The following is a 115,343-nucleotide window of genomic DNA, read 5'->3' on the forward strand; positions in this document are numbered from 1 at the left end:
GCAGAAATTCACATCAACGGCGGTCAGCATGTATAAATCATTTATACAACCTGCCCTTCGTCTAGCTTGCCGATATATTTGCGGTACCTAAACCAGACTTTCAGAATGACGCATTTATTCTTCAGCTAAATATTACCTGAAGCTAAAAATGCGTGATTTACCTAATGTTCATTGCGCTCCGCAATACTGACAGAACGACAATGCAGTTGTTCCGGCTGTGCGGGGATAAAATGAAACGAATATTGAAAGTTCTGACCGACTTGAAATTTGGCTTCAAGGTCGGCGGCGGTTTTCTGGCAGTCTTGCTGCTGACGGCAGTCGTAGGTGGCGTGGGATTTCTGGCCATCCATGGTCTGTCCGCGCGGTTCGTCGTTGCCGATCAGGCGGCCAAGGTTGCCGGACAGGTCCAGGCAACGTCCCTGCTTCGTGAAGACTATCTCAACAATCCTTCGGCAGACCTCCGCAATTCCGTGCTTGAAGGTGTGGCGACGCTGCAAGGCGAACTGGACCTCCTGACCAACGAGATTGCGGGCGACACCGCCTCTGAAGCTCAGGTCGCCGGGGCCAAGGACGCGGTCTCCAGTTTCTCGACCACTTTCGATCAGGTCGCCGAGCAGACGGTGCAGCAGGCCGAACGTATCGCGACACTTCAGAAAAGCACCAATGATCTGGAAGCACTGGCGACCAACATCAGTGACGCCGTTCTGACGGAAGAAAAACGCATCAGCGCCGAAGCCTTCGCGGCGAACAGCCAGCTGGACGATGCCAACCAGCTTCAGAGAACCGTGTTCGAACTGAAAGACGAAGTCGTCAAGGTTCACATGCTCTACCTGAAAGGCAGCGGCAATATTGACGGTGAAGATCTTACCTCAGCCATCGACACCGCACGCAACCTCGTCTCTTCCACGAAGCAGATGAAGTACAAGCAGATCGAAGGTATCGACCGCAAGACCGTGAGCAAGCTGGCCTCGCAGGCGAACAAGCTCAACGCGGCTCTGGAGAACCTCACAAAGGATCTCGGCTTTTCCGAAGCCTATGAAGCACGCCAGGCTGTCGGCAATGCCATCGACGGGATGAACGGCTTTACCGAGGAAATTCTCGGGCAAGTCCACCCGGTCGTTTCCAAGGCAAAGACCGACGCGCTGACCGCCTCCACCCGCCTTGCAACGGTGCGCTCCATTGCCGAAAAAGCGACCAGTCTGAATGAGATGGCGCTGGCTGCCCGCGCGGAAACACTCTACCTCTTCGGCGCCTTTGGTGTCAGCGACCAGTCGGCTGTGGAAGAACAGATTGCCAATCTGCAGGGCCTGGAAAAGGACATGGTCAAATACGCCATGATCCTTCCCTCCGCCGCAGACGCGATCAACGCGATCCCTGAATCCGTTGCAACGCTCGACAAGTCTTTCCGCGAGATGCTTGTCACCAAGGCTGATCTGGCCGCCAAACGAGTGGAACTTGACGACCTGACCCGCAAGGTCAGCGCCGACATCACGTCCATCTCCGCTGCACAGTCGCAGGCCGCCAATTCCGCCGCCACGGCTGCAAAGGTCCAGATTGCCGTCACGATCCTGCTCGCCATCCTGGGCGGCATCGGTCTTGCCTTCATTCTCAACCTGGCCATCACGCGTCCGATCCGCACGATCACCGGCGTCATGGACCGCCTGGCAAACGGCAACAATGAAGTTGTGATCCCGGGCATCGATCGCGGCGACGAGATCGGCGACATGAGCCGCACGGTGCAGGTGTTCCGCGACAACGCTGTGGAACGCGCTCAGCTGCAGGAGCAGAATGCCCGCGAGGAAGCCTCCCGCCAGGAACGCCAGGCCCGTATCGACAGTCTGATCCATTCTTTCCGCACCAAGGCGGAAGAAGCGCTCGGCTCCGTGGAAACCACCGCGGGCGGCCTCGACAACACCGCACAGGCCCTGACGGAAATCGCCCGGGACAGCGCCGGCTACGCCAGCGAAACCCAGGCATCGTCCAACGAGACCACCAACAACGTTCAGACCGTGGCAAGCGCCGCCGAAGAACTGGCGGCTTCGATCGGCGAGATCTCCCGCCAGGTTGCCCAGACGACGGAAATCGTCGACCGGGCCACCACCGGAACACGGATCACCAACCAGAAGGTCGAAGGACTGGCGGAAGCCGCCACAAAGATCGGCGAAGTGGTGACCCTCATCCAGGCGATTGCCGAACAGACCAACCTTCTGGCCCTCAACGCCACCATCGAAGCGGCACGCGCCGGTGAAGCCGGAAGAGGTTTCGCGGTTGTTGCTGCCGAGGTGAAGGAGCTGGCCACCCAGACCTCCAAGGCAACGGAGGAGATCTCCAGCCAGATCACCGAGATCCAGAACGCGACCAAGGAATCCGTCGTTGCCATTGGCGAGATCGCGGAAACCATGACCGAGGTGAACACCTACACCACGGCCATCGCATCGGCTGTCGAACAGCAGGGCGCTGCCACCGCGGAAATTTCGCAGAACGTGCAGCGCGCGGCGGAAGGAACCGGTGCCGTGTCCTCTTCCATGTCGCAGCTATCTCAGGCCGTTGACCAGACCTCCTCGTCTGCGGACATGGTGCTGTCGGCTTCCGGAGAACTGACCCAGAAGACCCACGAACTGAAGCGTGAAGTCGAGCAGTTCCTCTCCGAGGTTGCCGCAGCCTGATCGCACACATCTGACCGAAGAGGGCGGGTGAGCTTCGGCTCCCCGCCCTTTTCTTTTGCGCTCGACAGGATCGCCGACCGCAGCGGGAAATTGCCTTTGCGGTGCTGTTGTGGGCGGTCACGAAACCTACGGACCGGACGGGTTCAAAAGCCGGCCGGCAAACCTTTTCGACCACACAGGAACGTCTAATCTACTTTCAAATGAAGGCAGGATGTTCTATGGCGGAACAACTTCAAACCTGACAGAAAACGAGTGAGACCCGTGGCGGATCAGACCAGTGCCTCCACCTATGCCCCGTCCGGCAAGCCTGCACACCAGAGCTGGCCGGTGATCCTGGAAACCAAGGGCTGGAAGGACTATCGGCTTCTGGACATGGGCCAGGGCGAGAAGCTGGAGCGTTATGGCCGGTTCACCATCGTGCGTCCGGAACCGCAGGCCATGGGGGCTCGGCGGCAGAAGGAGAGTGTCTGGAACCGTGCCGATGCCGTCTTTTCCGGCGACACGGAGGAAGAAGGCCCGGGCCGCTGGAAGTTTTCCGGAAGCGTGCCGGAAACCTGGCCGATGTCATACGGCCCTGTTCGCTACAACGGTCGCTTCATGTCGTTCCGCCACGTCGGTGTCTTCCCCGAACAGGCCGCCCATTGGGACTGGGTCAACGGTAAGATCCGCGCCGAGCGCGAGCGCGCGCCGGAAAAGCCGCTGAAGATCCTCAACCTTTTCGGCTACACCGGCCTTGCCTCGTTGCTCCCGGCGACGGAAGGTGCACAGGTAACCCATGTGGACGCGTCCAAGAAGGCGATCGGTTATGCCCGCGAGAACCAGGAGATGTCAGGTCTCGAAGATCTGCCGATCCGATGGATCTGCGAGGACGCTTCGAAATTTGTTGCCCGCGAAGTGCGGCGCGGAAACACCTATGACGGCATCATTCTCGACCCACCGAAATATGGCCGTGGCCCGAAGGGCGAGGTCTGGGACATCTACACCAGCCTGCCCGGCATGCTTGCGGACCTGAAGCAGCTTCTGGACAAGGACGCATTGTTCATGATCCTGACCGCCTATGCGATCCGCTCCAGTTTCGTGTCCATTCACGAACTCATGGCCGAAACCCTGGACACCGAAGGCGGCCTGCTGGAATCCGGCGAACTGGTCATCCGCGAGGAGGACGGCAAGCGCGCGCTGTCCACGTCGCTCTTTTCGCGCTGGAGCAGCAGATGATCGAAAAACGCCAGGGGGCGGTGAAACAGATCACCAGCCATTCCAACCCGATCGTTAAGGAGATCAAGGGGCTCGTCGCGCAGCGCAAGCACCGCAGCCAGTCGGGCCTGTTCGTGGCCGAAGGCCTGAAGCTGGCCACCGATGCCCTGGAAGCCGGCTGGGGCGTGCGCTATCTCGCGCTCGGGCCGGAAGCGCGGGACAATCCTGTCGCGCAGAAGGCTGCTGCAGCCGCGAAGGCGCGCGGCGCCCTGATCCTGGAAGCTTCGACCGCCGTCATGTCCGCGATGACGCGCAAGGACAATCCGCAGATGGTTGTCGGTGTTTACGAGCAGAAGCTTCTGGGAGCCCGCGACATTGATCCCGCCGGTACCACGCTCTGGGTCGCTCTCGACCGGGTGCGCGATCCGGGCAACCTTGGCACGATCATCCGCACGGTCGATGCGGTCGGTGGTGCAGGTGTGATGCTGGTCGGGGATTGCACCGATCCCTTCGCGGTTGAAGCGGTGCGCGCCACCATGGGCTCGCTGTTTCATGTGCCGCTGGCCAAACTCGGCAAGGACGAATTCAAGTCACTGGCCGAAAAATGGCCCGGCACCGTCGCAGCCACCCACCTGAAGGGATCGGTCGACTATCGCACGCCCGACTATGCCGAGCCGGTGCTGCTGGTCATGGGCAACGAGCAGAAGGGCCTGGAAGACGACATGGCAGCCGCCTGCCGTACCTTGATCCGCATTCCGCAGGTCGGACAGGCCGATAGCCTGAACCTGGCCGTTGCCACGGGCGTTGCGCTTTATGAAATCCGCCGCAAGCATCTGGAGCTTTAGAACCTATGCGTCTGTTCATCTTTGGCACCGGGTTTTCCTCCAAGGCGTTCGTGGAAGAAGTGCGTGACCAGTTCGACTGGATCGGCGGCACAACGCGTTCTTCGGACAAGATGGAGGCGCTCCGGACACTGGGTGTCGAACCGTTTCTCTTCGACGGCAATTCCCAAGGCGACAACATTGCCGAAGCGCTGAAGCAAGCGACACATATACTGGTCTCGATTGCTCCGAATGAAGCCGGCGATCCGGTGCTGAACCAATATGCCAATGAGATTGCCGGCGCGAAACCGCGCTGGATAGGATACCTCTCCACAGTCGGTGTCTACGGCAATCACGACGGTGCCTGGGTCGATGAGGAAACTCCGCTCAACCCCGTTTCCAAACGCTCCGTCCAGCGTGTCGCGGCGGAAGAGGCCTGGTTGGCATTTGCCGAACAGAATGACCTGCCGGTGCAGATTTTCCGCCTTTCGGGCATATATGGCCCGGGCCGGAATGCATTCGAGAATTTCAGGAAGGGCACGGCGCGGCGGCTGGTGAAGCCGGGTCAGGTCTTCAACCGCATTCACGTTGCAGATATTGCGGGCGCATTGAAGGCTGCCATGGCAAAGCCGTCGACGCGGGTTTTCAACGTCACGGACGATGAACCGGCCCCGCCACAGGATGTGGTTGCCTTTGCCGCGGAGCTGCTCGGCGTCGAAGCCCCGCCCGAGATCCCGTTCGAAACCGCGGATCTCACACCGATGGCCAGGTCCTTCTACGGCGAGAACAAGCGGGTTTCCAACCAGCGCCTCAAGGACGAGCTTGGGTTTACGTTCCGCTATCCGGACTACCGTGTTGCCCTGAAGGCCTTGCTGGAGACGGTGTGATCCCGTCGCAGGTCCCTGCCCTGACCAGACCTTGAGACGGCGGCGCCTTTTTTCATGCGCCGCCAGCCGTTTCATCCGTTCTGTTCAGCCGTTATTTGGGCTGCGGCACGACGCGCAGATAAGGCTTCAGGGTCTTCCAGCCTTCAGGGAATTTCTCCTTCGCCTCTTCATCGCTCACTGCCGGGACGATGATGACATCCTCACCGGACACCCAGTTGGCCGGGGTGGCGACCTTGTGCGCGGAGGTGAGCTGCAGACTGTCGATCACGCGGATGACTTCATCGAAGTTTCTGCCCGTGGAGGCCGGGTATTCGATCTTGAGCTTGATCTTCTTGTCCGGGCCGATAACGAACAGCGACCGCACGGTCAGCGTGTCGTTGGCATTGGGATGGATCATGCCGTATGCGGTGGCCACCTTCCGATCCGGATCGGCAATCAGCGGGAAGTTCAGGGCAACGCCTTGCGTATCGGCGATGTCACCAACCCAAGCATGATGATCCTCGATGGGATCGACCGAAACGCCGAAAACCTTGACGCCACGGGCTGCGAACTTGTCCTTGAGCTTGGCGGTCATTCCCAGTTCGGTGGTGCAGACCGGCGTGAAATCCTTGGGGTGGGAAAACAGAACCGCCCAGGACCCTTCGATCGCCTCATGAAAACGGATCGGACCATCCGTGCTGTCGGCTTCGAAATCCGGTGCCTCGTCTCCGAGCAAAAGTGCAGACATGAATGAGCTCCTTAAAATTACGGACCGCAATCTCAGTTTTGCGGCGGTTTACCCTTCAGTTTTTGCGCAGGCTTGTCGAGTCTCCCGGCCCTTTCCACCAAGGGGCAAATGAACGCAGGGGTTGACGTTGCCTGGTTCAGCCCCCAGTTTCCAGTCACAACAAGGCGGGGATTTTCGCCACATAATTCAAAAGCTTGCATGGGAGAACCTTATGACCACCTGGCGCGTCTACTTATCCGGCGAAATCCATACCGACTGGCGTGACAGGATCATGGAAGGTACATCCGCACTCAAGCTGCCGGTGGAATTTTCCTCTCCCGTGACGGATCACGATGCCAGCGACGATTGCGGCGCGACCATCCTGGGTGGTGAGGACAACAAGTTCTGGTACGACCACAAGGGCGCGAAGGTGAACGCGATCCGCACGCGGACGCTGCTGGAAAAAGCCGACATCGTCGTGGTCCGCTTCGGCGATAAATACAAGCAATGGAACGCAGCCTTCGATGCCGGCTATGCCGCTGCGCTCGGAAAGTCACTGATTGTCGTTCACGACCCGTCGCTGACCCACCCGCTCAAGGAAGTTGACGCAGCTGCTCTTGCGGTCGCCGAGACGTCCGAACAAGTCGTCGATATCCTCAAATATGTTATACTTGGGAAGCTCGATTGGTGAGCAGGTCTTGAAATTAACAATTTCATTACCATACTAATAGACACTATGGAAAAGCCCGGGTGTTTTTACCGGGCAACCAGACCTCCGCCAAATGGAACGGCTTCTTGAAGTGAGGCAGCCGCAAAAAGACTGCGCACGTCGATGTCCAGTTCCGAGCAGGGTCTGAAAAGTACTTTAGTATTATCATCAACACTGTCATCAAGGCGTTGAAAAAGGCAGCTATGGAAGCCGTCGTATGCCAAGATGCCAAGAATTGGAAAGAAGACTCCATGCTACATGGAAACGTGAAATGGTTTGATCAGCGCCGAGGTATCGGCACGATCGAACCGCAGGACGGCGAGGACATCCTTGTCGACATCTCGGCCCTGCGCCGGTCCGGTATTGACACTCTGAAGGAAGGCCAGCTTGTGGCTTTCGACCTGGAGTGGCGCCGCGGTCAAATGGTGGCTGAAGACCTGAAAGTCCTGTAAGGTCACTTACAGGTCATTACCGGGTACAAGGGCGGTTCGACCGCCCTTTTTTATTGGAATTTTTCAGATGCAAATTGACGAGAGATTACAACAGGGCATCTCCGCCCATCGCAGCGGCAATCTGGAAGCCGCCCTCAGCGCCTACAAGGACGTGCTTTCAGAAGATCCCGACCACGCGGACGGCCTGCATTTCCTGGGGCTGCTGCATTTCGATGCCGGCAAGGCCGACAATGCGGTCGCGCTTATCCATGCATCCCTGGAAAGGAACCCGCGCAATTTCTCCGCCTGGAACAACCTCGGCAACATCCTGAAGCTTTCGGGCGACAAGGACGAAGCGTTGAAGGCCTATTTGCGCGCAGTAGAAATCGAAGTGCGTCACGAGGAAGCCTGGAAGAACATTTCGATGATGCTGCAGGAAGCCGCCAATAACGACGAGCTTCTGCCCATGCTGCGAGAAGTCGTGCGCCTCGACCCAGACAATCACAGCGGCTGGCACAACTTCGGCATATCGCTGATGCTTGCCGGCAAAAGAGAGGAAGCGGCAGACGCTTTCGAACGGTGTCTGCAGTTCCCGCCAGACGTCTGGAGCGACAAGGGCTGGCATCCGCGCGTACTGTGCGCGCTTGGACGGAACGAAGTCGCCACCCGGCATATGGAGATGCTTGTCGCAACCTACCCGGACGACCCGGTCATCCGCTATCAGTTTGCCGCGATCCGCGGAGAAGACCTGTCGCTTGCACCTGCGGACTATGTTCGGGATCATTTCGACAGCTTCTCGGAAAGCTTTGACGACGTCCTGAACGGGCTCGGCTACCAGGCGCCGAAGCTTGTCGCCGAGGAAGTCGCGGAGCTGGCCAGGGAGGGCGACTTGCCGTTTGCCCATGTGGTCGACCTTGGTTGCGGGACCGGCCTTTGTGGACCACTGATCCGCAACCACTGTGCCCGGCTCACCGGCATCGACCTGTCATCGGGCATGCTGCGCAAGGCCGCTGCGCTGAAGGTCTACGACTTCCTGGTCGAGGGTGAGCTCGTTGGATTTCTGTCCTCCGACCTGCCGGCCCAATTCGATCTGGCAGTCTGTGTCGACACGCTGTGTTATCTCGGCGATCTGCAGCCTTTCATGCAGGCGCTTGCAGGAGCCCTTGCCCCGGGTGGAATGCTCGTCGCGAGCGTCGAGCATCTCGATACGTCGGACGGACCGGATTACCGCGTGGATGCTACGGGGCGCTACGCCCACCGGCCCGAATATCTAAAGCGCTGCGCGGAGGCCGCGGGCCTTCTCTATGCACGGGAGAAACGGGATATTCTGCGCAAGGAACTCGGCAAGGATGTGCATGGGCTCGTTTTTCACATCCGTAAGCCAGGCGCCAGCCAGTCGTGACAGTCTGTCCGCGCGGACGGCAAGTGAATTCGTGCGAGGACATTCAAAGCGGTTGTGCCGGGGCGTAAAGTTGTTACGGTGTCGCCGTTGGGAACGAGTGTCCGTTTGGAGGGACCGTTAATGTCGGAATGCAATGTTCTGCTGGTGTATCCGCGCTTCAATGCCGGGTCATTCTGGAACTATGGTGCGACCTGCGAAATGGTCGGCGCAAAATATCCCGCTCCTCCTCTCGGCCTGATCACAGTTGCGGCAATGCTGCCGGAGAACTGGAATGTCCGCCTGATCGACCGCAACACCGGCGCCCTGACGAACGACGATCTCGCCTGGGCCGACATGGTGATGACCGGTGGCATGCTGCCCCAGCAGGCCGATTGCCTCGCCGTCATCCGCCGTTCACAGGAAAAGAACGTTCCCGTCGTGGTCGGCGGTCCGGACGCAACCTCTTCTCCGGAAGTTTATGAAGCGGCCGACTTCCTGGTCCTTGGTGAAGCCGAAGGCATTCTCACCACCTTCGTCGACGCCTGGAAGGAAGGGGTCCGCAACGGCCGTTTCTCGGCCGAGAAATTCAAGGCAGACGTTTCCTCCAGTCCCGTACCGCGCTTTGACCTTCTGAGATTCGACGATTATGTCCAGATCGGCGTTCAATATTCACGCGGCTGTCCGTTTACTTGCGAATTCTGCGACATCATCGAGCTGTATGGCCGCGTGCCGCGCACCAAGACCAACGACCAGATGCTGGCCGAACTCGACCGGCTGTACGAACTTGGCTACCGGGGTCACGTCGACTTCGTCGATGACAACCTCATCGGCAACAAGAAGGCCGTGAAGGGCTTCCTCCCCGAACTGGCGAAATGGCAGAAGGAACGTAGCTACCCGTTCGAAATGTCGACCGAGGCTTCCCTCAACCTGGCGGACGACGAAGCCTTGTTGAAGATGATGCAGCAGGCCGGATATTTCTCGGTCTTCATCGGCATCGAAAGCCCCGACCCCGAAGTCCTGGTGGCGACACGCAAGAAACAGAACACACGCCGCGATATCGCCAAGAGCGTGCACAAGATCTACGATGCCGGAATCTTCGTGCTGGCCGGCTTCATTGTCGGCTTCGACGAGGAAAGCGACAAGGTGGCGGACGAGATCTCGGCACTGATCGAGGAAGCCGCAATCCCTGTCGCGATGACCGGGTTGCTCTATGCCCTGCCGAACACCCAGCTGACGCGCCGGCTCGCCAAGGAAGGCCGTCTGCATGCGGATTTCGCCACCGATGATCCGGATACGGAACATGGCGATCAGTGCACCGCCGGGCTCAACTTCACCACAGTGCGCCCGCGCGCGCAGATCCTGGAAGACTTCAAGCAGGTCATCGACCGGGTCTATGGTCCGGAAGCCTACTTCGGCCGCGTTCAGAAAGTGGCTTCCATGCTCGACATGAGCGGCGCAAACGGCTCGATCTTCGGCGCCGGGTTCTTCCATGACATCAAGCTGTTCGGCCGTCTTATCCTGGCGATGACCTTCAAGGAAACCACCTATCGCGGGCCCTTCTGGAAAACCCTGATCAAGACCACCTTCACCAATTTCAGGGCGATCAAGCCGGTCATGATGATGCTTGCGCTCTATGTGCACCTGGGGCCGTTCTCCCGGTTCGTGGTTGCCCAGATCGACAAGCAGATTGCCGATATCGAAAAAGGCAACTGGGAACAGCCGGCGCTGGTGGCCGCCGAGTAATCGGATAAGGTCACCCTCCTTCAGCTTACGGGATTGGCGGGAAAAGAGTTGCGGTCCGGTATCTCCAAACGCAGCGCGCTGGGGTTCATCCTGGTCACGCTGGTTCTCAATTCCATGGGCATCGGCCTGATGATGCCGGTGATGCCCTCGCTTCTGACCGAACTCACCTCGCTGCCTGTGAGCGAAGCCGCCCGCTGGGGCGGTGCACTGAGCGTCGTCTACGCCTTGATGCAATTCGCCTTCGGTCCGACGCTCGGCAATCTGTCCGACCGCTTTGGCCGCCGTCCGGTGCTGCTGGTGTCCATGTTCGCTATGGCCGTCGACTACCTGATCATGGCCTTCTCCTGGCATCTGGCCGTGCTGTTCATCGGCAGAACCCTGTCGGGTGTTGCCGGAGCCACCTTCTCGGCCGCATCAGCCTTCATTGCCGACGTGTCGTCCAAGGAAGACAGGGCCAAGAACTTCGGCCTTGTCGGGGCCGGATTTGGCGTCGGCTTCGTACTCGGGCCAATGATCGGCGGTTACCTTGGCGAATACGGACCGCGTGCGCCCTTTTATGCCGCCGCAGGCCTTTCCTTCGTCAATTTCCTCTTCGGCTATTTCATGCTGCCGGAAACGCTGAAGGACGAAAACAGAAGAGATTTTGACTGGAAACGGGCCAATCCATTCGGGGCCTTCAAGCAGATCGCCGCCTATCCGGCGGTGCGCACGCTGCTTCTGGCCATCTTCCTGTTCGACATCGCCCATTACGTCTACCCGTCCGTCTGGAGCTACTATGCGGAGGAAGTCTTCGCCTGGAGCCCCGGAGACATCGGCCTGTCACTTGCGGCCGTCGGTGTCGGATTTGCCTTCGTTCAGGGATACCTGATCCGTGTCCTGGAACCGAAGCTCGGGCCCGGCCGGACACTCTTCATCGGGCTGGCCGCCAATCTCGTGGCCTTTGCCGGTCTCGCCGTCGCCGATACCGGCTGGATGGCCTATCTGCTGATCTCGTTCGCGGCACTTGGTGCCATGGCTACGCCTGCCTTCACCGGTCTGATGTCGGTCCGTGTCCCGGACAATGCGCAAGGCGAATTGCAGGGCCTGATTGCCAGTGCCGCCGGCCTTTCCATGGTGGTGAGCCCGCTGGTGATGACCCAGGTCTTTGCCACGTTTTCGGGTCCTGAGGCGGCGATTACCTTTCCCGGTGCGCCGTTTGCCCTGGCAGGCGTGCTGATCCTCGCCGCCATGCTGATCGCCCTTCCCTTCATGCGTCTTCAGGAAAGACTGCCGTCACCTTCCGAGGCGGCCGACCGGAAGACACCAGCTGAATAATCAGGTTCCCCCAAAAGTGACAGGCACCTTTCCTCCCCTTCTCGACGGGCCACGTCTTGCACCGGCCTCCGGCAAACCCGCCCGTCAGCTGGTTGTGATCCTGCATGGCTACGGCGCGAATGGTCTTGACCTGATAGATCTCGGGCGCGCCTGGCAGGGACAGCTTCCCGATGCCGCTTTTGTTGCGCCGAACGCTCCTGAACACCTTCCCTTCGAAGCGCTCGGCGGACGGCAATGGTTTGCGCTCGAAGAGCGCGATCCCAATGAATACCGCCTCGGCGCGCAGGCCGCCCAACCGGTGCTCGACCGGTTTCTGGACGACGAACTGGCCCGCCATTCGCTGGACGGCAGCGCGTTGGCACTGGTCGGCTTCAGCCAGGGAGCCATGATGACCTTTCAATGCGGCCTGCGCCGCCCGTCTCCGCCAGCGGCCCTGATCGGTTTTTCCGGACTGCTGCCGGGAGCCAGCCAGCTGGGTCCGGTCAACACGCAGAGCCCGGTGCTGATCGTCCATGGCGAGGAAGACGATGTCGTTGCCAGCTATCATGCCCAGGCAGCACAAAAGGCGCTTGACGATGTTGGAGTTTCCTCAAGCCTGCACCTGCTGGCCGGCCTCGGCCATTCGATTGACGAGCGCGGCATGGTGCTGGGCGGGCGGTTTCTGGAAAAGGCATTTGGCCCGGCAATGCCGATCTGAAGACGGCCTTGCATTGGTTAATAGCCTGTTAACGGTTTTGCAGGATGATTTCTGCAACTGTGCCGGACCAGAAAGGGCCGGACGAGCCGGGATCCGAAGCCATGCAGATTTCCATCGAAACCACTACGCAAAGCGCGAGCCTTTTTACGGCTTCCTTTTCGAATGGCGGCGCTGAAGGCCAGAAGAACGATCCCAAGGGCAACGCCTACGGCCACGAGATCGGCCAGCGAAATGGCCACGATAAGTCCCCCGCCGTCAATGCTCTGGAAGCAGCCAGCAAACAGGCCGAGGAAGACGCGGTCGTGATCGCTGCCCTTCAGGATGCGGTCGAAAAAGGCAAAGGCAAGGACGACGACAAGGAAAAGGACGGCGCGCTGGCGACCGTTGAGGACTATCAGAAGACCGCCGGCAAACTGAAGGTGGCTCTTGGTGAAGAGGAAAGCGGCGCTTCGGCGAATGTCGCCTATGAAAGCGCGACGATTTCAACGACCACCATTGAAGCCGAGATCGGTGGTGAAACCGTTTCCGCGCAATTCGTATCCTTCGAGCGGGTGTCCTACGACAGCGAAACCGGGCTGTCCGTCCGCTCCGCAAACGCCTCTTCCATCGAAGGCAACTTCGACAACGGCTCCTTCAGCTACCAGAGCGCTGCCGTCAGCGAGCTTTATGCAGGCACCGGCGACCAGGTTTCGAACCTCCTCGGCCTGGTGGCCTGAGCAGGCAGCCCTTCCGCGTACGCTCCGGTTGGGACGTGGGCTGGACCAGACTGCCGGATAAAGTCCGGCAATGACGCAGGTGGGAAAGAGCCAGATCTGACACCTGACTTAAAAAGGGGAGCCGAAGCTCCCCTTTTCCATGCCTTACGCCTTTTTCAGATAGGCGACGATGACGTCCAGAGCCGCCTGAAGGTCACCCTTGTCGATCATTTCAGTGACCGTGTGGATGTAGCGGGTGCCGACGACGATGCCGATTGCCTTGGCACCGGCAGCCGCCTGCTGGGCAGCCGCGCCGTCCTGGCCACCAGCCGCCAGCATGGTGCGCTGGAACGGGATCTTTTCCTTGACCGCAATAGCTTCGATTTCCTTCACCAGATCGCGGTCCGCGATGAAGCTGGAATCCTTGACGTGCAGACCGAAGCCTTCGCCCTGCACCGTGGTGCGGTCCTGCTCGGGAACGCCCGGCGTGTCGCAGGCAAGCGTGGTATCGATGCCAAGCCCGATGTCCGGCGCAATGGCAAAGGACGCGGTGCGTGCGCCGCGCAGGCCGACTTCTTCCTGGCAGGTGAAGGCGACATGAATTTCGCAATCATGCTTGGCCTTGCCCAGACCCCTGATCGCCTCGATGCCGAGCCAGCAGGCGATCCGGTTGTCGAGCGCCTTGGAGACGACCTTGTCGCCGATCTCGATCAGTGGCTCGTCCATGGTCACCATGTCGCCGACCTTGACGATCTCCTTGGTCTTTTCGCCAAGGCCCATGTCGATGACGAATTCCTTGGGCTCCGGCACCTTCTTGCGCTCTTCCGGAGAAGAGATGTGGATCGGCTTGCCACCCGGGTTCATCACCCCCTTGAAGTCGCCTTCATCGGTAGACACCAGCACGCGGCGGGAGAACAGGTTGCGGGCATCGAAGCCACCAACCGGCTGCACGTGAACGAAGCCCTTGTCCGTGACATGTGAGACCAGGAAGCCGATCTCATCCATGTGACACAGAAGCATGACCTTCTTCGGGGTTCCCTTCTTGGAAGCCTTGCGGCTGTCGCGGCGGCAAAGCAGCGAGCCCATCGGGTCGACGGTGACCTCGTCGAACAAGCCCTTGATTTCCGCCTGAATCAGGTCGCGGACCCGGTGTTCGTGACCCGGTACACCCGGCGTTTCGCAAAGTCGGCGAAGCAGATCGATATTCATGGAACTTCCTGTGAAGGTTGGAAAATCGGCACGATCCTAGTCCGAAAGACCGCGCGGGATAAAGAGCCAAGACAGATTAGTTCGAAAAGAGAGGCTTGTTGCAGGTATGTGGCCTGCGATAAGCCTCGGCAGGAAACCGCATCCCCCATGCGAATCCTGACAGACCGTTCCGCCGTTTCCCGGCACAGCCCTTCAATGCGAATGGAAAGGTTTTCTTCTTTGACCACTCTCATGTCCGGCACCGTCCATGTCGAAACGCGCGCCGTCACGGTCGGCAACTCCACAGTTCACGTTCGCTGCTGGACACCTGAAGATCGTTTGCCCGGCAAGGTGCCGGTGCTCCTGTTTCACGACTCGCTTGGCTGTATCGCCCTCTGGCGTGATTTTCCCGAACGCCTTGCCGTTGCCAGCGGACGGGTCGTGATTGCTTATGACAGGCCCGGCTTCGGCCAGTCGTCGGTGCGCGAAGACATCCTGCCTGCAAGCTTCATCGCGGATGAAGGCAGAACGGTTGTGCCCGCGCTGTGCGAGCAGCTGGACCTCACGCGATTTGTTGCCTGTGGGCACAGCGTCGGTGGCGGCATGGCGGTGCATACGGCCGCACAGCATCCCGACAAGGTCACGGCCCTGGTCACGATTGCCGCTCAGGCGCTTATCGAGGACCGCACCCTGGAAGGTGTCCGCGAAGCCCGCACCGCGTTTGCCGATCCCGGCGCCTTCGACAGGCTTGCGCTCTATCACGGAGACAAGGCGCGCTGGGTGCTGGATGCCTGGACGGAATCATGGCTTTCGCCCGCCTTCGCCCATTGGTCCCTTGACGATGCGCTTGCCGGTGTCCGCTGCAACACCCTTGCGATCCACGGCGCACTGGACGAATACGGATCAACCCGCCACCCGGAACACATCGCCAATAGCACCGGCGGACAAAAGGTCATCCTGGAGGGAAGAGGGCACACGCCTCACAGGGAATGCCCGGACCTGCTGGTTGAAACCATTTCCAGTTTCCTGGTGAATGTTTCGTGATCCAGCACCCGGGCAGGCTGCTTGCCGTCGCAAGAAAAGGAAAACTGCGGTCGGTCTTCGCAGATTAGCGAAGTCGGTTTAACTTCTTGCTCGCCAATTTCGAAAAATCGTCCGCCTGTTTTTCGCTTTGCCATTGCAGTGTCGCAATTGATGACAACATTCTAAAGGTAAGCAAAAAGCGTCTCCCGTCTTCTCGGAGAGATGTAGCGCCTTCCATTGCGACGATCCCGGGGAATCCCATGACCCAGAAAAAACGTTTTATTCTTTCCATTGACGGCGGCGGCATTCGTGGCCTCATTCCGCTTCGGCTGCTTGAGACACTTGAAAGCCGATTGAGCCAGCGCGGCGTTAGCGAGCCGCTGCACCAGGTTTTCGATCTGATGGCCGGTTCTTCTACCGGCGGCCTCATTGCTGCAGGCCTATCCGCCCCGCGCCCAGGCGGCACCGCCGGCGCACCTGCCGCGACCCTTGATGAGCTGCGCAGCTTCTTCGAACGCGACGCGCGGGAAATCTTCAAATCATCAATCTCGGCACGACTGGCCAGAACCGTCACCAGTTCGCTTGGCCTGTTCGATGAAACCTACGATCCGCGGCCGCTGGAAAAGCTGCTGAAGGAACGCTTCGGCTGGACCTCCATGGCCAGCGGCCTGACCCACCTTGTCCTGACCGCCTACGATCTGGAACAGCGCAAACCCGTGTTCCTGACAAACGGCCTTGAAGCCAGCAGCGGCCGGCCGGACGACTATTACTTCTGGCAGGCTGTGCGTGCGACCACCGCCACCCCCTCGTATTTCGAACCGGCACGCGTTGAAAATCTCAGCCGCCGGCGCGAGGAAGCCCTGATCGATGGAACGGTCTTCATGAAGGACCCGACAGTGGCAGCGTATCTGGAAGCCCGCAATCTTGGCTGGGGCGACGACGAGATCGTCATCCTGTCGCTCGGCACGGGCCGGGCACCGGAACGATCGTTCCTTTACAAGGACGCCGTTGGCTGGGGTGCCCTCGGCTGGCTGCAGCCCTCCAAGGGCGCACCGCTGATGTCGATCCTGGCCGATGCGCAAAGCCAGACAACATCCGATCAGGCACGGCAGCTCTTTGCAGAACTGCCGAACGTGACCTATCACAGGCTCGACGCCGATCTTCCACCGGAAGCCGAAGACATCGACAATGCCCGTCCCGGCAACATCATCACACTGAATGGTGCTGCAGACAGGGTGATCCGCGACAACACGGTTTTCCTCGACGCGTTCGCCGACATGATCGCGGCGCATGTGGATAATCGCGAATCGGATGCGGAAACACCCGATTTGGTGCATGCTGCCTGACGAGTGAGGTGGCCGTCGCGGCGGGAGCAACGACGGCGGAACACCCAGACTGGCGCACGAGGTTTCGACGTGAGAACGGGGAAAACAGGCAAGCGAAACCGCTGGGCACCTTCGGTGTCCGGCTTCTTGGCATTTGCAGCCGCGGTGCAGGTTTCCTGCCTCGTTGCGTCAGCCGCGCCAGTGCCGACAGCCAAACCGGCCGATCCCGTCTCCGAGGACTATTCGCCGACCGTCGAACTGGTGGCCGGTGTGCCTGTCCCGGTAAAGAAACGCGATGTTCCGGAAGGCTATGTCGCGAACAAGCCCAAGCTGGTGCTTTATGGGGACCAGCCGGCACGAGACTATTTCGGCGCCGCCACCGGCCCCGCTCAACTGAAAGCCCGCTCGATCGGGTCCTATGCCAAGGGCTGCCTTGCAGGTGGAGCGGAACTGCCGACGGATGGGCCCACCTGGCAGGCAATGCGCCTGTCGCGCAATCGCAATTGGGGCCACCCTGTCCTGATCGACTATCTCAAGGATCTGGCGAGCGATGCCCCCAAGGTCGGCTGGAACGGTCTGCTTGTCGGCGACATTGCGCAGCCGCGCGGCGGGCCGATGACATCCGGCCATGCCAGCCACCAGATTGGCCTCGATGCCGATATCTGGCTGACCGAAATGCCGAACCGGCGCCTGACCGCCCAGGAACGCGAAGACATCTCCGCTATTTCGATGTTGATCGGTCCGATGGACGTCAAGGGTGCAGACCGGCGTGTCGACCCCAGGAAATGGTCAGATGACCATGCTCGGCTGATCCGGCGCGCCGCATCCGACCAGCGCGTTGCTCGCATCTTCGTCAGCCCGACGATCAAGAAGGCTCTGTGCGATTTCGAGAAGGGCGGCAACCGCGCCTGGTTGCGCAAGGTGCGGCCCTGGTGGGGGCATCACTATCACTTCCATGTACGCCTTTCCTGCCCTGCAGGCAGTGCCGGCTGCAAGAACCAGAACCCGCCGCCGCCGGGCGATGGCTGTGGCGCGGACCTTGCCTATTGGCTGTCCGACGAACCCTGGGTTCCCAAAAACCCTCCCAAGCCCGGAGAGCCTCCGAAGGTGGTCAAGAAACGGCCCATGGCTCTGGCAGCCCTGCCGAATGACTGCCGGTCGGTGCTGACGGCCAATTGAGACCGGCGAGATGACGCCTAGGTGTTCGGCGGCTGCATCGGCCCCAGAACCCTGGCAACGAAGACCAGATCCAGCCAGCGGCCGAACTTGGTACCGGCTTCCGGCAGACGGCCCGCAACATGAAAACCAAGCTTCTCGTGAAGGGCGATGGAGGCAGCATTGTCCCCGTCGATGACGCCGACCAGCACATGTAATTTCATGTCGGCGGCAATGTCGACCAACCGCTCCAGAAGCGCCTTCCCAATGCCGCGCCGCTGTGCCGCCGGGTCGACATAGACGGAATGTTCCGCCGTCAGACGATACCCTTCGCGAGGCCGGAACGGCCCGAAGCTGGCGAACCCGAGAACGGTATCCGCATCGTCCACGGCCACCAGAACCGGCAGACCCTGCTTCACCCGGCCTTCGTACCAGGTCAGCCTGTCGTCCAGCGTTTCCTCACGATTTGTCCAGGCAGCCGTCGTCTCGCGCACAGCCTGATTATAAAGCGCCAGGATCGACGGGACATCCTTCGGTTCTGCATTACGGATCAACATCATGCTCTCTTGTCAGGCTGCTCGACACATCAGTGCCGATGCAATCTAGATCACACTTTGAGGTTGATTTGCCACGACAAATGTCACCTGCGGGCTACGTCATTTGCCGGAGGCGCCATATCCCTGCCGGAGCGGTGAAACCCGGCATTCGCCCGAGGGTGCAAAAAAGCACCGGAATTCAACGCCCGAAGGCTTCAATCTACTAGGCGAAATCGAATTGCAATGGTAAAGGGGCGGCCATGACGACGAAGAAGCTTTCCAACATCCGCAACTTTTCCATCGTGGCGCATATCGATCACGGCAAGTCGACGCTGGCCGACCGCCTGATCCAGATGACCGGCACGCTGACCGACCGCGAAATGACCGAGCAGGTGCTCGATTCGATGGACATCGAACGCGAGCGCGGCATCACGATCAAGGCGCAAACAGTGCGACTGATCTACAATGCCAAGGACGGCGAACAATATACGCTGAACCTGATCGACACGCCGGGCCACGTGGACTTTGCGTACGAAGTGTCCCGCTCGCTGGCAGCCTGTGAAGGCTCGCTGCTGGTGGTCGACGCCTCTCAGGGTGTGGAAGCCCAGACGCTCGCCAACGTCTATCAGGCCATCGACAACGATCATGAGATCGTCACCGTCCTTAACAAGATCGACCTGCCTGCGGCCGAACCGGACCGCATCAAGGAACAGATCGAGGACGTGATCGGCATCGATGCGTCCGAAGCCTGCATGATCTCCGCCAAGACCGGTCTTGGTGTCGATGACGTGCTGGAAGCGATCGTTTCCAAGCTGCCGCCTCCGGAAGGTGACCCGGAAGCGACGCTGAAGGCGATGCTGGTCGACAGCTGGTACGACACCTATCTCGGCGTGATGGTGCTCGTCCGTATCATCGACGGCTCCCTGAAGCGGGGCCAGAAGATCAAGATGATGGGTACGGGCGCTGCTTATGATGTCGACCGCGTCGGCGTCATGACCCCGAAATTCCTGCAAGTGGACGAGCTGAAGGCCGGCGAGATCGGCGTCATCACCGGGTCCATCAAGGAAGTGGCCGATACCCGTGTCGGTGATACCATCACACTGGAAAAGAAACCCTGCACGGAAGCCCTTCCGGGCTTCAAGCCGGCTCAGCCGGTCGTGTTCTGCGGTCTCTTCCCGGTCGACGCGAACGACTTCGAGGATCTGCGCGCTGCCATGGGCAAGCTGCGCCTCAACGATGCCTCGTTCTCGTTCGAGATGGAAACATCCGCAGCTCTCGGCTTCGGCTTCCGCTGCGGCTTCCTCGGTCTGCTGCACCTGGAAATCATCCAGGAACGGCTCTACCGCGAATTCGACCTCGACCTGATCGCGACCGCGCCGTCGGTGGTCTACCAGATGTCCCTGACGGACGGTGCGGAAGTCGAACTTCACAACCCGGCCGACATGCCGGATGTGGTGAAGATTTCCGAAATCCGCGAGCCATGGATCCGCGCAACCATCATGACGCCGGACGAGTATCTGGGCGGCATCCTGAAACTGTGCCAGGAACGGCGCGGTCTTCAGATCGACCTGTCCTATGTCGGCTCCCGTGCGATGGTGACCTACGACCTGCCGCTCAACGAAGTCGTGTTCGACTTCTACGATCGCCTGAAGTCGATCTCCAAGGGCTACGCGTCGTTCGACTATCAGATTTCGGACTACCGGGCCGGCGATCTGGTCAGGATGTCGATCCTGGTCAACGAAGAGCCGGTGGATGCGCTTTCCGTGCTCGTGCACCGCAGCCAGGCGGAACGCCGTGGCCGCGCCATGTGCGAAAAGCTGAAAGAGCTGATCCCGCGACACATGTTCAAGATTCCGATCCAGGCAGCCATCGGTGGCCGCGTGATCGCCCGCGAGACCATCTCCGCCCTGCGCAAGGACGTGACTGCCAAGTGTTACGGCGGCGACGCCACCCGTAAGCGCAAGCTGCTTGAGAAGCAGAAGGCCGGCAAGAAGAAGATGCGTCAGTTCGGCAAGGTCGAGATCCCGCAGGAAGCCTTTATCCAGGCCCTGAAGATGGACGAGTGAGAAACCGATTGGCGCGCCGCGCCAGTCCCAGCAAGGCCTTGCCATGAGTATTGAACAGACCCTTTCCGACCGCGCCGGCAACGTTTGCGAGTTCTGCGGCGCTACCGAAGCGCTGCGGCCGCTGGATGTCGGCCCCGATACGGATGGCACGGCGGATATGGCGGTTCTGGCTTGCGCCACATGTGCCGACCAGATTTCAGGTGCCGCCGATATCGACCCGAAGCATTGGCTCTGCCTCAACGAAGCCGCCTGGAGCCAGGTTCCCCCGGTTCAGGTTGTCGCCTACCGCATGCTTTCAAGAATGCGGGACGAGAGCTGGGCGCGTGATCTTCTGGACATGCTGTATCTGGACGACGAAACGCTTGCATGGGCCAAGGCCGGCCTTGGCGGCAGCGCGGGCGAAAGTGACGACGGCGTGGTCCACAAGGATACGCACGGCGCTGTTCTTGCCGCTGGCGACACGGTGACATTGATCAAGGATCTCAAGGTCAAGGGCGCCAACTTCACTGCCAAGCGCGGCACCGCCGTGCGCAACATCTCCCTTGTTGCGGACAATGCCTCCCAGATCGAAGGCCGCGTGAACGATCAGCGGATCGTCATCCTGACGGAGTTCGTGAAGAAGGCCTGATCAGCTCGTTTCTGAGCTGATCAACACGCCCCGGAAGAGCGCTTACGCCGCATCCCGGAAGACCTGAAGGATAGCCGAAACAATTGTCGGGTCTTCACGGCAGAAGAGCGTCATCCTTGTTTTCGGCAATTCGGGCAGCCGATAGAATTCCCCGACCTCGCGGCATCCCTCCGGAATATTTCGCCGGTCGAGACAGGCAATGCCGAGCCCTGCGCTGACCGCCCCCTGTATGGCGCCGACACCGGTGCCGGTGAAGGCGTCTTCAAAAGCGATCCCCACATCCTTGAGCGTGCCAGTTGCCAGGCGCCGGAGGGCGCAGGTTTCCGAAAGCGCCACCAACGGGAACGGGGTACCGGTTTCCCAGGTGAAATCCCTGGCGGCTGTCCAGACGAGATTTTCCTCGAACGCCACATGGCCCGTGCCCTCGACGTCCTCGGAGCGCACCATGATCGCGCTGAACAGACCAGCCTTGAAGTCGTTGTACAGCGTATCCGAATAACCGACCGCAACATGGAGACGATGTTCCGGCAAGGCCTTGCTGAGGGAGGCGATAATCTCCGGGAGACGGCCTCCCGCAGCGTGATCGCTGATACCGCACCGAAGCCGCTTTTGAACGGAAGGACCTGAAACGCGGGCAGTTACCCTGTCATGCAGGTCGATCAGACTCCGGGCGTCACTTAAAAAACGAGCACCGAAGCTCGTCAACCGGACGGAGCGGGGCGATCGGCTGAGCAAGGTGTTGCCGAGACGGTCTTCCAGTTTCTTGATCTTGACGCTGACAGCAGACTGGCTTGCCCCCGTCATCTGTCCTGCCCGGGTAAAGCTGCCTGTTTCGGCAACGCGAACAAAAGCGCGCAAGAGATCCATGTCGAGATCGGTCATGCAATCATTCTAATTTATGATTTTTGAAATATCAAAGATTTGTTTTTGTTATCTTTGATGCCGCAATAAGGTTGGCAGCATCACCGAATGACGGAGGACAAGATGCCGCTTACCAATGTTTCCCTGCTGAAAGGCTCCAGGACCGCTGCGCAGAAATCAGCAATCCTGGACGAGATCTATCAGGCAATGCGCGAGACCTTCGGCGTGCCGCAGGACGACAAGTTCATGATGATCACCGAACATCCACGCGAAGATTTCCTGTTCGGCCGCCACTTCATGAATATCGACCGGTCGGACGATCTGATCATCATCCAGCTAATCGTCAGCGATACGCGCAGCGTCGACCAGAAGAAAGCGCTGTTCGCCCGGATCGCCAAGGGCCTGGCCCGCGAAGTCGGCATCCGTTCCGAAGACATTTTCATCAACCTGGTCGAGACAAGGCTTGAGAACTGGTCGTTCGGTCATGGCGTCGCGCAATATGCCGACAGGCAACCGGTCGCCGTTTGATCCGAACCGGACAGGAAGCCGGTCGACCTGTTCGCCTGGCAAGACAGAGAACGCAGTAAAATGCGGGATTGCCTCCCAAAGACAGAAACGGCGCCGGGCTTGCCGCCCAGGCGCCGTTTTCTGGTTTGGAAGTCTTGTCCAACCGGCCTGTCCTTGCGGAGGGTCGATCGGAAGGTTTGGGGACCGGCCTTTCAGCCGGTCTTCAGCCTTAGCGCCGGTTGAGCGGAAGGTCGGCCAGTTCACGCTGGGACATGCGCACGATTGCCGGATGGGACATCGGGTCGGTGCGGTCATAAGCGGAAGCCGGACGAGCCGTCAGGTGTCGGCGCATAAATAGTTTCATCATGAGTTTCATTCTCCTTATTATTGTTTTTTGCATGGCCAAATTCCTTCTTTGAATTTAGCTATGCTCCTTATATAGACGCCACTACTCGCTAAAAAAATCGACTTATTCTGATTTTCAGTTTAGCTTTTCTAAAATGAAGAACCTCAATCGCATTCACCTCTCCGGCCTTCGCGCCGTGGAAGCCGTCGCTCGGCTGGGCTCTGTCAAGGCGGCAGCGGACGAACTCGGCGTAACCGTCGGCGCCGTCAGCCAGCAGGTTCACAAGACCGAGACCCAGCTTGGCGTGCAGCTGTTCGAGCGGCAGAACCGTTTGCTGTTGCCAACCGCACATGTGCTTGCAATGCAGCCACATCTGACCAGCGCCATGTCCTCGCTTTCGACCGCGATCGCCACCACCCAGCGCGGACGGGAAGATGCGCTGACGATTTCGGTTGCCCCGGTCTTCGCCGGAAAATGGCTGGTTTGGCATCTCAAGAACTTCAACAAGATGCATCCGGGGATCCGGGTTCGGGTGGAAGCGACGGTGGACCTGGTCGATCCGGACATGAGCGATGTCGATCTGTGTATCCGTGTCGGCAAGGGACCCTATCCAGGCGTCAAGGCAGAGCAGTTGCTGCACCAGCGGGTGTTTCCCGTCTGCAGTCCGGCGCTGGCCAGACAGATCAAGGAGCCGAAGGACATCGGCAAGCTGCCGATCATCCGTGACCCCGGACAAATGTTTACCTGGAAAACCTGGCTTGATCTCTTCGGCCTCGATGAGAGCATCCTGCAGGATGGCCCCACCTTTTCCGACGGTTCACTGTGCCTGGATGCGGCAATCGCCGGCCACGGGGTGTTTCTGGCCTGGGAAACGCTTGCGGTTTATGCCGTGAAGTCCGGCCAGGTGATTGCCCCCTTCCCCGAGCGCCCCGCCACGGGCAGCGCCTACTGGCTGGTCAGCGGCAAGAACGCCCCTCAGACAAAGGCCAAGAAGGCTTTCGGCGACTGGCTGCGGGAGGAGCTGCAAGGCTCCATCGGCAGACCGAAAGGAGCCGATATGGTGGAGGCGTGAGCGTCTTTCGCTCGTTGCGCACCTCTACTCCGCACTTGCAATGGATTTTCCCAGTATGTCGGCCTTCACGGCACCACGTGTGCCCATTGGCCGGTCCGGACCGACGGTGCTGTCGCGGCGGGTCTGCGCTTCCATCTCGCCATTCAACTCGGCCCCGAGCAAGATGATATAGGCCGAAATCCAGAGCCACATCAGCAGGATGATGACACCGGCAAGGCTGCCGAATGTTTTGTTGTAGCTGGCAAAGTTCGCCACATAGACCGAAAATCCGTAGGACGCGGCAAGCCACAACAGGCAGGCGATTACAGCGCCGGGCGTGATCCATTTCCATTTGGCATCGGTTCGAGACGGCCCGAACCTGTAAACGAAGGAAAGACCGGTGACGGTCAGAAATCCCAGAATGATCCAGCGGGCCGATGACAGGACCTTCTCCAACCAGTCAGGCAAGGCGAGATAACTGAAGACAACCGGCAGCAGAAGCGCGGACACCAACCCCAAGACCAGAGCGAAAACAAGCAGGATCGTCATCACGAAGGTTCTGGCTTTCAGCGCAATGAAGCCTCGCTTCTCAACCTCGTCATAGGCGATGTTAAGCCCTTCCATGAGGCTGGCCATGCCCTTGGAGGTGGAATAGAGCGCGATGCCCAGACCAATGACGAAGGCGAAGCCGAGCCCCGCATTCTCGCTGCCTGCAACATCTGCGGCCTGCGCCAGGATGATTTGCGACGCTTCCTTCGGCAGAAAGTTCTCGATCATTTCAAGCTGACGGCTGACCTCGACTGGTTCAACCACAAGCCCAGACAGCGCCGTGAACGCAGTTATGGTCGGGAAGATCGCAAGAAGACCGTAGAAGGCAACGCCGGCGGCGATCAGGTCGATGTGGTCGCGCTGGACCGCGTTCCACACCCGGTAGCTGATATCCAGCCAGCCCATTGGCGGGATCTTTTCCGGACTGCCCGCATCTCTTCCACGTGCCATGTTACCCCCTCAGTTGCCAGCCCACGCCCTTCTGTCCACGGACGTTGGCAAACAGCAGGGAGTTCAAAGGTAAACGCCCGGATGGGGATTGAGTTCCGGTGCCTGGGGCTCGCCACTACGCGTTGGCCAAGTTGAGGCGCAAGGCTGCCTCTCCTTTTCCGCTTGCCAACGCCTCGCCTTTCGCTACATTGACGCCCCATGAGCGACCTTACCGCACATATCCGCCGTTCCGGCCTTTGCAGTGGCTCTCAGCCTCTTTCCGGGATCGACGTGCGCCTCATCGAGCTGCAGGGCCCCGCCTGCGGTCGATTTACGCGCTAACGCGCTTTAATTCCGGCGCTTTTCTTCTCTTCGGGAACTCACGCAATAATGCGCATGAGGCCGTGGCAATCACCGCCATTATTCGCTAAAAGACCCCGACTTTCTGTTTCGACACCTCCGCGCGCACCGCGCGAACCGACGACCGAGTACGCATGTCCAACCTCGACACACTTGAATCCGATCTTCTGGCCGCCATCGAAGGCGCCGGGACCGAAGCCGCCCTGGAAGACATCCGCGTTGCCGCCCTTGGCAAGAAGGGCTCAATTTCCGAGCAGATGAAAACGCTCGGCAAGATGACCCCTGAAGAGCGCCAGGTGATGGGCCCTGCCCTCAACGGCCTCAAGGCGAAGGTCACCGACGCTATCGCCGCCCGCAAGGATGTGCTGGCGGAAGCGGCCCTGGAAGCACGGCTGGCCAGCGAGAAGGTGGATATCACCCTGCCGCTGCGCGCAACACCGGCGGAGACCGGCCGTATTCACCCGGTCAGCCAGGTCATCGACGAACTGACGGCGATTTTCGCCGACATGGGCTTTTCCATTGCGGAAGGCCCGGACATCGAGACCGACGAGCTGAACTTTACCGCGCTGAACTTTCCAGAAGGCCACCCGGCACGCGAGATGCACGACACGTTCTTCTTCAATCCGAAGGAAGACGGCGAACGGCTGCTGCTGCGCACGCACACCTCGCCGGTGCAGATCCGCACCATGCGCAACCAGGAACCGCCGATCCGCGTCATCATTCCGGGCCGAACCTATCGCTGCGACAGCGACCAGACCCACACGCCGATGTTCCACCAGGTGGAAGGCCTCGTGATCGACAAGGACAGCCATTTCGGTCATCTGAAATGGGTGCTGCGGGAATTCTGCAAAGCCTTCTTCGAAGTCGACGACATCAAGATGCGCTTCCGCCCAAGCTTCTTCCCGTTCACCGAACCGTCCATGGAAGTCGACATCCAGTGTGACCGGTCCGGCGGCGAAGTGAAGATCGGCCAGGGCGAAGACTGGCTGGAAATTCTCGGCTGCGGCATGGTTCATCCGAACGTCATCCGCAACTGTGGCCTCGACCCGGATATCTACCAGGGTTTTGCCTGGGGCATGGGGATCGACCGCATCGCGATGCTGAAATACGGCATGCCGGACCTGCGCGCTTTCTTCGACGCCGACGTCCGCTGGATCCAGCATTACGGCTTCCGCCCACTCGACCTGCCGACACTGTTCGGCGGTTTGTCCAGTTAACCGCCTGAATTTGGGGGCGCCATCATGTCATTGCTGATCCGCATCGTTCTTGCCGCCATGCTGACCGTTGCCGCCCTGTTGCCGGCAGCCGCGCAGACCAGCGACCAGGAAACACGCGTCGCGACGCCGACCTCGTTCCTCGAGGCCTGCGCGGACAAGATCGAGAACCGGGGCCGGCTGCGGTTCTGCGATACCTATTTCCGGGAGAAGCTGGGCACCGAAGCCGATGCGCTGCTGTATCTCCGTGACCGGATCACGCGTCTGCGTGCCGGCCACGAGGCAAGCTCGGCCGAAAAGTACCAGAGCTTCCTGCAGGCAATCTATATCGTGGCGTTCCTGACCATAGCTTCGATCGTGCTGATCGCCAGCGACCGGCGGATCGGCGGCACCGCCAAGTGGGCCGGCTTGACCAGCACCGCGGCCCTTCTGGTGATGGTGTTGATTGTCGCCATGGGCTGGCTCGGCAAGTACCGGGCCGAATATGCCGCCCAGGTCGAACTCGGCATCCTGCGGGACCGGATCGAGACGGAAGCTGCCCAGGCGATTGCCACCAAACAGCAGATCACGCCGGAGATCGTGCGCGGCTGGACCCGCGACTTTTCCGACATCGGCCGCCGCTTTGCCGAAAACTACGGCGCTGCGACCATCATTCCCGAAGTGGACCGGCTCGGCAACTGAGGCCTCCACGTCCCGTTTCGCGGTCCTGAGACCGCACCAAGTTTGAAGAGATCGAAAGATGAAATTCACCCTTTCCTGGCTCAAGGAGCATCTGGAAACCGACGCCAGCCTGGAAGAGATCGTTGAACGTCTCACCCTGATCGGACTGGAAGTCGAGGAAGTCACCAACCGCGCCGACCGCCTGAAGCCGTTCAGAATCGCAAAGGTTCTGGAAGCCGAACAGCATCCGAATGCCGACCGGCTGCGCGTCCTGAAGGTTGACACCGGCGAGGGCGACCCGGTGCAGGTTGTGTGCGGTGCGCCGAATGCCCGCGCCGGCCTTGTCGGTGTGCTCGGCAAGCCGGGCGACTATGTCCCCGGCCTTGATGTCACGCTTTCCGTCGGCAAGATCCGCGACGTGGAAAGCTTCGGCATGATGTGCTCGGAGCGCGAGCTGGAACTTTCCAACGAACATGACGGCATCATCGACCTGCCGGCGGATGCGCCGGTCGGCATGGCCTATGCCGAATGGGCTGGCCTGGATGAGCCAGTCATCGAAATCGGCCTGACGCCGAACCGCCCGGACTGCACCGGCGTATACGGCATTGCCCGTGATCTTGCCGCAGCCGGCCTCGGCAAGCTGAAGGAACGCAGCAACGAACAGGTTCGCGGCAGCTTCCCCTGCCCGGTCGACGTGACGCTCGATTTCGGCGACACCAAGCCGATGTGCAAGGCCTTCGGCCTGCGCCTGGTCAAGGGCGTGAAGAACGGCCCTTCGCCGAAATGGCTGCAGGACCGCCTGACCGCCATCGGCTTGCGCCCGATCAACGCCCTCGTCGACATGACCAACTACATCACCTTCGATCAGGGCCGGCCGCTGCACGTGTTCGACGCCGACAAGGTTCACGGCAATCTTGTTGTCCGCCGCGGCAAGCAGGGCGAGAAGATCGACGGCCTCAACGGCAAGAGCTACGAGCTCGATGACACGATCTGCGTCATTTCCGACGACAACGGCGTTGAAAGTCTCGGCGGCATCCTGGGCGGCGAGCCGTCCGGCTGCACGGAAGAGACTGTCAACGTTCTGATCGAATCCGCCCTTTGGGACGAGGATGACATTGCTGCCACAGGGCGCAAGCTCGGCGTCAATACGGACGCACGCTATCGCTTCGAACGTGGTGTCGATCCCAACTACATGATGCCCGGTCTGGAATATGCCACGCGCATGGTCATGGACCTGTGCGGCGGCGAGCCGTCCGAAACGGTGCAGGCCGGTTCCGTGCCGGATACCAGCAACATCATCGATTTCCCCTATTCGGAAATCAGGCGCCTGTCGGGCGTCGATGTTCTGCCCGCTGAAGCCAATGTCACCCTGAAGTCGCTCGGTTTCTGGATCTCCGGCGCCGGTGACACGGTCAAGGTGGCCGCACCCAGCTGGCGGCCGGACATCGAAGGCAAGGCCGACCTCGTGGAGGAGGTGGTGCGCATCATCGGTCTGGAGCGTGTTCCGTTCACACCACTGCCGCGCACCGGTACCGTCGGCCAGAAGGTGCTGACCACCGGACAGATCCGCCGCAACAAGGCGCGCCGGGCACTGGCCGCCCGTGGCTTCAATGAAGCAGTTACCTGGTCGTTCATTGCCAAGGATCACGCTGAACTCTTCGGTGGCGGCAACGCTGCGCTTGCGCTGGCCAATCCGATTTCCAGCGAGATGTCCGACATGCGCCCGAGCCTGCTTCCGGGCCTTTTGCTGGCGGCACAGCGCAATGCCGACCGGGGCTATGGCAATGTCGCCCTGTTCGAAGTCGGTCAGGTGTTCGAGAACGATACTCCTGAAGGCCAGAAAATGGTCGCAACCGGCGTGCGCCGTGGGTCTGCGAAGCTGCAGGGTTCCGGCCGGCACTGGTCGGGTGTTTCCCAGGCCGTTGACGTGTTCGACGCCAAGGCGGACGCCGAAGCAGCGCTGGCAGCCATCGGCGCGCCGGTAGACAAACTGATGGTGTCTGCAGATGCCCCGGCAACGTTCCACCCGGGCCGGTCCGGCTGTCTCAAGCTTGGCCCGAAGAACGTTCTGGCGGTGTTCGGCGAAGTTCATCCGCGCACGCTGCAGCTGCTCGACATCGAAGGACCGCTGGTCGCATTCGAGATCTTCCTCGATGCGCTGCCCGAACCCAAGGGCAAGGGTGGCCGTTCGAAGGGTGCCCTCAATGTCAGTGGCCTTATGCCGGTTCAACGCGACTTCGCGTTCCTAGTCGGCAAGGACATTTCGGCCGAGGCATTGCTCAAAGCGGCTCGTGGCGCGGAAAAGACGCTGATCAGCGATGTCACGCTATTCGACATTTACGAAGGTCAGGGTGTGCCGGAAGGCCAGAAGTCAGTCGCCATCGACGTGACACTGCAGCCGCGTCAGAAGACCCTCACGGACGAGGAAATCGACGCCGTGGCAAAGAAGATCATTGCCAATGTCGAGAAGGCAACCGGTGGCACGCTGAGAGGCTGAACCGGCGTTTCACAAGACTGGAAAAGGGGGCTGCGCGAACACCATCGCGCGGCCTTTTTACTGGCGGGCCTGCCCCATCTCTGCACAGACAAGGACGGAACATTTCGGGTTGTCCTTGGTCGGCACGAATGTCGGGCGCACCGTCTGTCCCGAGAAACACTGGTTCCGGCCGACGACAAACCGGTCGAACTTATAAGGGCCTGATTTCAGATTGATGCCCCCGAATCTCTTGATCAGGTCCTGCGTCTGGTCACAGGTCAGTTGCGTGGTATCGGGCTGACGCCGGGTTTGCGCTTCCGCCTGCAACACAGGGACAAGAGCCGCACACATAAACAGGCCTGCCTGAAGTGCGGACTTCGCAATTAACAGTTGTTTTCTTGTATTATTCTCGTTCATCGCAAGGCCTTTCCTGAGTATTCAGGCGAAGTCATGTATTAAATGGCTATGATTTCCAGCAGTAGGTAATCCGTATTTCATATTTGTGAAACGGTTTCCAAATGCAACACAGCGTTGCCCCGTCCGCGCATGAAATAGCAAGAAAAGCCTGCAAGGCGGTTAAGACTTCTGCCTCTTTATCCTGTTTTTGCAGAAGGATACCGTTTACCGCTGGGTCCGGTTCTGGAAACACCTGTAGCCGACGGAGCACTGCGGATTGTCTCGCGTGGGAGCAAATTTCGCACGGACCTGCCCCGTTTGCGGCCGGCAATAGCTGCCGTTTGCAACGAAGCGGTCAAAGGTCGACTGGCCGGTCGTCAGGACGATGCTGCCGCTTTTCCTGACCAGTTCCTGAGCCTGGGCACATGTCATCGACCGCGTGTCCGGGCGCCCGGCCTGGGCCATGGCCGGTTCTACGGCTGCGGTGACCCCGAGCCAGGTAAACACCAGGAAGCCGAAACATGCGTTTCTGGAAAGTCGGGTCACATGACGTCTCCTGTTGAAGTCCGGAAGGGCGACCATTCCGGATACGGCTCAGTCATACCGCCAGGGTTGGGGATTGATACAGCGAAGCACGTAGCATTTCGCATTGTCCCTTGTTGGAATGTAGTCCCGGCGCGTGACCTCACCATGCTGGCAGTAGCTCCGGTTGGCCACATACCGGTCGAACGTATAGCGCCCGGTGCTGAGCACGACGGCCCCACGCTGATTGATCATGGACTGGACCTGCCCGCAGGACATGGCGGTGGAATTCGGCCGTCCGGATTGGGCCGCGGACGGCAGAGCGGTGACAAGCACCGCCCCACAAGCGGCCAGTGCAGCGATCATTTGTGTGCGTGGCAAGAGGTACATCGGCAATTCCTGAAAAAACCAAACGTCTCCGAAGGAGATGGCACCGACCTGCGTCATGTCAAGTCGGTGCTCCCTCATCCGGTAGCGCGCGTATCTGCGGAGGACACATTCGAGTGCATGGTCCTCATCATGCACGGCTCGCGATACCTTGAGAATCGGATAGGTTGCCCCTTCGCGAAAAGAGGATCCGGAAATGACCGCCGATTTGCAGATGGATGTACGCGATGCAAGGCTGGGCGATCCCTATGCGGCCAGCGAGGAGACGCGGCTGGCAAGTCTTGAGCAGATCCTCAGGACCGTGCCTCATGTGATGGAAATCCTGACCACCATCCGCAACCTTGCCCTTCCTGATGCCTGGCTGGTGTCGGGTGGTATCTACCAGACTGTCTGGAACGTCCTCACCAACCGCCCCCTGCTGCACGGCATCAAGGATTTCGACATCATCTATTTCGACGGAACCGATCTATCCTACGAGGCTGAGGACGACGTTATCGGCAAGGTCAACCAGGCCCTGCCCGACTTGGCGAGCCTTCTGGAAGTGAGAAATCAGGCTCGTGTCCACCTGTGGTACGAGCGCCGTTTCGGCAGGCCATACCGCCCTCTCGACTGTGCCATGGATTCGCTGACGACCTATGCCTCGCGCACCCATTCGGTGGCGGCACGGCTCAATGAGGACGGGCGCTTGATGTTGCATGCGCCTTTCGGCCTTGCCAACCTGTTCGGTATGCGGCTGGTGCCCAATTACACACAGCCGAACCCGGAGACCTATGCGGAAAAGGCGGCACGGATGAAGGCCCTCTGGCCGGAGCTAAAGGTTGTACCTTTTTAAGGGTATTGCAATCGACTGCTGTCATTGCTCCATGAGCGAGGATTCCTTGCCTACTTTGCCCTCGCGACTAATGCGATTACCGGTAAACGATGCACAGCTGCGCGACTTACGCTTGAAATTTCGTCACAAAATATCTTATTTGTTCAGTCCAAGTGGGGGTGAAAATGGTCAAGCTCTTAAAGAGGATTCCACCTTTTGTGGTACCTTGCCTAGAGGTTATCTCAACTGGATTGATAGTGATTTTATCCGTAGTGTTCAGCATATGGCTAACAGATGAGATCACTGCCTCCAAACTTGGAATATCCCAACAAGAGCAAGATCTGAAAGAACTTCTCACCTTAGATTTCGCCTACTCGGCAATTTTTGATAATATTCGTAATTTCTCTACGCCGGTTCCGTATCTACTAATTTTTATTTTTATATCAACATTTGGACGGGTTGAGAGCTTCTTCAATCGGTATCAATACGGAAAGTACGGTATACTTCAGTCAAAAAATATGGCGACTGAAAAATTTCTTCGCAAGGAAACGCAATCACACGCTGACACAAAGAGTAGTTATTTTGACGCGCTGGCAGATACGCTCAAGTATATATTGACCAACGAAGTAACAGGCTTCGACCATCGTTGTAGAGTGACGGTCTACAGAAAACAGCACGATGATGACGAACACTTCCTGAGGCAGATATTTCGCCATTCACCCGTACTACTTCATGAGCAAAATGGTCGTTTTAGAATACCGTCAAATCAAGGAGTAGTCGGAGCTGCCTGGCTAAATCACGGTGTTAAGGAGTTTTCTTCAGAACATCCGCCTGACTCCGAGGAATTTCGTAACGAGATGAATGCTGCACTTCAAAACGAAGGCTGCACTCACCCAGAAGGTCCACTTTCGATGGCAAGCAAACATTACTATGCGCGTGCATTGCGCGACAACGAAGGTGGTCAGAGAATCGGCATCGTGGTATACGAAAGTACAGAGACTGGCGTCCTCAAAGTTGCGGGGATTGATCAGGTGCTGGACGGCGAGTCTTTAGATGTAGCCAGGTTTGTACGTCTAAGAGGTATCTTGCACAGTGAGTTCAACCCAGACCCAGAGGAGTAGGTACCATGAGCAAGATCGCTGATGTCGCAGCTTATTTTTGCAAACACTACCCTCACAAGTCAGAGCTTTCGAAAACGCGACTCACGAAACTCGTTTACTTGGCTGACTGGGAGGCTGCAAAAAGGAAAGGACGTCAAGTAACGGACATCGAATGGTACTTTCATAATTTTGGTCCGTACGTCGATGATGTGATTGAGGCGGTACAAGAGGATCCGAGGTTCGAAATTATTCAAGCTCTGAACTACTATGGCGAACCAAAGGTTGAGGTGCGGTTATCCGGCAAGGAAGCCGCTTCCGGCGGGCTTGATAATGAAGAAATAAACATTTTGGACAGCGTAATCGAGACTACGAGCCCCATGTACTGGGATTCATTTATCAAACACGTATACAGTACTACCCCAATTGAAAAGTCTGATCGTTATGCGCAATTAAACCTAGCGCAATTTGCCAAAACCGAATAAAAATCATGACTTGATAGCACATGCTACAGCAGGAAAGAAAGCGGCTAAGTCGCTCGCAATGCAGTCTGCCTCATCGCATGGATCGTTAGTATCTCGCTTCTAGAGGCGCTAACGCGAAATCCTCCCTCGGGTTATGGAAAGTCTGCGGTAAATTACCCCTTCCTATTTACAACCGAGCTCATCTAACACTTCTTAAGGTGCGATTGAAGTGAACTAAATGTGCTTTCCAGGCAAATAAATTTATGAAAAATCTGTAATTCTGAACATACACACACTTAAACCGAAATCCCCCCTACCCCTCTCACTGCTCGAAGAAATGCGGATGACGACACAAAGATTGTTGTCATATCGTACAAGTATGTGTCCACCTGTGGTACGAGAGCCGTTTCGGCAGGCCATACCGCCCTCTCGACTGTGCCATGGATTCGCTGACGACCTATGCCTCGCGCACCCATTCGGTGGCGGCACGGCTCGAAGAGGACAGGCGCTTGGTGTTGCATGCGCCTTTCGGCCTTGCCAACCTGTTCGGCATGCGGCTGGTGCCCAATTACACACAGCCGAAACCGGAGACCTATGCGGAAAAGGCGGCGCGGATGAAGGCCCTCTGGCCGGAGCTGACAGTCATTCCCTGGGACAGTGACTGAGATGTCAGCGCTGCTCTCTTGGCGTACCGGTAATCACCCCGCCTTGCGGGTGGCTTCATTGTGTTGCCCGGCTTCCATATGCCACGAACCACTCGCTTGTTCCGAAAGCAGGCGAGCGCGCATCAGACCGCGCACGGAATTGCCGACGTAGACTTCCTCGGCCTCCTGCAGATCCTGGAGCGTAAGGTCTGCCTCGCTTGCCAGACCACGTTCCAGAAGCCCCGCCCGAAAGGTGCCGGGCAGAAGCCCGTGACGAAGCGCAGGCGTCAGCAAACTACCGTTCCGTTTCACGAAAAGAGTGGTGTAGCTGCCCTCGGTGAGATAGCCGTTCTCGTTCAGGAACAGCACCTCCTGGCAACCGGTTTCCGCCTGACACCGCTGGCGCGTGTCATCGTAGAAGGCCCGGTTGGTGGTCTTGTGAAACAGGAACCTGTCGGTTGACCAAGTGGTTTCTTGCGCAATCACCAGATTGAAAACGGCCTCCTGACCGGCCGGCGGAAGATCCGTCGATGTGACCGAAATGCCGCCATCCGCCGACAGCAACAACCGCACACGCCTGAAACCGGCAAAGGTGCGAACATGCTGCAGAAGCTTCTCACGCACGTCTTCTTCGCGGTAAGGAAAGCCGAAATAGGCAGATGAGGCCTGCAGGCGCTGCATGTGCCGTTCCAGAAGCAAATAACCGTCGCCCGGGTGATAAGCCAGCGTCTCGATCAGATCGAAGCCGGGTGTGTCTTCGCTCATGAACCTCAGTTTCAGGGCGCATTCGTCGTATTCGGGAGACGCGCCGCTGTCGAAGATCACGCCGGACCCGCTTCCGGCTTCGCCGCTGCCGTCGTTTCGCAGCACCAGCGTCCGGATGGCGACATTCAGCCGGAAATCGCCTCCAGGCGCGAGAAAGCCGATCGAACCGGTGTAGACGCCACGCGGGCCGGTTTCCAGATCCTGGGCAATCTGCATGGCGCTGAGTTTCGGAGCTCCCGTGATCGAACCGCAAGGGAAGAGATGTTCTGCGATGCGTGCAAAGCCGACGTGATCGGGAACTTCAGCTTCGACCGTCGAGGTCATCTGGTGAAGGCTTTGGTAGCGCTCCACCTCGCACAGTTTGGTCACCTTGACGGTGCCGGTGTCGGCGATGCGCGAAAGGTCGTTGCGCATCAGGTCGACGATCATGGTGTTTTCGGACCGCTGCTTGGGATCAGTTGAAAGCGTGCGCGCAATCTTGGCGTCTTCGGAAGCGTAACGCCCTCGGGGCGCGGTGCCCTTCATGGGTTTGGTCCGCAGGCAGGTGCCTCGGCGCTCCAGGAAGAGTTCCGGCGAGAGAGACAGGATCGTCCGGTCTTCAAGACGCAGGAAAGCGGCAAATTCCACCGGCTGGCGACGCAGAAGGGTCTGGAAGATCCGTTCCGGAGCCCCCTGGTGCCGGAACCGCGCGCGCATGGTCAGGTTGACCTGATAGATGTCGCCCTTTGCCAGATGGTCGCGGACGCGGGCAAAGGCCGTATCGTAAGCGGCCCTGTCCATATCGAACTCCGGCTTGCCGATGGCAGCCTCGCCGTCGCCAGCCACGCTTTCCAGCATAGCTTTGGCTTCGTCGAGACCCAGTTCCTCCGGCGCGCCATACAGCCCGAACCAGAGCAACGGCTCTTCTGTTTGATGAAACCGTTGCCGCAGCTTTTCCTCGAAGGCAAAACCCAGTTCATAGGCAAGATAGCCTGCCGCATGGCGCCCGTCCGCCTGGGCGGCCTCAAGTCGCTCGAGGCAGCCCTGAACCTCCTCGAGCCGGGAGCAGGTGATCACCTCATCCGGCGCCTGAAACAACAGCGCAGACCGCTGCTTCAACAGGTCCAGCAGCAGGACCGTTCCGGGCGCGAAGGAGGATGCAGGCATCGTTTGGCGTCAGTGTCCGCAAGGGTGAAGAATGCTGCCAGCGTGGCACGTTTTCATCCGCAACGCTGGTTCGTTAGGGGCGGCTCATGGCATTCAAGCGACATCAGGTCAAGCATGCAGGACAGGAGAGCACCCCAAGAACGAAAAAACCGGCGGACTGGCCGCCGGTTTCCGAAGATCACGATCTGTTGCGGCCATACTCTCAGGCCGCAACATCCTTCAGGAAGGCGGTGATTGCCCGGCGCATGTCCTGGGTCTCCAGATCGAGGGTCTCGGCCGCCTCGACCATGGAGCCGACCGAGTGGCTGGTGCGTTCGACAGATTCCCGCACACCGTCGATGTTGTTGGCAACCCGTCCCGTGCCGTCCGCGGCTTCCGCCACATTGCGCGAGATTTCCTGGGTCGCCGCGCCTTGTTCGCCGACGGCGGCAGCAATGGCAGCCGTATAGCTGTTGACCTCGTCCATCGTCGTCGCAATCACTCCGATGGATTCCACCGCGTCCTTGGTTTCCGCCTGGATCGCCGCGATCTGGGCACCGATTTCTTCCGTTGCCTTGGACGTCTGTGTCGCCAGTTCCTTCACTTCGGCAGCAACAACCGCAAAGCCCCTGCCAGCTTCGCCCGCGCGGGCCGCCTCAATGGTGGCGTTGAGAGCCAGAAGGTTGGTCTGTTCGGCAATCGCCTGGATCAGCGTGACGACCTCGCCGATCCGATTGGCCGCATTCGCAAGGCCCGCGACCTTGCTGTTGCTGGTTTGCGCATTTTCCGTCGCCCGGTTGACGATGCCGGTGGTCTGTTCGACCTGGCGCGAAATCTCCGCAATCGAGGACGACAGCTCTTCTGCGGCGGAAGCGACCATCTGCACATTTGAGGACGCTGTTTCGGACGCATCCGATACGGAGCCTGCACGCGACGAGGTGTTTTCGGCAACGGTTCCGAGCTCGGTGGCGGCATCCCGCATTTCGCGCACCTTCAGGCCGACACCGTCCAGCTTGGCAGCGATATCACTTTCAAACGCCATGATGCGTTCGTTGATGACCTTCTGCTTGGCGCGCTCCATCTCGTCATTTTCAACGGTCCGGTGCTGCAGCACCATTGCCTGGGCGCGCGCGGCTTCCGCCTCTTCGCGCGCCTTGTCGGAAGCGGCAAACGCTCGTGCAAGGCTGTCGGTCATCCACCAAAGGGCGCCGACTTCCGCAACCACGACAAGCGCATGAAAGACCACGCGGCTGAAATCCGCCCCACCGGGAAACACGGCCCAGGGCATGGCGAAATTCAGGACAAGGTGGTGCACGGCGACGACGGCTGCATAGGCAACCAGCGCCCGCCAGTCGACCCAGCTGGCCAGGATGGCCAATACGGCGAAGAAATACATATGTGCGTCGAGCTGATAGGTGATCTGACCATCCGGCGTCGCCAGAGCGGCCACGAACAGGGCAACCAGCCCGGCAAGGGACATGGAAGTGGCCAGGCGCGTTTCAACGCCGGCCCCGAACTTCACCCATGTGCCGGTGGCCGCAACACCAAGGAGCAAGGCTGCCCCGCAAACCGCCACGAGCGAGACATAACCAACCCACCAGGCCGTTCCCATGACCAGGAACACATTCACCCAGATAAAATGGATCAGCATCCGCGCAAACTTCTGCCGGAACTGGTCCAGACCGGAAAGCTGACCCGACATCTGATCCGGTTGAGACATTTCCACACCGTTCATTTCAACTGCTCCAGGGAGACACCGCTCAATCGCGCACAGGCTTGTGCGATCAAGGAAGACGCCACAAAACCGGCGCCCGACCGGTAAAGATTTGCAATGGACTGTTGTTCACCGGCTTCGGTGAGCGCCACCCAGCTTCTGTCCCCGACGAACAGTACCGGGCCACCCGATCTGGCGATGACGCTGACCGCGCTTTCACCCCAGGGCCATGCGAATACCGCGACCGGCCCTTCGCGGGCAGGCATCAACGAGCCGACCAGCATCAACAGGCAGCTGGCCAGGAAGTATCCTGTCGCGAAAATTTTTGCCGAACGGCTCACGAAATCGATCCTTGAACGCCCATGCGTCAGGTCAATCCTCACAGCGCAAATTTAAGAAAGCCTGAAAATTCCATAGAGCGTTGAAATATATAAGCTATCTACGGATTTATACTTATATAGATCCTGACTTTTTTGACCCGCGTCAGCTGGCTTTCAAGATAGGCAACCTCGGCAAGGAAACGGCTGAGACTCTGCCGGCTTCAGACCCGGAGAATGCAAAAAGACGGGGCAGTGCCGTCACTGGCACTGCCCCGTCTTGAATTCAACCGGAACCAAGCTAGCGATCGGACTGCCTTCAGGCGGTCTGGCCCAGCCCGACCGGGCACGAGATGCCCGTGCCGCCGATCCCGCAATAGCCGGCCGGGTTCTTGGCCAGATACTGCTGATGGTAATCCTCGGCAAAATAGAAGGTATCCAGCTCCCGGATTTCCGTCGTGATGGTGCTTGCCAGGCCACCGGCCTTCAGGGCGTCCTGATAGGCTTGCCTCGACTGTTCGGCTCCGGCAAGGTCGTCGCCCTCGTTCACGTAGACGGCCGAGCGATACTGGGTACCGGTATCATTGCCCTGGCGCATGCCCTGGGTCGGGTCGTGATTTTCCCAGAAGACCTTCAGAAGGTCTCCGAGGGAAATCTCCGCCGGGTCATAAACGACCAGGACCACTTCCGTGTGACCCGTGCGCCCGGTGCAGGTTTCATGGTAGGTCGGGTTGGGCGTATATCCACCCGCGTAGCCGACTGCGGTGACATAGACACCGGGCAGCTGCCAGAACAGGCGTTCAGCGCCCCAGAAGCAGCCCATTCCGACCACAAGGGTTTTCATGTTGTCCGGATAGGGGCCTGCGAGCGGCCGTCCGTTGACGAAATGCGGCTCGGCCGGCCGGATCGCCTCGGAACGCCCCGGCAGGGCCTCGTCCTTGGCCGGCAGCGAAAATTTCTTGGTCAGCATCGTCATGAACGACATGGCTATCTCCCGCACACGCCGACAAAGCCTCTCGAGGATGCCCGGGAAGCAGTCGGCTTATTTCAGGAGCTAATGTGGCGCAGCTGCGCCCGCTTTCCAAGAGGCCCGTCACGCAACGGTGTTCGCGTGTGAGCGGAAACTGCCGTTTTGCGACACCTCGTCTGGTACTGCAAGAAACCGTGTCAGGCGTAAAGCGCACGCTGGCTGCGGCGCTTGGCTCCCAGCCAAAGCAGCGCCAGGCCGATCGGAGCGAAGACCACCCAGACCGGCCAGGTCAGAACAGACTCTTTCAGGGTCTGCCAGACCGTCGGGTCGAAAGACGCCACGATGTGGGCTTCCGCCAATTCGAGAGAGGCAGGCGACAGGTTCTGCCAGACCTGACCAAGCTGGGCCAGACGGATTTCGGACAGGGCAATGGAAGAACTTGCATCGGAAATGCCGGCAATAATCGCGACGGCGACAAAGCCGTAGCCGAGGATGCGGAATAAAAACTTCAAAACACTGATCATCGCTTTGCTTTCAGCTTCGCCAAAATATTAAACGGAGCGCCCGCTCCGGTCAGGCCTTCAAATATTAGCCGCCGAATGTTGAGCATTCCTTTAGGGTAATATCACCCCGCGCAGGAACAAGATTTGATATTCAACACATTCTTGTGACTTTGGTTCCCGGCTTTCGCAAGTGTTTTCGTTTCAAATGCTTCGAAATAAATTCAGGCAGCGCGATAGTTGCAGTGCAGCATTTCCCCAATACGCAAGCACAAAGCTGCCTCCCGGGACCTGTGCGACACCGTGGCCGCATCATCTCCCCGGCCTATCGCAACGCCGAACCCCAAGCGAGGTTATCTTCCCGCACAGAGACTGAGCCATGCCATGACCTTGCCGGCGAGACGTCTCTAGACCCTCGAAACCAACAGACGCTGATTCTGCGCGGCCATGCATGCGCCCGACCAGCCTCCAGCTGCAGACAAACCGCCTTGGCACCGCCACGACAGGAAAGATTTTTTCGGTCCAGGCATTGCCGGGTGCATGGCACGTTACAGCCGTTTTTTGCAGCTCATCCGAGCCCCGCACCCCCTCGACAATCCACAGCGGCGAGGCACCGAAAAAAAAACTTGTTCAAGTGCTTGCACTTGATCGCGCCATGGGTATATTGCGCCCCACTCAAGCGGGTGACGCTTGCGACGGACAGGTGGCCGAGTGGTTGAAGGCGCACGCCTGGAACGCGTGTATACGGGCAACCGTATCGAGGGTTCGAATCCCTCTCTGTCCGCCATTTCTCTTTCCAAGACATTGAAATTTTTTGTTTTTAAGGTTGGCCATCGCTCAACCCATCATTCTGGCCGTGGCAGGCCCGGTCTTCCCACAATCAGTCCAAATTATGCTCATGCCGCGCTATTTCCGCTGCAACCTGAAGCATCGCTGCTTATCGCTTGAGGCGTAGGTGGCAACCAAGACGCACGCAGCGTGCCGGAGACCGAGGCCCGCATTATGTGTCAGCGCCTGGCGAGCGAAGAAGGCATCTTCGCCGGAACATCGACTGGAATAAACGTGCTGGCAGCAATCGAGCTCGCCAAAAGAACTCGGACCGACCGCCACCGTCGTTACGGTCGCTTGTGACAGCGGCCTCAAAAACACGAACGGAGCATTGTTCAATGGTCCCCAGCGGAACGTGCCCTGAAGGCGGCCTCGGAGTTTGTCTTCAAACCAACGCCGGCACTCGTGCCTCGGCTCGTGTCGCATAGTCAAATACACGATCCAGGCCGGCCTTGGGCATTGATGCGCGATACGTTTGAAGAAGCGGCTCCAAAACCATTTCTACTGCGTCGCGACCCATTTCTCTCATCGTGGCGATCGGCAATTTGCCGAAGCGCAGGGCCAGACGTGCACCAAGCTCGAAAGCCTCGACCTGGGCTACGCCTTCGCCGAGAGCTTCGAGAATCGGGAAAAAAAGCGCTGCTTGGAGCCGATTGACAACAATATCCTCAACGCTCGAATGAACGGGCTGGACTTGGTCTTCGATATTCCAGCTGCCCTCGGTAGAGCCTATTTTTTGCAGGGATTGAGCTGGCTCATAAAACGGGCCGAGTGCCGCCAGGTTTTCGACGGCGTTCAGACTTATTCTTGGCTTGACGATGTTCATCACAGCGAAGGGGCCGAGTGCGAGGTCAAAGGCCCGCTGCGCTATGTCATCTATCTGTCCGGTTGTCGCGACACCTTCGTCCAGCAATCGAGCGGCTTCGTTGGTATAGGGACAGAAAAAGCGGTTGATCGCAAAACCGGTTGAATCCGCGCAGAGAATTTGAGTTTTGCCTGTCCTTTTCAGGAACTCTTGCGCAGCGCTGAGGACCTCGGGCTTAGTCTGGTCACCGGAAATCAATTCGACTAGAGGATTATGCTCCGCCGGACTGAAATAGTGCAGCCCCAGAAATCTTGATGGGTCGGGAAGCGCATCGGCAAGGTCAGCAAGCCGCAGTGTGCTTGTATTCGTGGCAACTATGGACCTGGGAGGCAACTCCCCTGCGAGCTGCAAGAATATTTTCCGCTTCAGGCCCAGATCTTCAAAAACCGCTTCGATAATCAGGTCGCTCCGGGCAACATCGGAGAGAGCCCTCGTCAGTGAAAGGCATGATCTGGCATCACGTGCCTCATCAGCTGTCATCTTCTCCTTGTCGACCAGTCTGGAAAAATGCCTGTCTATTCTTAGCGACAGCGCACGCAGATTTTCCTCGCTCAAATCAACGACGGTCGTCCTGAGGCCTGCCATCAAGCATGTAATCGCAATACCACCGCCCATAGTGCCGGCACCGACGATTGCAATCGTTTCTATTTTCATAAGAGTATCTCCCGAACTTCCGGATCACGCGTAACAAGCGAGCGCTCGATAGAAAAATGATGACTAGAGATCCGCTTGCAGAACAATTTTCCCGAAATGCTGGCCAGACTCGATGTAGGTGTGCGCATCCGATGCCCTATCCAATGAAAAGATCTTGTTCACGACCGGGCGAATTTTCCCGGATTGAAAGAGTGGCCACACCACGTCCGTGAGACCGGCGGCAATTTCGGCTTTGACGGAAAGAGGCTGGGGGCGCAGCAGGGAGCCTGTCAGCGTCAGGTTTTTCACCAGCACCGGCATCATGTCGACTTCGACCTTGCTGCCCTTCAGATAGTAGAGATTGACGAGCCGACCCTTCTGGCCAAGGCACTCCATGTTCCTTTGGATATAGTCTCCACCGACCATGTCGAGAACCAGGTCGACACCGCGGCCTTCCGTCTCCCCTCTGATGACCGCGACAAAGTCCTCTTCCAGATAGTTGATGGCCCTTTTCGCACCGAGACCGGCACAGAACTCGCAAGCCGGACCGTCCGCAGCTGTCGTATAGACGTCGAGACCCAGGCTCGAGGCGAGCTGTATTGCCGCACTTCCGATCCCGCCACTGCCGCCGTGCACCAGCAGGCTCCGGGCGCTCAGCAGATTGCCCTGCATTGCGAGGTTGAACCAGAGCGTGAAATAGACCTCGGGCAATGTCGCAGCCTCGGTCATCGAGACGTTTTCCGGCAGAGGCAGACATTGCTCTACGGGTGCGAGGCAATACTCGGCGTACCCACCTCCCGGCGTGAGTGCACATACCGCATCGCCTGCCTTGAAACCGTCAACACCTTCGCCGGTTTCATGGACATAGCCCGCGACTTCGAGACCAGGAAGATCGCTTGCACCGGGCGGCACGTTGTAGCGTCCCTGGCGCTGCAAGACATCGGGGTAGTTCACACCGGAAGCCATCACCTTGATAACCACCTGACCCGGACCGGGAACTGGCCGTTCCCTGAAAGTCGTTGTCAGGACCGAAGGCGCTCCCGGAGTTTTGATCTCGACACATTTCATGAGGTCTTGCGATGTAATGGTCATGTTTGTTTCCGATTTTGATGTTGAAGATTTTCTGCACCGCCGGGAGATGGAGGCGACGGCGCGTTCAAGCCCGGATTGCAAGGCGCAAGAAACCGGCCGGAAAACCGCGTCAGACGCGGTTCCGCACAGAACCTCAGTGAGGAATGGTTTTCCCGCGACCTGCGCCGCGTTACTCCAGCCGGGAAACTTTCAGTCTAGCGAGCATTCTCGACAATGAGGGATATGCCTTGGCCGCCACCGATGCACATCGTGGCGAGCCCGTATCTGCCGCCAATACGTTTCAGTTCGTAAAGAAGCTTGACCAGGATGATTGCGCCCGACGCTCCGACCGGATGGCCCAGAGCGATCGCCCCACCGTTCGGATTGACTTTTTCCGATGCCAATCCGAGTTCCGATGAAACGGCGCATGCCTGAGCAGCAAAGGCTTCGTTGGATTCGATCACGTCCAAATCTCCGACCGTCAATCCCGCCCGTTTCAGGGCCTGTTTTGTCGCGGAGATAGGTCCGAGCCCCATGAAAGCCGGATCCACTCCTCCAAGTCCGTAGGCCACGATCCTGGCCATCGGCTGGGCATTCCTGGATTGAGCGGCATCTTCATTCATCAAAACAAGTGCGGCCGCACCGTCATTGATCCCGCTCGCGTTGCCTGCCGTCACCGTGCCGTCCGGCTTGAACGCCGGGCGAAGGCGAGCGAGGTCCTCCATGGTAACGTTTTCGCGAACGTGCTCATCAACTTCGAAGGTCTTCTCGGTCCGTCCGGATCTCACGGTCATAGGGAGGATCTGTTCCTTGAACCGGCCTTCGGAAATCGCTGCAGCGGCCTTGTGATGAGAGTCTCTTGCGAACGTGTCCTGTGAGATCCGGTCAATACCGAGTTTTTTGGCGATGTTTTCCGCGGTTACACCCATGTGGCCGTTTCCAAACGGGTCGGTCAGCGCTCCGATCATCATGTCCGTGGCGACGACGTCACCCATCTTCTGGCCCGCCCTCGATTGCGTCAGAAGATGACCCACCCTGCTCATGTTCTCCGCCCCGCCTGCAAGCGCAACTTCGGCATTACCGAGTAGGATCTGTTCTGTTGCGGAAACGACGGCCTGAAGCCCGGAGCCGCAGAGCCGATTGAGAGTAAGGGCCGGGGAGCTGTCAGGTACGCCCGCATTAATTGCCACGACCCGGCTCAGGTACATGTCTTGAGGCTGCGTATGGATGACGTTTCCGAACACTGTTTGCTCGACTTCCGACGCGGCAATACCTGCACGCCTAATCGCTTCAGATGCCACGGCGGCACCGAGATCGGTGGGAGACATCCCGGAAAGCGAACCTGAGAAGGTTCCGATGGCGGTTCTTACACCAGAGACGATTACTGCGTTGTTAGCCATTACCAGTACCTGTTTGAGTTAGCCCACCGAACCTGAAGCGTCAGCCCCCGTTTGGTCGGTGTGTGTAAGATCAGAAATCTGATCAATTGGAAGACAGGCCGACAGAACGATGTTCTGAACAGTCCTGACATATTCGTCGACCGTGACACCGCGCCGTCTGTATTTTGCCCGTTTCACGTACCAGTCCTGCAGAAGCGGCTTGATCAATGTCGGCAAAAGAGGCGTAACACCGGTTCGGAACCTTCCTTCGGCCTTCGCGCGCTCAGTCACATCGGCGAAGAACCTTTCCGTCAATTCCTCGCTATCAACGGCCATCTCGCGCTCTTTTGCCGGAAAGTTCTTGGCCTCCATGAAGGCAAAACTGAACCAGGGAAGCATGTCATCGGTCAGCCGGATATGAGCTTCGATAAGCCACTTCAGATGTTCGATCGGATCTCCGGTCACTTCTGCCGGCGGATTTCCAAGAACCGTTTGAACGGAGCTCGTAACCTCGGTCAGAACCATGTTCAGTAGCGTCGTCTTGCTATCGAAATAGGCATAGAGACCACCCATCGAGACGCCAGCTTCTTTCGACAGATCTCGCAGGGACATTGCCTGAAAGCCTTTGCGGTTCGAAAGTTTGAGAGCCGCCAAAATGATAAGCTTGAGCTTCTTGAGTGCAACATCCGGCTTTTGAACGGAAATGACGTCGGCATTCCTCTCCAGCATCGACCGGCAAAGATCATCGGGTGAGCGTCTACTTGTAACTGGCACGATGCCTCCAGCATGAATTCGTTGGCGTTAATGCGATTGCGCACACCAAAAATCGCATAAAACGAGCGTTCGATCCAAATCTATATATCGAGCGAGCGCTCGATTGACAAGTTGGAATTCGAAAGATAGAAAATGAACGAGCGCTCGATAGGAGGATAGGGCACTTGAACACGGAATTGGGAAAACGAGAGACCTGGCCCGGGCTGGCAGGCAAGAAAGCGCTGGTGACCGGCGCCTCTTCTGGACTAGGGGCTCATTTCGCCGCTTTGCTGGCCGCTCAAGGCGTTCAGGTTGTGGTGGCTGCACGTCGCCTGGACCGCCTGGAAAGCTTGTGTGCCGACCTCACGGAGAAAGGCGCGTCGATCACGCCGCTCGAGATGGACGTCGCCTCGTCAACGTCCGTCACGCAAGCAATGTCGGGACAAATATTCGATTTGGTCGTCAACAATGCCGGGGTCTCGCATTCCGCCCCGGCTCTTGACCATGACCCAGACACGCTCGATCGCGTCATGGACACCAACTTCAAGGGCGTCTTTCACGTTGCCCGGACCGCCGCCGCCGAAATGAAAGCCAACGGCCGGAGTGGCGTCATCGTGAACATCGCTTCCATCCTCGGCTCGCGGGTAGCCGGCAATGTTGCTGCATATGCTGCCTCAAAAGGTGCGGTCATTCAGCTCACACGCGCATTGGCACTTGAATTGGCGCGACACGGAATTCGCGTCAATTCGCTGAGCCCCGGCTACATCGAAACGGACCTGAACAGTGACTTCTTTGCCTCTGAGCCAGGACAGGCACTGGTCAGGCGTATTCCGCAGCGTCGCCTTGGCCGCCCCGGAGACCTCGACGGACCGCTTCTTCTTCTTTTGTCCGATTACGGCCGCTTCATGACTGGCGCCGACATCGTCGTCGACGGCGGACATCTCGTTTCTTCTTTGTAGGTGAGGTCAAATGGACTTTCGAATTTCAGCTCGCGTCGCAGACTATCGTTCGCGAATTGCGCGGTTCGTGGAGCAGGAAATATTTCCGGTAGAACTCGACCGGAACGCATGGGATTGCCATGGCAACATCGGCCATACCGCTCTTTCCACCTTGCAGGAAAAAGCCCGAGCCGAGGGACTTTGGTGCCTGCAGCTGCAAAAGGAAACCGGGGGCCAAGGCCTGGGCAAGGTCGGGATGGCGGTTTGCTACGAAGAAATGAACCGGTCGATCTTCGGTCCTGTCGTTTTCAACTCCGCTGCACCGGACGACGGAAACATGATGGTCCTGGAGCAAGCCGGGACAGACGCGCAAAAGGAACGTTGGCTGAAGCCGATTGCCGAAGGCAAGGTGCGTTCTTCCTTCGCCATGACGGAACCGCATCCTGGCGCAGGTTCAGATCCCAACATGATGTTGACGACAGCGGAAAAGCGTGGAGACACCTATGTCCTGCGAGGCAGGAAATGGTTCATTACCGGCGCAGAAAATGCTTCTCATTTCATTACGATCGCACGCACATCTGACGACCCGCGGCATGGTCTGACCGCTTTTCTTCACCATCGCGACGAGCCCGGCTGGCGGATAGAACGCCGAATTCCGATCATGGGCCCGGAGGAACACGGTGGACACTGCGAAATCGTCTACGAAGACATGGTTCTCCCCGCGGATCGTGTGCTTCTTGGCGAAGGCAAGGGCCTGAAAATCACGCAGATGCGCCTCGGCCCTGCAAGGCTCACGCATTGCATGCGCTGGCTGGGTCTTGCGAAGCGATGCACCGAAATCGCCCGGACATACGCCTGTGAACGGGAAGGCTTTGGAATTCGGCTGGCGAACCGGGAGAGCACCCAGATCAAATTGGGGGATCTTGCCATGGGTATCGAGATCGGTCGTTTGCTTGTCATGAAGGCCGCCTGGACGCTCGATCAGGGTGACTTTGCAAAAAAAGAAGTCTCCATGGCGAAAATTCACGTCGCCAACCTCCTTCACAAGGCCGCCGACACCGCAATCCAGATCAATGGAGCACGCGGCTATTCCACGGACACGGTCCTTGAATGGATTTACCGCTACGCGCGCCAAGCAAGGCTCGTCGATGGTGCGGATGAAGTCCACCAGATGGTTCTCAATCGCTTGCAGGCTGAAAGCGGCCCGTCGTTCTGGTCGTGGCCGATGAGCGAAGACTGAGGACATATTCGGGAGGGACAAAATGTTTGGCGAACCGTATCTCGCAGCTTGTTCTGCGAACTTTGTGCCGCTGACACCATTGAGTTTTTTGAGGCGAGCCCTCGAAATTCACAGCGACCAACCGGCGCTCGTCTGGAGGGACTTGCGCTGGAACTATCGAGAATTCGGAAACCTGGTGTTCCGGATGGCTTCCTGGTTGAAGAAGCAGGGTGTGCGGCCGGGTGATGTCGTCTCGATAATCTTGAACAATCGCCCCGAAATGCTGGCAGCGCACTTCGCCGTGCCGGGGATTGGCGCGGTTCTGAATACTGTCAACACCCGCCTCAACGCTGCCGAGATTTCCTACATTCTCGAACATGCGGGCAGCCGCCTCATGATCGCAGACGGGACGACTGTCGGACAGCTCTCGGACAGTTCCATACCTGTATTCCGTTTATGCGATGCCCCTGGCGACGGAACCGGGCTGGACTTCTTCTACGGTCAATTCGATGAGCAGGATACGCGGCTCGAGGTTGGCGAAGAAACAGGGCCGATTTCGCTCAACTACACTTCAGGCACGACGGGCAACCCGAAGGGTGTCGTTTATACCCATCGCGGCGCTTACCTGAATGCGCTGGGAAATGTGATAGCGGCAGGATTTACCAGCCAGACGCGGTACCTTTGGACACTTCCGATGTTCCACTGCAATGGCTGGACGCACACATGGGCCGTCACGGCTGCGGGAGGCGTACACGTTTGCCTCGACAAGGTTGACCCTCAGCTCATCGTCGACACGATCGCGCGTGAACAGGTTACCGACATGAGTTGTGCTCCGGTCGTCCTGTACATGCTGCTGGATCACATGAAAGAACCGGCTCCGCGACGCGTGAGAGTGGGAACTGGAGGTGCCGCGCCGACCCCTACCCTGCTTTCCGGATTGGAAAAACTCGGGTTTAACCTCGTTCATCTGTATGGCCTCACCGAGACATACGGTCCGGTCACGATGAACGATCCGATATTTGATCCGGATCTCGCCCTGGCCGAAAGATCCAAAATCCTGGCGCGTCAGGGTTTTCGCCACGAGACGACTGGTCAGGTCCGCGTTGTCGATGAGCTTGGCACCGACGTTCCCTGTGACGGGGTCACCATTGGCGAAGTGGCTGTGCGCGGCAACACATTGATGGCGGGATATTTCCGCGATCCGGACGCGACCGAAGCTGCTCTCAAGGACGGTTATTTCCGAACCGGTGATCTCGCGGTTGTCCATCCGGACCGCGCCCTCGAGATACAGGACCGTGCGAAGGACATCATCATTTCGGGTGGTGAGAACTTCTCCAGTCTCGAAGTCGAAACCATCCTGCACCAGCACCCGGACATCTTGATTGCCGCAGTCGTTGCCGCCCCCGATCCCAAGTGGGGTGAGACCGCATGGGCATTTGTTGAAGCAAAGAACGGACGAACGCCGGATCCCAAATCGCTCGAGGAGTTTTGCCGTTCCCGTCTCGCCGGCTTCAAGCGGCCAAGAAAGTTCGTGTTCGGGACACTGCCCAAAACGGCGACCGGGAAAATCCAGAAATTTGCCCTGCGTGACAGGGTCAAGGAGATGGCAAGTGAATAACGGCCTGAATCTGAATGCCCTCGAAGACTGGCTTGCGGAAAAAATACCGGGCGAAGGCGTTCTCCACGTCGAGCAGATTTCGGGTGGCCAGTCGAACCCGACCTACAGTCTGCAATGGGGCTCCCGAAGGCTCGTTCTGAGGATAAAACCGGCTGGACCGGTCCTTCCCGGCGCGCATGCGGTGGAACGGGAATTCCGAGTGATGAAAGCGCTCGGGAATACCGGCGTGCCGGTTCCAAATGTGCTCTGGCTCGAAGACGATCCCGGAGTCCTGGGCAGGCCTTTCTACGTCATGGACTGGGTAGACGGTCGCGTGTTTTCCGATTGCACCCTTCCGGGGGTAAGCCGCGAACATCGCCGTGAAATGTATCTCGACACCGCCAGAACCCTCGCCCGTCTTCATGCTGTCAGACCGACCGAGATCGGTCTGGAGGACTTTGGGCGGCCTGGCAACTATTTCCGCCGGCAGATATCGCGATGGTCACGACAGTATGACGAAACGACCGGCCCTCGCATTCCGGCTCTGGACAGTCTCTCAAGACTGGTCAGCGAGACCTGTCCCGAAGACGACGGACTGATTTCCATCAGTCACGGTGATTTCAGGATAGGGAACATGATGTTCCATCCGACGGAACCCAAAGTGGTCGCCATTCTCGATTGGGAACTGTCCACGCTCGGACATCCTCTTGCCGACCTCGGCTTTTGCGTCATGCCCTGGAACACCTCGCCGGACGAGTACGGCGGTATCCTTGGAACGAACTGGTCAGACATTGGTATTCCCTCCCTCGACGAGTTCGTTGCCGAGTACCAGGCAAATGCAAAATCCTCATCGCAACTCGCCCCGTTTCATATGGCATTTGCCCTCTTCCGGTTCGCGGCCATCTTCGTCGGGATCGCTGATCGGGCAAGAGCCGGCAACGCCGCCGCCGCTGAAGCCGAGCACCTCGGGCCGCTCGCGGAAAGATTTGCAGAACGGGCACTGACCATCCTCGAACACAGCAAGGAGGAGGTTCAGTGATGTTCATGAAGCTTTTTCAGTTGGTCGAAGGCCTGAACATTGCGATCGGCAAGTGCGTCAGTTTTCTGATCTGGGCGGGGATAGCGGTCCTTTGTTTCGAGGTTGTCGCGCGCTATGGCTTCGGTCAGCCGACGACCTGGGCACACGGCTACACCCAGCGCATTTTCGGCTCTTACTTCGTTCTCGTTGGCGCTTACACCCTGATCAAGCGTGAACACGTTCGGGTAGACATCCTACTGCTACCGGGCAGGGTTCGCTGGAACGCATTCCTGGATCTGATCAACTTCGCCTTCCTGCTTCTGTGGGGGGCGGTGCTCACCTACGAAGGTTGGAATTTCTTCCACGATTCCTGGACCTTCAACGAACTGGACGACAGCGTTCTGGGACACCCGATGTGGCCCCCGAAACTCGCTCTGTTCGCCGGCAGCTTCCTGATCACAGTCCAGGCCGTCATTGAGGCCGTGAAAGCAGCCCTGAGACTTATTGCTCCTCACATCGTCACGGAAAGTACCACGAACAATGTCGCCTGAACTCTTGACCCTGGGGATGTTCGGAATGGTGCTGATCGCCATTCTTAGCGGCGTCTCACTTTCCTTCGCCATGGGTGGAACCGCGGTTGTCTTCGGCTACCTGATCTATGGCTCGAACGGCATGTATTCGGTTGTTTCGGCAACCTTCGGAGGGATGTGGTCGATCCTGCTCTCTTCGATCCCACTGTTTACGTTCATCGGGGTCGCTCTGGCGAAATCCAGAATTGCCGGTGACCTCTACCACGCCTTTTATCTGTGGTCGGGACGAATGCCTGGCGGGCTGCTCCTGGGGACGTCGGGTTTTGCCGCAACACTATCGGCGATGACCGGGAGCTGCGCCGCATCGACCATCACGACCGGAATGGTCGGAATCCCCGCCATGGACAAGAGAGGATACAACCGGGAATTCGTGCTGGGCACGATTGGAGCGTCCGGAACGCTCGGTATCCTCATCCCGCCGTCGATCACACTCATTCTTATCGGGATGCAGACGGGTCAATCGATCGGCCGGCTTTTCCTGGGAGGCATGGTCTCGGGCCTGTTCCTGCTCAGCGTCTTCATAGTTTACGTCTCCATTCGAAGCTTACTTTCCCCATCTCTCGCACCGACCATCGAAACCAGGGCTCCGCTGCAAGAACGCCTGGCGTCGCTCAAGTCGGTGATCCTGCCTTTGTTCATTATCCTTGCCGTGCTTGTTTCGATTTTTGCAGGGATTGCCACGCCAACGGAAGCAGCCGCCATTGGGGCCGCGGCGGTTACGCTTGCTGTTGCCGTGCGCGGGGAGCTCACCTGGAGCTATGTCAAGGACGTCAGCTACACCACCGCCTCGGTGACCGGGATGGTCATCTGGATCGTTTTCGGAGCGTCTGCTTTCACCTCGATCTACGGTAGCGGTGGTGGCATTTCGTTCATGCAGAACATGCTCAGCTCAATGGGGACCGCGCCCTGGGTCACGATATTGCTCATGCAGGTGGTGACACTTGTTCTGGGCATGTTTCTGGATCCGGTCGGGATCATTCTTCTCGTCCTACCGATATTTTTTCCGATCGTCGTGCAACTGGGATACGACCCGATCTGGTTTTGTGTTCTTTTTCAGCTCAACCTTTGCATTGGCTATATTTCCCCACCCTTCGGTTACAACCTTTTCTACTTGAAAACGCTCAGCCCCAACACGCCAATACTAAAAATATATACCGCCGTGTTCCCCTTTCTGTTGCTGATGCTTTTCACCGGAGCAGCGTTCTTCGTGTTTCCCGAACTGATCACCAGTGTGACCGGCGCTGGCTGATCGGACGTTTCCAGCCGTGTCAAAGAGGAGGAGAATAAAATGGCAGACCATCAAGTGAATTCGACGCGTCGTGGTTTTTTGACGGCGTCCGCAGGCGCCGTCGCCGCGACGGCCCTGGCGGCCCCGCCAGCAATCGCGCAAAGCAATGTAACATGGCAAATGCAGACGCACTGGCCGACGGGAAACTGGTATTATGAGGAGGTTTTCGTCAAATTCTGCAACCGGATTACCGAGGCAACGAACGGTGAGCTGACCATCAAGCCCGTCCCGAACGATGGCCTTGTTCGTACCGGGGAAGTCCTTGATGGCGTGCGCCGCGGTTTGCTGGAAAGTGCCTTCATCTATCCGGCCTACTGGATTGGCAGGATCCCGGTCGCGGGACATCTGAACGGGTTCATCGGCACCTGGGACAAGCACGAGGAAATGGCCGCATTCATGTACGAAATGGGTGCGCTCGACATCATCCGCGAAGCTTATGCCGAGCAAGGCGTCTATCAGGCTGGACCAGTTTCCTATGCCGGATTGACCCTGTACTCCAACCGCCCCTTGAGAACGACAGCGGACTTTGCCGGATGGAAAGTCCGCTCGACCGGTCCCGCAGCTCTTGTTTTTTCCAAAATGGGAGCAACCCCGGTCTCTATTCCAGGTGCAGAACTGTACCAGGGCCTGCAAACCGGAGTTGTCGATGGAGCACATTGGGGGTCGACCTCGACCGGCTGGGGAATGAACCTCCAAGAGGTCAACAAGTACATCGTGAGACCGGACCTGCTTGGTCACCTCAATGGCGAGGTCCTCGTCAACCTCGAGCGCTGGAATTCGATCGGCGCCGATCTTCAGGCAACCTTCAACGAGATTGTCCGGGCGACGTCTGCCGATGCCAGCGCACACTTCCTTTACCGGGACATGCTGTACACCAATGAATTCATTGAGGAAATGAATGGAGAACTGTCACAGCTCGATGAAGAAGCCTTGATGAACCTGCACAAATATTCGCTTGAGGTGGTCGACGAGTATTCGGAGAAGGACCCGAAGTACTGTGGCCGCGTCGGAGAAATGCTGCACGAGTTCCAGAAACTACGCGGTATCGTTTAAAGCCCAATGCGATCAGGTCGGAAGATAGATATACATTTTCTGACCTGATCTGCTTAACTTTGAATTTTTTACGGGATTGAAACTCGGGTCCGTTCAGCTTTCCGGGCTCAGCCAGAACCAGACAAGCCTGCTTGCGGCTTCGAACCTCAATTCGGAATCGAGTTTCGTCTCAGGAAACCGCTAGCTGCCCGACTTGTTTTTCTGGTCCTTCGGTTTGTTTCTGCCGACAGGTGTTGCCGATTGTATGGAAGAAAGAACTCTTCTGGCATTCGAAGCGCAATCGATTCCTTCCGGCCGGGCTTCAATTTGCGCAATAACCTCAAGCAGTTGCGCTTTGCTTTCACTCAAATGCATTTGCAGGGTTTCGATCTCGTTGACCTTGCGATGCAGTGTTTCCAGAAGCTTGTCATGCTGCCAGTCTGCAAGATCCTGGGGTAAAAGCGCGGTCAATTCTTCCAGGCTAAAACCCGCGTTCTGAGCGGAGACAATCAGGTTAAGTACCGTGACTGCCTCCGGTGGATAGATGCGATACCCATTGGGAAGTCGTTCGACAGACTTCAGCAAGCCGACCCTCTCGTAAAACCGGATCCGCGAGGCCGCCAGGCCGGTTTTCTCTGCCAGTTCACCAATTTTCATTGTTTGTGTCTCGCTCGAACATGTGTGGCACGAGTTCCCATCCATCAAATGCCCCAGATTTCCTGTTGGGCAACCGAGTGCCTAGGGTCCTCCACTTTGAAACTTCATAGCAGCAACCCTCTTGACCTTGAACTTAACTCAAAGGTTAAGGTCACGCAAATTCAATCATTGGAAACCAAAAATGAACCTGTTTTCCCAGTTGGTGCTCCCCTCCGGAGCCGTCATACCGAACCGCATAGCCAAGGCAGCCATGGAAGAAAACATGGCGGACCAGGACCATGCCCCGTCCGAAGATCTACTTCGCCTCTACAAGACGTGGGCTGAAGGTGAAGCCGGTTTGATCATTACAGGCAACGTGATGATCGATGCACGTGCCATGACCGGACCGGGCGGGGTCGTTCTAGAAGACGATCGATATCTGTATCGGTTCGAAGCATGGTCCAAGGCAGCGCGTTCACGCGGGGCTCAGGTATGGATGCAGATCAATCATCCCGGTCGCCAGATGCCGGCGGGACTTGGTCAGGAAACACTGGCGCCTTCTGCAGTCGCGATCGACCTGGGATCTCAGTCAAAAAGATTTTCGGTTCCTCGTGAAATGACTGCTGCCGACATTGCTGATGTGGAGCAACGTTTCGTCAACGCTGCTCTGCTGGCGGAGCGAGCCGGTTTTACGGGCGTGGAAATCCATGCAGCGCACGGTTACCTGCTCAGCCAGTTCCTTTCGCCGATCACCAATCGGCGGCAAGACCACTGGGGAGGCAGTCTCGAAAACCGCTCAAGACTGCTGATCGACATTGTGCGTTCCGTGCGTGCTGTGGTCGCGCCTGAATTTGCTGTGGCCGTCAAACTCAATTCCGCCGATTTCCAGCGCGGTGGTTTCTCCCCGGCAGATGCGCAGACGGTCGTCAAAATGCTGGGCGCACTCAAAGTTGATCTGGTTGAGCTGTCAGGAGGCAGCTATGAAGCCCCGGCCATGATGGGGTCTTCCAGGGACGAACGAACGCTTGCCCGGGAAGCGTACTTCCTCGAGTTTGCAAGGGAAATCGCTACTGTTGCCCCGATGCCCCTCATGGTGACTGGAGGTATCCGCCGCCGGGAGGTTGCCGAAGAGGTGTTGAACAGCGGTGTCGATATGGTGGGCATTGCCACGGCTCTGGCCATTACACCTCAGTTGCCGCGTGACTGGCGGTTCGGAAAACCAAGCGCTCCGCGTCTGAAGCCAATCAACTGGAAAAACAAGCCTGTTGCCGCAATCGCACATATGGCTGCCGTCAAATATCAGCTATCCAGGCTTGCCAATGGGAGACCGACAGTGCCTGGGATTTCTCCGCTTTGGGCGTTGCTCGTCTCTCAGTTCGACGCAAAGCGACGTGCCCGGCAGTACCGGAACTGGATGAGGCTGCGCGCGTCGCATGCCTGACCAAGGTGAGCCCTGAACGACCCTCCAAGGCGTTCGAAAACTACGCTTGACCTTGAAGTTGGGTTTAATCTTACGCTTTCAAGCCTTGCTGCCGACCAAAAGTCAGAAAACGTGCCTGCCATGCACATATGCCAAGAAGGCCAAATTTGAATGCAATCACAGAAGTCGGAAATCGAGTTCGGCGGCCAAAAGGTCGAAGTGCCGAGGGGCGGATACTACGATCGCTTCAGAATGAACCCGGACCTAGACGAGGTCTCCAAAGATCCTGCGGCGGGAAATGTCGATTTTTTCCGCCGGTTTCCAAAACAACAGGTCCAATCAAGGGTCGGCCTCGCGTGGACGCCAAATTTCTACTATCGAAGCCAAAGTGTGCAGTTACTGCTTCTCGCGCCCGCAGACAGATTGCGAGCCTCCATACCCGAGCCAATTGAGCCGCTGAAAATTACACCCTCGTCTGGCTTGCTGGCACTCACGTTCTTCTCATACCCGGTTTGCGACAACGACCCTTACAATGAGGTTTCTGTCGCGGTCGTGATACGCCGGCCGGGTGCGAAAGGACCGCATGCACTTGAATTGTTGCAGGCAATCCGGCGCCGAAATTTTCATGCGCATGTTCTGGCGCTGCCCGTGGATACAGAGATTGCGCGTGTGCGAGGCGTCTACGGCTATCAATTGCCGAAGTGGCTTGCGAAGATTGAACTGAACATCTCTTCGAAGGTGGAAGCCCGGATTTCTGACGCCGGCGGTGATCCGGATCTCACATTGTCTTCCGCCTTGCCAAGACTGCGCAACGTGCCGTCACAATCACGCCTGGGCATGAACAACCTGATCCATCTTGTGGACGGCGAATGGCATCAGACAAGGGTACAGACCAACACGCTCTCCTTCGGCCAACGCCTCCTTCCCGGTGAGGTTCAGCTCACTCGAAAGGGGGGACCGCTCAGCCAGTTGCTTGACGGGTTGGGGGCTTCCAAAATTCTGCGTCTCGACGTCGTCAAGGACGCTCAGCTGGTTCTGCACCTGCCGACACTATTGAAGCCCTAGGGATTGGCGCTACCTTCACCGGGAGTGCTTTCAGTTCGCGGGACTTTGCAACGAAGTTCAACACCAGGAGGGAGACTGAGCATGTCGTTTGTAACCACGAAAGACGGGGTAGAAATCTTCTACAAGGATTGGGGTCCACGGGACGCACAGCCGATCCATTTCCATCATGGCTGGCCGCTAAGCGCAGACGACTGGGATAACCAGATGCTGTTCTTTCTCCAAAACGGCTATCGCGTCGTAGCTCACGACAGGCGCGGACATGGGCGCTCTTCCCAGGTCAGCGAGGGTCACGACATGGACCACTACGCCGCCGACGCATCAGCAGTGGTGGAGCATCTCGATCTCAGGAATGCCATCCATATCGGCCATTCGACGGGGGGCGGTCAGGTCGCGCGCTACGTTGCGCAACATGGGCAGCCCCAGGGCCGGGTGGCCAAGGCAGTGCTGGTCAGCGCGGTTCCGCCTCTGATGGTCAAGACATCGGATAACCCGGACGGCATACCGATCGAGGTCTTCGACGATTTCCGTTCAGCACTCGCGGCCAATCGAGCCCAATTCTTTCTCGATGTCCCCGCGGGCCCGTTCTACGGTTACAACCGTGACGGCGCCGAACCATCAGAAGGCGTCATCAAGAACTGGTGGCGGCAGGGCATGATGGGCAGCGCCAAGGCACACTACGAAGGCATCAAGGCATTTTCGGAAACCGATCAGACCGAAGATCTCAAGGCAATCACCGTCCCCACCCTGGTGATGCACGGCGATGACGATCAGGTTGTTCCCTACAAGACAGCAGCAATCATGCAGGACAAGCTTCTGCAGAACAGCACTCTGATCATCTATCCGGGCTTCTCGCACGGGATGCTCACGGTGAACGCCGATGTGGTCAACGCCGACCTTCTGAAATTCGTCCGCGGATAAGATCGATAAACTCGACTTTAGAATTCGTGAAACACGTGGCGGAGCGCTTCACAACTCCGCCACTTGTGACCTTTGCTGAGATTGGGTTTTCTATTCTTTCAGCAACTTCTTGCCGTGCGAAGGCCCACATGCACACAATTACTTTTGTCAAACAGCCATGTATGTCCGCTTTTAGGAAACAATTCGGATTAGTTGAATGGCGAATTTGGAGGCGCAATGCCTGCACGGGGAATCACTTCGGCTCCAAAATGACAGGCCAGATTGGGGCGTTACGCCTGGAAAAGACTTCGATGTGCCCGAGAGCTTTCAGCCCGTAATCCGATGCATGCAGCATTTGGAAGTCGACGCGCTCATTCGGGAACGAGTCCGCATAGCGTTTAACAGCCACAGGGGGCACGACGACGTCGTCCTTCATGGTCAGCATGCGCAGTTTTGGGCCGTCCGAGCCGAAATCCGGGTCAGGCAGGCTTGCACCGATGTCGCTTCGGAAGAAGTCCCTGCTGGTACACCATTTTCGCCACTGCCAGTAGACACCGGCCGGCAGGTCTTCACCCAGGAGCAATTGTCGTCCGGGCAGATAGCCTGCTACCGACGTCCCCAAAGGCCCGAGCAGGAACCAGAAGGCCAGAACCTTCGGCCGGTAGCTCCACGGGTGATCGGAGAAATGGCCAAAACCGGCCCCGACGGTCGTAATACGCTCCACTCTTGCGTCGTGCCGGCGAAAGGGAAACCCTAGCCCGCCGAGCGAGTGTCCGACGACCCACAAAGGACCATCCGGCGCCAGGTCCGCCAGTGTCCGCTCGGCAGCCGCCTGGTCCAGAACCGCCCAGTCGGCAAAGGTGGCCTTGCTCTGGCGCATCGGTCGAAAGGCCGACCTGCCGAAATCCCGATAATCATAGGTGAGAACGCCAAAGCCGCGTTCCGCAGCCCAGGTCGCAAAGGCACGATAGAAGTATTGCTGGACACCGGTCGCACCATGCAGGACGAGATTTGCGAGGACCGCGCCCTGAGGCCTGTAGTAGCTTCCTTGAAGTTCCGCTCCTTCTGCCGAGATCGCAACATTCTGTACTCGCGGGTTCCGCTCTTGCAGCATACCGACACCCCTTCTAGACCGACTGGTCTAGTACATCATCTGGACCGATCGGTCTAGACGGTGTAGTGAAGTTCGTATGTCTCCTATCTCGACGCGTGACCATCTGATCCGCACCGCCGCCACCCTCTTTCGACAAAAAGGCTATAGCGGCGTTGGACTTGCCGAAATCCTTGCCGTCGCTGGTCTGCCGAAAGGGTCGCTCTACCACCATTTCCCGGGCGGCAAACGCGAACTGGCTGAGGCCGCGACACTCTGGGTCGGCAAGATGATTGAGAAAATGGTGGACCGGGCCTTCGAGGACGCCACCGACTTTCAGGAAGGAGCCATCAGGACATGCCAATCCGTCGAGCGATTGACAGTGCAAGAAGATCAGGTTCTGGCATGTCCGGTCATGAGCATGCTGCAGGCGGTGTCGCAGGAGCCCGAGCTTCGCGACGTTGCCCGGACCGTTCTGGCTGACTGGAAATCCTGTCTTGCGGGTCATGCGGCCCGACTTGGAATGGATGATCCCGATCTGGAAGCCGAGCAGTTGCTCGTCCTGATACAAGGCACCTGGATCCTTGCGCTTGCTGAGCAAAGCGGTGCTCCATTCGAGCGTCTCGCCGTACGCTTGGCGCACCACAGGCAGGCTTGATATTTCTCCTCAGAACTACGCGTCGAAGGCGAAAATTGCCTCAATATTATTTGCTTTTTAATATTTAAAAGTGCAAAAATTGACGCCTAAATCAGACCCCTTTTGCACGTATGATCGCAACAGAGTAACCCGCAACATGTCCGTACCTGACCAAGTCCTTCGAGAATACGCTCCGATGGGCGAACTCCGAGTAGCCCTTAACCACGGAAACCGAATTCTGGTTGGACGAGATCCTTCCGGAGCGGCGACCGGGATCAGCGTGGATCTGGCGCGCACTCTCGCTGACCGTCTGAACCTGCCTCTGCGATTTGTCGAATACGAAAGAGCCGTCGACGTGTCGTCTTCGTCGCAGGAGGACGTCTGGGATGTCTGCTTCCTTGCCGTCGATCCTAAGCGCGCGGAAACAATCGATTTCACGGAACCTTATATCCGGATTGAAGGAAATTACCTGGCTGCACCAACCTGCCCCGCGAAAGCCTCGCAGGAGCTTGTTGATAGCGGACTGAAGGTTGGATCGATCGTCGGCACGGCCTACAGCTTGACACTGGAACGCCTCCCAGGCTCGGAAAACATTGTGTATTACCACGATATCTTTGCGCTTCTGGAGGCGCTGGATGCCGGCGAGGTCACGGCGATTGCCGGGATAGGAGCTGTCATGGCCCGGGAAGCGGAAAAACGACCCGGGAGCCATGTGTTGACACCACCCTTCATGGAGATACGGCAGGCCATGGCAGTTCCGAGGGGGCGCCCTGGTGCTGCGGCTCATCTCCGTAACTTTCTCGGTGAGGCAGCACGAAGTGGGCTGGTCGGCGACATCCTTGAACGGCACGGCGTCGCACGAGACTGCGCTCTTCTGCCTGACCAGGCGCTGAGATGATGCAAGCTGGGGAGCCCAGGTTGAAATCAGTGCGCCGAGAGGCTGAAAAACGAACTCTCCAATCGAAACGGTGGTGACTGCCAAACGAGAATGTTAAATCCAAGGCTGCCAATAGTTTGCATTTATTGGCCCCTTAGGGCAAAAAAATGCACAAAATCCAATTCAAAGGGCGATCAGTGTGAAGACCAGCAACCTTGCGGAGCAGATTGCACAGAAAATCTCGCAGCAGATCGCATCCGGCCAGTTGGCAGTCGGCGATCCCCTGCGAGCCCAGACGCTGGCGGACAGGTTCAACGTGTCCCGATCGCCGATACGCGAGGCCCTCAAGATACTGACAGACGCAGGCGTCGTCGAACAGAAGACCAACCGGGGTTTCTATGTAACCGGGAGCAAGAACGGCGGTGGCGACACTGTGCCGCTCGCCCTCACAATCGAGCGTGAGAGCCCCTACCAGCGCGTCGCGGACGACTGGCGCAACAATGTGCTGCCTGAAGAAGTGACCGAACAATTTCTTCGCGATCGATACAAGCTCACAAAAGCGCAAGTTCAGGATATCCTTGTACGTGCTGCCCGAGAAGGCTGGGCGGAACGCAAGCCGGGCTACGGCTGGAGCTTTCTGAACGTTGCGAAGTCGACGGAGTCCTTCCAGCAGATCTATCAGTTCCGAATGGTGATCGAGCCGGCAGCGATGCTGTCGCCGGACTATGAAGTCGTTCCGGAAAAGCTGGAGGTACTGAGGGCGGCCCAGCAGCGGATGCTCGACCACGACATCCAGCGCCTGCCTGTGGAACAGCTGCTGGCCACAGGGGCGGCCTTTCACGAAGAGCTTATCAAATTCGCGAACAACCCTTACTTCCACATGGCACTTGTGCGCGTAAACCAGATGCGGCGTCTGCTGGAATATAGGGCTGCTTATAAGCCGGACCGGTTCATCGAACAGTCCAGGCAACATCTCATCATCCTGGACCTTCTCTCCCGGGGAGAGGTCCTGGAAGCCTCGTTCGCAATGAAGAAGCACTTGAGCGGTGCTCTGACGAGCAAGGCAGAGCTGATACGCGCCCTGGAACCAGCATCAGCGGGTTGAAAGTATCGGCTGCTCCTCATTGCAAAACGGGAGCAGCCGATTTTTCCCGGCAACGAACAAGCCAGCAAGTCAGCTCGACCAGGCCCGCTTCGTTTCGGTGTTTGCCGCGATCCTGTTCGCCAGTGACCTTTTGATGATTGAAGGCAGCACGCCACCTGCGCGCAGAAGTTCGATCTCCTGCCTTGTATCGACAGCTGCGCGCGCTGCCACGTCGCAGACAGTGCCGTCAGAACGTTTCCACTTCATCGTCATTTCCTGCCTCGGCAGGATGTGCTCAGGTGAAGCCTCCAGCTGAAAGCGATCATCGGGCAGGATCCCTGCTTCGGCGGGAACGAAACTGTCGGCAATTTCAATCGGAAGGATCCCCATGCCGATCAGATTGCTACGATGGATCCTCTCAAAACTGCGCGCAACAATTGCCCGGACGCCGAGCAGCGCAGCACCTTTCGCAGCCCAGTCCCTGCTCGACCCCATACCGTACCGATGACCTGCCAGGAGTATTGCGGAAACGCCTTCCTTCTGCAGCTTTTCGGCGGCCTCGAAAACCGGCAACCGCGAACCATCTGCCAGTTCAGTTGTCGCGGGTGCGAGGTCTGGCGCGAGATGGTTTTTGGCCGAACGGTTGGTGAAAAGGCCGCGCAGCATCACTTCCCAATTGCCACGGTAGGAAGCATAGACATTCAGATCCGACGGGTCGCCACCACGTTCGACCAGCCACTTGCCGGCAGTGCTATCCGGAGCAATCCAGCCGGCTGGCGAAATATGGTCCGTGGTCATGTCGTCGCCGAGAACCATGAGAGGTGCTGCCTCGTAATTTCCAAGGCGTGTTTCAACTTCCCTCGAAACAAAGGCCGGGCGACGCAGGTTTCGTGAACCGGCGTCCCACGGAAAGCAGGGTCCAACAGGTGCCTCCAGACGTGCCCATTCTGCATTTCCCCGAGCCTTCTCAAAGGCTGCAGGCACGTTTTCAGGCTCAATTCCTCGCGAGAGCGCGGAAGCAATCTCCGCAGCGGATGGCCAGATTTCGGAGAGGTAGACTGGCTTGCCGTCGATATCGGTCGAGATGGGATCTGCGAGAATATCGCCCTTTACACTGCCCTTGAGAGCAAAGGCAATCACCAGTGGCGGCGACGCCAGATAGCCCAGATCCAGCTTCGGATGAACCCTGCCAGGGAAGTTGCGATTTCCGGAAAGCACCGCCACGACTGCTTTGTTCTCGTGCAGCGCATGCTCGATCCGGGCAGGAAGCGGACCCGAGTTTCCAATGCAGGTGGTGCAACCAAAACCGACGATACCGAACCCGATTGCTTCCAAATCGCCGAGCAACCCTGTCCGCCGCAACAAATCCTGTGCAGATGGCGAACCGGGCGCCAGCGAGGTTTTCACCCATTCCGGAGGGCGGAGGCCACGGGCATGTGCTTTTTGAGCCAGGATTCCGGCTGCCAACAGCAATTCCGGCGAAGTGGTATTCGTACAGCTGGTGATGGCCGCGATGCCAACAGCCCCATCAGGAACGCCCACAGGCCCGGATGACAGAGGTGGGGGGGACAGGTCTCGTCCCAGGCATTGTACAACTGCGCTTTCGGCTTCAGAGGCAGAGATCCGATCCTGGGGGCGGCGAGGCCCGGCAATGAGTGGTTTTATGGCCGACAGGTCTATCTCGATCATTCGGCTGAACTTCGGTTCCGCCGCCGGATCGAACCATAGTCCCTGTGCTTCCAGCATGGGACGAATGGTATCGAGCAGATCCTCTTGCCGGCCAGTTCGCCTGAGATAGGCAATGCTTTCTTGATCAGGTGGGAAGAACCCGGTCGATGCGCCGTATTCAGGTGCCATGTTGGAGACGACGGCCCTGTCGTCCGCGCTCAGCGTTGCTATTCCGGGTCCGAAGAACTCCACGAAACTACCGGTGACACCGATTTCCCGCAGCTGATGTGTGACCTCGAGAGCCAGATCCGTCGCCAGAACGCCGGGCTGAAGTTGTCCTTTCAATCGAATGCCGACGATCTCGGGAAATGCCAGAGACAGGGCCTGCCCGAACATGGCGGTTTCCGCCTCCAACCCGCCGACACCCCATGCCAGGATACCGATGCCATTCACCATTGGCGTATGACTGTCGGTTCCGATCATCATGTCGGGGTGCGAAAGCCCGTCGGTTCGCCTGACAATCAGTGTCGCCAACTGCTCCAGGTTGATGGTGTGCATGATCCCAGTGCCCGGCGGATTGACATTCAGTGTCGCCATGTTCCGGGCCGCCCACTTCATGAAAGTGTAGCGTTCCGTATTACGCTCGATTTCGTTGAAGGTGTTCTTTTGCAGCGCGGTTGCCGAGCCGTAGACGTCAACGGCAACCGAGTGGTCGACCGACACCTCTACCGGCAGGTCGGGCGTGAGCATTGCCGGATCCACGCCTTCCTCTGCGAGGACATCCCGCATGGCCGCTATGTCCGCAAGAGCCGGAGTACATGTCGTGTCATGCATCAGGATGCGGTTGGGGCGGAAACTGAACTCGAAATCCGGTTTCTGTCCTTGCAGGAAGGTTTCAAGTGCCGCGACAAGGGCCTCTGTCTCGCCTGTCTCACGCAGATGGTTCTCCGCGAGGAGACGCAGCACATGCGGCAGGCGTTCCATTCTTTCGCCAACCACACCCTTGAGATCAATACATTCAACAGGTCCGGAAGAAGTCGGTACCTTGATGTGTTTTGGCACGTCAGTTCTCCTTGATAGACTTAAGACGCCTCAACAGCATCGGACCGAGAGCCAATGCCAGGAGGACGCGAAACAGGTGGTGAAAGCCGACAAAGGCGACCTCGCGCCCCATTGCCACGGCAATGAGCGACATTTCGGCAAGGCCGCCCGGCGCGTAAGCAAGCATGAGCGCAAGCGGGTCCCAATCGGTCAGAGCCGCAGCAACGTTGGCCATGAGAAAGGCAATGGAGATCTGCGTCACCACAACGACGACGGCAGCACCGACGACACCTGCGAGCTGAAAGAAGGTCGTGCCGAGAAACCGGGCGCCGACATTGATGCCGATGAAGACCTGCACAATGGTCATGACCCAGGGTGGGACTGTGAAGTCGGTGACGCCGGACACATGCAATGCTGCACTCAACAGGAGTGGAACAAGCATCGATGGCACGGGAAAACGCCGCAATCGTGTAGCCAGAACACCGACGCTGATGCACACGACAAACCAGATCCATCCGGAGGCCGGCATCGCGGCCATGGCGGCCGGTGCGGTGCGCTGGATGTCGATATGGGCAAACCAGGCAATCAGAAACGGAAGGATGAGGATCGAAAGCGCGATGCGCAGGGCGTGAATGATCGCCACTCGAGCCTGATCGGCGCCTGCCTGTTCGCTCAGGAGGATCATCTCGGTGATGCCGCCAGGCACAGAGCATAACGCCGCTGTCTGTGGATCCAGGGAAAACAGGCGCCGAAGTATTATGAAACACACGGTGCACATCACCAGAAGAGCAGCGCAAAGAAAAACCAGCGAGAAGGCCCATTCCGGCAAGGACTGAATCAGGTCGGACGAGACCCGGGCACCCAGCATGGTTCCCACGGCAGCCTTCACAGGTGGCATCAGTGGCGCTGGCTGCTCCAAAGGCAGTTTGGACAAGGAGGCCACCGCGACCACAACCATTGCCCCGACAAGCCACCCGAGCGGGATCCCGGTGCGTGACACCAGCCATCCACCCAACGCCGCGAGTGCCGCAGTGCCGACAACCCGCAGCCAATAGACCAAATCTACGTTCAAGGTTTTCGTCCAGCAGCGACGGCGAAGGGCAAGGTCTCGCCCCGGCGATATCGCCAGTTGCTTTCAATGCCGACGGCGTCTGACACAAGGGCGGCGTCGAAACTCTTGAAGCACCGAAGGCAAGCGCAGAAATCAGTCGCCAACACTGATCTCCTCGATCTCTTCTTCCTTTCGCTGCGCCTCCATGCGCTGGCGGACACGACGGCCCATGAAGATCGGCAGGATGAAGCCTACGATCGCGATGATCCAGAGGATGATCGCCAAAGGCGACCCAACGAGGATCGTCCAATCGCCATCCGAAATGGTCATGGCCCGGCGCAGATTCACTTCCATCTCGTTGCCGAGCAGGATGCCGAGGATGATCGGCACCAGCGGAACGTCGAGCTTGCGAAGCGCCCAGCCGACCAGACCGAAGCCGACCATCATCGTAAGGTCAAAGGTCGAGCCAGAAATGCCGTAAATACCGACAAAGGAGATCATGGCGACGACCGGCATGAGGATCCGGGTGGGCACCATCAGGACCCGTGCGAAAAGACCGACCATGGGGATGTTAAGCAGGAGCAACATCATGTTGCCGATGAAGAGCGCTGCAATAAGCCCCCAGACGACGTCGGGGTTCTTCTGAAACAGAAGCGGCCCCGGAGTGATGTTGAGAGACAAAAGGACGGCGAGCAGCACGGCGGTTGTGCCCGAGCCAGGAACCCCCAGTGCCAGCATGGGAACAAGTGCCCCACCCGCTGCTGCGTTGTTGCCGGCTTCGGGAGCCGCAACGCCTCGCGGGTCCCCCTTTCCGAAGGCCTTGCCCTTGCCGTCGACGATCTGCTTTTCGACCGAATAGGACAAGAAAGACCCCAGGGAAGCACCAGCCCCAGGCAAGACACCAGCGAGAAAGCCGATAATGGTGCTGCGGATCATGGTCGGCGTGCAGTGCTTCAGCACAGCAATCGACGGCACGAGGCGTCCGATCGACAGTTTCGAGGACTTGTCGGCAATCGCGGACCCACGATGATGTTCAAGGAAGATGAACACCTCGGACAAGGCAAAGAGGCCGACGATGGCGACCAGAAAGTCGATGCCGTCATAAAGATGCACTTCACCGAAAGTGAACCGCGGCACGCCTGTCTGCGTGTCGACACCGATCATCGCAATTCCAAGGCCCAACATGGCTGCAAAGGCCGACTTTGCCTGGTTCATTGCCGAAATTCCGCCAAGCGTTGCGAATGCCAGCGTAAACAGCACGAAATACTCGGCGGGCCCGAACAGCAATGCGATCTTCACAAGCTGCGGCGCAAGCAGCACCAGCCCCCAGGTCGCAAAAAAGGCTCCCACGAAGCTTGCAATTCCGGAAAGCGTAAGCGCTTCGCCTGCCCTGCCCTGCTGCGCCATCGGATAGCCATCCAGGCAGGTCATCATTGCCGGCTCGTCGCCGGGAATATTCAGCAGAATGGACGAGATCCGTCCCCCGTACATCGCCCCATAGTAGACGCTGGTCAGGAGGATCAGCGACGCAGTCGGCCCGAGACCCAGAGTGAATGCGATCGGGATCAGGATCGCCACGCCATTGGCCGGGCCGAGTCCCGGAAGCGCTCCCATCAACGTCCCGAGAAAGCATCCGACCAACGCCAGAAGCAAGTTCTGGAATGTGAGTGCAACCGCAAATCCGTCAGCGAGGTTGGCAAGCGTTTCCATGGGCGTTTCCTCAGAAGCCAAGCGGGCCCTTGGCCAGGGAAAGGCCAAGGATCAGACGAAAGACGACATAAATTCCGATTGAGGTCGCAACACCGATCACGACCGAATTGAGCGGTTTCGAACCAAGACGCCATGTCAGGTAAGTGGTCGCAATAGCCGTTGATATGACAAAGCCAAGTTCAGGCAGGAGATGGGCATAGGCCAACATGACGGCGACAGCGAAAGCGATCTCCAGGAGAGGCCCGGCAGAGGGCCAATCAGGTGCAGGATCTGGTTTCAGAATGAAGACCGTCGAGCACACTGCGAGTATGACGCCGATAATTATGGGAAAGGTACTGGGCCCGATGACGTCAGCCATAAAGCTCTTCGGGATGATCGTCGCCGCCCAGATGTAGAAGGCTGCCAGGCATACACCGACACCGCCGAGAATTCGGTCGCTCATGGTCCGCTCCGGGATAAATGGATTTGAAAAGGTCGCCCCGACCGTCAAAGACGTCGGGGCGTTAAACCGGTACCGGGTTACTGGATGATCCCGATTTCCCGCGAAATCGTTTCGATTTCCGAGATATTCTGCGTCACGAAAGCATCCGCATCAGCGCCAAAGTTATTGAATGGCTCAATTGCAGCTGCCTTCAGTTGATCCTGAAAAGCCTCGCTGGCAACGAGCTTCTGGATCGCTTCGTCCCAGAATTTCTTGGAGGCTTCGGAGCTACCTTTCGGAACGTAGAGACCACGCCAGTTCGCCCCCAGGACGTCATAACCTTGCTCGCGTGCCGTCGGGATATCCGGGAAGCCGCTCAATCGTTCGGGTGCAAGCACCGCAACGACACGAATGTCGCCAGATTCAAGAAAGCCGCGCACTTCGGAGAAGTCGCCTGAGAAAACCTGGACGGAGTCCGAAAGCAAAGCGGTCATCGCTTCTCCGCCACCTGCAAAAGCGACGTATTTCATCTGACGCACATCATCGAGGCCTGCCGACTTTCCGAGCAGCAAGGGCTTGATGTGGTCGTAGCCGCCAACCGCCGAGCCACCGGAGAAGGCGACCGAACGGGGATCTTCGACGACAGCGTCCATCAGCTCCTTGAGTGTCTGATACTTGGAATCCTTTGCAACAGCGATCGCACCGTATTCCGCACCGAACGTCGCCAGCCAGTCCACGTCGTCAGCCGTATTGCCCGGAAATGCACCCTGAGCCAGACGCGAAGTGGTTCCGTTCGACGCTGCAATGATCAGGTTGTCGTCGGTGTTGCGTTCGTTGACGACATGAGCATAGGCAACGCCACCGCCGCCACCCGACATGTTAGTGACCTGCATTGCGCCATCGATGATGCCTTCATCAAAGAGCAGCTTGGCGGTGGTGCGGCAGATAAAATCCCAGCCGCCACCGGGATTGGCCGGTGCGATGCATTCCGGATTTTCAGGTTTGAAGTCCTGCGCCTGCGCTCCAGACACAGATGCGAGGGAAGCAAGTGCAACAAACGCACCTGCACGAATGGTGTGACCGAACATGTATCCTCCCAAATTGACAAGCGACCGACGTCCAACATGCAGTCGCCAGAGCTATATTGCATATTTAGATCATAAAATGCAATATTAGCGTTGAAAATACACCTCGGCATTCAACTTCCTGAAATTTATAATTATTTCTATTTTATAGGTTTTCACGCCATTTTCAGAATCAGATAAATGCACTTTTGAATCTAAAAAAATTTTGAGGATGTTGATTTCAGACATTTCTTGGCAAAGATAGCCGCACAGTCTCTGTCGCACGCACGCATACGAAAACGGACCGCATCTCCAAAGAAGCAGGTCCGCTCAAAATCAGCGGTTCTCAAAACCAACAAAGGAAGAGGCCAATTGAATGACCACCCCGCCCTGTGCCACGAATTCCATGCTCGATACCATTGGAAACACACCCGTGGTGCAACTCAGCAAAGTCGTTCCGGAGCGAGCGGGGAAAGTTTTCGTCAAGCTGGAGTATTTCAACCCAACCGGATCTTACAAAGACCGGATGGCTAGAACCATGATCGCCGAGGCGGAACGCCGTGGCAGCCTGGAGCCGGGAATGACAGTGGTTGAAGCCAGTGGTGGCAGTACAGGCTCATCGCTGGCATTTGTATGCGCCGTGCGGGGACACAGGTTTCACGTCGTTTCGTCCAATGCCTTCGCGCAGGAAAAGTTGCGAACCATTGCAGCCTTTGGCGCAATCGTTGAACTCATTGAGAGCCCCACGGGCAAAATCACCGCCGACCTGATACCGAGCATGATCGCCCGTGCCCGCGAGTTGGGCGAAATGGACGGATACCTCTATTCGGATCAGTTCAACAATCCCGACTCGCTCGCGGGTTACAGAACCATCGGGGAGGAACTGATCGAGCAGTTCCCTGAGGGCATCACCGCCTTTTGCGGTGCAGTCGGCATCGGCGGGATGCTGATAGGTACTGCCCAGGCTCTCAAGGCAGTCAATCCGGAAACGCGTGTCGTACTGCTTGAGCCGGCATCGTCGCCGACAATCACCGAAGGCAGGCCCGGAACACATCATGTCGAGGGGATTGGCATCGGCTTCATACCGCCGCTTCTTCTGAAATACCCTGTATACGATGAAGCGCGAAGCGTGCCGGAGACCGAGGCCCGCATTATGTGACAGCGCCTGGCGAGCGAAGAAGGCATCTTCGCCGGAACATCGACTGGAATAAACGTGCTGGCAGCAATCGAACTCGCCAAAGAACTCGGACCGACCGCCACCGTCGTTACAGTCGCTTGTGACAGCGGCCTCAAATACACGAACGGAGTGTTGTTCAACAGTTCGCGGTCAATCACTTCCTAAGTGGCTTACCTCTTAAAAGACATCGAATGTTAGCTGCTGGAATTCAAATCAATTCCCGACAGGAGTTGCGCTGCCTATGTCTGCTTCCGGGAAACTTGCATACGGAACTAAACGACCTATGTGGGGCCGCGAAGCTGCCATTGAACCAATCGAAGGTGAATGTCCGGAATCGGCCGTTTGTGTCGACCAGCACCACGAGGTAGGGATAGGCGCGTCACGACGGCGAAAGGCTGCTTGGAGCCCAAACCTACCGGTCTTTCGGCCAATTATGGTGCATGTAAGCTGCTAGTTCTTCCTTTTCCGAATACACTTCGAAACGGTGTCTAATACCCGAGTTCGCAAGTGTCCTCGACACACGGTGAGAGAAGGCCACAAGTTCTTCGGTCGACCTGTGATCGGCGCTTACAGAACCAAGACTCAGATCGCCACCTAATTCTCTGAAAACAAAGTGATTGAAGTCCGCCAACCTTAACGAGAACTTTCCTTCAATGACGGTGTAGCCATCAGACCTAAAAATGCTCGCCAGTTCATTCATTGAAGGCCATCTGGATATCTCAGCGGCAAGTAGCGCGTATCCATTGCTCATGCATTCGAACCCTTGCTGAAAAACGTCCAGCAAGAGTATCTGGGCGGATTTCAAATGTCAGCTAAGTCCCCTAAGCGGGCCTTGGCTGTGAGGTAGACAACGCAGAAGTGGATGGGTGGTATGGCGGGCCGGCGCGCAGCATGCAGTTCCACCGATGAACGGCAGCGGACCGTCGGATAATGGCCGCAGCGATCAACAATGCGGACATTGGTGCGCCACGCAGCCAAGGTCCGGATCGTGTCAGAGAGTAGGTTGTCGGGAATTGCGCGCCTTCTCACTGCAACTGAGATGACCCCAGCCAACGGAACGTCAATTCAATCCGTTCAAATAGCCTGACGCAGAACCGCTTCCGGACATGGAGAAAAAGACGCCGTTATCACGCTCAGCGCTGTTTGGCTTCTGCCGAACCCTGTTCCTCAGGGCTTCCGCTGTAATGGATACCCCAACCTCAAGATTTGAATGGTGTTCACCAAGGCTCGGATCAATGAGGCCGTGCTGGTACCGGTCGACAAGCGCTTCAGGGAGATCAACCAGCCAGAAGTTTTCGTCAGAATGGAAGGACAGAAAGATCGTATAAGGGGCAATCCCATGTTCTTTGATCATCGCCTCAATCAGAAGCATGCCGCCATCAAGCGATAGGCCCACCTCCTCGCGAATGGCCTGGGGTGCTTCTGTGTATCTGTAGGCGGGCGGCGCCCTGCGCGGCATTCGAAAAAACAATGGTGGCTTTTCAAGCAGGCTGGGGCAGAAAGTGCCAATTTTTTCAATGAAGACCTTTCCTATGCCGAACTCATCGCCATGAAAGGCAATCATGTGTTCAACCGACTTGTAGGCAATGTGTTCGTGCCCAACGAATTCGGCTGAATTCGCATCACCAACCAAAACGTCGTTCTGGTAATCGACATCCAAAAGTGTGAATTCACATCCGGTGATCCCAATACTGAAATTCCATTGGTGCTCAAAAAGACGATTTACGTCTCCGGGATTGCGCACCAGGATCTTGATCCCAATGACACCAAATGGCGCTTCGCGTGAGATCATCTTTTGAACGGCACCGTCTTGAATATCAAAGACTGTGGACGTGTTCCACAAGTCGATGAGATGAGACTGAAATTCAGCGCCTATCCTGTCAATCAGTCTTTCAACGCGGCCCTTACTTGGTGACACATCAGTCTCCGGTCTCTTTTTGGTCACTCATGCTTCAGACCAATATATGTGATCCGCGCATTGTCGGTAACTCCCTGCCTTTGAAAATAGCGCACCTGGTAAGGTTTAGAAGGTCCTTCCCATAGCACCTTCACCCGACGCGAAATGAACGGTCAATCCGTATGCGATGAATGATGGCTTTTGGGAGCAAACGGAAAGCCGACGAACGACCGAAATGGGGACGCATTCCGGACCACCAGCTTCCGAAAATACCGACACCGCGGTTCTGGGTGGTGCTGTGGTCCGGAGAGCGCTCAAGGGAGTTTCAGAGACGGTCCCGTCAATAAGAAGCTTGCAGCATCCTGAGATAGTCGTCGGCGGTTGCGTCAATGGGGTTGGTCTTGTGGCTGTGGTCGGCCAAGGCACCCTGAATGATGCGGTCGAAGAGATCTTCCGAAACACCCAGCTCCGACAGGCTGACGGGCAAACCGATGGCCGCCGTCATCTCCTTGATGGCCGCTCCGATATCCGTTCCGGTAGCCAGACCCATGGCATCGGCCATCCCGGCATATTTGTTCTCGCTGACTGATGTCGGGGCCGCCTTGTTGAATTCCAGAACCGCAGGCATGAACACCGCGTTCAAGGTGCCGTGGTGCAGCTTCGGATTGAGCCCGCCGAGCGCATGACTGAGGCTGTGCACACAGCCCAGCCCTTTTTGGAAGGCCATCGCGCCCATGGTTGCGGCGATTGCCATGTTGGCGCGGGCGTCCTTGTCATCCGGTGTTTCTGTCGCCTTGCGGATATTCGCCCAGGCGCGGCGCAGTCCTTCAAGTGCGATGCCGTCTGCCGGCGGATTGAAGGAAGGGGCAAGATAGGTCTCGATGCAGTGCGAGATAGCGTCCATTCCGGTGGCTGCAGTCAAAACGGGCGGCAGCGTCATGGTCAATTCCGGATCGACAATCGCGGCTTTCGGGACAAGGAATGGAGACAACAAACCGACTTTCCGGCCATCATCCAGTATCACAATCGCCCCGCGTCCGACTTCGCTACCGGTGCCTGACGTTGTCGGAATAGCGATGGTCGGCCAGGTCTTTGCCGTGATTTTTTGCAGGCCACCCTCGATGACCGCATAGGTCTTCAGGGCGCCGCCATGTGCGGCGAGGATGGCAACCGCCTTTGCGAGATCGATCGCCGATCCGCCACCTATGGCGATAATTCCGTCGGCTTCAACCTCTTTGAACAAGTCCGTCGCGACACGGACGGCCGCCTCATTCGGGTTGCCGGGGGTTTCGTCGTAAACGCCTGCCAGCTCCTTGCCGAGGACGGCTTCAATCTTGTCGAGAAATCCGAGCCCGCGCACGCCCTTGTCCGTCACTACGAGCGGGCGCGAAATTCCGGCGAGCGCCAGTTCCTCCTTCAACGTGGCAAGCTCGCCAAAACCGAACTGGACCCGGGTTACGTAATTGATCAGAGGCATGCCGCTCCCTTTACTGATATGCCCAATGGAAACTGATCCGGATTGAAGGCTAGCCATTTGGGCGAATATTTTTGGTTCGCCGCAAGATAAACTCTAAATGTGACCTGTAAATCCACTCTCTTTCAATTTGGGTATAACGAGAAGAGAATTGACGCTTGCCGCAATGCCGTTCCTCTCGAGAGAGAGACTTCGTTTGCTCTCTGTCATTTCGGTGATCGATGACAACGGATAACTGGCAACAGTTCGTCCGCCCAGGGTCAGCAGCAAACTGGCAGCTTGCGTGCTTCGATCGGGTTTAGTAGCGCAAGCGCTCTCCATTCCACCGACCTTCATCTGCCTGTCTTCTGACGAAGTGTTCTGAAAGGTACCTCAGGTCGGCACGTCTGCGGCCTGCGGGCTCGCTTGGCAGGTGCTGAAATGGTCTGTGTCCCGGCATCGCCGGTGATCCGCTTAAATTCTGAACTAAAAATTCAACTTTTTTAATCCCGACCGGTTCCCTCACCCGCTGCTTTCGGTGTAAAGATCGATTAGCCAGGGCAGCGACGGTCTTGATGACGATCGCGCAGACCGCCTCAGCCTACAAAAATCTCCAGCAGTTCTGAAAGCCATTCGTGCGTTTCGTGCGTCCCGACGGGACAGCCCTTTTCGCGGATTGATACCCCCATGCGGCTTCGCCGAAGCCACACACGTGCTGCCCTGGAGACAAGTCTTTAACTCGAATGACGCGCGGTCGAAATTCTTATCCGGAACCAGGCCGCGAGCCGCTACGGGAGAGCGAAGGGATGAAGAGATCTTTGGTTTCGGCGCCGGTTCGGGCGGTTGCGCTTGCCTTGATGCTGAGCAGTCAGTTTGCTGCCGCAGCCAACGCGCAATCGGCGTCTCAGGCAGCGTCCCAAACCGCCTCCAAGACAAGCGAAGCGATCTCCGTCCAGTTGAACGATGCGGAGACGGTCAACGGGTCCTGCCGGTTGACCTTCGTCATCCGCAACACCTTGCCAACTCCCGTAAACGCCCTTGGCCTCGACCTGGTGATGTTCGACACGTCTGACGGCGTTTCCGGCTATGCGGCGATCGACTTCGGCGATCTTCCCACCGGCAAGACGCGTGTCCGGCAATATGACGTTGCCAAGGGAGACTGTACCGGCATCTCTCGCGTCCTTGTGAACGAGGTGCGCGCCTGTGACCTTCAGGACACCGCCCAACAGGACTGCCTGCCGCTGCTGCGGATCGACTCGCGGTCGGAAATCGACCTGATCCTCTGATGAAAACCCAAGCGTGATCAAAATGCCTGATGTCCCTACCGCGGCCCTGCCGCACTTCCTGTCTCCGTTGACCGGCCTCGTCGATCAGGGCGGCCCGGTGGTGTTGTTCCTGCTTGCCCTTTCCCTGGTGGCGGCAGCGCTGATTGCCGCCAAGCTGCTGCAGTTCCTGTATCTGGGTGTCGGCCGTTTCGGTACTGCCCGCAAGGCGCTGGACCTTTGGCTGGACGGCCGGCCTCAGGAAGCGAAAACGATAGCAGCCAGCGGAAAATCCGTGGTTGCCGACATCATGCTGAAGCTCGTGCAGGGCAGCGCTCGCAGCGAAACCAGGACCGAGCTTCTGAAAGAGGACGTCGAGCGGATCTGCATTCAGCGGATCAACACGCTGAGGGCATACCTTCGCCCGCTCGACATGATCGCGCAGACAGCACCGCTGATCGGCCTTCTGGGGACCGTACTCGGCATGATCGAGGCCTTTCAGGCCATGCAGGGCGCAGGCGCGGCGGTGGACCCTTCCGTTCTGGCCGGCGGAATCTGGGTAGCCTTGCTGACGACCGCCGTCGGCCTTTCGGTCGCGATACCCGTGTCGGCCATTGTCGGCTGGTTCGACAGCCGTATCGAGGCGGAGCAATCCGAGATGGAAGCGCTGGTCACGGCGTTCTTCACCGGGGCGATCGCCGAACGCGGTGCCGCCCGGATCGTGGCCCTGGAGGCTTCGGAGACGAGGCATGCAGTTTAAAGCAAGAGTGCGGCGCAAGCCCGTCGGCCTGACCTCGCTGATCGACGTCATCTTCCTGCTGCTGCTGTTCTTCATGCTGGCGTCCAGCTTCACACGGTACCAGTCGCTGGACATTTCCAGCGGTGCTGAAGGTGGCGGCGCGGCGGAAAGACCCGCCTACCTGCGTATTCACACGTCGGAAAAGCTGGACCTGAATGGCCGCCCCCTGATGAAGGCGGACATGGCGGAACTGTTTTCCGCGCTCAAGGAAAACAGTGTCGTCGCGATCTGGTCCGGCCCGGATGCAAATGTCCAGGACGTGGTTGATGTCATGTCCGAGGTTCGCAGAAGCGGGCTGAAGAGCGTTCTGGTGACGGGACAATAGGTGACCTCATGCGCATGAAATCCCCACAGCGCCGCGAACCGCCGGAAAACACCATTCCGCTGATCAACGTCGTTTTCCTGATGCTGATCTTCTTCCTGTTTGCAGGGTCGGTTGCCCGGGACGATGCCAGGAAAATCGAACCGCCGCTGAACATACTGGAAGACGAGACCATCCGGTCCACCGGCGCACTCATTGTTGACCCGCAAGGCCGCACCTTTGCCGGAGAGGCCGAAGTCGGCGTTGCCGACTGGCTTGCGCAGCAGGATGAGCCAGGCGGCACAGACGGTCCGATCAAGGTGGCTGCGGACGGCACGCTGAAGGCGGACGCCCTGGAAAAGGTGTTGCGCGAGCTGAAGGATGCCGGACGCACCGACATCGTGCTCATAACAAGAAGAGGCTCGAAGTGAGTTTCGCGCGTTTCCTGGCTGCCGGGGCCATCCTTTCTCTGGTGCTGCACGGCACCGGCGCCGCCTTTTTCGCGAAAGATCCGAATGAGATCTCCATTGCAGCTTCTGAAGGCGGCGGCGTTTCGGTGATCGGGTCCATCGAGGATCTTGTAGCCGGAGCACAAGTGGATGCCGTAGTCGATCCTCAGCCTGTCGAGGACGTGAAGCCGGACGTAGAGCCAGTCGAAGAAGTACAGGTGAACACCGCAAAGCCCGAGGTGCGGTCCGGCACGCCAGTAAAACCGGTAGAGGTCCAGCCAAGCCCGGCCGTTGCCGAGGCAGTGCCTGACACGCCAGCGTCAGAACCTGTTCCGTCCGTTCCGATGGTCGCAGGCGTTACTTCATTGGAACCGGTGAAAGCGCCGGCGACAACGCCGGAAGTCGCGACGGCGTCAGAAACGTTGCAAGGCAGTGTCACACCGGAACCAGTCAAACCGGCCGGGCCGGCCGAGCCGACACCGGAGCAAAAACCTGTCGAAATTGCACGGGTGGAGCCAGCCGCACCGGTCGAGACTGTTCAGCCGGTGGACCAGCAAACCGAAGTGCAACAGCCTGTTGCCGATCCGCTGGCCGAGGTCACGCAGACACCGAACCGCAAACCCAAGCCGCCCGTGCGAAATGCGGAAGCCCCCAAGACCGAAGAGCAGAAAAAACCCAAGAAGGTTGTGAAAGCGCAGAGGAAGGGTGCGGAAACCAGCGCCCGAAAGGGCGGTGAACGCGTCACCAGCCGGAGTGCGAAATCCAACACCAATAGCCGGGCGAATGCCCGCACCAATGATGGCGGTACCAAAGCAACGTCCAATTATCAGGGCAAGGTGGTGGCCAAACTGCGCCGCGCAAAACGTTATCCCCGTGAAGCGAAACGTCAGAGGTTGGAGGGAACGGTGAGTGTCGGCTTCACGATTTCATCCAACGGCGCTGTTTCCGGTATTCGCGTGACCAGGTCCTCCGGGCACCCGGTGCTGGACCAGGCCGCGCTCGACATGGTGCGCAGGGCCTCGCCCATGCCCAAGTTTCCGGGTGATATTCGCGTTGCGCGCATGAACATGCAGGTGCCTGTCCGCTTCGACCGCTAACACGCCGAACCAAAACGAGGGCCAGGCGAGCACCGTCAAGCAGCAGGAGTCTGCCGGTAGCTCTGCTCCAGTTCGATCAGGCGTTGCTTGCGCCAGAGCCCCCCACCATACCCGGTAAGGGAGCCGTCCGCGCCGATGACCCTGTGGCACGGCACGACGAGAGCCAGTTGGTTGGCCCCGTTGGCCCGGGCAACCGCCCGCACAGCTTCCGGCCTCCCCAGCGCCCTTGCCAGTTCGGAATAGCTGCGTGTCTCGCCAGGCGGAATGGTCAGCAGCTCGCGCCAGACATCCCGCGTGAAGGCAGAACCGTGAAGGGCAAGCCTTGTCTGGAATTGGCCGCCGGTTCCGGCAAAGAAACGATCGAGTTCTCCCTGGATCTGGTCGGTGACCTCCGTTCGCCCAAAACCGATCTCACCCTTGGCGTAGGTCTGGAGCTTCCTGAACTCTGTCGGAAAGGCCTTTCTGTCGAGAAATTCCAACAGGTGCAGCTGGGTCCTGTCGGTGACGGCAATCAGCGGACCGAGCGGCGATGCCACCCAGTCGGCGAAAAGCAGGGGCTTGGCGGAAAAGACCCCGGGAGACTGGCCGAGAATCCTGGCAAAGGCTTCGCGAAACGCGCTCGGCGAGTCGAACCCGGCCGTGATCTGCGCATCGATCACCTTGCCGCCGTCGGCAAGTGTCGAGAACCCTTCCTGCAGGCGCCGCTGACGCGCCATTTCCAGAAAGGTCATGCCGAAATGCCGCTTGAAGGCCCGGCGCACCGTTGAAGGGTCGAACCCCATGCGCACGAGGTCCGGTTCGCCCCAGCGGTAGGATGGCCGCTTTTCCAGTGCCTCGATCAACGGTTTCACCACCGGGTCGGCAGTGGCCTCAGGCGTGGTTGGACGGCAGCGCTTGCAAGGGCGGAAACCGGCGTCAAAACATTCGGGCACGGTGTCATGGAAGGTGCAGTTCTCCCGCTTCGGCTTGCGCGCCGGGCAGGTCAGCCGGCAGAAAATCCCGGTAGAAGCTACACAGACAAAAACGCGTCCGTCGTAGGACGGATCACGGTTCAGAAGCGCTTCATAGAGCGTGTCGAAACTGGGTCGGGTCATAAACATGACCCGACCTTACGCCCGGCGTGAATTCATTGCAGCCGGAAACCGGGCGTTAATTTCATTCCATCGGTTAGCGCCGGAAAACAAACCGTTCCATCGTCATCCCAGCCAAGCGTCACCGCGAGCCGGGATCGGAGAGCCACCGGCGATCGGTGTGGGCACGCGTTCAAAAGGCAAGGCACGGGCGCTCCGATCCCGGATCTCCGTTTCACTGCGTCCGGGATGACCAACCGAGAGGTGAGAAGTCACGCGGCCAGATATTTCGTGAAACACCATGGCAAACCCACTCCGTCGTCATCCCGGCCAAGCGCAGCGCGAGCCGGGATCGGAGAGCCTCCGGCGGACGACGTGGGCACGCGTTCAAAAGGCAAGGCACAGGCGCTCCGATCCCGGATCTCCGTTTCACTGCGTCCGGGATGACCAGCCGAGAGGTGAGAAACTGGCCTCTACCGGTAAACCTCGCTCTCACCGGGGAAGCTGCGGTCCTTGACCTCTTCCGAATAGGCTTTCACCGCTGCCTCGATCTGGCCGCCAAGATTGCCGTAGACCTTGACGAATTTCGGTGGCGTCGGGTTAAGGCCGAGCATGTCCTCCAGCACCAGGATCTGACCGTCGCACTCCGCGGACGCTCCGATGCCGATGGTCGGGATCGCGATCTGTTTGGTGATCCTTGCCGCCAGCGGCTCGACCATACCTTCCAGAACCAGCGCGAAAGCGCCTGCCTCGGCAACGGCTCTTGCGTCTTCTTCGTGGCTGGCCCAGCTGTCCTCGTCGCGCCCTTGCGTCTTGAAACCGCCCATGACGTTGACCGATTGCGGCGTCAGGCCGATGTGGGCCATCACCGGAATACCCCGCTCGCTCAGGAAGCGGATGGTTTCGGCCATGCGCGCACCGCCTTCAAGCTTTACGGCCCCGCACTGGGTTTCCTTCATCACACGGGCAGCATTTCGAAAGGCGACCGAAGGGCTTTCCTCATAGGTGCCAAACGGCATGTCGACCACGACCAGCGCCCGGCTGGTCCCACGCACCACGGCCTTGCCATGCATGATCATCAATTCCAGCGACACGCCGACGGTGGATTCCATGCCATGCATGACCATGCCGAGACTGTCACCGACCAGGATGAAATCGGCGTATTTGTCGACGATGGCCGCCGTATGCGCGTGATAGGAGGTCAGCGAGACGATGGGGTCTCCGCCCTTGCGGCGGGTGATCTGCGGAGCCGTGATACGGCGGACGGGTTTCTGGGTGCTCATGCGGCATCCTTTCGATAAGGGGCTTGAGACGGATTATCAGTCGGCTGGTGCAATCACCCGCTGGTCAATCAGGAGAACAGTGCCGAAGCGCACGGCCAGCAGCACCACGGCCGGGCGGTCAAGCATGCCGGAAAGCTCTTCAAGGGTTTCCGCATCGCGGATGTCGACGCTTTCCACCTTTCCCGAGGGCACTTCGGCAAGGCTCTGGCGGACAGCAGCCTCCAGAGCTGAAATTGCAGGTGCGGATTTTGCAAGTTCCTCGGCAACAGTCAGCGACCGGCTAAGCTGAACGGCCTCGGCCCGATGCTCCGCCGTCAGGCGCACGTTGCGCGACGACATCGCCAGCCCGTCGGCTTCTCGCACGGTCTTGTGCGGCACGATTTCAAGCGGCATGTCGAGATCACGGACCATCTGCCTGATCAAGGTCAGCTGCTGATAGTCCTTCTCGCCGAAGACGGCGAAATCCGGCGTGACAATGTTGAAGAGCTTGGTAACGACGGTGGACACACCCCGGAAATGACCAGGCCTGAGCGCGCCCTGCAATATGGCGGAGAGGCCGGGAACCTCGACAAAAGTGTCGCCACCGGCACCATACATTTCCTCAACGTTTGGCAGAAACACGGCGTCGGTGCCTTCCGCTTCCAGCAGCGCCAGATCGCGCGCTTCGTCGCGTGGGTAGGTCGTCAGATCCTCATTGGGGCCAAACTGGGTGGGATTGACGAAGATGGTTGCCACGACACGGTCAGCCTTTTGCCGGGCCATGCGCACGAGGCCGAGATGGCCCTCATGCAGATACCCCATGGTCGGCACGACACCAACGGTTTCACCGGCGCGCTTCCAGCGCCGCACGGCGTCCCGCATCTCCGCCTTGGTCCGGCAGATGATCATCTGTTTCATCCTCCCGCGCCCCCGGTTCCAGCCCGGGGTTTCTTTTCGCAGGTGCAGCATAATGACGGCGAAATGAAAGTCCAGTGGGCAAAGAGGGGAACAGACCTTGCCAGGTGCCCCCTCCATGTCGTTTGGTGCAGGCTGGGGAAGTCGATGGAGCCTTTACGAACAAGAATAATAGCCGGCTCGCAATGACCGGCTAAACGAGCAGTACTGTCAGGAGAGAAAAATAAGGAAACACCTGAACCGACTGGTGATCTATTTTCCTGGCTATGATTTGCGTCCGGCCCGTTACTGCTTCCCGTTGCTCCGCAAGGAGTTCGACACCTTCCTGAAGATCCGGAAGGTGAACGGTGCCCTTTCCCAGCTCAGCGAAGGTCTTGATCCCGGCGGCACCACGGCCAGTTGGAGCGGGCATGTCGACTGGCCGGACAGCCGTGTCGAGACAACGTTTGTGCAGCTTGGCTGGCGGGACGTCATCAAGGCCGATTTTCGGCGCTCCTGGCCACGCACGATTGCAGATGCCATCCAGTCCTTCATGATGATCGCCCAGGCGGGTGGATATCGGGCTGCATTGAAAAGCAACTGGGCGCATGGGGTCTTCTGTCTTTATCCCCCCGTTGGACTGCTTCTCTATTTCCTGGCCAGCCTGTTGCCACCCATTCTTCTGGCGCCGGTCATTCTGCGCAATGTGGGCGCGGCGGTTCGGCAAGGCCATGCCGAAGAAATCGCCTGGTCCGTGTTGCTGGGAGGCAGCGCGGCGTGGATGCTCGCGGTTTACCTGCTCATGACCTGGCTGGAACCCAAGTCCTACTTCCGGTACCTGGTCAACAGCTGGCACTTCATGGCCCGGCTTGCCCGGAACGACCACCCCGAAATGCTTGCCCGTATCGAAGAAAGCGCCGACCTCATCGTTGCAGCGGCCGCGGAAGCGGACGAAGATACGGACCTGGTGTTCGTGTCGCACAGCTGCGGCACGTTCGTGGCGATCTACATTCTTGCCGCTGTCCTGCGCCGGCAGCCGGATATCGTTCGACGCCCCGGCGGCTTCTCTTTTGTCACGATGGGACCGGCGTTTGATTGCCTCGGCGGGTTCGGGGCACAAGACGGCTTTGGCGATGCCATGACGGCGGTGGCACGGTCCGGTGTCGACTGGACGGATCTTTACGGCCCGCATGACCCACTCTGCGGTGGCCGCACCACGCCTGTGGCGCGTTATGCGCAGCCGAACAAATCGGGCGAGACGTTGCCGGAACCCAGACGGTACAGCGTGTGCATTCCGGACCGAATGACCGCAAAGAGGTTCCGCTACCTGCGCTTTCGCTTCTTTGCGCTTCACTTCAATTACTTTTTCGCCTCGGTGCGTCCGGGTCTCTTCGACTTCTACCGCCTGACCCTTGGCCCCAAACGGGCCGTGGACCAGCTCAAGGCCTGGGACAACGGGCGGGATTAATGGGCGACGCGATCTCCCGAGAGCTATCCAAACCTAGCGATCACCGGGGAAGCTAACGGTCTGCAAGAGTTCGATGATCTCGCCGGCCGGCCCTTCAAAAATTGCGTTGCGAACCCGCACTTCGGGCTCGCCAAGTGTCAGTGCTTCCGGGCCGTGCAGATGCCTCGCACCGGCTTCAACAATCCGCACGCAAGCCTGATCAAGATCCGTCACGCTCAAGCAGAGGTGTGCGAGCGCACCGGTCGAAACCTTTTGCCCCTGTTGCGCTCCAACACCTTGCATCGGGATCTCGGCCCTCAGGTCGAACAATTCGATCCAGCTTTTCCTGTCGGGTGCCTGCATCATTACCGCGCGATCGATGCCATAGCTCGGCAATCCCCAGTCGTGCACCTGGTGGAAACCGATTTCCTCATAAAAGGAAACGGAACGCTGAAGGTCCGGGGAGCGGATCGCAGAGTGATGAAATCCGGTGAAAACTTGTACTGACATCGCATGGTCTCCATGTTTCAGGTGACACCTATCGGAGTTGCCCGCGCATGGACCAGTCTGACAATTTTGACACAGCACGCCGGACCTGGTCGACGATCCAGGAGCGAAACCGAGGGAACCTCCACGGATGGTGTGACCTTGCAGCCGGCCTCCAGACCGTGAGCGGACAGTGGAAAGCGTCGATCCTGATTGTGCTGTCCGAGAAGGATAGCGGCCTACCGGACATTCAGCGTCGCCTTGAATTTGCAAGCCGTCGTGTGCTCGTTCGGGCAATGCGCGAACTTGAAAAAGATGGGTTGGTGTCCCGATCGGCACATGTTGCAACCGGCTATTCATTGACACGCGATGGCCTCGCCCTCGTGCCAATTCTGCGGCACCTTGCGGATTGGAACGCCGCACGGGCAGGCTGATTGCAAGAAGACCATTCTCCATGAATTGACGCTTGAACTGCCCTGCGTCTTAAACCGCTGCAAGTTCCACCAAACCTGTGAAATCAGGTCGGTTTGAAGGGATTGCAAAACTGTCCTTCGGGACCAGGACGTGCCTAGCTCCTGCGCCATGGGATGCAGGAATGCTTCGATTTCCCTCCCTCTACAACCTTTGATCGAATTCACTTAAGTCACCTTGACGATTGAATAGATTGGCATTCTTTCCACAGGTCCGGGATATTAACTAATGCAAAGAAGCTCCCTTTACACGCTTCACGCGATACGGGAGTTTGCGCTGGGGGCATTCATTCTCGACAGACTCATTTGAGAGGTCCGATGCGGATTCTGAGATTGTTGCTTGCAGGCCTGGTCATCGTCGCCGCCGGGTTTGTGATTGCAGGGGAGCAGTTGTCAGGCACCAGCGCAGATGCGGTTATCAATGCAAGGCTCACAACGGTACGGGCGCCAACAGCCGGGCAACTGACGCTGGAGCACCGGTTACTCGGATCTTCTGTTGCACAGGGTGAGCAACTGGGGTCGATCGATGATCCTCTTGTCGACAACATCTACCTTAACGACATGATCCGCGAAAAGGCGTTTGCGACAGCCGAGGTCGACCGGCTGTCGAGCGTGATAGCCGCGATCGAACAGTCCGTCAGCGATTTACAGGCGAGATCGGAGCGCTATCAGCAGCAGCGGATCCTGCAGCTTCAAGCGGAGCTGCGTGCCTTGACCTTCGAAATCGGTGCCGCCGAAGCCAGGGGGGATGAGGCGGAGGCAGCTTTCCAGCGCTCCAAACAGCTGACAGATCGCGGCCTGGAGGCTTCGGCCTCCTTCGAGCGGATCAGAGCGACACAAAGGGTTGCAGCGCAGGATCTGGAAAGTGCACGCCAGCGGGCGGCCGTTGTCGAAATCGAACTGCAGGCGGCACAAGACGGAACGTTTCTGGGCGATGGTTACAATGATGCCCCTTACTCCGAACAACGCATTTCGGAACTGACACTGGACCAGTCCGAAAACCAGGCCTTGCTCAATGCGGAAAAGGAAAAGGCAAAGGCCTTGGACAATCGCATCAATGTCGAGCGGCTGAGAGTGAACCGGCTGGCCTCCTCGAAACTCATTTCGAACGTCGACGGAACCGTTTGGGAAGTGCTGACGGCAAACGGCGAGACGGTTGAACGAGGCGAGCCATTGATGCGCCTTGTGAATTGCACCTCCACGATCATCACCTTGAGCGTCGCGGAATCCGTCTATAACCGCCTCAAGATCGGAGACCTTGCCAAGTTTCGCGTGAGCAACGACCAGAAGGTTCTGGAGGGTACGATCACGCGTCTGGCCGGTTCCGGGGCAGAGACGATTTACCGAAACCTTGCCGTTGCGCCCAGCGAAAGACACCTGCAGCGCTTCGACGTGACGCTTGTCGTACCCGCAATCCGCGAAGATCCGGCACTCGCCTGTGCGATCGGGAGAACGGGCCGGGTTTTCTTCGAAGCAAGACCTCTCGACTTCCTGCGCAACCTCTGGCTCTGAGATGTTCCCGGTCCTTTACCTAAGCGACACCGTTTCCAGTATCGTGCAGCTCAACCTGGTGCTGGCGCTTGGAATGCTTGTTCCTTTGCTTCTGTCCCGGGAAAAAACCTGGCACAGGGCCCTGCTCTTTGCAGTCTGCGCCGTGCTGACAGCGCGATATCTGTATTGGCGCGCCGCCTACACGCTCGCACCTCTGGACCTGACCTTCGACTGCCTCGCAAGCTGGTCCTTCTTCGCGATCGAATGCGCAGCGTGCCTGTCCTCGCTGAGTGCGTTTCTTATCCTGTCGAGACACCGCGACCGCAGGCAAGAGGCGGACCGGCAGCAAGACTGGTGGGAACCGGAGCCAGCCCCTAAAGTGGCCGTTCTCATTCCCACCTACAACGAAGAGCGGGACGTTCTGGAACGGACGATCGTTGGGGCACTTGCCCTGGATTACCCGGAGTTCAGCGTCCATGTGCTTGATGACAGCAGGCGCGACTGGCTGAAGGACTACTGTGTTGCGCAAGGGGTTACCTATGTCAGCCGGCCCGAAAACACGGGGGCCAAGGCAGGCAACATGAACCATGCGCTTCGCCAAATGGCCGAAGAAGATACAGCGCCCAGCTTCATTGCCGTCCTCGATGCAGACTTCGTTCCACACAGCAATTTCCTGAAAAGAACGGTCGCTCTTCTCAAGGATGAAAAAGTTGGACTGGTTCAAACGCCGCAACATTTCTTCAACTCGGATCCGATCCAGCACAATCTCGGCCTCAGCCGGTCCTATCCGGACGAACAGCGCTTTTTCTTCGACTACCTGCAGCCGTCGCGCGATGCCTGGGGCATTGCCTTTTGTTGCGGAACCTCTTCCGTCATCCGCTGGACCGCGCTTCAGAAGATCGGATGGTTTTCGACGGAAAGCATCACCGAGGATTTCCTTCTGACGCTTTGCCTGAAGGACGCCGGTTACAACACGGTCTACCTGAATGAAGCCCTTTCCGAAGGCCTCGCACCGGAAGGTCTCAAGGAATACATCAGCCAGCGCGCCAGATGGTGTCTCGGCATGATGCAGATCGCCCGCAGTCGGTTCGGCCCCTTTTCGGACAATAGCTTGGGGCTTGCCGACCGGTGGAGCGTGATCGACAGCGTGCTTTACTGGACGACGAACTTTCCGTTCCGGATCGCAATCCTAGTTTACCCGCTGCTCTACTGGTACTTCAACATCATGGTCGTCGATGCGACCTTGCAGGAAGTGCTGCGCTATTTCGGCACCTATTACCTCTGGATCCTGATCACCTTGAACTTTGTGTCCGGAGGCCTGGTCGTTCCGATCGTCAACGACATCAGCCAGCTGCTCGGCGCGGTGCCGATTACCAGGGCTGCCTTCACGGGACTGTTCTTTCCGAAGGGACATCCCTTCTCTGTGACCGCAAAAGGCGGCGATAGAAGCCGGGTGGTCGTTCAGTGGCGCTTGATTGGCCTTTTCGGCACGTTCTTCCTGCTGACCATTGTCGGCTTGCTGCTCGGCATCATCTCCGACCACTTTGCGTATAATGACGCGGGCGATGGCAAGCTCGTGATCATGTTCTGGACGTTCTACAACCTGATTGTCCTTGGCGTGACGATGATTGTCTGCGTGGAACTTCCCAGGCGCGAGATCCATTTCCAGGACAAACCCGAACGGGCCATTCTTCATTCAGACATTGGCAGAACCCGGGTCTGGATCGTGGGATTGACGCAAAACTCTGTCAGGATCCGTGGTGCGTCGATACCCGACGATACCCCGGTCCGGATCGAAATCGACGGTGTTGGCATCGTCAATGCCATCGTGACGATGCCGGACGACGACGGCGCCCGCCTCCTGCTGGAACCGAAACCGGAACAGCATGAAGCCCTGTTACGCCGGTTCTACACCACGGGAGAAGCCCCTGGCGTAACCAAAACCCGTTACCGTGCACTGCTTGGCGACCTTGCCCAAAGACTGTCAGCGCCACAACGCTGACAGCACAGGATCTTACGACTGCATCTTGTTTTGTAATCGTGCGACAGCAGCACTCAGCACGCTCGCTTCCGCCGTGGTCCTTGCTTCATAGGGGTAGATGTCCTCACCGCGCATGACTGCCCTGGCCGTGATCGCCAGTTTGCCGAAAGGACGAACGAAAATCAGGATGAACAAGGCCGTGAGGGCTGCAAGGACGATGCCGAGGGTCACGAAATAGACAATGAAAAGGCTCGTGAATTCGCCGATCGGGTGCGCGGTGTTGTTGATGCGCGCGATCATGCTCCAGCCGAATGCCGGCAGGTCCGCGTAACCAAGCGCCGGGATCACCGTTGTGAAATAGGTTATGCCGTCCGGCCATTTCTCCACCCCCGTTTGCCGCGCGCCGGTCATCGCAGCCCGGAAGCTTTGCAGCTTGTCGATAGGCTCGGAGTGACCGTCCGTTCGTGCGATTACGTTTCCTGTCCGGTCGATGACATAAACGTCCAGCCCCACGGAATGTGCGGATTCTGTCAGATACTTTTCGACCCAGTGATGATTGATGTGGAAGGCCAACACCCCTTCGACTGACCCGAACTCATCCGTTACAGGCGTTGCCATGTCGAGAAAGCGGCGAGGCTCGTTTCCGATGGGGGGTAACAGATCCGCCAGAAGAACGGCCGAATGAACATCCCCGGCGAAATCTCCGCCAAGGCCGTTCGTGAACCACGGACGAGAAGAAACATCGGCGCCTTCCAGCATGCCCAATGAAGCCGTCAGCACCGTGCCATTGACCGAGGCAAGGCCGGCCCATGAAATTCGTTCCTTTCCGGCGACGACCAGGTCGAGCGCGGCCCTGACAGTCGGCTCCCCTCGCCCGGCCATATCCGCTGCGATTAGCCGAAGGTTGCGCCAATCCTGGTGGAGTTCCCGGGCAAAGTCGAGCCCAACACCCCTGGCCCTGACCGATACGGCTTCCGCAAGTGCAGCGTCGCGGCTTTCCTTCAGCCGCTGGCCGACGAACGACCAGGCACTGAGCACCGCAATCACACCTCCAAGTGCAACAAAACCACATATGGCCACCATCAAAGAGGGGTAGCCAGTTCTGGCACGCTTCTCCGTCATCAATCACTCCTCATCCCACAGAGGGTGAATCAGACACAGCGAATAGGGGAAATTGTGTGACACCCACGACCACCGATAGTGGGTAACAATGCTTGGCAGACGGTTTCAGGCTCGATGGTTAAGGGCTTCTTACCAGACTGATTAAAATTCGCCCCGTCGTGGAGGCTAGCGAACTAAGTAATAATGGCAGCGTCGCTACACATGGATGCATCAGGCAGTCACTCCGCCAATGCCTTCCACCACAAGACGCACGATTTTCCGAATGTCTGCCTCTGGAACCACGCCAGCCTGCAAACCGTTCAGCACGGCTTGTCCATAGACACCCAGTACGATCAGGGCCATGAATTCCGGTTCTTCATCCTTGCGGATCAGCCCCTGGGCCTGGCCGAGAGCCAGGATGTCCCGCACGAGCCCCTGAAACGAGGGGCGGTCTGACGGTGGCTCGAGGGAAGGTCTTTGGGCCGGCACCAGTGCAAGCCGCGCTACTGCGGGGTTGGCCATGCACCAATGGGCACTGTCTATTAGGACCGCTTCGAGCAACGTTACCGCATGCTGCCCCTCGGCTATGCGTTCACGATAGTCTGTGTCCCGGGCTTCCGCCCGCGCTATGAGGCTGAGAGCAATGTCTTCCTTCGACCCGAAGAGATTATAGACGGTCTTGCGCGTCAGTCCTGCGCGCTCGGCAATCACATGAACCGTAGCCCCTTCGAACCCAAGTTCGCGAAACGCGATTTCCGCAGCATCGAGGATGAGTGCGCGCGAGCGCTCGGTGCGTTTCATACTTGTCATTTTTATACTCTAGTGTAATTTTATACTCTTGTAAATAAATGGAGCCAGGCGATGCTCAAGAAATTCGGACCGGAAATCTGGATTGCGGAAGGCCCGACAGTGAGAGCCGCTGCCGGATTTCACTATCCCACGCGCATGGCGATCATCCGCCTTTCCAACGAAGGGCTAGTCGTTTGGTCGCCTGTTGCCTTTTCTCCGGAGCTCGGTTCTGCCGTCGATGCGCTCGGCACGGTCCGCTACATCGTTCCGCCGAACAGTCTGCATGACACCTTCCTTGCCGAATGGCAGCAGGCCTATCCCGACGCCGCAATTCTCGCACCACCGGGTCTGCGTAAGAAGCGACCTGATCTTGTCTTCGCTGGCGAGCTCGCTGACATCACGATGCCCGGCTGGCAGGCAGAGATTGATGTCGTGGTGGTTCCAGGGAACCGGATTACCAGCGAAGCCGTGCTGTTCCACCGGGCCAGCGGCACGGCAATCTTCGCGGACCTGCTGCAGCAGTTTTCACCCGGCTGGTTCAAGGGATGGCGTGCCCTGGTTGCCCGCCTCGACCTGATGATAAGGCAAACGCCTTCCGTTCCACGGAAATTCCGGCTCGCTTTCACGAACCGGGATGCCGCGCGGTTTGCCGTGCGGCAAATTCTGGACTGGCCCAGCAAGAGGGTTCTGATTGCGCACGGCACCCCGGTGTCCGAAAACGGCCAGGCCTTTCTCAGGGATGCCTTCCGCTGGCTGATCAAATCTTGACGTCCAGAGACATTGCGCAAATCTCGGCTGGGTCTAACCCTCTCTAAAACGTCCCGTCATATGCCCGCCGCTCAATCCGGCAAGCCAGCAGCGTGAAACCTTCGCGGGTGAGCGCGTCCTCGGCCTCACGGTGCAAAGTCTCTGCGTCCTCCACCCACACCCCGTGGCCGCCATAGGCTCTGGCGACGGCCGGGAAATCCGTTTCGCCGAAATCCACACCCACATTCGGGCGCTGGCTGGAGCGCTGTTTCAACTCGATCAGCGACAGGCTTGTGTCGACCAGCACGCAGATAATGACGGGGATCTTGAGGTCACGCAGGGTGGAAAGTTCACCGAGGCACATTTCCAGACCTGCGTCGCCAACAAAGGCAATCACAGGGGACGCCCCTTCAACCACGCGATGGCCCATAGCCAGCGGCACGGCGCAGCCCATGGTGCAGAGCGCGGAAGACTGCAGCATCTGACGAGGCATCGGACAGCGCCAGATCTGGCTGACAAGAATACGGTGAGCACCGCTGTCGGCGGTTGCCACCGTATCGGCCGGCAAAGCCGCGCGCAGCGTGTGGAAGACCGTGCCCGGGCCCCAGCCGGACGCTTCGGGTGCGAAGGCCTTGTCCAGCTCGGCCCGGACGGCGGCAGGTTCGCCTTCCGGCCAGGAGGGCTTTGCCGGCTGGCGCGCGGCGCCCAATAGATCAAGCGCCGGCTGCACTGCGCTGCGCAGCGTTGACCGTACACTGTGCATGCCATGGGTGCGCAGCACCGGGGTGATGTCGACCACAGGCGCGTCGGCATCCCACGGATTGCGCCAGTTGATGCGCATCTCGATGGGGTCGTAGCCGAGCAGCAGAATGCAGTCGCTCTTGTTGATGAGTGGCAGCAGCAGGCCATCGGCCTTGGGTGAGAGGCCGGCTCCGCCAAGGGCAAGCGGATTGTTTTCGTCGAGCAGGCCCTTGCCCTTGTAGCTGGTGACAAGGGGAATTTGAAACGCTTCGCAGAATTCGGAAATTGCAGCCGAAGCTGCCTCGTTGACGGCATCGACACCAGCGATCGCAATCGGTCGTTCGGCCTTTCTGAAAAGGTCCAGCGCAGTGTCGAGATCCGGGCCGGGCACCGGTGCGGTTGCGACCGGTGAAGACTGGAACACACGGCTCCAGGCTTCCTGTGTGTCCCCCTCGGCAACTCGGATCGGTACGTCGATGTGCACCGGACCTGGCTGGCCGTCGAGCGCAATGGCCAGCGCCTTTTCCATCATCACGTCAAGAGCGCCCAGGCGAGCGGAGAAGCTGGCCTTGACGATGGGACGCAGCAACTGTTGATGATCGAACACTTGGTGAGTGTAGCTTTCCGCCTCTCCCTGGTCGACACACCCGGTGAGGAAGATCAGCGGCACCCGGTCCTGCCAGGCATTGGCAACGACGTTGACCGCATTGGCCGCCCCCGGCCCGAGCGTTGCCAGAAGCACGCCTGGCGCGCCGTCGGCATGCCAGCCGCCTTCGGCCATGAAGCCACCCGCGTTCTCGTGCTTCACCAGCACGAAGTTGAGGCCCGCCTCGTCCAGCGCCTGCATGAGGGCAAGCACCTCGCCGCCCGGAATGCCGAAGGCGTGACGGCAGCCTGCCGCGTGAAGTTTGCCTGCGATGATATCCGCACCGGTGGTCATTTGCTGCTGTGTCCTTCAGTCGCCGTGTCTGGCGGGGTTGGGCCGAGGTCGAGAATGCCTCTGCCGGCAAGATCGGAAAGGGTGTCTGTACCAAGTCCGAGCAGACGGGTCAGAACATCCGCAGTATCCGCTCCCACAAGCGGCGGCGCGCTGCGGTATTCAACCGGCGTCTTTTCCAGGTTGATGGGCGAGCCGATCAGATCGACTTCGCCGCCAAGCGGATGCGGCAGGGTGATCCGCATCTGGCGTGCCAGCACCTGCGGATCGGCAAAAACCTGTTCCAGATCGTTCACCGGGCCGCAGGGAACGCCTTCAGCTTCAAGCTCGGCAATCCACTCTGCCGCGGCCTTCTCGATTGTCAGACGGCGGATCTTCGGGACCAGCTCCGCACGGTTGCGCACCCGGTCGGCATTCCTGGCATAACGCGGATCTTCGGCCAGTTCCGGCGCACCGGCAACCTTGCAGAACTTGCCGAACTGGCTGTCATTGCCAACTGCCAGAATGAATGACTGATCGCTTGCCGGAAACGTCTCGTAGGGAACGATGGTGGGATGGCCGTTGCCGAGGCGGCCCGGCACCTTGCCGGAGGTAAGATAGGCCACACCCTGGTTGATCAACCAGGAGACCTGGGCATCCAGCAGCGAAATGTCGATGGACTGACCTTCTCCGGTGCTGTTGCGATGGTTGAGCGCGGCGAGGATGGAGACGGTCGCATACATTCCGCACATGACATCGGCGATGCCGACGCCGCATTTGGTTTCCGTGCCGCCGTCCTCATCCGCAAAGCCTGTCAGCGACATGATCCCGCCCATGCCCTGGATCAGGAAATCATATCCTGCCCGCTGTGCGTAGGGGCCGGTCTGTCCGAAGCCGGTTATGGAACAGTATATCAGGCGCGGGTTGCGGACCTTCAGGGTGTCATAGTCAAGCCCACGCCGCTTCAGGTCACCGACCTTGAAGTTCTCCACCAGAATGTCGGCCTTTGCCGCCAGATCGGCAATCAGCTGCTGCCCTTCGGGGCTGGCGAGATCAATGGCGACGGACGCCTTGTTGCGATTGGAGGAAAGGTAATAGGCGCTTTCGCTGGTTTCCCTGCCCTCACGATCCTTCAGGAAGGGCGGTCCCCAACCGCGTGTGTCGTCCCCCCGGCCCGGCCGTTCGATCTTGATCACCTCCGCGCCGAGATCGCCCAGGATCTGGGTGCAGGTCGGTCCGGCGAGAATGCGGGAAAGGTCGAGGACAACAAGGCCGGACAAGGCGCCGGATGCGGCAGGAGACGGCTGGGACAAGGCTCACCTTCAAAATGACGTTTCCCGGTAAAGGCCACAGGCTGATGGGCCCGTCAACAAGCCAGCAGCAGCCCCCCGGACAAGCCGCCTCACTTTCTCGTTAGAAAACGGGAAGGAGGGGCGTTCGGAAAAGAACGTCTGGCTGGTAGGGAATGGCACAGACCGGGCAATGGGAGTGTCGGGATCAACGCACCTAAATGCCAGGAGAAGCGGTTGCGAGACAATTGAAGCTCTGGAACCGAGTAGGCCCCGGGTCTCGCGGTGCTCGCCCGGAGTGACGACGAAGTGGGTTTTCTTTCGGCAGGTCAGTTTCCAACCCCATGAATATCCAACCACCTCTTGTGCCCCCCATCCAGTTCGTCATGCCATGGCTTGACCATGGCATCCATGCCGTGTCCCTTCCTCCACTCACTGCCTTGCGAGAGGTGAGGAAGCGGCATGGATTGCCGGATCAAGTCCGGCAATGACGGAGAAGAGAGGAGCAAGAGACTTGCGGCTTGCCCTTTCCAGTTTCCTTTGAGTGGAGTGGGCAGGCGACGTGTGAGAATGCAAATCTCTATGTCGTCATCCCGGATGCAGCGGAGCGGAGATCCGGGATCGTGGTGACGAAGGGCTCGATATTTAGGGGACTGCCGATCAAATGGATGTTCCCCATCGTCGAGATGGTTTGTTGACCTAGGATGCCTTGAACCCCAACCGGGCCATGGCGCGCGCCTCGTTCTTGCCTAGGTCGTCCAGCCCTTCATCTCGGCAAGCTCGTTCCAGGCGCGTTTGATCCAGTTCGCGCTCACGCTGTGGCCACCGTCGTGGAGGCAGAGTTCCAGGAAGCCGTGTTTCGGCTGCCAGGTTTCACAGGTGAGGTTGCCTTCGGTATGGGTCTTCGGCGCGGTTTCAGAGAGACCGTCCTGGCGGCGCCAGACGTCGAAACTCTTGAAAACGTCCCCCTGCTTCCACTTGCCCCCGCCAAGCCAGCGGCCCTCCAGCGGCACAACCGTGTCCGACGTGCCATGCACGTGGAAGAGATAGGGGGTCTCCGTCACGCAGGACTGCGGCAAAGGTTCCCAGAAGGCGCCCGCGATCGGCGCATATCCTGCAAACATGCCGGAGTCCTCGCAGGCCATGTACCAGGTCATGAAACCGCCGGAGGAAAAGCCGGACAGCATAGTGCGGCTTCGGTCGATGCCGAAGCGGTCGGACAGGTCCTGAAGGACGCTGTCGAAGAACGCCGGTTCATTCCGCAGGTTGCGCGGCGATGTCGGGAAAGACCAGGTGCCGTTCATGCCCTGAACCGCAACGAAGGCAACACCCAGATCATCCGCCATCTTGCGGAAGCTCTGGTTGCGGATCTCGTTGATCGCCTTGCCGCGATGGCCGTGCAGGAAGAAGATTGCACCCAGAGGCTTGTCGGCCGGCCGGTTCTCCGGCAGGTGGATGAAATATTCGCCGTTCGTGACGTCGCAGGGTTTTTCCTCGCCGCAGGCAGCGGTGCCTGCCGCCTGCGATGGTGCGCCGAATGCGCCCAGAGCCAGAACCACGGCGCCCGCCAGCAGGCCGATGCGTCTGGAAAAACCGGTAACTGTCGCCAATGACATGAAGTGCTCCTTGCACGGTAAAAACCATTGCCCCGCTCCGCCGGTAAGGATGGCTCCCGGACGGCTTTTGTCCAGCGGTTCGTCTTCACAAATCGGCGAGAGGGCTTCAGTCCTGCAAGGTGGCTAGTCCCATGTGCCTTCAGTCGGAATATTGAGAATTCGGCCACAATGCTTGCAGTGCACCGCATCCGGATCGTGCCTGTTGAGACCGCAATCGGGGCACGACAGATTGACCTTGGCCGGGCGGAAGATCGTCTGTACCAGTCGCAGGAACAGGGCGACGCCGAAGATCATGATCACCACCGTCATCAGCCGACCGACGCTGTCGGTCATGGTGATGTCACCGAAGCCGGTTGTCGTCAGCGTGGTTACGGTGAAATAGAGCGCGTCGAGATAGTTGTTGATGTTGGCGTTGCGGTCGTTCTCGACCACGAAGACCAGGGCCGTCACGACAAAAATGAAGACAATCAGGTTGATGCCCGACTGAAAAATCTCCTCGTTGCGGCGGAACCACTTCGACGCCTGGCGCAGCTCCTTCAGCAGGTGATAGGAGCGCATCAGCCGCAACATGCGCACAACGCGCAGGAAGGCGAAATTCTCGAAGAAGGCCGGAGCGACCAGAGACACGATCACCACAAGGTCAGCAAGCGATGTGAAGCTGAAGACGTATTTTGTCCGCCGTCTTTCGGCGATCAGACGTGCAATATAGTCGAGCGCAAGAACCGCGGCGATCGCATAATCCAGCTCATGATGGATGCGGTCCTTGTCGATCATCGACGAGACGATGAAATAACCGATGGTCACCAGGTCGAACAGCAAAAGCGCGTACCGGAAGGCCCGCGACCCGACCGTGTCGCCAAAATAGAGCTGCCGCAGGATCGTCTGCAAACTCCGCTTCGTGTCCGCCATCGGCTTCCCCTGTTCTCTTGCGAACTGACCGGCATACGCTGTGTGCGCTGGCTGGATCATTCGTGCAGATGCCGCACGATGCTGTTGCAAACAAGCTGTTTATTCTCACGGCCGACCGCACTAATGTCCGCTGTCGATCAACCAGAGCATCCTGAATTCCGCCGAATGCAGGACGCTCGAACCTTTTTCAGAACCCGCCTGCATTCCGGTGTTTTTGCGAACGTCCGCGAATACAGGCAGGTCCAGAGGCCGTAAAGGCTCATCCAGAACGGGAACGTTACATGTTTGATTTGTCGGGACAAGTTGCCCTGGTGACGGGCGCGAGCCGAGGCATTGGAGAAGCTGCCGCCCGCAGCCTGGCGAAATATGGTGCCAAGGTCCTTCTGGCGGCACGCTCCGGCACGGATATCGAACGCATCGCCGGTGAAATCCGTGCGGAAGGACGCGATGCGACGGCAGTCGTTTGCGACGTCGCGGACTATGACGAGGTGGTCAAGGCAGTACAGACGGCCATCGACACCTATGGCGGCCTCGACATCCTGGTGAACAATGCCGGCGTGATCGAACCGATCTCCCGGATCGAGGACAGCGATCCGGCGGAGTGGGGCAAGGTCATCGATATCAACGTGAAGGGCGTCTACTTCGGCCTGCGCGCCGTGGCACCGCATATGCTGGCCAAGGGCGCCGGTACCGTTGTCAACATCAGCTCGGGAGCTGCGGTCAGCGCGCTGGAAGGCTGGAGCCATTACTGTGCTTCCAAGGCCGCTGCGCTTTCCCTCACCCGCTGTGCGGACAAGGAATTCGGTGACAAGGGCCTGCGTATCGTCGGCCTCAGCCCGGGCACGGTCGCAACGCAGATGCAGGTCGATATCAAGGCCTCCGGACTGAACCCGGTCAGCCAGCTGGATCCGTCAGTCCATATTCCGGCCAGTTGGGTCGGTGAAGCCATCTGCTGGCTGTGCACGCCCGCGGGCGATGCCTACCGGGGTGTGGATTGCTCGCTGCGCGACGAGGATGTACGCAAGTCTGTCGGCCTGATCTGAGTTCCGTCAGCACGCTGGTCGGCTGTCCAGCCCCCAAGATCCCGGTTCTCCGCTGCGCTGCGTCCGGGATGACCGTCTGAAACATGGAACGAGGCAGGGCCCTGAACAGGCCAACGAGGCTTCAAAAACAAAAGAGGGCCGCGCTAGCGGCCCTCCCATGAGATCGACGTGACACAAGTCCCGGATCAGATCCCAGCGAAATCTCTCACTACCAGAGGCTGCTCCAGCACCGTTCGATTCCGCCCAGACACTTGGGCCACGCACCGATACTCATTAGACATGGGCACACCTCCTTTCAGTTGTTGAACACACTAAGAGTGTGGGGTCGCCCAGACAGTTTCACAAGCCCAAAAACAAGGCGTGGTTGCCAATCGATTACGCAATTCACAGGACTGTCACTGTGCGGCCACAGCCTTGTCGGCGATAGAGGTGAAGACTTGATCGAGTTCCCTTGCAAGTTCTTGCAAGGCCGGGCCGCCCTCGTCCATGTAGGTTGCGAAGACAAAACCGGGCGTTTTCCAGGAAAGCGTTGCAGTGCCATCGGTGTTTTCGGTGACATAGAACCGGATCGGTGCTTCGATACCCGCGGCAACGGAGGCTTCCAGCATCCGGACGGCATAATCATTGCGATAGACGCCAATGATGCGGTTGCCGGGAATGGTAATTCCCCTGCCCTTTGCGCCGTCCGAGGCACTGGCCTGGGTCACCAGCAGCATGCCTTCTCCCTCGATCGCGCTTTTGAGATCATCCACCAGCGCAGGGTAACTTTTGGTCGTGGGCAGTACCTGCCAGCCTTCGCGATCGGTCAGGCTGTCCGCTCTGGCCAATCCGACGGCAAACAGGCTTGTGACGACAACCAGGGCAAACAGACGCATCTTCTTTCTCCCGCAGGCGATGTTGCAATGCCGCGCACTCTAGCGGGGCCTGCCTCACGAACGCGTCACAATGCGGTGTGCTTCAGGACGTCGTCAGTCCATGCCAAGCCGCAAGCGCACGCGGGTTCCGGCAAGACTGCCGAGGAAGCCAAAGACCAGCCACAGCCAGCCATGCAGCGAGCCCGACGCCAGACCGCCCAGGTAAGCACCGATATTGCAGCCATACGCCAGTCGGGCGCCGTAGCCCATCATCAGCCCGCCCGCGATCGCTGTCAGCACGTCGCGGCGGTTCAGACGCCAGACCGGAGCAAAGCGTCCGGCGAGGCCCGCTGCCGCCATTGCACCCAGAATGATGCCGAAGTTCATGACGGAGGTCGTATCGCGCAGCACGGGGTTTTCCAGGGCTCCGCGTTGCCAGGTCCAGTAGGGCCAGCTGTCCACCGGCACACCTGCCGCGTGAAAAAGCTTGCCGCCCCAAAGCGCAAAGGCAGAGGTGATGCCCCAGGGCCGTCCAATCACCACGAATGTGGCAATGCCGACGATCGCCAGCATCACCGCACCCAGCATGGGGGACCAGGGACCGCTGAGAAACGAAACTGTCGGCTTCGGCTGGGCAATCGCGCCATGAGCGCGCCGCTCTATGATGATGGTCGCAATTGCCAGAACTCCGAGCACAAGCGCGGTCAGAAGAAAAGCGCCATGCGGGCCGAGTTCCCGGATGAGGGACATCGGCGGCAATTTGGGCAAGCGGCCCCAGAGATGCAGATGCGCGGTTGCAGCCACTGACCCGAGGACAAAGCACGCCAGGGTAATCATCATGCGGGTGGAACCGCCACCGGCGGTAAACAGCGTGCCGGATCCGCAGCCGCCGCCCAGTTGCATGCCGACACCGAACAGGAACGCACCGAAGGCAGCCGCCACCCCGAAGGGAAAGACGAAGCCGCCCGTGGGCCAGCCAAGCGCATGTCCCCAGGCAATCAGGGGAAAGGAAACCGCGCTGGTCAGAAGAATGAGCACGAACTGCGCCCTGAGCCCCCCGCCGCGTTTTTCCGTGACGATCCGCCGCCAGGCGGCCGTAAAACCAAAGCTTGCATGATAGAGCGACAGGCCTGCGAGACCGCCGATCAGGACCGCCACTGCCTGGCGCGGTCCGGCTTCGCCATAGGCCCCAAGTGCGACCATGGCCAGTAGGCCACCCGCAATGGCGACGACGGCTGCTTGAGTTTTCCCGACGGCCAAGGCCATGTGTTCCTGCTCCCGGGCAGATCCGACTTTAAAACCCCGATACGAAGACTTGCACTTCCCGCCTTAATTTCGCAACGAAGGTGTCTTTTCTTCACCTACACATTGCCAACACCTTTTTGTGTTTTGCAGTTCAAGTGCCGCCTGCGGATTTTGGATAGGAATATTCAGCCATCCGGCCATTTACAGCCGCAGTTGGCGGGACCCGGTTTCAGAGGACCGGAATGAGAAACAAAAAGGCCTGTTATGCGTCTAACTGATCAATTCGGATATGAGCTTACCCTGTCGGACAAGGAAGCCTTGGCCGCCTGGAACGAGACCGTGAAAGCCTTTCTGGCGCATGGCAGGACTACTCCCCAACATCTCGAGACATGCCTTGCCCTGGCACCGGACTTCGCGCTTGGGCATGCGGCACGCGGGATTTTCTGCCTGCTGCTTGGCCGAAAGGAACTGACCGCTACGGCTCAGGAATGCCTGGCGATTGCCAGAACCTCGACGCAGCATACGCCGGTTACGGCACGCGAACTTGCCGTGGTCGACGCCCTCGGGTCCTGGTTGCAGGGATATCCCACAAGATCTGCCGACCTTCTAGATACCGTGCTGGTGACGGTTCCCGAAGATGCCCTGATCATGAAACTGGTTCACGCGATCCGCTTCGTGCTGGGCGATGCCACGGGCATGCGCCAGTCGATCGAGCGGGTGCATGCGGCCTATGGCGAAACCCACCCGGCCTATGGCTACATGCTTGGCTGCCGGGCGTTTTCTCTGGAAGAAACCGGCGACTATCGCCTGGCAGAGGCTGCCGGCCGCAGGGGACTGGAATTTGCCCGCGATGATGCCTGGGGCCTTCACGCCGTCGCCCATGTGCACGACATGACCGGCCGCTCCGAAGAAGGTGCCGGGTGGCTGGAAACACAGCCGGAAGGCTGGGCTCACTGCAACAACTTCGGCTATCACGTTTGGTGGCATCTGGCGTTGATGTATCTGGACCAGGGCCAGGCCGACAAGGCGCTTGCGCTCTATGACACCGACATCCGCAAGGACAAGACCGACGACTACCGCGATATTTCCAATGCCGCCTCGCTGCTTGTCCGCCTGGAGCTTGAAGGGGTCGATACCGGCCCTCGCTGGGACGAGCTGGCGCTTTTGTCCGACAAGCGCGCCGAAGACGGCTGCAATGTCTTCGCCGACCTGCATTATCTGCTGGCCCTTTTGAACGGTGGCCGCCGCATGGGCGCCGAGCGGTTGCTGACCGGACTGAAGGAACGGGCACAAACCGAAACGGATATTGGCCGGATCACCGCGGAAACCGGACTGCCGACCGGTCTCGGCCTGGAACAGTACCGGAAGGGCAATTATGCCTCCGCATTTGCTCTGCTGGACTCCGCGAAAGACAATCTATACATGGTCGGCGGCTCGCACGCTCAGCGCGATGTCTTCGAGCGAATCACAATCGATGCTGCCCTGCGGGCAGGCATGCCGGAGGATGCGGAACGGCTGCTCAACAGCCGGACGCACAAACGCGGTGCACTGGATAGATTCGCCGAACAACGTCTTGAAATATGCGACAAAATGCACCGCGCCCACCGAGTGATGGAAGACCAAAAACTCAGGGCTACCGGCTCGGTCTGACCTACTGCCGGCACTCGACTGACCAATTATCTCTGGACCCAACGTGAACGCTCACACACAAACGAAACGCCCACGCGATCCGCGGCTTGATTTCTTCCGCGGCCTTGGAATGTTCATTATCTACGTTGCCCACCTACCATGGAACTGGTGGACGCTCTGGATTCCCGCCCGGTTCGGGTTTTCCGATGCGACTGAAATCTTCGTCTTCTGTTCGGGCATGGCCTCCGCGCTCGCCTTCGGCAAGATCTTCGACGTTCATGGCTGGGGCATGGGGGCAGCGCGCATCCTGCACCGCATGTGGCAGGTGTACTGGGCGCATATCGGCCAGTTCCTGGTCCTCGCCGTTGGCCTTGTCATGCTTCAGAACAGCGGTTACCTGGCTGAGTGCTGCGGCCTGGAAGAAAACTATGTCGCCTCGCTCAACCTCCTGCATCTCTATGACAACGCCGAGATGGCCCTGCCCGGTTTGCTGACGATGACCTGGGTGCCGAACTACTTCGACATTCTGCCGATGTATGTGGTGATCCTGTCGCTGATCCCGGCGATCATGCTTGTCGCCCGCTATTCGGTGCCGGGCGCTTTCGCGTTGTCGATCGGCCTCTGGCTGGCCGCCCAGTTCGACCTGCTGAGCCTGCCGGCCGAACCCTGGTCGGACCGGGAATGGTTCTTCAATCCCTTCGCCTGGCAAATGCTGTTCTTCACCGGCTTTGCGTTCATGCGCGGCTGGATACCGGCACCTCCCGTCAACAAGACGTTGATCGTGCTTTGCGCGGTGGTGCTTGTCGCCACGGTTCCCTTCGCCTACTTCCGTGCCTTTCAGGAAAATCACCTGAACCTGGTCTGGGCCCGTGAAATCCGCGAGATCATCAAGCCGCTCTGGATCAAGACGGAATTCGGCCTGTTCCGCTACCTGCACTTCCTGGCCCTTGCCTATCTGGCCTGGGTTGCTGCGGGCGAGCACGGCAGACGCCTGCTTGGACATGGCGAGATCTGGGGCCGCTTCGTACGCGTTGTCCAGAAGGTCGGACAGCAGTCACTGCCCGTGTTCATGGCAAGCCTGGTCATTGCCCAGGCGGCGGGCATCCTGCGTGACATGGTCTGGGGTCGCGGCGAATGGCTTCCGCAGATCCTGTCGAACCTGCTCGGTTTCGTGGCGCTGATTGCCGTTGCCTATGTGGCTGGCTGGTACAAGAGCCAGCCCTGGCGCAAGCCACCTGCGACCACCTCCACCGGACCGTCCGAACGACCGAAGACACCTCCGGCAGATGGCGGCGAACCTGCAGCCAAGGCAAAGCCCGAAACCCGGGAACCGGCCCTCACCTGATAAGGCGCCGGCCTGCTGCCCGACACAAGAACGTCCGCAGAAGTCCTGCTTCTGCGGGCGTTTTGTTTTGAAGGTCTTGCCAATGTGCGGAGCGTCTCTTCCGCCCCTTCACGGGACCGAACGATCAGCCTGTCGCCTGCTGCTGGTCCCTGCCGCTTTCATACACTGTCCGGTCCCGCCCGGCTTCCTTTGCCGCCAGCAAGGCAACGTCGGCCCGCGTGCGCAGCGTTGCAACAGACCCGCCCTTTGGCGTTGCGGCAATGCCGATGGAGACTGTGACCGGTGCAAGCACCGTGCCCCGGTGTGTCATTGTCGTCTTTGCTGTCTTCTTGCGGATGCGGTCGGCAATCTCGATGGCTTCGTTCCGAGAAATGGCCGGCAACAGCACCGCAAATTCCTCGCCGCCGAAGCGGTAGCACGAGCCACGATTTCCAACAGTTTCCGTCAGGACGCCGGCAAAGGATTGCATCACCATGTCCCCCGCGTCGTGGCCGAATTCATCGTTGAAGCGCTTGAAATGATCGATGTCGATCATCAGGCAGGTCAGTGGAGCAATCGTGTTGTCACGCCCCCGCTCGCTCAGGTCCTGGTCAAGCGAGCGTCGATTGAGCAAGCCCGTCAGCGCATCGCGCACTGCAAGCTGGGTCAGCCTGTCACGCAGCTGTAGATTTGCAACGGCGAGCGCCACGTTTTCGGCGATCAGTTCCAGATAGAGCTGTGCCTCCCGTATGGCGTCGCCGTCACCGGCAAGATCCTTGAAACTCAACAGACCGATGATGTCTCCCTGGGCTGTCAGCGGAACACACAGGACAGTTGAGGACGCGTCGGCAAGATGAGCGCAGTTGACGTCGTCGGTACCGTTGTGACTGCAATGCGCCCTGCCGCGGCGCAGGCCCCAGCAATCGTCGGGATTGAAGCTTGCGCGTGAAGGCTGCGGCGTCTTCCACGCTCCGGATTGTTTCAGCACTGTCCGCTGTTCGTTGAGAACATAAAGGCTTCCGGAAAGCTCCGGGAAGATTTGCGGTGCAAACCGGCTGACAACATCGGACAACTCATGCAGCTTCTGGCAGGCCTGCAGGCGGTGCATCATCTGCAGGATGAGGTCCTTCATCTTGAGATCACGTCTGCGCTCCGCATCAAGACGCTCCCTCTCAAGCCCGTTCTCGCGGAAGATATGGATAGCCGCGTTCAGCTCGCCGATCTCGTCGCGACGACCATCGAGTGGGACCTCGACCGCATAGTCCTGGGTGGCTAGCCGGTTGACGATACCTGTCATGCGGGTAAGCGGCAGCGCGACACGCCGACGAAGCACGAAGTAAAGAACGGCAATGAATAGAGCTGCGGTCAGTCCGAGCATTATACGTGCCGTCAGGCCAGCCCAATCGCTGCGCTGTCTGGCAAGTTCCAGCGCCGTGCCTGTGCGGGCATTGACCTGGTTCCGGAAGGTCTCGATTTCCTTCACAAGCCGGGAATGCAGACGATAGTGTTCGTCACCGAACAGGATCGCCTGCGCGCGCTCCGGGGTTCCGGTCTGGAAAGCTTCCAGGGCTTCAAGTTCCAGCTTCTCCAGGGCATCGATCCGCTCATCGATCTGCAGCAGCAAGGCAAGTTCTTCCTCGCTCGCGCCGATCTTCTCGGCATGGCGCGCCTGCTCCTCAAGCTGGTGTTCTTCTTCGTTTACCGTCTCGAAAACGCGCAGGTGCGCGGCGTCCCCGCGCATGATGTAGAGGCGCGCCTCGTCCGTTCTCAGTTCGGCGTCGATTTCGAGCTGCTGACCCAGCTGATCCAGCGCCAGGTGCTGTTCGACCGCAACCCGCTCATCCTGGGCGCTTTGCACGGACAAAATGAAGGCAATTCCGGACAATCCTGTCAGAAGAACGGTAATTCCATAGGCCCAATTGGTGATCGTGCTGATTTTCATACGAAACTTCCAAGACCGTTGCCTGTTGCCCTATGCCGTCCCCAGCGCATGTCACGATCTCCCACTGCCGGACCTTCCGTTCCCCGCAAATGCCTGAAGCTTGCGCCGGCCGGACGCCACACGTGTCATCTTGCGAGCACCTCTCCTTCGGGCAAGCAACCTGTGACGCGACCACGATGAGGGCATTGCACCACATAATTGTTGCCCCGGCAGGCGAGGCCTCTACGACGAAAGAATAATCTCTCGACTTGGTTAACCAAATTCGCAGTGCAATGCATGCATTAATTCCGGAAAAAGAAACAATGCCTGTCACTTCCTGCAAGCTGCATCCAGGTTGAACAACGGTTTTCAACGCATGCGTTCAACAAGCAGAAAGACACCACCATCTCCGGCTCCGGCTCCGGCATGAAGAAATACGACCTGAACACAAAAACACCGGCCAGATGGCCGGTGTCGCGTTCGTTTCACAGTCCTTGGTTGACGTCAGTGCAAAGACGCCATTTCCAGTTCTGCTTCAAAGGCATTGGCAACGGCAGCTTCGCGGCTGTCTGCCAGCAGGATCGGCGTACCGTCCGCATTGAGAAGCGCGTAAAGCGTCATGTTGTCGTGCAATGGCGGGACATCCGGAAACATTTCCTTCAGATCCCGGGCCTTGATCGGCTTGATATAGGCGACATCTCCGGTGCCCAGTTCGGTCAGTTCATCGACCGACATGAATTCGGAAAGTAGCGTGCGGTCTGCCCATGACGGGCTATTGGGGTTTTGCATCAGTCATTCTCCATATGTTGGCCGACGAGCGTTCATTCGCCGCTGGAGATTTCTATTTTTCTGATGACACGCTCCGGTTCCGGGCGTGCCAGGTCGATGGACAGAAGCCCATCTTTCAGGTCGGCTCCAAGGATCTCGATCCCCTCGGCCAGGACAAAGGCCCGCTGGAACTGGCGGGCGGCAATGCCGCGATGCAGATACTGCCGGGTCTTGTCGTCCACCTGACGACCCCGGATGACCAGCTGACTCTCTTCTACCGAGACTTCAAGCTGCTCTCGTGTGAACCCTGCCACCGCCAGGGTGATCCGAATGACATCGCCTTGATCTTCTGTTTTCGGAAGTCTCTCGATGTTATAGGGCGGATAACCGTCGTTGGCGGCCTTGGAGACGCGATCGAGCACGCGCTCGATATCGTCGAACCCGAGCATGAACGGGCTAGAAAACGCTGACATGCGTGACATCCTCAAAGTCCTTGTCGAAGCGACCTTGCGCCCGGACCCTTTCAAGGCATCCGGACCGGAACCAACCGGTTCCTTTCATGATTAAATATGGAGCTTCGTTAAAATTGATTCAAGGAGCCATGCTTTCACCCATTTTTGCTTTCACTGTTCTGTGAATTATTCAGGAGAATGAAGACAAAATCGGGTTCTGTTTCAAGAACTTCGTCAGAGCGGATACCGCCTGGCGAACTGTTGGTACATGGCGCTCGTCCTGATGCATGACCAGCCACCGCTCGGTTTCCATGGTGTCGAACGGGCCTTCGATGCGCATCAGATCGGGATAAGCATCGCCGACAAAGGTCGGCAACAGCATGCGGGCATTGCCTTTTCGTACGAGTGAAAGAGCAAGCGAGGCCTTGTTGACGGTGATTACCGCATCAGTGCCATGGTTCTCCTTCAGCCAGAGGCCCGTCGGCGAATGGGCATCGTCTTCCACCAGCCCGACCCAACCAAGCTCCGCACCCTTTGCAACCTTTGCAGCCTGATAGGCGGCATATTGGACCTTTCCAACCTTCTGTCCGGCCAACCAGGCCTGTTTGGGCCGGCTGTTGCGGATACCGATATCGATCTGCCGGCGAGCAATGTCCCGGTTTCTGAGATCCGCAAGGATTTCCGGCAGCCAGCCCGCGTCTGGGGTCCAGAAGGACGACAGGTTGTCGATGAGCAGCCGCGCGGTCCAGTCTCCCGCCGATATCCGGATCCTCCGGCGCAGGCCTTCTCCTTCTTTCCACGCATCGATGCTGCGGGCGGTCTGGTCCATGTCTTCCAGGTAGCGCAGGAGATCATGTGCGGCAGCGGTCAGCTGGTAACCTCGCGCCTCGCGCTCCACCAGGCGAACGTCGAGGCTTTTCTCCAGAGCGGCAACCCGGCGGCCGAGCGTTGCGGAACTGACGCCGGTCTTGTCAGCCGCACCGGCAAGGCCACCTGCTTTCGCGACAGCCAGGAACAGTCGAAGATCTTCCCAATCGATATTTCGTTTCATTTTTGAAATCTCGTTTTCAATTAGAAAACATGGGAATAGGCGCGTCTCGTGAGATTATCTGCAAATACCTCTTCAACAAAATCAAAATTGAAGGGAGCAGCAGATGCTCATCCCGTATTCCTTGCCGTTGCGAAAAAAACACTGTGTCAGCCGCCTTCCCGCCTGGGACGATCCTGTCAGATCACTCTATCCGCATCATGCGGAATTCTGGCCGCAGCAGATCCCGGAACATGTCCGGCTGCTCAAACTCGGAAAGAGGCTGGCCCGTAAACGACGCCGGCTGGCCGTAATGAAATTCCTGAGGATGTGCCTTGGTCACCCCCACAGACGGAAGAGGCCCCGGAGTATCTCCGAGGCCCCTTGCGGCGAACCGCCCGGCAAGCGCGCAACAGATCGTGGCTGCGCCGTACGGGCCCGTGTCACCGTTTCTCCGGCAGTACCGGCTACCTGACGCAGCTCAGTTCGCGGCCGGGATCAGGCGGCTGCCGTAGGGATTGTCGATCACCATCTTCCAGCTGCCATCCGGCTGCCGCCGCAACACGGCGATGGAAAGGCCTTCACCGGCCACCGGTTTTCCTTCCGGATCGGTGCCGGTCATCGTCCAGGGTGCGATGTGGACAGCAAGATCGCCTTCCACGATCACTTCGTGGCCGGAATAGGTGAATTTCGGCGAAACCGAGCGGAACTGGTGAAACAGTTCGCGCGCCAGGGCGCTGTCGGACACCGGGTTTCCGGGCTCGAAAGCAATGCTCTGGCTTGGTTCATAGGTCTGCATCACCGTATCGATGTCTCCCTTTTCAAAGGAGGTCGTCATTTTTTCGATAAGGGTAATGACGTTCTGTTGTTCCGGGCTCATGTCTTTCGTTCCTTCTGCGAGGCTGGGTTGGGAAAAGGTGACGACGGCAACTGTGGCTGCCATGGCTGCGAGGTGTTTCAACTGGGTCACGGAGGTCTTCCTTTCGATCGGCAAGGCGGTGCCAGTCCCGCCCGTTGCCGGGCTGGTTGATGCATTGTGCGATTACTGGCGGGTCTGGTTGCGTCAGTGGCCGGGGGACAGGATCTCGGTCAGCTGAACACGAATGTCTTCAGGGCAACGTTGCCGGGGAACCGCGTTCTGAAGTTCAAAGGCCTTCAGACCGTCGATCACCGATGCGACCTGCCGCCGGGCGTCGTGATAGGTTTGCGCCCCTCCGACGGAATTGGGATAGGATCCGGGTTGAATTCGGCCGGAAGCGACGGCTGCAGGAAGCCGCTTCGGACAATTGCATTTCGCCTCTGCCGAAACGATGCCGCAGTGGCGCGAGGTAAACGCCATCACTTCCTCCCGTGCCCGCGACAAACGCTTGCGGTAGGCCGCGGGAGCAATTTCCAGGATGCTGGAGGCTTCGCCGTGTTCCAGTTCCAGGATATCGCCCAGCACATAGGCCAGTCTCAGGTCCATGGTCAGACAAAGCAGCATGGCCATGGTGCAGGAAATCCTGAGTTCATTCAGCAGCAGCACATCGTCTGGCGCCTTTGGCGGTTCCGACACCAGGCCGTCTTCAAGGTCGGCTGCAAAGGCATCGAATGTCAGTCCGAGATCCCGGTCGCGAACCTTCTTGGCGCTCACCAGGTAGCGAACGGCCACGCGGTAAACCCAGGTCGAAAACCGGCTCTCGCCCTTGAAGGTTGAAAGTTTGGTCAGGATCAGGATGAGAATTTCCTGTGTCGCCTCGCGCGCATCTTCCGGATTGACCAGAATACGGCGGGCCAGATGATGGATCTGGTCCTGCACGCCCTCCAGAACTCGTTCCAGAGCAATCCTGTCACCTTCCTGGGCCGCCTGGACCGTTTCCGTTTTTACGCTGATTGCCGTCATGTCGTGTTCCGTCTCTTGGTGTCTCGTAATGTTAGAGAGCGCGGGGCTGGAATGTGTGACACGTTTTTTTCATTGCGATGCAGCTTGCGTGATCCGGCCGGAAAAGCCACTCTGCCGCTCCTGCCGACGGAAACCGTTTCCGGTCCCACGACTTTACGAGCACGACAATGACCCGCGACGAGTTTGACGCCTTCTGCAAAAAGCTTCCGGCAACCACGCATGTGATCCAATGGGGCAATGCATCGGTCTGGAAGGTTGGCGGCAAGATCTTCGCCATCTGCTCTGGTTGGGGGGAAGGCGATTTTCCACGGTTCAGCTTCAAATGCTCCGATATTTCCTATTCCCTGCTCACCCAGCAGGAAGGAATGATCCCCGCGCCTTATCTTGCCCGTGCCAAATGGGTGCAGATGGAAGAAGAAGGCGCACTGTCCGATGCGGACCTGAAGGCCTATATCGAAGCCGCGCACAAGATCATCGCGGCCAAGCTGACCAGGAAGCAGCAGAAGGAACTGGGTCTTGCCGGGTGAGATGGCGGGCAAATGGCGATCACTCGGCCTTCTGATGCTGGCCGAGATCGCCGCCATGAGCCTGTGGTTCATGTCCGCAGCGATCCTGCCCGATCTGACCCGTGAATTTCCCATATCCGACTTTGCCCAGGCAGCTCTTTCCAGCGCCGTCCAGATCGGCTTCGTCTTCGGCGCCGTCGCGTCGGCCTTTCTTGGCCTCGCCGACAGGATCGACCCTCGGCGGTTCTTCGCTTTCAGCGCGATCACCGCTGCACTGTTCAACGCAAGCCTGCTGGTGGTTGAGCCGGGTGGGCCGGTTTCAATCCTTGCGCGTTTTGCAACCGGCGTCCTGCTGGCTGGCGTCTATCCGGTCGGCATGAAGATCGCCGTCGGCTGGGGCCAGAAGGATCGCGGGTTTCTGGTCGGTACGCTTGTCGGCGCGCTCACCTTCGGGTCCGCCGCCCCTCATCTTCTGGCCTTGCTTGGTGGCACCGACTGGCGCTGGAGCCTGAGCGTTGCCTCTCTTGCGTCCGCTGCAGGTGGCGTGCTGTGCCTTTTTGCCGGTCTCGGACCGTTCCATGCCAAGGCGCCCCGCATGAAGATGAAGGCCATCTTCACCGCATGGACAAACCCAAAGATCCGCTATGCCTATGCAGGCTATCTCGGCCACATGTGGGAGCTTTACGCCATGTGGGCCTGGATCGGCGTTGCCCTTGCCGTTTCCTTCTCCGCCCATATGCCCGCAGAAACCGCGATCCCGCTGTCTCGCCTCATCGCGTTTTTGACCATTGCAGCGGGTGGTGCTGCCTGCGTTGTCGCGGGGATCATGGCCGACCGCGTCGGCAAGGCGAATATCGCGATTGCCGCCATGGTCATCAGTGGCACCGCCGCGCTCGCCTCGGCCCTCACCTTCGGCGGTCCCGTCTGGCTGACAATTCTGTGCGTCCTCATCTGGGGTGCCTCCATCCTGCCGGATTCGGCCCAGTTCTCTGCCCTTGTCGCCGACTACGCTCCGCCTGACCAGGCCGGCAGCCTGATGAGCTTCCAGACCGCCCTCGGCTTCGCGCTGACTTTCTTTACGGTCCAACTGACACCACTTGGCGCTGAGCTGATCGGCTGGCCCGGCGTGTTTGTCCTGATGGCGATTGGTCCTGCATTCGGGATATTGGGGATGCTCAGGCTCAAGCGGCTTTCCTGAACCGTGATCAGTTCATTGCCGTCGGCATCACCAGCTCGAACTCCGAAAATCCGAAATCCTTCCCGTTGATCCGGAGGCTGATCGCCTGTTTGCCACCGTAGTAGACACGTGTTGTGATCGGCCGGATAGCGTGGCTGCGGGACAGGGTCAGCCGCTCGCCCGGAGCCAGTGTCAACTTGGTCCATTTGAACACCTTGGGCGCCAGCGTGCCGTTGGCTTTCTTGAAATGGATCAGATAGTCGATCACCAGATCCTGCGTTTTACTGCTGGTCGAAACCAGCTCGATATTGAAGCCGACGGCGTCTCCATAAGCAATCTCTGACGTCAGGACCTGCGGGCCTTCGACCCGGATCTCCGGCGGATTGAGCCCGAAGGCTTCCAACGTTTCCGTGTGGCCCTGCTTGATCAGCGACCGGCAGGCGTGACGCACGAGTTTTTCACGGTTCCTGTCCGCCCCCTTCAGCCAACGTTTCGCGATATCGGCCACCAACTCAGGATGGTCCTTGGCGATATCATTGAGGTGATTGGCGACGGACCGGCGAACATAGTCCTCCGGGTCGTCCTTCAGGGCTTCCAGAAGCGGAAGAGTGGGTGTGGGGTCGGCCACCAGAGCCTGGAGCCGCATGCCCCACGGCAGGCGCGGCCGGGTTCCTTCGGAAACCAGCCGGCGGACATGGACGCTCTCGTCCTTCACCCAGGGCGCCATGATGGCGAGTGCCTGGTCCTGGTCCCTGGCCAGGAAGGGGCGCACGTCGAATTCGGCCGTAGCCCGCTTGGTCATTTCCTTCAGCAGCACGAACGAAGCCTCGAAATCATCCAGGCCACTTGCCGCGACGACCATGCCGAGCGGCATCATGCCCCATCCTCGGATACCCTGCTCGTCGCTGCCCCTGTCGAAGGCGACTTCCGTCATCGGATGCAGCATGGCCTGCAGGATGGCAAAGCGGGCAGGCAGCTGCCGTGGCAGATGATGATCCAGATGCCTCGCGATCAGGGCGGCACGCTGCTTGAGTTCCAGGCTGTCCAGCTCTTCCAGGATATCCGCTTCAAAGCCCAACCGGTCGAAACCGGCATGATGTTGCGCGACATGGCCGCCGATGCAGCGCACCAGATCCGGTGAAATGTTGTTCTTGAAGGGTTCCAAAGGTTTCTCCCTGAAGCGGTTTCGAGGTGTTTGCCAGAGCTTCCGAAGGAGTTCCAGACATCTCCTGCCGCTCTCCTGACAAGCACCGTCAGGAGGATGTTCGAATGGCCAAAAACAAAAAGCCACCCCGGTTGCCCGGGGTGGCTCTGTCCTGGTCCGGCGGCCCTCGTTAAACCGCCTCGCCTGACGTTTCCTGATCAGTCGATCCGCCGTCCGGTTTCAGCGTCAAAGTAGTGAACGTTTTCCGGAGCCGCCCGCAGATAAAGCTTCTCGCCCGGCTCATGACGGGCATGGCTCGACACGCGAACCAGGATCTCGTCCCCGCCATCGGCAAAGCTGGAATAGAGATAGCTTTCCGCGCCGACCGGCTCGAGCACGTTGACGCTGGCTTCCAGATGAAGGCCTTCGCCTTCACCGGGTGCAGTCACCACTTCGAGATGCTCCGGCCGAATACCGATGGTGTAGGCATCACGGCCCTTTGCATTGGCACCTTTGAGGCCGGTGCCGGTTGCAAGAGCAAGACCGTTCCCATCCGCCTTGACCTTCAGCAGGTTCATGGCCGGTGAACCGATGAAGCTGGCTACAAAGGTGGAGGCCGGCTTGTCGTAGACATCGATCGGCGCGCCGATCTGCTCGATGTTGCCGCCGTTCAGAACCACGAGACGGTCTGCCAGTGTCATCGCTTCCAGCTGGTCGTGGGTGACGTAGACGCTGGTGGTGCCGAGCGAGCGTTGCAGGCGCTTGATCTCGACGCGCATCTGCACACGCAGCTTGGCATCAAGGTTGGACAGCGGTTCGTCGAAGAGAAAGGCTGCCGGTTCGCGCACGATGGCGCGGCCCATGGCAACGCGCTGGCGCTGGCCGCCGGAAAGTGCCCGCGGCTTGCGCTCCAGGTAGTCGCCGATTTCCAGGATGCGCGCGGCTTCCTTGACCCGGCGGTCGATCTCGTCCTTGGCCATGCCGCGGTTTTTGAGGCCGTAGGCAAGGTTGTTGTAGACCGACATGTGCGGATAGAGCGCGTAGTTCTGGAACACCATCGCGATATCGCGATCCGCCGGATCGACGTTGTTGACGACGCGGTCGCCGATCTTGATGTCGCCGGTGGTGATTTCCTCAAGGCCTGCCATCATGCGCAGCAGTGTGGACTTGCCGCAGCCGGACGGGCCGACCAGGACGATGAATTCACCGTCCGCGATGTCGATGGAAACGCCTTTGACCGCTTCCACACTGCCGCCGTAGACCTTGCGGACCTTGTCGAGAGTTATCGTTGCCATTTATCTAAAAACCTCACTTGTCGCTCTCGACGAGCCCTTTGACGAACCAGCTCTGGAAAATCACCACGATGAGCACCGGCGGCACGATGGCGAGGATCGCCAGTGCCATGGCCTCGTTGAAGTCCGGGATCTGGGCTCCGACCCAGACCTGCAGGATCTGCTTGATGCCGCGAACCAGGGTAAACAGGCTCTCGTCGGTGGTGATCAGCGTCGGCCAGAGGTACTGGTTCCAGCCATAGACGAACATGATGATGAAGATTGCCGCGATCATGGTCTGCGACAGCGGTACCAGGATGTCCTTGAAGAACTTCCAGGGACCGGCTCCGTCGATGCGGGCGGCTTCCAGAAGTTCGTCCGGTACCGACATGAAGAACTGCCGGAAGAAGAAGGTGCCGGTTGCCGAAGCGATGAGTGGCACGATCAGGCCGGAATAGGTGTTCACCATGCCGAGGGACTGGACGATTTCGTAAGACGGCAAAATGCGCACCTCCAGCGGCAGCAGGAGCGTTGCGAAGATCACCCAGAAGCAGAGGGTTGCCATCGGAAAGCGGAAATAGACGATGGCATAGGCCGCAAGCATGGAGATGACGATCTTGCCGATGGCAAAGCCAAGGCCGAGGATCATCGAATTCTTGAGCATGACGAAGCCGTCGACTTCCTTGGTGAAGCCACCGGCCTCGAACAGGACCGTCTGATAGTTCTCGAAGAACTTGCCACCCGGCGTGAACTGGATGCCTTCCTTGTAGATGGTGATCGCATCATGGGTGCTGGTCAGAAACGCCAGCACGACCGGAGTGACCATGAAGAAGACGCCGAGAAGAAGAATGACGTGATCCGAGATCTGCAGTTTTTTCATCGTCGCCTCCCTTATGTGTAGTGCACGCGCCGCTCGATCAGGCGGAACTGGATGATTGTCAGGATGAACACCATCAGCATCAGGATCACGGACTGGGCCGAGGACCCGCCGAGGTCGTTGCCGCGGAAGCCGTCAAGGTAGACCTTGTAAACCAGGGTCACCGGGTTGTTGCCGGGCTCGTTCTTCACGATGACGTCGATGATGCCGAACGTGTCGAAGAAGGCGTAGGTGATGTTGATGATCAGCAGGAAGAAGCCGGTGGGTGCCAGCAGCGGGAAGGTAACGGTCCAGAAACGCCGGAAGCCGGACCGGCAGTCGATGCTGGCGGCTTCCTGAACGGATTTGGAAATGCCCTGCAGTCCGGACAGGAAGAAGATGAAGTTCACCGGGATCTGCTTCCAGACGGCAGTGACGATCATGGCGAAGCTGGTGTCGAAATAGCTTACGCCGATCTGCATCTTCCAGCCGAACAGGGCGAACAAGTCAACGATGGGGCCGACATGCTGGTCGAACAGAAGCACGCCGATCAGGCCGGCGACGGGCGGCGCAACCGCATAGACCCACATCAGCAGGGTCTTGTAGGAAGACGCACCGCGCAGAACCTTGTCTGCCTTGACCGCCAGCAGAAGAGCAAGCCCGAGCGACAGGAACGTTACGAAGAAGGTGAAGACCGCCGTGAACCGCGCCACCCGGCCGTAGTCGGTCGAGGTGATCATGTCCTTGAAATTATCGAGCCCGACGTAGGTCGAGCCGAAACCGAACGGATCTTCGAGATAGAAGGAGGACTGGATCGCTTGCGCGGCCGGCCACAGGAAGAAAACCGTCACGATGCCGAGCTGCGGCAGAAGCAGCAGGTAAGGCAGCCACGGAGACTGAAACTGGACTTTTTTCATTATTTCGTTTCTCGACCACCGGGAACGATTGGCGCCGGCCTCCCCTTGTGGGACGACCTGCCCGAAACATCAGGCATTGGATCTAATGCCGGAGGCTTCATTCATTTCGCTGCGGATCGGCATCCGACCACCCAGCCCCCTCTGGCTGAATGTCGGTCGATCCGGGCCATAAACGCATGATATTCGGCTGAATTGGTATGCGTATACAGCCACGCTCAAAGGTCGATAGGGGCGCAAGGCGCCCCTATCGGTCTGGCGACTAAGTCGAGCTTAGTTGCTGGTGGTCTTCGCGAAACGCTCAAGGAGCTTGTCGCCGTCGGCCTTGATGGTCGCGAATGCGTCGTCAACGCTGGTCTCACCGGAGAAGACCTTGCCGAGTTCGCGGTTCATGACGTCGCGGATCTGGACGTAGAAGCCCATGCGGTAGCCCTTGGTCCACTCGCCGCCTTCCAGGGAAAGCTGCTGGATGCCGACTTCAGCTGCCGGAGTGCGCTCGTAGTGGCCGTCCTTCTTGGCCAGCTCATAGGCAGCTTCGGTGACCGGCACGTAACCGGTTTCCTTGTGCCACATGTACTGGACTTCCGGAGAGGTCAGGTATTCGAAGAACGATGCAACGCAGTTGTTTTCTTCAGCCGGCTTGCCGGACATTGCAAACAGAGCCGCGCCACCGATGAAGGAAGCCTTGTTGGCGCCTTCAACTGCTTCCCAGTAAGGCAGGTAGGTTGCGGAGAACGGGAAGTCGACCGTGTCGGCGATGCCGCCGAAGGACCCGGAAGAACCGATCCACAGAGCCACTTTACCTTCGTTGAACGGGGTCTGGTTGTCACCCCAGCCGGTGCCGTAGTAGCCGAACAGACCTTCGTCGAGCCACTTCTTGGCAGCCTTGAAGTGGTTCTTGATCGGCTCGCCGAAGACCAGCTCGGTGCCTTCTGCGCCGTCGTAACCGTTGTTGTTGGTTGCGAACTGCAGGTTATGACGGGACTTGAAGTTCTCGACGAATTCCCACGGCAGGTGCGACTGAACGAGCGGCACGTAACCGGCTTCCTTCAGCTTCGGAGCGATTGCTTCGAACTCTTCGTAGGTCTTCGGAGCTTCGACACCGGCCTTCTTCATCGCATCGTCGTTGATGTAGAGGATCGGAGCGGAGGAGTTGAACGGCATGCCGATCATCTTGCCGTTGCTGTCGGCATAGAAATAACGGACACCGGCGATGTAATCTTCGATGTTGAACTCGGCACCGCTCTCGTTGAGCAGGTCTTCAACCGGAACCACAGCACCCTTGGCACCGATGATGGTGGCGGCGCCAGCGTCGAACACCTGCAGGATGTTCGGCTGTTCGCCAGCGCGGAACGCTGCGATACCGGCGGTCAGGGTTTCTTCGTAGGTGCCCTTGAATACCGGCGTGATCTGGCAGGCGTCTTGGGATCCGTTGTAGCCGTTGGAAATTTCGACAACCACTTCGCCGAGCTTGCCGCCCATGGCGTGCCACCAGGTGATGTCAGTGGCCGCATAAGAAGCGGAGGACGTGCCCAGGAGGGCGGCCGCAGCCACGAGGCTGGCGACGGTCTTGCGATAAGCCATGTTCATTTGCTCCCATCTAGCAGGGCGTCTTTGCCCCGGTCAGCAGTTGGTTCTCTCTCGGTGCCGAAATGGCTTCATCGGCACCCGAAACGATAACGCCTGCGTTTCGTATTGTTTTCATATGAACGTTATATGACGCTCATATGAACATTAAAAGACGCCTTGACCGCGTCCGCAAGAGGGAACGCAGGAAATTTGAAGAATCCCGACCCTTGATGGGATCCAGGGCTGCATTTCCGGCGGAAGCCAAGTTCTCGTCCGACAGCAAAAGCGTGCCCCCGGACACGGCTCCACCCTTGCCGCAATCCCGGTTAATGCTGGACTTTTTGCAGAATTTAGTTGGCTCATATGAAACTGTTCAGTCGTTCATATGAACTCTTGGTGACATTCACCGGCCTGTGGAAAGTGCAGATTTTTTCAATCGCCTGCAGGCCCGAAGCCGGAGCTGCGGACCCGGCAAGGCACTTTACGGGTGCTTGTCAGATACCTTTATGACGCTTTTGGCGCCTCAGGCGTCCTGTCCGAAGATCCGGCGTTTCGTGCTTTCGGAAGAATGCAGGATCTTGTTGTGGAGATAATGCTTGGCCCGCTTCTCCAGAAACCGGAAGGCGTATTCCAGCTTGCCCTTGAGGCTCCGCCGGGGCTTCGGCCCTGGCGTCAGGTGTTTGTGGATCCGCCCCTCGTCGCAGAGCTGCTGGACCCACTGCTTTTCCGCATCCCAGTCGTGGGTGTGCTGCTTGCCCTGATGGGTGAAGCCGAAGAGGTGAATTTCGGCGTCCGGCAGAACATCCAGGAATTCGGCGATGATGGACGCACCCGATGTCGGGTTGCTGCGGTCGAACGGATCGAATCTCTTCAGGTGTTCCCGCGCCTTGTTCGTCGGGCCGAACCCGAGATAACGCGGCTTGCATTCGCGCGCGAACAGCCAGTCGACCTCGCCGTTCTCCTTTATGTCGTTCACCCAGACTTCCGGCGCGCGTTCCAGGGCAAGCGGGTTGATCCGCTTCGACATATAGACCCGGGCCCGGTTGAGCATCAGAACGTCGATCCGCTGCCCCGCAACCCCGAGAGCCGGCGCACTGTTGAAGCGCAGCACCAGGTCCGCCTTGTCGATTTCCGGCGCATCGGCCTCGGAAATCGGTCCGTTGCCGACGATGGAAATCGTCCTGATCTTCCGGCCGTCCAGAAGGCTGCTGGTCATTGGTGCTTTCCTGCCTGTTGTGCCGGGCGTATAGCAACCCGGCTCGTGCCCGGCAACGGCTGTTTGGAATGGATACTGACCGTATCCGGTTCCGCAAACAGCTTCCATGAGTTAGGCTTTGCTCAACCGATTGCTACAGACGATCCTTGCATGTCCTTGAAATTCTCCTCCGTCTTTCCGTTGAAACACGCCCGCGCGCACGAAGTGTGCGGCGACAGCGCGTTGAGCTTTGCCGCGATCGCCGCCGGGATGGCCAAGGGGGCCGTCGTGTGGATTTCGGAAGACTGGCGCCCGACGGTGAACCCGGAAGGCCTTGCGGCCTACTGCGATCCGGGCCGGCTGCTTCTGACCCGCGCCGGCAACCAGCTGACTGCTCTGGCAAGTGCGGAAACCGCGCTCAGGTCCGGCGCGGCCGGGCTGGTGGTGGCCGAACTTTCCGGCACCGTCGGACTGACGGAGGGCCGCCGGCTGCAGCTGGCGGCCGAGGCCGGACGCACCACGGCCATCCTGCTGATCCCGGAAGGCGCGGGCAGCAATGCCGCTGAAACCCGCTGGCGCAGCACCTGTCTTCCGGCCCAATCCGCCCCGTCTTCCGGTCTTGCGCCGGAGCCTCGTCAAAATGGTCACGACTCGACTCATTGGCGCTGGTCGCTTATAAAGAACAAAATAGGAACATTGTCGGAATGGGTAGTACGTTGGGATGCAGCGGCGCATCGTGTCATTGTGGTTTCCGAGGCTGGCGGCTGAGCGCTCCCTGCGTGCCCGGCCCGTCGACGCACCCTTTGCGCTGAGCCTCTTCGACCGCAATTCCGAGCGCCTTTACGACCTGTGTCCGCGTGCCGAAAGCTTCGGCCTCAACCGCGGCATGACGCTGGTTCACGCGCGCAGCTTCTGCCCCGGTCTGCTGACCCGCCCGGCGGACCCGGCCGCCGACCAGCGTTTCCTGAGGCTGCTGGCCCGATGGGCGACCCGCTACTGCCCCTGGGTCGGCCTTGACGGGCGCAACGGCCTTTTTCTCGACATCACCGGCTCGGCCCATCTGCTTGGCGGCGAGGAACCGCTGCTGGACGATATCCGCGCCCGGCTGGCCCGGGCGGGGCTGACCGCCCGGCTCGGCCTTGCCGATACCCCGGGAACGGCCTGGGCGCTGTCCCGGTTTGCCGAAGGCATCGCCGGGACCGGCGAGACCCTTGCCCGCATCGGCCCGCTGCCCTTGTCGGCCCTGCGGCTGTCCGACCAGACCTGCACCAGTCTGGAACGGCTCGGCATCGCCACGGTTTCGCAGCTTTACAATCTGCCGCGCGCCACCGTTGCCCGGCGGTACGAACCCGACGTCCTGCGCCGCCTCGACCAGGCGCTGGGGGCGCTGCCCGAGCAGATTTCTCCCCTTGGCGAGGAACCGGGCTTTGCCGTGCGCATGACCCTGCCCGACCCCATCGGCCTTCTGGACGATGTCATGGCCGCCGCACGCCGGCTGACCGCGCATCTGTGCCAGCGGCTCGACACCGCGCAGAAGGGCGCACGCAGCCTGAAGCTGACCTTTCGCCGGGTCGATCAGGAAAACCAGGCGGTGGAACTGAAGCTCGCCCGGCCGATGCGCGACCCGGAACGGATCCTGGCCCTGTTCGAGCGCGGGGTCAGCGCGGTGGATGCGGGCTATGGCATCGACATGATCCGCCTGGAGGCAACCGAGGTGGAA

At 58.8% G+C, this 115,343-nt stretch carries 108 protein-coding genes and 1 tRNA gene (2 of these 109 only partly in view); 58 read left to right on the top strand and 51 right to left on the bottom strand.

Annotated features, from left to right (window positions below):
- From FIV03_RS02375 to FIV03_RS02395, 5 genes are all read left to right on the top strand, one after another.
- Positions 1-36: the 3' portion of an SDR family oxidoreductase gene (locus FIV03_RS02375; protein WP_022999708.1), read on the top strand. Its footprint begins 723 nt before the window's first position; only the last 36 of its 759 coding nucleotides appear in the window; the start codon falls outside the window, past its left edge; the stop codon is at positions 34-36.
- A gap of 194 nt (positions 37-230) precedes the next feature.
- A complete protein-coding gene (locus FIV03_RS02380) occupies positions 231-2,666 on the top strand; it encodes a methyl-accepting chemotaxis protein (protein ID WP_209009833.1) in 2,436 nt (811 codons plus the stop codon).
- A 261-nt stretch (positions 2,667-2,927) separates the two neighbouring features.
- The gene (locus FIV03_RS02385) at positions 2,928-3,881 is read left to right on the top strand and encodes a class I SAM-dependent methyltransferase (protein ID WP_152508540.1); all 954 of its coding nucleotides are present in this window, start codon (positions 2,928-2,930) and stop codon (positions 3,879-3,881) included.
- Entirely contained in the window at positions 3,878-4,705 is an 828-nt protein-coding gene (locus tag FIV03_RS02390; RefSeq protein ID WP_022999705.1) for an RNA methyltransferase, read from the top strand. Before FIV03_RS02385 ends, FIV03_RS02390 begins: the two co-directional genes overlap by 4 nt.
- 5 nt (positions 4,706-4,710) lie before the next feature.
- A complete protein-coding gene (locus tag FIV03_RS02395; protein WP_152508541.1) occupies positions 4,711-5,568 on the top strand; it encodes an SDR family NAD(P)-dependent oxidoreductase in 858 nt (285 codons plus the stop codon).
- 91 nt (positions 5,569-5,659) lie between these two features.
- On the opposite strand, the gene FIV03_RS02400 is transcribed toward FIV03_RS02395, so the two are convergent.
- Complete coding sequence (locus FIV03_RS02400; protein WP_022999703.1) at positions 5,660-6,295, bottom strand: peroxiredoxin; 636 nt, start codon at positions 6,293-6,295, stop codon at positions 5,660-5,662.
- Between the two features lie 211 nt (positions 6,296-6,506).
- On the opposite strand from FIV03_RS02400, the gene FIV03_RS02405 reads away from it, so the two are divergent.
- From FIV03_RS02405 to FIV03_RS02435, 7 genes are all read left to right on the top strand, one after another.
- Complete coding sequence (locus tag FIV03_RS02405; protein WP_152508542.1) at positions 6,507-6,965, top strand: YtoQ family protein; 459 nt, start codon at positions 6,507-6,509, stop codon at positions 6,963-6,965.
- A 269-nt stretch (positions 6,966-7,234) separates the two neighbouring features.
- Complete coding sequence (locus FIV03_RS02410; RefSeq protein ID WP_031268890.1) at positions 7,235-7,435, top strand: cold shock domain-containing protein; 201 nt, start codon at positions 7,235-7,237, stop codon at positions 7,433-7,435.
- A gap of 67 nt (positions 7,436-7,502) precedes the next feature.
- Positions 7,503-8,816 (top strand): tetratricopeptide repeat protein, encoded by a 1,314-nt coding sequence (locus FIV03_RS02415; protein WP_152508543.1) that lies wholly within the window; start codon positions 7,503-7,505, stop codon positions 8,814-8,816.
- Positions 8,817-8,936: 120 nt separating this feature from the next.
- Positions 8,937-10,538: a B12-binding domain-containing radical SAM protein gene (locus tag FIV03_RS02420; protein WP_152508544.1), complete on the top strand. Its 1,602-nt coding sequence runs from the start codon at positions 8,937-8,939 to the stop codon at positions 10,536-10,538.
- A 48-nt stretch (positions 10,539-10,586) separates the two neighbouring features.
- The gene (locus FIV03_RS02425) at positions 10,587-11,852 is read left to right on the top strand and encodes a TCR/Tet family MFS transporter (protein WP_152508545.1); all 1,266 of its coding nucleotides are present in this window, start codon (positions 10,587-10,589) and stop codon (positions 11,850-11,852) included.
- A gap of 16 nt (positions 11,853-11,868) precedes the next feature.
- Positions 11,869-12,549, top strand: coding sequence for a dienelactone hydrolase family protein (locus FIV03_RS02430; RefSeq protein WP_152508546.1), 681 nt, complete (start codon positions 11,869-11,871; stop codon positions 12,547-12,549).
- Positions 12,550-12,593: 44 nt separating this feature from the next.
- A complete protein-coding gene (locus FIV03_RS02435) occupies positions 12,594-13,265 on the top strand; it encodes a hypothetical protein (RefSeq protein ID WP_152508547.1) in 672 nt (223 codons plus the stop codon).
- Between the two features lie 144 nt (positions 13,266-13,409).
- On the opposite strand, the gene FIV03_RS02440 is transcribed toward FIV03_RS02435, so the two are convergent.
- Positions 13,410-14,453 carry a M20/M25/M40 family metallo-hydrolase gene (locus FIV03_RS02440; protein WP_152508548.1) on the bottom strand — a complete coding sequence of 348 codons (1,044 nt, stop codon included), beginning with the start codon at positions 14,451-14,453 and terminating at the stop codon, positions 13,410-13,412.
- 219 nt (positions 14,454-14,672) lie between these two features.
- Here FIV03_RS02440 and FIV03_RS02445 point away from each other — a divergent pair, with 219 nt between their 5' ends.
- The 3 genes from FIV03_RS02445 (at position 14,673) to mepA (ending at position 17,959) form a co-directional block, all read left to right on the top strand.
- Positions 14,673-15,476: an alpha/beta hydrolase gene (locus tag FIV03_RS02445; RefSeq protein ID WP_152508549.1), complete on the top strand. Its 804-nt coding sequence runs from the start codon at positions 14,673-14,675 to the stop codon at positions 15,474-15,476.
- 239 nt (positions 15,477-15,715) lie between these two features.
- The gene (locus FIV03_RS02450; protein ID WP_152508550.1) at positions 15,716-16,801 is read left to right on the top strand and encodes a patatin-like phospholipase family protein; all 1,086 of its coding nucleotides are present in this window, start codon (positions 15,716-15,718) and stop codon (positions 16,799-16,801) included.
- Positions 16,802-16,915: 114 nt separating this feature from the next.
- Positions 16,916-17,959, top strand: coding sequence for a penicillin-insensitive murein endopeptidase (mepA, locus tag FIV03_RS02455; protein WP_286202252.1), 1,044 nt, complete (start codon positions 16,916-16,918; stop codon positions 17,957-17,959).
- 17 nt (positions 17,960-17,976) lie between these two features.
- Here mepA and FIV03_RS02460 read toward each other — a convergent pair whose 3' ends face one another.
- The gene (locus tag FIV03_RS02460) at positions 17,977-18,495 is read right to left on the bottom strand and encodes an N-acetyltransferase family protein (RefSeq protein WP_353622183.1); all 519 of its coding nucleotides are present in this window, start codon (positions 18,493-18,495) and stop codon (positions 17,977-17,979) included.
- A 236-nt stretch (positions 18,496-18,731) separates the two neighbouring features.
- On the opposite strand from FIV03_RS02460, the gene lepA reads away from it, so the two are divergent.
- Positions 18,732-20,537, top strand: coding sequence for a translation elongation factor 4 (lepA, locus tag FIV03_RS02465; RefSeq protein WP_152508553.1), 1,806 nt, complete (start codon positions 18,732-18,734; stop codon positions 20,535-20,537).
- Between the two features lie 43 nt (positions 20,538-20,580).
- Positions 20,581-21,165, top strand: coding sequence for an alkylphosphonate utilization protein (locus tag FIV03_RS31805; RefSeq protein ID WP_152508554.1), 585 nt, complete (start codon positions 20,581-20,583; stop codon positions 21,163-21,165).
- A 42-nt stretch (positions 21,166-21,207) separates the two neighbouring features.
- Here the strand turns inward: FIV03_RS31805 and FIV03_RS02475 are convergent, their stop codons facing one another.
- Positions 21,208-22,047, bottom strand: a complete 840-nt coding sequence (locus FIV03_RS02475) for a LysR family transcriptional regulator (RefSeq protein ID WP_152508555.1) — start codon at positions 22,045-22,047, stop codon at positions 21,208-21,210.
- A gap of 102 nt (positions 22,048-22,149) precedes the next feature.
- Between FIV03_RS02475 and FIV03_RS02480 the strand changes: the two genes are divergently transcribed.
- Entirely contained in the window at positions 22,150-22,554 is a 405-nt protein-coding gene (locus FIV03_RS02480; protein ID WP_152508556.1) for a tautomerase family protein, read from the top strand.
- Positions 22,555-22,762: 208 nt separating this feature from the next.
- Here the strand turns inward: FIV03_RS02480 and FIV03_RS31495 are convergent, their stop codons facing one another.
- On the bottom strand, positions 22,763-22,900 hold the full coding sequence (locus FIV03_RS31495) for a hypothetical protein (protein ID WP_167579506.1): 138 nt from the start codon (positions 22,898-22,900) through the stop codon (positions 22,763-22,765).
- 133 nt (positions 22,901-23,033) lie between these two features.
- Between FIV03_RS31495 and FIV03_RS02485 the strand changes: the two genes are divergently transcribed.
- On the top strand, positions 23,034-23,951 hold the full coding sequence (locus FIV03_RS02485; RefSeq protein WP_152508557.1) for a LysR substrate-binding domain-containing protein: 918 nt from the start codon (positions 23,034-23,036) through the stop codon (positions 23,949-23,951).
- A gap of 24 nt (positions 23,952-23,975) precedes the next feature.
- On the opposite strand, the gene FIV03_RS02490 is transcribed toward FIV03_RS02485, so the two are convergent.
- Complete coding sequence (locus tag FIV03_RS02490) at positions 23,976-24,929, bottom strand: YihY/virulence factor BrkB family protein (protein WP_055657403.1); 954 nt, start codon at positions 24,927-24,929, stop codon at positions 23,976-23,978.
- Positions 24,930-25,402: 473 nt separating this feature from the next.
- Here FIV03_RS02490 and pheS point away from each other — a divergent pair, with 473 nt between their 5' ends.
- From pheS to pheT, 3 genes are read left to right on the top strand one after another with little or no spacing between them, the layout of a single operon-like run.
- Positions 25,403-26,485: a phenylalanine--tRNA ligase subunit alpha gene (pheS, locus tag FIV03_RS02495; RefSeq protein WP_152508558.1), complete on the top strand. Its 1,083-nt coding sequence runs from the start codon at positions 25,403-25,405 to the stop codon at positions 26,483-26,485.
- Positions 26,486-26,509: 24 nt separating this feature from the next.
- Entirely contained in the window at positions 26,510-27,163 is a 654-nt protein-coding gene (locus tag FIV03_RS02500; protein WP_022999681.1) for a hypothetical protein, read from the top strand.
- Positions 27,164-27,221: 58 nt separating this feature from the next.
- Positions 27,222-29,639, top strand: a complete 2,418-nt coding sequence (gene pheT, locus FIV03_RS02505) for a phenylalanine--tRNA ligase subunit beta (RefSeq protein ID WP_152508559.1) — start codon at positions 27,222-27,224, stop codon at positions 29,637-29,639.
- A 57-nt stretch (positions 29,640-29,696) separates the two neighbouring features.
- Here pheT and FIV03_RS02510 read toward each other — a convergent pair whose 3' ends face one another.
- The 3 genes from FIV03_RS02510 to FIV03_RS02520 all read right to left on the bottom strand — a co-directional run bounded on the left by FIV03_RS02510 (position 29,697) and on the right by FIV03_RS02520 (position 30,983).
- A complete protein-coding gene (locus FIV03_RS02510; RefSeq protein ID WP_145915833.1) occupies positions 29,697-30,035 on the bottom strand; it encodes a hypothetical protein in 339 nt (112 codons plus the stop codon).
- Between the two features lie 204 nt (positions 30,036-30,239).
- Positions 30,240-30,560, bottom strand: a complete 321-nt coding sequence (locus FIV03_RS02515; RefSeq protein WP_286202253.1) for a hypothetical protein — start codon at positions 30,558-30,560, stop codon at positions 30,240-30,242.
- Between the two features lie 48 nt (positions 30,561-30,608).
- Positions 30,609-30,983, bottom strand: a complete 375-nt coding sequence (locus FIV03_RS02520) for a hypothetical protein (protein ID WP_286202254.1) — start codon at positions 30,981-30,983, stop codon at positions 30,609-30,611.
- A gap of 136 nt (positions 30,984-31,119) precedes the next feature.
- Here FIV03_RS02520 and FIV03_RS02525 point away from each other — a divergent pair, with 136 nt between their 5' ends.
- From FIV03_RS02525 to FIV03_RS02540, 4 genes are all read left to right on the top strand, one after another.
- Positions 31,120-31,755 carry a nucleotidyltransferase family protein gene (locus FIV03_RS02525; RefSeq protein ID WP_152508560.1) on the top strand — a complete coding sequence of 212 codons (636 nt, stop codon included), beginning with the start codon at positions 31,120-31,122 and terminating at the stop codon, positions 31,753-31,755.
- A 164-nt stretch (positions 31,756-31,919) separates the two neighbouring features.
- Entirely contained in the window at positions 31,920-32,855 is a 936-nt protein-coding gene (locus FIV03_RS02530) for a hypothetical protein (RefSeq protein ID WP_152508561.1), read from the top strand.
- 5 nt (positions 32,856-32,860) lie between these two features.
- Positions 32,861-33,316, top strand: coding sequence for a Panacea domain-containing protein (locus FIV03_RS02535; RefSeq protein WP_152508562.1), 456 nt, complete (start codon positions 32,861-32,863; stop codon positions 33,314-33,316).
- Between the two features lie 368 nt (positions 33,317-33,684).
- Positions 33,685-33,960 carry a nucleotidyltransferase family protein gene (locus tag FIV03_RS02540; protein WP_286202294.1) on the top strand — a complete coding sequence of 92 codons (276 nt, stop codon included), beginning with the start codon at positions 33,685-33,687 and terminating at the stop codon, positions 33,958-33,960.
- Between the two features lie 33 nt (positions 33,961-33,993).
- Here the strand turns inward: FIV03_RS02540 and pabB are convergent, their stop codons facing one another.
- From pabB to FIV03_RS02565, 5 genes are all read right to left on the bottom strand, one after another.
- A complete protein-coding gene (pabB, locus tag FIV03_RS02545; RefSeq protein ID WP_152508563.1) occupies positions 33,994-35,850 on the bottom strand; it encodes an aminodeoxychorismate synthase component I in 1,857 nt (618 codons plus the stop codon).
- 202 nt (positions 35,851-36,052) lie between these two features.
- Positions 36,053-37,564, bottom strand: a complete 1,512-nt coding sequence (locus FIV03_RS02550) for a methyl-accepting chemotaxis protein (protein ID WP_152508564.1) — start codon at positions 37,562-37,564, stop codon at positions 36,053-36,055.
- The gene (locus FIV03_RS02555) at positions 37,561-37,884 is read right to left on the bottom strand and encodes a hypothetical protein (protein ID WP_209009834.1); all 324 of its coding nucleotides are present in this window, start codon (positions 37,882-37,884) and stop codon (positions 37,561-37,563) included. Before FIV03_RS02555 ends, FIV03_RS02550 begins: the two co-directional genes overlap by 4 nt.
- A gap of 295 nt (positions 37,885-38,179) precedes the next feature.
- Positions 38,180-38,845, bottom strand: coding sequence for a peptide-methionine (S)-S-oxide reductase MsrA (gene msrA, locus FIV03_RS02560; RefSeq protein WP_152508565.1), 666 nt, complete (start codon positions 38,843-38,845; stop codon positions 38,180-38,182).
- A 182-nt stretch (positions 38,846-39,027) separates the two neighbouring features.
- Entirely contained in the window at positions 39,028-39,342 is a 315-nt protein-coding gene (locus tag FIV03_RS02565) for a hypothetical protein (protein WP_152508566.1), read from the bottom strand.
- Between the two features lie 685 nt (positions 39,343-40,027).
- On the opposite strand from FIV03_RS02565, the gene FIV03_RS02570 reads away from it, so the two are divergent.
- Positions 40,028-40,117, top strand: a tRNA-Ser gene (locus FIV03_RS02570).
- 426 nt (positions 40,118-40,543) lie between these two features.
- Here FIV03_RS02570 and FIV03_RS02580 read toward each other — a convergent pair.
- The 4 genes from FIV03_RS02580 to FIV03_RS02595 form a co-directional block, all read right to left on the bottom strand.
- On the bottom strand, positions 40,544-41,677 hold the full coding sequence (locus FIV03_RS02580) for a 3-hydroxyacyl-CoA dehydrogenase (protein WP_152508567.1): 1,134 nt from the start codon (positions 41,675-41,677) through the stop codon (positions 40,544-40,546).
- A 63-nt stretch (positions 41,678-41,740) separates the two neighbouring features.
- Positions 41,741-42,748 carry an NAD(P)H-quinone oxidoreductase gene (locus tag FIV03_RS02585; RefSeq protein ID WP_152508568.1) on the bottom strand — a complete coding sequence of 336 codons (1,008 nt, stop codon included), beginning with the start codon at positions 42,746-42,748 and terminating at the stop codon, positions 41,741-41,743.
- A gap of 194 nt (positions 42,749-42,942) precedes the next feature.
- Positions 42,943-44,127, bottom strand: a complete 1,185-nt coding sequence (gene bktB, locus FIV03_RS02590) for a beta-ketothiolase BktB (RefSeq protein WP_152508569.1) — start codon at positions 44,125-44,127, stop codon at positions 42,943-42,945.
- An 18-nt stretch (positions 44,128-44,145) separates the two neighbouring features.
- Positions 44,146-44,880, bottom strand: coding sequence for a TetR/AcrR family transcriptional regulator (locus FIV03_RS02595; protein ID WP_286202255.1), 735 nt, complete (start codon positions 44,878-44,880; stop codon positions 44,146-44,148).
- A 164-nt stretch (positions 44,881-45,044) separates the two neighbouring features.
- Here FIV03_RS02595 and FIV03_RS02600 point away from each other — a divergent pair, with 164 nt between their 5' ends.
- The 7 genes from FIV03_RS02600 to FIV03_RS02630 are packed head-to-tail and all read left to right on the top strand — an operon-like array spanning position 45,045 to position 52,562.
- Positions 45,045-45,818, top strand: a complete 774-nt coding sequence (locus tag FIV03_RS02600) for an SDR family oxidoreductase (protein WP_286202256.1) — start codon at positions 45,045-45,047, stop codon at positions 45,816-45,818.
- Between the two features lie 10 nt (positions 45,819-45,828).
- A complete protein-coding gene (locus FIV03_RS02605) occupies positions 45,829-47,037 on the top strand; it encodes an acyl-CoA dehydrogenase family protein (protein ID WP_152508570.1) in 1,209 nt (402 codons plus the stop codon).
- Between the two features lie 22 nt (positions 47,038-47,059).
- Complete coding sequence (locus FIV03_RS02610; protein ID WP_152508571.1) at positions 47,060-48,634, top strand: AMP-binding protein; 1,575 nt, start codon at positions 47,060-47,062, stop codon at positions 48,632-48,634.
- On the top strand, positions 48,627-49,652 hold the full coding sequence (locus FIV03_RS02615; protein WP_152508572.1) for a phosphotransferase family protein: 1,026 nt from the start codon (positions 48,627-48,629) through the stop codon (positions 49,650-49,652). Before FIV03_RS02610 ends, FIV03_RS02615 begins: the two co-directional genes overlap by 8 nt.
- Complete coding sequence (locus FIV03_RS02620; RefSeq protein WP_209009835.1) at positions 49,652-50,182, top strand: TRAP transporter small permease subunit; 531 nt, start codon at positions 49,652-49,654, stop codon at positions 50,180-50,182. Before FIV03_RS02615 ends, FIV03_RS02620 begins: the two co-directional genes overlap by 1 nt.
- Positions 50,172-51,470, top strand: coding sequence for a TRAP transporter large permease subunit (locus tag FIV03_RS02625; RefSeq protein ID WP_152508573.1), 1,299 nt, complete (start codon positions 50,172-50,174; stop codon positions 51,468-51,470). The genes FIV03_RS02620 and FIV03_RS02625 overlap by 11 nt, the downstream gene beginning before the upstream one ends.
- A gap of 39 nt (positions 51,471-51,509) precedes the next feature.
- The gene (locus FIV03_RS02630) at positions 51,510-52,562 is read left to right on the top strand and encodes a TRAP transporter substrate-binding protein (RefSeq protein WP_152511793.1); all 1,053 of its coding nucleotides are present in this window, start codon (positions 51,510-51,512) and stop codon (positions 52,560-52,562) included.
- A 180-nt stretch (positions 52,563-52,742) separates the two neighbouring features.
- On the opposite strand, the gene FIV03_RS02635 is transcribed toward FIV03_RS02630, so the two are convergent.
- Entirely contained in the window at positions 52,743-53,198 is a 456-nt protein-coding gene (locus FIV03_RS02635; RefSeq protein ID WP_152508574.1) for a MerR family transcriptional regulator, read from the bottom strand.
- Positions 53,199-53,379: 181 nt separating this feature from the next.
- Here FIV03_RS02635 and FIV03_RS02640 point away from each other — a divergent pair, with 181 nt between their 5' ends.
- The 3 genes from FIV03_RS02640 to FIV03_RS02650 all read left to right on the top strand — a co-directional run bounded on the left by FIV03_RS02640 (position 53,380) and on the right by FIV03_RS02650 (position 56,580).
- Entirely contained in the window at positions 53,380-54,618 is a 1,239-nt protein-coding gene (locus tag FIV03_RS02640; RefSeq protein ID WP_152508575.1) for an NADH:flavin oxidoreductase/NADH oxidase family protein, read from the top strand.
- A gap of 627 nt (positions 54,619-55,245) precedes the next feature.
- On the top strand, positions 55,246-55,662 hold the full coding sequence (locus FIV03_RS32020; RefSeq protein WP_209009836.1) for a hypothetical protein: 417 nt from the start codon (positions 55,246-55,248) through the stop codon (positions 55,660-55,662).
- Between the two features lie 81 nt (positions 55,663-55,743).
- A complete protein-coding gene (locus tag FIV03_RS02650; protein WP_152505912.1) occupies positions 55,744-56,580 on the top strand; it encodes an alpha/beta hydrolase in 837 nt (278 codons plus the stop codon).
- Positions 56,581-56,812: 232 nt separating this feature from the next.
- Here FIV03_RS02650 and FIV03_RS02655 read toward each other — a convergent pair whose 3' ends face one another.
- On the bottom strand, positions 56,813-57,673 hold the full coding sequence (locus FIV03_RS02655; protein ID WP_152508577.1) for an alpha/beta fold hydrolase: 861 nt from the start codon (positions 57,671-57,673) through the stop codon (positions 56,813-56,815).
- 76 nt (positions 57,674-57,749) lie between these two features.
- On the opposite strand from FIV03_RS02655, the gene FIV03_RS02660 reads away from it, so the two are divergent.
- From FIV03_RS02660 to FIV03_RS02670, 3 genes are all read left to right on the top strand, one after another.
- Complete coding sequence (locus tag FIV03_RS02660; RefSeq protein WP_152508578.1) at positions 57,750-58,307, top strand: TetR/AcrR family transcriptional regulator; 558 nt, start codon at positions 57,750-57,752, stop codon at positions 58,305-58,307.
- 175 nt (positions 58,308-58,482) lie between these two features.
- Positions 58,483-59,184 (top strand): transporter substrate-binding domain-containing protein, encoded by a 702-nt coding sequence (locus tag FIV03_RS02665; protein ID WP_173013752.1) that lies wholly within the window; start codon positions 58,483-58,485, stop codon positions 59,182-59,184.
- A 178-nt stretch (positions 59,185-59,362) separates the two neighbouring features.
- Entirely contained in the window at positions 59,363-60,268 is a 906-nt protein-coding gene (locus tag FIV03_RS02670; RefSeq protein ID WP_152508580.1) for a GntR family transcriptional regulator, read from the top strand.
- A 69-nt stretch (positions 60,269-60,337) separates the two neighbouring features.
- Here the strand turns inward: FIV03_RS02670 and acnA are convergent, their stop codons facing one another.
- The 5 genes from acnA to FIV03_RS02695 form a co-directional block, all read right to left on the bottom strand.
- Complete coding sequence (gene acnA / locus FIV03_RS02675) at positions 60,338-62,977, bottom strand: aconitate hydratase AcnA (RefSeq protein ID WP_286202257.1); 2,640 nt, start codon at positions 62,975-62,977, stop codon at positions 60,338-60,340.
- 1 nt (position 62,978) lies between these two features.
- Entirely contained in the window at positions 62,979-64,028 is a 1,050-nt protein-coding gene (locus FIV03_RS02680) for an AbrB family transcriptional regulator (protein WP_173013753.1), read from the bottom strand.
- 132 nt (positions 64,029-64,160) lie between these two features.
- A complete protein-coding gene (locus FIV03_RS02685; protein WP_152508582.1) occupies positions 64,161-65,717 on the bottom strand; it encodes a tripartite tricarboxylate transporter permease in 1,557 nt (518 codons plus the stop codon).
- Positions 65,718-65,727: 10 nt separating this feature from the next.
- Positions 65,728-66,159: a tripartite tricarboxylate transporter TctB family protein gene (locus FIV03_RS02690; protein WP_152508583.1), complete on the bottom strand. Its 432-nt coding sequence runs from the start codon at positions 66,157-66,159 to the stop codon at positions 65,728-65,730.
- Positions 66,160-66,236: 77 nt separating this feature from the next.
- Entirely contained in the window at positions 66,237-67,226 is a 990-nt protein-coding gene (locus tag FIV03_RS02695) for a tripartite tricarboxylate transporter substrate-binding protein (RefSeq protein WP_152508584.1), read from the bottom strand.
- 352 nt (positions 67,227-67,578) lie between these two features.
- On the opposite strand from FIV03_RS02695, the gene FIV03_RS02700 reads away from it, so the two are divergent.
- Entirely contained in the window at positions 67,579-68,361 is a 783-nt protein-coding gene (locus FIV03_RS02700) for a cysteine synthase family protein (RefSeq protein WP_286202258.1), read from the top strand.
- 1,078 nt (positions 68,362-69,439) lie between these two features.
- Here the strand turns inward: FIV03_RS02700 and FIV03_RS02705 are convergent.
- Positions 69,440-70,324, bottom strand: a complete 885-nt coding sequence (locus FIV03_RS02705) for a hypothetical protein (RefSeq protein WP_152508585.1) — start codon at positions 70,322-70,324, stop codon at positions 69,440-69,442.
- A gap of 292 nt (positions 70,325-70,616) precedes the next feature.
- Positions 70,617-71,753, bottom strand: a complete 1,137-nt coding sequence (locus tag FIV03_RS02710; RefSeq protein WP_152508586.1) for an iron-containing alcohol dehydrogenase — start codon at positions 71,751-71,753, stop codon at positions 70,617-70,619.
- A gap of 782 nt (positions 71,754-72,535) precedes the next feature.
- On the opposite strand from FIV03_RS02710, the gene FIV03_RS02715 reads away from it, so the two are divergent.
- Genes FIV03_RS02715 through FIV03_RS02735 form a run of 5 tightly spaced genes read left to right on the top strand, consistent with a single transcriptional unit; the run spans position 72,536 to position 75,637 of the window.
- Complete coding sequence (locus FIV03_RS02715) at positions 72,536-73,015, top strand: hypothetical protein (RefSeq protein ID WP_152508587.1); 480 nt, start codon at positions 72,536-72,538, stop codon at positions 73,013-73,015.
- A gap of 22 nt (positions 73,016-73,037) precedes the next feature.
- A complete protein-coding gene (locus tag FIV03_RS02720) occupies positions 73,038-73,751 on the top strand; it encodes a MotA/TolQ/ExbB proton channel family protein (RefSeq protein WP_209009837.1) in 714 nt (237 codons plus the stop codon).
- Complete coding sequence (locus tag FIV03_RS02725; protein ID WP_055657393.1) at positions 73,741-74,115, top strand: biopolymer transporter ExbD; 375 nt, start codon at positions 73,741-73,743, stop codon at positions 74,113-74,115. Before FIV03_RS02720 ends, FIV03_RS02725 begins: the two co-directional genes overlap by 11 nt.
- 14 nt (positions 74,116-74,129) lie before the next feature.
- Entirely contained in the window at positions 74,130-74,522 is a 393-nt protein-coding gene (locus tag FIV03_RS02730; protein ID WP_209009838.1) for a biopolymer transporter ExbD, read from the top strand.
- On the top strand, positions 74,519-75,637 hold the full coding sequence (locus FIV03_RS02735; RefSeq protein WP_286202259.1) for a TonB family protein: 1,119 nt from the start codon (positions 74,519-74,521) through the stop codon (positions 75,635-75,637). The genes FIV03_RS02730 and FIV03_RS02735 overlap by 4 nt, the downstream gene beginning before the upstream one ends.
- Positions 75,638-75,672: 35 nt before the next feature.
- Here FIV03_RS02735 and FIV03_RS02740 read toward each other — a convergent pair whose 3' ends face one another.
- The 3 genes from FIV03_RS02740 to panC all read right to left on the bottom strand — a co-directional run bounded on the left by FIV03_RS02740 (position 75,673) and on the right by panC (position 78,878).
- Complete coding sequence (locus FIV03_RS02740; RefSeq protein ID WP_152508590.1) at positions 75,673-76,737, bottom strand: trifunctional transcriptional activator/DNA repair protein Ada/methylated-DNA--[protein]-cysteine S-methyltransferase; 1,065 nt, start codon at positions 76,735-76,737, stop codon at positions 75,673-75,675.
- Between the two features lie 443 nt (positions 76,738-77,180).
- Positions 77,181-77,990: a 3-methyl-2-oxobutanoate hydroxymethyltransferase gene (panB, locus tag FIV03_RS02745; protein WP_022999661.1), complete on the bottom strand. Its 810-nt coding sequence runs from the start codon at positions 77,988-77,990 to the stop codon at positions 77,181-77,183.
- A gap of 36 nt (positions 77,991-78,026) precedes the next feature.
- Positions 78,027-78,878 carry a pantoate--beta-alanine ligase gene (panC, locus tag FIV03_RS02750; RefSeq protein WP_173013970.1) on the bottom strand — a complete coding sequence of 284 codons (852 nt, stop codon included), beginning with the start codon at positions 78,876-78,878 and terminating at the stop codon, positions 78,027-78,029.
- 253 nt (positions 78,879-79,131) lie between these two features.
- Here panC and FIV03_RS02755 point away from each other — a divergent pair, with 253 nt between their 5' ends.
- Positions 79,132-80,331, top strand: coding sequence for a hypothetical protein (locus tag FIV03_RS02755; protein WP_152508592.1), 1,200 nt, complete (start codon positions 79,132-79,134; stop codon positions 80,329-80,331).
- A gap of 33 nt (positions 80,332-80,364) precedes the next feature.
- Here the strand turns inward: FIV03_RS02755 and FIV03_RS02760 are convergent, their stop codons facing one another.
- On the bottom strand, positions 80,365-80,820 hold the full coding sequence (locus tag FIV03_RS02760; RefSeq protein ID WP_152508593.1) for a VOC family protein: 456 nt from the start codon (positions 80,818-80,820) through the stop codon (positions 80,365-80,367).
- A gap of 47 nt (positions 80,821-80,867) precedes the next feature.
- On the opposite strand from FIV03_RS02760, the gene FIV03_RS32025 reads away from it, so the two are divergent.
- The 3 genes from FIV03_RS32025 to FIV03_RS02775 all read left to right on the top strand — a co-directional run bounded on the left by FIV03_RS32025 (position 80,868) and on the right by FIV03_RS02775 (position 84,759).
- Positions 80,868-81,230, top strand: coding sequence for a helix-turn-helix domain-containing protein (locus FIV03_RS32025; protein ID WP_152504761.1), 363 nt, complete (start codon positions 80,868-80,870; stop codon positions 81,228-81,230).
- Positions 81,231-81,584: 354 nt separating this feature from the next.
- A complete protein-coding gene (locus FIV03_RS02770; protein WP_152508594.1) occupies positions 81,585-82,778 on the top strand; it encodes an HlyD family efflux transporter periplasmic adaptor subunit in 1,194 nt (397 codons plus the stop codon).
- A 1-nt stretch (position 82,779) separates the two neighbouring features.
- Positions 82,780-84,759, top strand: a complete 1,980-nt coding sequence (locus FIV03_RS02775; RefSeq protein ID WP_152508595.1) for a cellulose synthase catalytic subunit — start codon at positions 82,780-82,782, stop codon at positions 84,757-84,759.
- A 12-nt stretch (positions 84,760-84,771) separates the two neighbouring features.
- Here the strand turns inward: FIV03_RS02775 and FIV03_RS02780 are convergent, their stop codons facing one another.
- Complete coding sequence (locus tag FIV03_RS02780; RefSeq protein ID WP_152508596.1) at positions 84,772-85,860, bottom strand: cache domain-containing protein; 1,089 nt, start codon at positions 85,858-85,860, stop codon at positions 84,772-84,774.
- A 210-nt stretch (positions 85,861-86,070) separates the two neighbouring features.
- Positions 86,071-86,649 carry a TetR/AcrR family transcriptional regulator gene (locus FIV03_RS02785; RefSeq protein WP_152508597.1) on the bottom strand — a complete coding sequence of 193 codons (579 nt, stop codon included), beginning with the start codon at positions 86,647-86,649 and terminating at the stop codon, positions 86,071-86,073.
- A gap of 51 nt (positions 86,650-86,700) precedes the next feature.
- Here FIV03_RS02785 and FIV03_RS02790 point away from each other — a divergent pair, with 51 nt between their 5' ends.
- Positions 86,701-87,396: a DUF4336 domain-containing protein gene (locus FIV03_RS02790; RefSeq protein WP_152508598.1), complete on the top strand. Its 696-nt coding sequence runs from the start codon at positions 86,701-86,703 to the stop codon at positions 87,394-87,396.
- A 43-nt stretch (positions 87,397-87,439) separates the two neighbouring features.
- On the opposite strand, the gene FIV03_RS02795 is transcribed toward FIV03_RS02790, so the two are convergent.
- The 4 genes from FIV03_RS02795 to FIV03_RS02810 all read right to left on the bottom strand — a co-directional run bounded on the left by FIV03_RS02795 (position 87,440) and on the right by FIV03_RS02810 (position 92,846).
- Positions 87,440-89,056 carry a thiamine pyrophosphate-binding protein gene (locus FIV03_RS02795; protein ID WP_152508599.1) on the bottom strand — a complete coding sequence of 539 codons (1,617 nt, stop codon included), beginning with the start codon at positions 89,054-89,056 and terminating at the stop codon, positions 87,440-87,442.
- Positions 89,053-90,345 (bottom strand): CoA transferase, encoded by a 1,293-nt coding sequence (locus tag FIV03_RS02800; protein ID WP_152508600.1) that lies wholly within the window; start codon positions 90,343-90,345, stop codon positions 89,053-89,055. Before FIV03_RS02800 ends, FIV03_RS02795 begins: the two co-directional genes overlap by 4 nt.
- Positions 90,346-91,070: 725 nt before the next feature.
- Positions 91,071-91,937: a hypothetical protein gene (locus FIV03_RS02805; RefSeq protein WP_209009839.1), complete on the bottom strand. Its 867-nt coding sequence runs from the start codon at positions 91,935-91,937 to the stop codon at positions 91,071-91,073.
- A 123-nt stretch (positions 91,938-92,060) separates the two neighbouring features.
- Positions 92,061-92,846, bottom strand: coding sequence for an ion channel (locus tag FIV03_RS02810; RefSeq protein WP_152508601.1), 786 nt, complete (start codon positions 92,844-92,846; stop codon positions 92,061-92,063).
- A gap of 281 nt (positions 92,847-93,127) precedes the next feature.
- Between FIV03_RS02810 and FIV03_RS02815 the strand changes: the two genes are divergently transcribed.
- On the top strand, positions 93,128-93,889 hold the full coding sequence (locus FIV03_RS02815; RefSeq protein ID WP_152508602.1) for an SDR family oxidoreductase: 762 nt from the start codon (positions 93,128-93,130) through the stop codon (positions 93,887-93,889).
- 395 nt (positions 93,890-94,284) lie between these two features.
- Here FIV03_RS02815 and FIV03_RS02820 read toward each other — a convergent pair whose 3' ends face one another.
- Positions 94,285-94,764, bottom strand: a complete 480-nt coding sequence (locus FIV03_RS02820; protein ID WP_152508603.1) for a DUF302 domain-containing protein — start codon at positions 94,762-94,764, stop codon at positions 94,285-94,287.
- Positions 94,765-94,857: 93 nt separating this feature from the next.
- Positions 94,858-96,009 (bottom strand): YeeE/YedE family protein, encoded by a 1,152-nt coding sequence (locus tag FIV03_RS02825; protein ID WP_152508604.1) that lies wholly within the window; start codon positions 96,007-96,009, stop codon positions 94,858-94,860.
- 243 nt (positions 96,010-96,252) lie between these two features.
- Between FIV03_RS02825 and FIV03_RS02830 the strand changes: the two genes are divergently transcribed.
- Together FIV03_RS02830 and FIV03_RS02835 are read left to right on the top strand one after the other, a co-directional pair.
- Positions 96,253-97,638, top strand: coding sequence for a tetratricopeptide repeat protein (locus FIV03_RS02830; protein WP_152508605.1), 1,386 nt, complete (start codon positions 96,253-96,255; stop codon positions 97,636-97,638).
- Positions 97,639-97,747: 109 nt separating this feature from the next.
- Entirely contained in the window at positions 97,748-98,962 is a 1,215-nt protein-coding gene (locus FIV03_RS02835; RefSeq protein WP_152508606.1) for an OpgC domain-containing protein, read from the top strand.
- 124 nt (positions 98,963-99,086) lie between these two features.
- On the opposite strand, the gene FIV03_RS02840 is transcribed toward FIV03_RS02835, so the two are convergent.
- From FIV03_RS02840 to FIV03_RS02865, 6 genes are all read right to left on the bottom strand, one after another.
- Positions 99,087-100,883 carry a diguanylate cyclase gene (locus tag FIV03_RS02840; protein WP_152508607.1) on the bottom strand — a complete coding sequence of 599 codons (1,797 nt, stop codon included), beginning with the start codon at positions 100,881-100,883 and terminating at the stop codon, positions 99,087-99,089.
- 483 nt (positions 100,884-101,366) lie between these two features.
- Positions 101,367-101,651, bottom strand: a complete 285-nt coding sequence (locus FIV03_RS02845; RefSeq protein WP_031268868.1) for a DUF1150 domain-containing protein — start codon at positions 101,649-101,651, stop codon at positions 101,367-101,369.
- A gap of 32 nt (positions 101,652-101,683) precedes the next feature.
- Entirely contained in the window at positions 101,684-102,112 is a 429-nt protein-coding gene (locus FIV03_RS02850) for an Hsp20 family protein (protein ID WP_006934007.1), read from the bottom strand.
- 160 nt (positions 102,113-102,272) lie between these two features.
- Complete coding sequence (locus FIV03_RS02855) at positions 102,273-103,133, bottom strand: LysR family transcriptional regulator (protein ID WP_152508608.1); 861 nt, start codon at positions 103,131-103,133, stop codon at positions 102,273-102,275.
- 457 nt (positions 103,134-103,590) lie between these two features.
- Entirely contained in the window at positions 103,591-104,079 is a 489-nt protein-coding gene (locus FIV03_RS02860) for a DUF4440 domain-containing protein (RefSeq protein WP_152508609.1), read from the bottom strand.
- 93 nt (positions 104,080-104,172) lie between these two features.
- Positions 104,173-104,991, bottom strand: a complete 819-nt coding sequence (locus FIV03_RS02865; RefSeq protein ID WP_152508610.1) for an RNA polymerase sigma factor — start codon at positions 104,989-104,991, stop codon at positions 104,173-104,175.
- A gap of 167 nt (positions 104,992-105,158) precedes the next feature.
- On the opposite strand from FIV03_RS02865, the gene FIV03_RS02870 reads away from it, so the two are divergent.
- Together FIV03_RS02870 and FIV03_RS02875 are read left to right on the top strand one after the other, a co-directional pair.
- The gene (locus FIV03_RS02870) at positions 105,159-105,518 is read left to right on the top strand and encodes an MmcQ/YjbR family DNA-binding protein (protein WP_055657337.1); all 360 of its coding nucleotides are present in this window, start codon (positions 105,159-105,161) and stop codon (positions 105,516-105,518) included.
- Positions 105,508-106,695 carry an MFS transporter gene (locus FIV03_RS02875; protein ID WP_209009842.1) on the top strand — a complete coding sequence of 396 codons (1,188 nt, stop codon included), beginning with the start codon at positions 105,508-105,510 and terminating at the stop codon, positions 106,693-106,695. Before FIV03_RS02870 ends, FIV03_RS02875 begins: the two co-directional genes overlap by 11 nt.
- Positions 106,696-106,702: 7 nt before the next feature.
- Here the strand turns inward: FIV03_RS02875 and FIV03_RS02880 are convergent, their stop codons facing one another.
- The 6 genes from FIV03_RS02880 to FIV03_RS02905 form a co-directional block, all read right to left on the bottom strand.
- Complete coding sequence (locus tag FIV03_RS02880; RefSeq protein ID WP_152508611.1) at positions 106,703-107,839, bottom strand: DNA alkylation repair protein; 1,137 nt, start codon at positions 107,837-107,839, stop codon at positions 106,703-106,705.
- A gap of 197 nt (positions 107,840-108,036) precedes the next feature.
- The gene (locus tag FIV03_RS02885; RefSeq protein WP_022999631.1) at positions 108,037-109,113 is read right to left on the bottom strand and encodes a sn-glycerol-3-phosphate import ATP-binding protein UgpC; all 1,077 of its coding nucleotides are present in this window, start codon (positions 109,111-109,113) and stop codon (positions 108,037-108,039) included.
- Between the two features lie 13 nt (positions 109,114-109,126).
- Positions 109,127-109,969 carry a sn-glycerol-3-phosphate ABC transporter permease UgpE gene (gene ugpE / locus FIV03_RS02890; RefSeq protein ID WP_022999630.1) on the bottom strand — a complete coding sequence of 281 codons (843 nt, stop codon included), beginning with the start codon at positions 109,967-109,969 and terminating at the stop codon, positions 109,127-109,129.
- 11 nt (positions 109,970-109,980) lie between these two features.
- Positions 109,981-110,862, bottom strand: coding sequence for an ABC transporter permease subunit (locus tag FIV03_RS02895; RefSeq protein ID WP_055657334.1), 882 nt, complete (start codon positions 110,860-110,862; stop codon positions 109,981-109,983).
- A 270-nt stretch (positions 110,863-111,132) separates the two neighbouring features.
- Positions 111,133-112,443: an extracellular solute-binding protein gene (locus FIV03_RS02900; RefSeq protein ID WP_031268865.1), complete on the bottom strand. Its 1,311-nt coding sequence runs from the start codon at positions 112,441-112,443 to the stop codon at positions 111,133-111,135.
- A 508-nt stretch (positions 112,444-112,951) separates the two neighbouring features.
- The gene (locus FIV03_RS02905) at positions 112,952-113,644 is read right to left on the bottom strand and encodes a hypothetical protein (protein ID WP_152508612.1); all 693 of its coding nucleotides are present in this window, start codon (positions 113,642-113,644) and stop codon (positions 112,952-112,954) included.
- A gap of 150 nt (positions 113,645-113,794) precedes the next feature.
- Between FIV03_RS02905 and FIV03_RS02910 the strand changes: the two genes are divergently transcribed.
- Both FIV03_RS02910 and FIV03_RS02915 read left to right on the top strand, forming a co-directional pair.
- Positions 113,795-114,391 carry a hypothetical protein gene (locus tag FIV03_RS02910; protein WP_022999626.1) on the top strand — a complete coding sequence of 199 codons (597 nt, stop codon included), beginning with the start codon at positions 113,795-113,797 and terminating at the stop codon, positions 114,389-114,391.
- Positions 114,345-115,343, top strand: the 5' portion of a protein-coding gene (locus FIV03_RS02915; protein ID WP_022999625.1) for a DNA polymerase Y family protein. It continues 468 nt past the right edge of the window; only the first 999 of its 1,467 coding nucleotides appear in the window; it begins with the start codon at positions 114,345-114,347; its stop codon lies beyond the right edge, outside the window. Before FIV03_RS02910 ends, FIV03_RS02915 begins: the two co-directional genes overlap by 47 nt.

The sequence above is a fragment of the Labrenzia sp. THAF187b genome, from assembly GCF_009363375.1.
Taxonomy (GTDB): domain Bacteria; phylum Pseudomonadota; class Alphaproteobacteria; order Rhizobiales; family Stappiaceae; genus Roseibium; species Roseibium algicola.

Bases quoted from the DNA above. Each gene is read 5' to 3' on its own strand.
- FIV03_RS02525 (WP_152508560.1), top strand. From the start codon at position 31,120: ATGACCGCCGATTTGCAGATGGATGTACGCGATGCAAGGCTGGGCGAT.
- FIV03_RS02785 (WP_152508597.1), bottom strand. From the start codon at position 86,649: ATGACAAGTATGAAACGCACCGAGCGCTCGCGCGCACTCATCCTCGAT.
- FIV03_RS02400 (WP_022999703.1), bottom strand. From the start codon at position 6,295: ATGTCTGCACTTTTGCTCGGAGACGAGGCACCGGATTTCGAAGCCGAC.
- FIV03_RS02665 (WP_173013752.1), top strand. From the start codon at position 58,483: ATGGGCGAACTCCGAGTAGCCCTTAACCACGGAAACCGAATTCTGGTT.
- FIV03_RS02770 (WP_152508594.1), top strand. From the start codon at position 81,585: ATGCGGATTCTGAGATTGTTGCTTGCAGGCCTGGTCATCGTCGCCGCC.
- FIV03_RS02450 (WP_152508550.1), top strand. From the start codon at position 15,716: ATGACCCAGAAAAAACGTTTTATTCTTTCCATTGACGGCGGCGGCATT.
- FIV03_RS02870 (WP_055657337.1), top strand. From the start codon at position 105,159: ATGACCCGCGACGAGTTTGACGCCTTCTGCAAAAAGCTTCCGGCAACC.
- msrA (WP_152508565.1), bottom strand. From the start codon at position 38,845: ATGTCGTTCATGACGATGCTGACCAAGAAATTTTCGCTGCCGGCCAAG.
- FIV03_RS02460 (WP_353622183.1), bottom strand. From the start codon at position 18,495: ATGATGTTGATCCGTAATGCAGAACCGAAGGATGTCCCGTCGATCCTG.
- FIV03_RS02410 (WP_031268890.1), top strand. From the start codon at position 7,235: ATGCTACATGGAAACGTGAAATGGTTTGATCAGCGCCGAGGTATCGGC.
- FIV03_RS02635 (WP_152508574.1), bottom strand. From the start codon at position 53,198: ATGAAAATTGGTGAACTGGCAGAGAAAACCGGCCTGGCGGCCTCGCGG.
- FIV03_RS02865 (WP_152508610.1), bottom strand. From the start codon at position 104,991: ATGACGGCAATCAGCGTAAAAACGGAAACGGTCCAGGCGGCCCAGGAA.
- FIV03_RS02475 (WP_152508555.1), bottom strand. From the start codon at position 22,047: ATGACCGATCTCGACATGGATCTCTTGCGCGCTTTTGTTCGCGTTGCC.
- FIV03_RS02720 (WP_209009837.1), top strand. From the start codon at position 73,038: ATGCCTGATGTCCCTACCGCGGCCCTGCCGCACTTCCTGTCTCCGTTG.
- FIV03_RS02780 (WP_152508596.1), bottom strand. From the start codon at position 85,860: ATGACGGAGAAGCGTGCCAGAACTGGCTACCCCTCTTTGATGGTGGCC.
- FIV03_RS02580 (WP_152508567.1), bottom strand. From the start codon at position 41,677: ATGAAAATAGAAACGATTGCAATCGTCGGTGCCGGCACTATGGGCGGT.
- FIV03_RS02695 (WP_152508584.1), bottom strand. From the start codon at position 67,226: ATGTTCGGTCACACCATTCGTGCAGGTGCGTTTGTTGCACTTGCTTCC.
- FIV03_RS02435 (WP_152508547.1), top strand. From the start codon at position 12,594: ATGATTTCTGCAACTGTGCCGGACCAGAAAGGGCCGGACGAGCCGGGA.
- pheS (WP_152508558.1), top strand. From the start codon at position 25,403: ATGTCCAACCTCGACACACTTGAATCCGATCTTCTGGCCGCCATCGAA.
- FIV03_RS02690 (WP_152508583.1), bottom strand. From the start codon at position 66,159: ATGAGCGACCGAATTCTCGGCGGTGTCGGTGTATGCCTGGCAGCCTTC.
- FIV03_RS02480 (WP_152508556.1), top strand. From the start codon at position 22,150: ATGCCGCTTACCAATGTTTCCCTGCTGAAAGGCTCCAGGACCGCTGCG.
- FIV03_RS02490 (WP_055657403.1), bottom strand. From the start codon at position 24,929: ATGGCACGTGGAAGAGATGCGGGCAGTCCGGAAAAGATCCCGCCAATG.
- FIV03_RS02440 (WP_152508548.1), bottom strand. From the start codon at position 14,453: ATGAATATCGATCTGCTTCGCCGACTTTGCGAAACGCCGGGTGTACCG.
- FIV03_RS02910 (WP_022999626.1), top strand. From the start codon at position 113,795: ATGTCCTTGAAATTCTCCTCCGTCTTTCCGTTGAAACACGCCCGCGCG.
- FIV03_RS02810 (WP_152508601.1), bottom strand. From the start codon at position 92,846: ATGGCGGACACGAAGCGGAGTTTGCAGACGATCCTGCGGCAGCTCTAT.
- FIV03_RS02630 (WP_152511793.1), top strand. From the start codon at position 51,510: ATGGCAGACCATCAAGTGAATTCGACGCGTCGTGGTTTTTTGACGGCG.
- FIV03_RS02520 (WP_286202254.1), bottom strand. From the start codon at position 30,983: ATGACGCAGGTCGGTGCCATCTCCTTCGGAGACGTTTGGTTTTTTCAG.
- FIV03_RS02805 (WP_209009839.1), bottom strand. From the start codon at position 91,937: ATGTCATTGGCGACAGTTACCGGTTTTTCCAGACGCATCGGCCTGCTG.
- FIV03_RS02625 (WP_152508573.1), top strand. From the start codon at position 50,172: ATGTCGCCTGAACTCTTGACCCTGGGGATGTTCGGAATGGTGCTGATC.
- FIV03_RS02380 (WP_209009833.1), top strand. From the start codon at position 231: ATGAAACGAATATTGAAAGTTCTGACCGACTTGAAATTTGGCTTCAAG.
- FIV03_RS02585 (WP_152508568.1), bottom strand. From the start codon at position 42,748: ATGACCATTACATCGCAAGACCTCATGAAATGTGTCGAGATCAAAACT.
- FIV03_RS02885 (WP_022999631.1), bottom strand. From the start codon at position 109,113: ATGGCAACGATAACTCTCGACAAGGTCCGCAAGGTCTACGGCGGCAGT.
- FIV03_RS02855 (WP_152508608.1), bottom strand. From the start codon at position 103,133: ATGAAACGAAATATCGATTGGGAAGATCTTCGACTGTTCCTGGCTGTC.
- FIV03_RS02725 (WP_055657393.1), top strand. From the start codon at position 73,741: ATGCAGTTTAAAGCAAGAGTGCGGCGCAAGCCCGTCGGCCTGACCTCG.
- FIV03_RS02820 (WP_152508603.1), bottom strand. From the start codon at position 94,764: ATGCGTCTGTTTGCCCTGGTTGTCGTCACAAGCCTGTTTGCCGTCGGA.
- panC (WP_173013970.1), bottom strand. From the start codon at position 78,878: ATGATCATCTGCCGGACCAAGGCGGAGATGCGGGACGCCGTGCGGCGC.
- FIV03_RS02795 (WP_152508599.1), bottom strand. From the start codon at position 89,056: ATGACCACCGGTGCGGATATCATCGCAGGCAAACTTCACGCGGCAGGC.
- FIV03_RS02605 (WP_152508570.1), top strand. From the start codon at position 45,829: ATGGACTTTCGAATTTCAGCTCGCGTCGCAGACTATCGTTCGCGAATT.
- FIV03_RS02685 (WP_152508582.1), bottom strand. From the start codon at position 65,717: ATGGAAACGCTTGCCAACCTCGCTGACGGATTTGCGGTTGCACTCACA.
- FIV03_RS02730 (WP_209009838.1), top strand. From the start codon at position 74,130: ATGAAATCCCCACAGCGCCGCGAACCGCCGGAAAACACCATTCCGCTG.
- FIV03_RS02415 (WP_152508543.1), top strand. From the start codon at position 7,503: ATGCAAATTGACGAGAGATTACAACAGGGCATCTCCGCCCATCGCAGC.
- FIV03_RS02715 (WP_152508587.1), top strand. From the start codon at position 72,536: ATGAAGAGATCTTTGGTTTCGGCGCCGGTTCGGGCGGTTGCGCTTGCC.
- FIV03_RS31495 (WP_167579506.1), bottom strand. From the start codon at position 22,900: ATGATGAAACTATTTATGCGCCGACACCTGACGGCTCGTCCGGCTTCC.
- FIV03_RS02500 (WP_022999681.1), top strand. From the start codon at position 26,510: ATGTCATTGCTGATCCGCATCGTTCTTGCCGCCATGCTGACCGTTGCC.
- FIV03_RS02405 (WP_152508542.1), top strand. From the start codon at position 6,507: ATGACCACCTGGCGCGTCTACTTATCCGGCGAAATCCATACCGACTGG.
- FIV03_RS02700 (WP_286202258.1), top strand. From the start codon at position 67,579: ATGACCACCCCGCCCTGTGCCACGAATTCCATGCTCGATACCATTGGA.
- FIV03_RS02650 (WP_152505912.1), top strand. From the start codon at position 55,744: ATGTCGTTTGTAACCACGAAAGACGGGGTAGAAATCTTCTACAAGGAT.
- FIV03_RS02660 (WP_152508578.1), top strand. From the start codon at position 57,750: ATGTCTCCTATCTCGACGCGTGACCATCTGATCCGCACCGCCGCCACC.
- FIV03_RS02740 (WP_152508590.1), bottom strand. From the start codon at position 76,737: ATGTTTATGACCCGACCCAGTTTCGACACGCTCTATGAAGCGCTTCTG.
- FIV03_RS02840 (WP_152508607.1), bottom strand. From the start codon at position 100,883: ATGAAAATCAGCACGATCACCAATTGGGCCTATGGAATTACCGTTCTT.
- FIV03_RS02550 (WP_152508564.1), bottom strand. From the start codon at position 37,564: ATGAACGGTGTGGAAATGTCTCAACCGGATCAGATGTCGGGTCAGCTT.
- FIV03_RS02815 (WP_152508602.1), top strand. From the start codon at position 93,128: ATGTTTGATTTGTCGGGACAAGTTGCCCTGGTGACGGGCGCGAGCCGA.
- FIV03_RS02790 (WP_152508598.1), top strand. From the start codon at position 86,701: ATGCTCAAGAAATTCGGACCGGAAATCTGGATTGCGGAAGGCCCGACA.
- FIV03_RS02775 (WP_152508595.1), top strand. From the start codon at position 82,780: ATGTTCCCGGTCCTTTACCTAAGCGACACCGTTTCCAGTATCGTGCAG.
- FIV03_RS02905 (WP_152508612.1), bottom strand. From the start codon at position 113,644: ATGACCAGCAGCCTTCTGGACGGCCGGAAGATCAGGACGATTTCCATC.
- FIV03_RS02390 (WP_022999705.1), top strand. From the start codon at position 3,878: ATGATCGAAAAACGCCAGGGGGCGGTGAAACAGATCACCAGCCATTCC.
- panB (WP_022999661.1), bottom strand. From the start codon at position 77,990: ATGAGCACCCAGAAACCCGTCCGCCGTATCACGGCTCCGCAGATCACC.
- FIV03_RS31805 (WP_152508554.1), top strand. From the start codon at position 20,581: ATGAGTATTGAACAGACCCTTTCCGACCGCGCCGGCAACGTTTGCGAG.
- FIV03_RS02895 (WP_055657334.1), bottom strand. From the start codon at position 110,862: ATGAAAAAAGTCCAGTTTCAGTCTCCGTGGCTGCCTTACCTGCTGCTT.
- lepA (WP_152508553.1), top strand. From the start codon at position 18,732: ATGACGACGAAGAAGCTTTCCAACATCCGCAACTTTTCCATCGTGGCG.
- FIV03_RS02835 (WP_152508606.1), top strand. From the start codon at position 97,748: ATGTTCATTATCTACGTTGCCCACCTACCATGGAACTGGTGGACGCTC.
- FIV03_RS02530 (WP_152508561.1), top strand. From the start codon at position 31,920: ATGGTCAAGCTCTTAAAGAGGATTCCACCTTTTGTGGTACCTTGCCTA.
- pabB (WP_152508563.1), bottom strand. From the start codon at position 35,850: ATGCCTGCATCCTCCTTCGCGCCCGGAACGGTCCTGCTGCTGGACCTG.
- ugpE (WP_022999630.1), bottom strand. From the start codon at position 109,969: ATGAAAAAACTGCAGATCTCGGATCACGTCATTCTTCTTCTCGGCGTC.
- FIV03_RS02485 (WP_152508557.1), top strand. From the start codon at position 23,034: ATGAAGAACCTCAATCGCATTCACCTCTCCGGCCTTCGCGCCGTGGAA.
- FIV03_RS02830 (WP_152508605.1), top strand. From the start codon at position 96,253: ATGCGTCTAACTGATCAATTCGGATATGAGCTTACCCTGTCGGACAAG.
- FIV03_RS02825 (WP_152508604.1), bottom strand. From the start codon at position 96,009: ATGGCCTTGGCCGTCGGGAAAACTCAAGCAGCCGTCGTCGCCATTGCG.
- FIV03_RS02655 (WP_152508577.1), bottom strand. From the start codon at position 57,673: ATGCTGCAAGAGCGGAACCCGCGAGTACAGAATGTTGCGATCTCGGCA.
- FIV03_RS02760 (WP_152508593.1), bottom strand. From the start codon at position 80,820: ATGTCAGTACAAGTTTTCACCGGATTTCATCACTCTGCGATCCGCTCC.
- FIV03_RS02510 (WP_145915833.1), bottom strand. From the start codon at position 30,035: ATGAACGAGAATAATACAAGAAAACAACTGTTAATTGCGAAGTCCGCA.
- FIV03_RS02845 (WP_031268868.1), bottom strand. From the start codon at position 101,651: ATGCAAAACCCCAATAGCCCGTCATGGGCAGACCGCACGCTACTTTCC.
- FIV03_RS02535 (WP_152508562.1), top strand. From the start codon at position 32,861: ATGAGCAAGATCGCTGATGTCGCAGCTTATTTTTGCAAACACTACCCT.
- FIV03_RS02640 (WP_152508575.1), top strand. From the start codon at position 53,380: ATGAACCTGTTTTCCCAGTTGGTGCTCCCCTCCGGAGCCGTCATACCG.
- FIV03_RS02710 (WP_152508586.1), bottom strand. From the start codon at position 71,753: ATGCCTCTGATCAATTACGTAACCCGGGTCCAGTTCGGTTTTGGCGAG.
- pheT (WP_152508559.1), top strand. From the start codon at position 27,222: ATGAAATTCACCCTTTCCTGGCTCAAGGAGCATCTGGAAACCGACGCC.
- bktB (WP_152508569.1), bottom strand. From the start codon at position 44,127: ATGGCTAACAACGCAGTAATCGTCTCTGGTGTAAGAACCGCCATCGGA.
- FIV03_RS32025 (WP_152504761.1), top strand. From the start codon at position 80,868: ATGGACCAGTCTGACAATTTTGACACAGCACGCCGGACCTGGTCGACG.
- FIV03_RS02620 (WP_209009835.1), top strand. From the start codon at position 49,652: ATGTTCATGAAGCTTTTTCAGTTGGTCGAAGGCCTGAACATTGCGATC.
- FIV03_RS02850 (WP_006934007.1), bottom strand. From the start codon at position 102,112: ATGTCACGCATGTCAGCGTTTTCTAGCCCGTTCATGCTCGGGTTCGAC.
- FIV03_RS02900 (WP_031268865.1), bottom strand. From the start codon at position 112,443: ATGGCTTATCGCAAGACCGTCGCCAGCCTCGTGGCTGCGGCCGCCCTC.
- FIV03_RS02610 (WP_152508571.1), top strand. From the start codon at position 47,060: ATGTTTGGCGAACCGTATCTCGCAGCTTGTTCTGCGAACTTTGTGCCG.
- FIV03_RS02420 (WP_152508544.1), top strand. From the start codon at position 8,937: ATGTCGGAATGCAATGTTCTGCTGGTGTATCCGCGCTTCAATGCCGGG.
- FIV03_RS02395 (WP_152508541.1), top strand. From the start codon at position 4,711: ATGCGTCTGTTCATCTTTGGCACCGGGTTTTCCTCCAAGGCGTTCGTG.